Consider the following 115,343-nt stretch of genomic DNA (forward strand, 5'->3'; position numbering starts at 1 on the left):
TTCAGGAATAGCGCATCCCATAATCACATCATCTATTTCACCATCATAACCGCCGGCACGCTTTAACGTTTCCTTAACGGTAAGTGCTCCAAGATCATCTGGACGCATATTGGCAAGCGTTCCACGGTTTGCTTTTCCAACAGGTGTTCTAGCACCGGATACAATAACTGCTTCTTTCATCAAACTTCCCTCCTCCATACTAGTTGCGCAGCGGTTTTCCTTTAAGTAACATATGCTGCATTCTTGCTTGCGTTTTTGGCTCTCCTAGCAGGCTGAGGAACGCTTCACGCTCAAGATCCAGAAGATACTGCTCATCGACTAATGTTCCTTCTTTTACTTTTCCGCCCGCAATGACGTGAGCAAGTTTGGTCGCAATCGTTAAATCGTGATCGGACAGGTAACCGCTCCATTTCATCGTTTTCGCTCCCATTAGCATTGCAGCATAACCTGCTTCTCCAGCAACTGGGATCTTTTTAGCAACAGGTGGCTGATAGCCTTGTTCAGCAAGGAAAAGTACTTTTTCCTTTGCATCATGAAGAACGTGATCCGCGTTAGCACTAATACCATCCTGAGGTCGAATGAATCCTCGTTCCATTGCTTCATGAGCTGATGTTGAAACTTTCGCCATCGCAATCGTTTCAAAAACGTTGGCTGCAATATCAGTTAAGTTAACATTAACTCCTGGAGGCGTTTGCTCTAGCTGACGCATATAAAGTTCTTTATTTCCGCCTCCACCTGGAATCAAGCCAACACCTACTTCTACGAGGCCCATATATGTTTCTGAAGAAGCTTGAATGGAAGCTGCTGGCATACACACTTCTGCCCCACCGCCAAGCGTCATCTGAAACGGCGCTGCTACGACTGGTTTTTGAGAGTAGCGAATACGTGCCATGGACTGTTGGAACTTCCTTGCAACCATTTCGATTTCAAAGAAATTATCATCTTGAGCTTCCATTAACATATACGCGACGTTGGCACCAACACAGAAATTTTTGCCCTGGTTTCCAATCACAAGTCCTTCGAAGTTTTTCTCCGTTTCATCAACGGCTTCATTAATCATCTGGAGAATATCCATTCCAATTGCATTGTTTGGGGAATGGAATTCAAGGCCTGCAACCCCATCTCCAAGATCAAGAAGCGTTGCTCCAGTATTTTTCTTAATCACGCGATTTTGCGCTTTTAATCCTTTAAGGTGGATAATTTTCTTGCTTTCCTCCACTACTCTTTGCTCACCATTATGGTAGAAAGATTGAGTGGCACCTTCCTGCTTATAGAAAGACGTTTGCCCTGAGGCAAGCATTTGATCAACCCATTCAGGAATCGTTTCACCTTCTTCCTTCATTCGAGCCACTGATTTCTCAACTCCAAGAGCATCCCACGTTTCAAAAGGACCCATTTCCCATCCAAAGCCCCATTTCATGGCACGATCGACGGCGTCGATATCATCAGCAATTTCATAGGTTTTCTCAGCAGAGTAAAGCAAAACAGGCTTCATGATGTTCCAAATTAATTCACCTGCGCGGTCATTCGCGTAAGCAAGCGCTTTCAGTTTATCCGCTTTTGACTTCGCTTGTTTACTTGCCTCAACAGAAGCTGTTTTTAATTTCTGTCGTGGTTCATATTCAAGCGTAGATGGATTTAACTCTAGAATTTCGCTTCCTTTTGCCCCTTTTTGTTTTATGAAAAAGCCCTGACCTGCCTTTGCTCCAATCCAGCCTTTTTCTTTCATCTGTTGCATAAATTCAGGAATCCGGAATACTTCTTTCTCATCACCTTCAACCTGTTCAAAAACGTTGTTCGCTACGTGAATAAACGTATCAAGTCCAACTACATCAAGTGTTCGAAACGTTGCACTTTTTGGACGGCCGATTGCTGGGCCAGTTACAGAATCTACTTCTCCAACTGAAAAGCCGCGATTCATCATTTCTCTAACTGTGACAAGCAGGCCATAAGTTCCAATTCGATTGGCAATGAAGTTTGGCGTGTCTTTCGTTTCTACGACACCTTTGCCGAGAGTATCTTCACCAAATGTTTTCATATAGGAAAGGACGTCTCGATCCGTGTCTTTCGTTGGAATCACTTCAAGAAGCTTTAAATATCTTGGTGGGTTAAAAAAGTGCGTACCAAGGAAGTGCTTCCTAAAATCTTCTGATCTACCTTCAGCCATTGCTTCTACGGAAATACCGGAAGTATTCGAACTAACAATGGTTCCAGGTCGTCTATATTCATCTACTTTTTCATATACTTTTTTCTTGATCTCCAGGTTTTCGACAACAACTTCAATGATCCAGTCAACTTCTTGCAAGCGCTCCATATCGTCTTCCATATTTCCCGCTTCAATTAATTGAATGTGATCTTTCTTAGAAAGCGGTGCCGGTTTTTGTTTCTTAAGTTTCTCAATCGCTTCTGCCGCAAGTCTATTTCTGACAGAACGGTCAGCGAGTGTAAGTCCTTTGACTTTTTCCTTTTCATTCGGTTCCTTTGGTGCAATATCCAATAGCAAACTTGGAATTCCTACATTCGCCAGGTGGGCGGCAATGCCTGATCCCATTACTCCTGCTCCTAATACAGCTACTTTATGAATGCTACGTGTCATAGCGAACCTCCTCTGTTGAATGAATGCTCATTCATTTTTAATTCAAAAAAAAGAGCGAGATCATTTCCTCTGTCTATACTATAAAATATATTCTGAAATTTAGCAATATATCACACGGATTTTTTTGACAAAATTTTATAAATTTAAACAAAGCTTATTTTAAAGCGGACATTCGTCCGCTTTTCACTATTTCATCATTCCTTTAAGGACGAAAGCTACGTTTGCAGGCCTCTCAGCAAGTCTTCTCATAAAATATCCATACCAGTCTTTTCCATAGGGTACGTAGACACGCATTTTGAAACCTTCTTTAAGGAGCTCATCTTGTTTATCTACACAAATACCATATAGCATTTGAAATTCAAATTGAGAACGGGGGATATTGTATTCCTCTACGAGCTTCTTTGTGTATTCAATGATGCGATCATCATGGGTCGCAATGGCTGTGTAATTTCCATTCAATAAGTGCATTTTAATGATTTTTTTGAAATTCTCGTCGACATCCTTTTTATCCGGAAATGCGACTTTTGGTGACTCTTTATAAGCACCTTTAACAAGTCTAAGATTTGGAGATAGATCGTTCAGCTTTTCTACATCTTCAGCTACGCGGTATAAGTAGGCTTGAAGAACTGTACCAATGTTCGTATACTCCCTCTTTAGGTTAGTAAAAATCTCTATTGTTTTTCCGCACCTCTCGAAATCTTCCATATCAATCGTAACAAAGACATTGTGCTGATCAGCAGCTTCAAGAATTCGGCGCATATTTTTCATCGTCATATCGTAATCAATGTCTAACCCCATTGATGTGAGTTTAAGAGAAAGCTGAGAATCAAGATTTTCTGCTGCAATTCGCTCAATTGCTTCAATACAGTGGTTTGTCATTTCATCAGCCTCAGCGGCGTTATCTACAAATTCACCAAGATGATCGATTGTAACAGAAAGTCCCTTTTCATTTAGTTTCTTAATAGCATTTACAGAGCTATTAAGAGACGCACCGGCTACAAACCGGCTAGCTCCAAAGCGCATACCATACCGTTTCGCTACTTTTGTAGCTACTTTATTCTTCCCCATGTATAAAAAGAAATTACGCATTACTTGTTCCATCATAACCCCTCCATGTAAACGCATACAAAACGTCTAAAAAAATATATAGTGGAGAAAATCGGCATATAGTATCAAATACCGCCATATTTCGCCTTTAATGCTATTCTACCATGATATGCTGTCGTTTAGTCTATTTTTGATAGATTTTCTCCGTAATAAATTTTTTTAAATATTTACTTGAATTAGTATTCTATACCCCGCTCTTCACGAAAAAAACTGGAACTTAAAATAGTATATTTAAATGTTACAAAATCGGATACTTCTCTTCTCATCTATTTTCATAACCTTTTTTCTTAACAATCACCTCATTTCTCAAGGGATGAGCTTCTGAAATGAAACAAAATCCTATATTAGCTTAAATGGTTGATTCTCGAATAAGCTAAAATCAAAAACGTTCGTTAATGTAGCCAAAAAAAAAGAAACCAGGGAAGTCCTGGTTTCACTTATCTGATTCTTTCTGGTTATCCTGTTGGGCTTTACGATGCTCTTCGTTCATAGTTTTGATTTCGGTCACTAGCTCTTTCATGGCATCCTTCGCATCAGGATACGTTTGATTCCAATGTTTCGCAAGAGGAGGCATCGTTTTTGAAAGATGCGTGTACATCGCCCATAGCTTCACTTTTTCCTTCAGCTCAGGGCTCGTATCTCCAAGGAGAAGCTCGGTGTATTTATCCATCAATCCATCGACTTGTTCCTGAAGTGTTTCAAGACTCATTTCATTCACTCCAATCACTAGCAGAATATCCTGATTATAGCATAATTAATGGGATACTCGACCGTTCACCTGAACTTCTCTTAACCTTCCATAATCAATGCGTTCTTGATTTTCTTTAATTGCCTTTATCAACTCTTCTATAAGTACCTTTTCATCCGTCACAATAAAGAAACGGCATGATATCATCGCGAAGTCGCCAAAAAATGCTCTGCAACCAGCATATCGTTTTGCATCACGGACTGGCTGATAAGGAAAAATAAAATTTCCACTTTGTTCAAATGCAGGATCAAGAGGATGTTCTTCAAGTTTCTTAATCAGCTCTCGAATCGTCAGCTCTCTTCCATGCTCATTTGTTCCTATTTCGATAATTTCAAGCAAGGTTGATTCCCCCTTCTTTACAAGATTCGAAAGCAAACTGCTCTGATAGAGGGCCGAAAGTGGAATGCACTCATTTCATGCGCTTTGATCCGAATCAATAGGCTATTATACATGCATTATCTAACATAGCCAAAAAAAAGAGTCAGAATAAATTCTGACTCTACAATGGGTCACAAAGAGTGAGTATATACAGAGGGGGGACCTGACCTCACTCTTTAATTTATCTTATGTTTCTTTTAACTTTGTGGCTGGACAAGTACCCCGGTACAAACATGGAAATTTCTCATTCATTAAGCTTCTTCTCGACACACTCATACATGATTTGCAACATCATACCTATTATAATAGAAGGATATCAAGCTCGGACCATCTTGGAGGGATCATTATGGATATTGTTGTTATTGGTGGTGGCATTGGCGGACTGACTGCTGGAGCATTACTGACGAAAGAAGGCTACAACGTAACAATACTTGAAGCATCGAATGAATGGGGTGGATCAGCAGGAAAATTTACACGAGGGCATTTTCTCTTCCCTGTTGGAGCGACGATGGGGATGGGGTTCGAAGAAGGTGGATTACACTATCGCATTTTCCAAGAACTCGGTTTGTCCTTCCCTGTTTTTTCGTTGGATGAAATTATGAGAATATACGATGGCAATCGCGTCATGCCTTATTATACAGATCGAAATCGCCATTTATCAGAATGCGCTACCCAGTTTCCAGAACACTCCAAACAAATTGTTTCTTTCTATCGAGAAATATGGAAAATTGGAGCCGAAGTACGTAAGTTAATTGGACCTCTCCCTGTTGTACCTCCAGTCACCCTATCAGAATGGAAAGGGCTTCTACTATCTCTCAAACCAGGAACTCCCGGACTGGTTCCCTACCTTCGGAAAACAATGGGAGATCTTCTGAAAAAACATAATCTTAATGATGCACTAGACTTTCACCATTTTATTGATGGACAATTAATTGATAGCATGCAAACAACTAGTGAAGAGTGCTCAGCACTTATGGGTGCTCTTGCTCTCGATATTTATCACGAAGGGGCATATTACTCTGAAGGTGGATTGTATCGCATCGCTGAAACACTACAGCAATATATTGAACAGAACGGTGGTCGAACTTACCAGAGAAAGCAAATTCAATCGATTCGGCGTGAAAACAACCGTTGGGTAGCTGTCGATCAAAAAGGGGAGAGTTGGAGAGCTGATCACCTTATTAATAACTTACCTGTACAGGGCTTTGTTCCACTTCTTCCAGAACCACTTCAAGAACAACTCCCCACTAAGTTAAGAAAACGAAGTCAAATGACTCAGTGGGGAGCTTTTACGATGTATCTTGCTTTAGATGAAAAAATCATCCCTGAATATACGTCCCTCTTTAGTCAAGTCTTTTCGGATAATGGAAAAATGACCGAAGGAAATCACCTCTTCTTGTCACTTTCAAAATCCAATGATCTCTTTCGTGCGCCAGAGGGCTTTCGCACATTAACAGTCAGTACACATACAGAGCTTCACCATTGGGATACGAAAGAGAAATACGATCAATATAAAAAGGAGCTAACTGAGAAAATGCTCACAGGTATTGAAAGAGTGATACCTAATGTAAGAAGTGGAATCGAATTACAAATGACAGGTGCACCACGAGCATGGGAAAGATTTACGAAAAGACCTAAAGGCATGGTTGGAGGTTTCCCACAAACGAATGAATTTAGTTTGTTCAACAGTCTTTCTCACCGTACTGGTCTCAAGGGATTGTGGCTTTGTGGCGACAGCGTTTTCCCTGGAGCAGGTACTATTGGGGTTTCTACTAGTGGATATCATGTCTATCGCTCTATCACTAAGGAAATGGTGAAAATAAAATAAGTCATTTTAGAATAAAATCGCTTCCTTAAGGCACAATGAGACTATCATTTAATGTTGAAGGAGCGAACCAACCGTGGATCAAAAGAATAATTTAGTTACTACTGACAGTGAAAAGTTACTTACTTCAATGCGAGAAGAAATTGCGGAAGAGTTTCTCGTTATGGCAGCTGCCACAGAACAAGTAGAAGAAAAAGATTTTTACACTTACCATCTCTTAAAAGAAGCAGAAAAACTACGTAATCTTAAAAAATAAGGTTCGATCAGAAATGACGTTCGGGAAATCATGTAGTATACTTCTAGTAATTGATCTAAAGGAATGATGCGAATCATGACAACTCATACGTTTACAGTTGGCGAGGAGCGAGCAAATTATATTACTCACGGAATTGGAGCTATCATAAGCGTTGCCGCTCTAGTCATCTTAATTGTGTTTGCGTCTCTCTATGGAACTGCCTGGCATATTGTAAGTTTTACACTTTTCGGTACAACGATGCTGATGCTTTATACGGCCTCTACACTCGTTCACATCTTTCCACCTGGGAAAGCGAAAGACTTTTTCGAAATACTTGATCACTCTTCTATCTATTTCTTTATCGCTGGTACTTACACCCCCTTCTTGTTTATTGTAATTGAAGGTTGGCTAGGTTGGACACTATTTGGCATCGTGTGGGGACTCGCGATTATTGGAACAGTATTTAAAGCTTATTTTGTAAAAAAGTTTCTATTTGTCTCAACCATTCTCTACGTTTTAATGGGCTGGCTGATCGTTCTTGCCTGGAATCCACTCACGCAGAACTTGGCTCCAAACGGAATGATGCTTCTCATTGTTGGGGGTGTTCTCTACACAATTGGAGCGGTATTCTATGTCTGGAGAGCTTTTAAATACCATCATGCAGTTTGGCATCTTTTCGTGGTAGCTGGAACACTTGCTCATTTCTTCTGTGTTCTCTTCTATGTATTACCTCTTTAAAACCAATCCTCTGCACGCATCGTGCAGAGGATTTTTGTTTTCCATAACAAAACCTTTTATCGACTATAATCGTCTTAGCCATAGAATACTAGTAAAAGGATGAACGATTTTGATTGAAGTATCTCATCTAACTAAACAGTTCAAAAAAGAGAAGATTCTACATAACCTCACTTTTTCCATCGAAGGAGGCATGGTAGGGCTTATTGGTCCAAATGGTGCTGGAAAAACAACATTTATGAGAATGCTAGCTGCGGTCTCAAAGCCTTCTTCCGGAGAAATCTATCTTAAAGGTTATTCACTTAACCGAGAAGCTTCAAGTGTTCGGAAAGAAATCGGTTACCTCCCTCAACATTTCAAGCTGTATCCGCAGCTTACTGCATCTCAGTTTTTGGACTATGTTGGGAAGTTGAAACGAGACCACCATTATGATCATGAGCGAGAAAAAAAACGATTGCTTCATGCCCTTAATTTAGAAAAGCAACAGAATCAAAAAATTAAGACGTTCTCAAATGGAATGCAGCAACGTCTCGGCATTGCCCAGGCGCTTTATGGAGAACCCGCTGTGATGATATTCGACGAACCTTCTGCTGGACTTGATCCTGAAGAACGCTTACGCTTTCGCAACTTACTAGCTGATGTTTCTAGCCGAAAAACCGTCATTCTTTCTACGCATATTGTAGAAGACATTGAAGGAAGCTGTGATACGCTGATCGTTCTAAATAAAGGGCGCATTCTTTTTCAAGGCACACCAGATGAGCTTCAACGTAAGGGGAATGGACTTGTTTGGGAGTTCGACCTCTTTGATAATAACTGGGACCAATTAAATGGATTACAAATGACACTTACAAAACGAAAAGCAACAGGATTAAGGTGTCGAGCAATATCTCCAGTAGCACCATTTGAATTTGCCGAAGCCGTGGATCCTACCCTTGAAGAAGGGTACATGGCACTGATTGGGCGTGATGGACTATGAGAAAATGGCTTATCCAGTTTAAGCTTGAATTTTCTTTTTTGTATAAAAACTGGTTTTTCGCACCTCTTCCTTTCTTATATTTGATCTGGTTACTTTTTAGCATGAGTGCAGATCAAGAAGGAGGACATGGCAACCTCTACAGAACAACCTATGAAACAACGCACTCTCTTATATTCATTCTCGTTATTGGCTTAAGTATTCTGATTGGCGTTTATTTAATACGACGAGACGTTGGGAATGAATCATTTGAGTGGCACCAATCATTTCCCGTGTCCAATTTCGTATTCATATCAGCAAAATTGATGTCCGCGCTCATCTATATGACGATATATACGGTCCTAATGAGTGGAACCTACTTTATCTTTGCTATGAGAGATAACATTCCGGTGGAAGAAACGTTCACAATTCTGCGTTTCTATGGGACTCAATACGAAGTAGCGTTCTTTATTAGTTTAACTCTTGGCATGCTTTTATCGGTACTTATTAAAAATCGCTTTGTTTACTTAATCGCCTTCTGCGCCTGGATGTTTGGTACGCTATTCATGGAAATTTTCATTATTGATCAAGGCGGACACTTTTATCTTAAAGCGTTCCATCTAACCTACTTATTTGTCGATTCTGTTCTTGTTAATGGCACCTGGGGAATTGAATTAGTGAAAGAAGAACTACAGTTACAGCGCATTTTTGTTTTAACGGTTTCTTCCTTTCTCCTGGTACTCATCATTTTCATTCTCAATAAACGCAGACCTCATCCATATACGTGGCTGTGGAAGGTTGCACTCATGATCAGTATAGGAATTGTCGTGATTTCGTATCTTCCATATGCTTCTTTCTGGAAGGAGCGAACTGATGAATTTAGTAAGATTAAACAAGAATCTCCATTGATAACAGACGAACAAAACGGTCAAGCTAGTTACATGTCTTTCCCTTCCCTTTCTTCTCCTAATACTCTTATGAAAGAGGAAGAAGAGCTCTATCAACCAGAACGTTTTGAAATAAAACAATTTGACTTATCCATTCAGCATGAAGATCAATCACTTTTCATTGATGCATCTCTCACTCTACCATCAGCAGAATTTCAAACAAAGGAGTTCATGAAATTCACATTGAATCAGACATTTTCAGTTAACCAAGTCACGATTGATCAACATCCAATTCCATTTACTCAAGAGAATGATTTTCTGACCGTTACTTTACCTGAAAATATGAAAGAACCTGTTATTCGTATTCAATATGAAGGACCATACAAACTATGGGCATCTAATAATGGTCAGGAATACTATCCGGGCCATGTTGGAAATGATCAAATGATTATGCCTTCTCAAACAGCCTGGTATCCATTGCCAGGGCATCAATATTTATATGACATGAACGGAGAATCACAAACGAATATTGGGATTTCGAATAGAGCCACTTTTAATGTTGAAGTTTCAAGTATGGCACTACCCTTATATGGCACAATCGATGAACTTAAAACAAATGTTGGAACCTATAAACTTCAAGGGAAAACTTCTAAATTAGACCTTTATGCTGGAGATCTGACTGAAGTTGATTCTACTTATTATCCAATGTCAATCGTAACGGACAGTTACAATCGTGATCGTGCTGTTGAGCTCATGAAGGAATTGGACAAACGCCTTCTATACACCAACCACTATTTAACGAAAAAAATAGAGCCTATGCGTCATTTTTTTATCGTTCCTGTAGAGAATATTCGCTGGGCCAATTACGTGAGACAACAAGGTTTTATTGATCAAAACTATATCCTAAGCGAATCCACTTTCTATCAAATGGATGAAACTTATCTTATGAAATTGCTCTTTCAAGTGAGTTTATTCCATGATGGTACTGAGATTTATGGGTATGAGGACGGCGAGCTAGTAACAAGTGCCATCCAAAGTGCTTATACGTACATTTATGAATTAGAAAATGGAAATAAAAAAAAGGCCAGTCAAATCCGCGACCTTGTTATCAAGATTCAAGATGATATCCCACTGGAAGACTACAGTGAGGAAGAAATCAAAGCTAACCAGATTTTCACAATGATCAACGAAGCCATTGCTGTTGGAGATAGTAAGCAAGTGAAAGAAGTCCTAGATCGAATATATAGCGAACGCTGGGTAGACCCGGGATTCGCAGCAGATTTCACCTTGTTTCGAGAACCTTCTACTCTCATTCCTTACGAAGAATGGCAGAAAATATGGGATGAAGTGATGCAAGGTCATCAGACTAGAAAGGAGGATGGTTCATGACAGATGAGGAACTAGTAGTCGCTATGGCACGTGGAAATCAGGCTGCTTTCGAAGCCCTTGTTCATCGTTATCATGCTCCGCTTCTTGGTTATCTAGAACGGATGTTACGTGATAGAAGAAAGGCCGAAGATGTTGTTCAAGAAACCTTCCTGAAATTAATTAAACAACTAAAAACAAAGAAAACCCCAGAAAAGATCAAGCCCTGGCTTTACCAGGTGGCCACAAATCAATGCCGAGATTATTGGAAAAGCGCGGGATTTAGGTCAGAAAAGCAAATTCTCGACTTCATTCCAGATCAAGCTGACCGAGAACCATCAGTAGTGGAACTATTTGAAAGGCAAGAATCACGCGTGGAGTTTCTCAAGCAGCTCGATACGCTTTCTGAGACGCAAAGAGAAATTGTGTATTTACGGTTTTACCAGGAATTAAAGTATCAAGAAATTGCAGAAGCTTTGGAACTTCCACTCGGTACAGTAAAGTCGAACTTATTTCATGCCTTGAAGAAACTAAAAGCTTCAATAGAACGAAAGGAGGAAGTTAGCCATGCAAGACATCGATCTTGAATTAGAAAAGTTAGAAGAAGATCTAGAGCAGCCGATCAAGTCATATCTGGCAACGTCACCCCGTTCAGAGGATACACAGAAGCTGCTTCTTTCGTTACAGGATCCTTTCGATGAACTTAAACCTTCTCAAATCGAATTTGATTTCGATGAAAAACCTGAGCCTGCAAAACCGTCACTAACAAAGCAATGCCTTAATCAATTCCGTTCTTATCACTGGGCTTACTGGCTGATTAGCGTATTGATTTTTGCAATGTTAACGATGATTTCGGCTGGAAGCATGGAATCAGACAGTTTATTTCCTATCGTTGTTCCCATTTATCTATTATTTGGTGTGCTTTATAGTTATAAAACCTGGAACAAAGAAATGCGGATGGTCGAATCGATTACACCTTTTCCTCCAGCACTTCTTCTCTTAAGTAAATTGCTTGTTGTCTTAGTCGTAAACATTGGTTTGGCCCTGTTATCTACCTTATATATTGTGAAAGATAATACGATGGTTAACCCCGCTACGTTTCTTTTGCATTGGTTCGCGCCGCTTCTCTTTCTGACAGGTTTGCTTGCCTTTGTCATGTTCCATAAAGGGGTAATTGCCGGATTTATCGCCTCACTTGCTGGATGGGCGCTTACTTTTCTTGTATTACCTTATACTGTTTTCGAACTATCTGGTGAAGCACTTCAACAAGACTTACTCTTTGTTGTCTCCTACCTTATTATCCTTGGACTTGGAGTTGCCATGCTCTTCTTATCGTATCGGAAGAGTTTGCATCTTCAATATTTGTGAGATTAGGGTATGATTCAACTACAAAACATCAAATATACTCGAAAACAATTCTCACTTGCTATTCCCGAACTAACACTTGGTTCCGGAATCACCATTCTAGTTGGTAAGAACGGCGCTGGTAAATCTACCTTACTACAACTTCTAGCAACAGCAATAAGACCACATAGAGGCACCATTGAATATGGTGGGAGAACAGTTGATACCTCCCTCCCCTTTATTCGTAAGAATATCGGCTTTCTTCCAACAGGTATCGAATTATATGAAGAAATGAGAATGAAGAGGTTCCTTAGGTATATGTGTGAATTAAAAGGGGTCCTTCACCAGGATGCCGTTGATCAAACGATGGAAGCCCTACATATTCAAACATGTAAAAGGAAGAAAATTAAAGCTCTCTCTCAAGGAGTGAAACAGCGTGTTGGTATTGCACAAGCCATTCTTGACTGTCCTCCTATTTTGCTACTTGATGAACCGTTAAACTACCTCGATAGTCGTGAACGAAAGAACGTCGTCTCCCTTCTATCAAGATATGCCGAAAAAAGGCTTGTTCTTATCGCGACACATGAGTTAAATGAATGGGAAGATATTGCTGACGATTTAATATGGCTTCATGAAGGGGAAATTCTTTTTCATGGGTCCATTTCTCTTTGGAAAAGAGAGCTTCCTTTACGTGTGTGGGAAGGGAAAATCCTTCTTAACGAAATCGCTCAACTAGAGCAGGAGCGGATTATTCACATGAAACGATTAAATAAACAGTACTTGATTAAATACATTGATATCACAAAACCCTTCGATCATTTTCGTGAAGCGGAAACAACCATTGAAGATGCCTACTTCATTCGCAAGAAATCATGGGATGGAGACATCATCCCAATCTAAAGTTCTTTTGCTTTTATCAAAAAAGCTTAACTTCAGTCCCCCAATTTATGGAGGACTTCTTTTTTTGCAGGGAGATTCTTCTTGATAGCGAAATAGTGATAAATAGACAAAAGAAGGTGATCCATTGCAAAAGCAGTCTCTAGGATTGATTTATGAATTTGTGCTCGCCCTTCTCCTTATTTTTTCACTCGTCATTGATTTACCCGATCCCGAAGGCGCAGCGCTCGATTTTTTTATTTGGATTTTATTCTTACTTGATTATGCGACGCGGCTTTTTTTAAGTGATCACAAATGGACTTTTATCAAACAACATCCGCTGGATTTGATTGCTATTATTCCGCTCGATCAATTGTTTCGGACCGCAAGACTCGTCCGCTTTATACGGGTGATTCGATTAGTCGCACTTATTAATCACCGCACGTCTGTTTTTGAACTCTTTCTAACCAAATATAAAATTGATCGTGCGTTTGTCTATGTTATCTCACTCCTCTTCATTTCAGCGCTTTCGATGAAATGGATTGAACCAGAATTTGAGACATATGGTGATGCCCTCTGGTGGGCAGTTGTGACTACTACTACGGTGGGGTATGGAGACCTCTATCCTGAAACAGCTGCAGGCAAACTGGTTGCTGCGGTATTAATGATGGTCGGAATTGGAACGATCGGTGTTATTACAGGAACCGTTGCGGCTATGTTTTCAAATAACAGTCGAAATAAACTCCCTACTGAGTTAGATGACATTAAAAGAAAAATCAATCATTACCCTAATATTAGCCAGCTAGACTACAAGCATATGATCGAACAACTTGAAAAAATAAAGATACAAGAAGCAAATAGAACGGATGACCCACAAAACACGAAAGAAAGTGATGACTCCTTTTGAAGTTAAACTTCCAATTAGCACAAATATGGTTTCACCTCAGAAGAGCTAATCCTTTTTAAGCTCTTCTGGGGTGAAAAATTTCTGTTAAACAATTCGAACCCTGATCAATCTACGACCGTAGAGCATCTTGTTCATTTTCTTAAGCTATTTTCTACATGTTCTTACTTTGTTGAAGAAGTTTGGACTGTCCAGTTCGCTCCCAATCTTCCACTATTTCATAGGCTTTTTCAGGAGAGTAACCCTTTCCAACCAGCACTCCCATTAGAATAAACTCTTGAAGAATGTGTGTTGCATTTATACCTCTTTCGACATCTTCCAACCCTTCATTTACTAAGAATTCCGTGTATTTCACCCATTCATCTGGCGTTTTGCCAAACACAGCTGAGTTTCGATTACGCTCGCCTTCTTCCGCCGCTATAGCATCTTCTTTTGTCTCATGAACCGTTCCAAAAGGATGATTAGGTGGAGCATAGATCGAGTAAAGCTTAATCGGAACATCTCCAGTATTTGTGAGATTGTGCCATGTGCCAGCGGGTATAAATACAGCATAATCATCATAAACCTCTCGTTCATAATTCAAAGAATCTTTACGTTTCCCCATTTGCACCTTTCCCTGCCCTTGTTCAATTCGCAAAAATTGGTCAAGGTTCGGGTGCATTTCCAAACCAATGTCTTCACCAACATCGATACTCATTAACGTTAATTGTAAATGTTCACCTGTCCATAAAGCTGTGCGAAAGGTATCGTTTTGCTTCGTTGCTTCATTAATATTAGCGACAAATGGTTTCGGTCCATAATCTTTGAATTCCCTACTTCCAGCATTGTTAGAAGATGGAGATGCAAGACCTTGCTTTGTCAATTGAGGCAAAGGTTCGTAACCAGGCTGTCTCTCCTCGTTATAAGTTGGCGGACGTTGATAGTGATGATAAGGATGCACAGAAGGATCATAGTACATAGTTTCTCAATCCCTTCACAATGTATAAATTATCCTATGCATCTATCATGGGTGTGTACCTAATAAGAACTAGGAAAATATCATTAACCTTATGAAGATCCTCCTAGCTCACATCAAAAATGAATGCTTTGTTGCATAGTGAATCCTTTTACATACTTTTTCTCAAGTCCACTTCTTTTGAACCTGATTCACCACCTTAGATTGGAAATATCATGCACCAACATATTTATATAACACACAAATCGTAGTGCGAATCTTAATTCGCACTACGATTTGTGATGTAAATGATAATATTGATTTCACTTTACTTGTGAAGTTATTTCGTTACTTTTTCTGATTTCACTTCAGTTTGATCCCACGCGGTTGTATAAATATTAAAGAGCGATTCGAGCTGATTCATAAAATTTAAAGCGAGAAGGCCATTTCCTTCAGCTTGCTTTGTACAACCGATAGGCACGGTTCTCTTGATAAGCTGTGAATAAATTTCAGCTTCACTAAGCGTGCGCTTAAATTCCTTCTCAGAAACATTCATGAGAAGTGCCAGTGCCCCTGATACGTGCGGAGCAGCCATTGAGGTTCCAGAAAGAACAGCATATTCACTACCAGGATAAGTTGAAAGAATATCTACACCTGGTGCAATTAAGTCAATCTCATTATTCGTATTGGAAAATGGAGCGAGCGTGCGTTGGAAAGAGGCCGCTCCTACTTCAATTACTTCATTATAGGCACCTGGATAAGCAAATTCAGATGTGTCTTCTCTATCGTCTCCTTCATTACCAGCGGCGCACACAACTGAAATATTTTGATTCACGGCATCTTTAATAACATCGTGAAGTTCTGGTACATCAGATGGTCCACCGAGCGACATCGAGATCACATTTACCCGTTCACCTTCTGTCCCCTTCCAATCGATGGCATACCGAATCCCATTAATGATAGATTGATATGAACCACTTCCTGCTTCATTCAGTACTTTAACGATCAAGAGCTTTGAATCTGGGGCAACACCTTGAACCCCTTTTTCTCCGTTCGTTGCTGCAATCGTTCCGGCGACATGCGTACCGTGACCATTATTATCATCATAACGATCTGCATCTCCACCGAAATCTTGCGTAAAGTTCTTACCTCCAATAATACGTGATTGAAGATCAGGATGATCAATTTGACAACCTGTGTCTACTACCGCAATGATTCGTCCTTTTCCTTTTTCAGATTCTTCCCATACCGCTGGTGCTTGAATCATTTCAATCCCATCTGGAAGAATTCCTGCTTCTTGAACGACTGCATTAACCTCGAATGGTATTAATCTAACATCACTCATGTTTAGCGCCCCTCTCTTTTAACTGAATTATCTGATAGAAAAGATCGGTTTGTCTAGTTCCATATGGTCTAATTTCCCATTTTATTTTTTGAGGATATCATCCCTTCGTACTACTTAAAGAAGTCGAGCAGCTATTTCAGCAAGCTTACTTCGCTCTGTACTCGTTAAGTGGACAATTCCTACCTCATCTTCCTGCTTTAGCCGTTCAACAGCATACGTTAAACCATTGTTCACTGAATCGAGGTAAGGATGATCAATCTGTTCGGGGTCCGCAATTAGAACAATCTTCGTTCCCTCGCCTACTCTTGTTAAAATCGTTTTCACTTCATGTGGAGATAAGTTTTGAGCTTCATCAATAATCACAAATTGATGAGGGATGCTCCTCCCTCTTATGTACGTTAACGCTTCGACTTTTAGCGTCCTCAAGCCAGTTAAAATGTTTGTTAACTCTTCTTCATTACTGGCATCAAATAAAAATTCTAGATTATCATAGATTGGTTGAATCCAGGGTCTAAGCTTCTCTTCTTTCTCACCAGGTAAAAAGCCGATATCATTTCCAACTGGTACCACGGGCTTTGAAACAAGTAGCTTTTGATAATGCTGCTCGTCTTCCGTCTGACTAAGTCCTGCAACAAGTTCAAGAAGCGTTTTCCCCGTTCCCGCCTTTCCAGTTGCACAAACAAGTGAAACACTTTTATCCATCAACAGTTCCATTAACATACGCTGCTGCACGTTTTTTGGGAGGATTCCCCAAATATGTTCACTTTCTCGGTTTAGGCCTTGAATTACTACTTTCTGATTTCGAATTAATACTCTTCCAATCCCAGAATGACTACTTCCAAAAATATCTTTTAAAAGGATAAAATCTTGACTATAAACTTCTGTGTTCATATACTCACGCAGAATATTCATAGAGAGTTCGCCGCTCTTATAAAGAGAGTCAATGATTTCAGGAGGCACTAGAATTTCATGATAGCCTCTATGAAGACGATCGACGTGCTCAATAAGACGATCATTTTCATATAGTTCAGGAAAAAAAGATGGTAACTCAAGTGATTTTTTTAAGGCATCTGCTTTCGCGATCATTAACATATCATTTGAAACAAGAACGACATCTCCTATATCATCCGTGCTTAAGTTAATCGATACTGCAATAATGCGGTTATCATTGGAATCTTCACTAAACTCATTTCGTAGTTTATCAAAAGAGCGATGATTTAACTCAATTCGAAATGTTCCTCCAGATTCAAATGGAATCGGTTCATCGAGCTTGCCTTTGTTTTTATCTCGCAGTTTTTTGTACATTCTGCTAAATTCTCGTGCATTACGACCTACCTCATTCATCAACCGCTTCTTAGAATCGATTTCTTCAATCACAATCGCTGGAACCACAACGTGATTGTCACCAAATCGAAATAGGGAATGAACATCATGCAAAAGAATATTGGTGTCTAGAACAAAGGTTTTCAACAACAGAACAGCTCCTTTTTAACGGAAGTTTAAGAAGGCGAAGGATTAATTCTTCACGTTGAGTATTCCAGATTCTCTCTTCGCAATCCTACCTTTTTACAGAAACACAATGAGATTTACAGCATCTTCACAAAAGGTTGGCTACTGTTTGCGCTTCTATTCTCGGATATATTGCTTATACTCCGCATACTCCCTAAACCCCAGCTTTCGTAGAATAGGTTCAGAAGTACCGACTCTCGCTTGCGTCACCGCTATCTCGCATCCTCTTTGACTCGCTTTATATAAACGTGCCTTCAGCATGTTTTTGTAAATCCCTTTCCCTCTATATTCAGGCAGAACCGCTGCTCCATTTAAATAAAGAGCTTTCCCATCCTTACTATAGCGATAATTTGAATAACCGATTGGATACTTTCCGTCTAGTAAGAGCGTATAGCCTCCTCTTCGCTCAGCGAACTGAAGATAAGAAGCTCTTTCATTAATAGCAGCTTGCATCGCCTGATTGTCATAACCCCAAACCTTCCCTGCGGTCTCTACATGCCCAAGAACGTCTTCTTTCGTTGTCACTTCCTTATGGATATATTCTGATGATGACGGAATTTCTTCTGTTAGTTCCTTTGCTAAACCAACGTATGTATCTGCGTGGTTCATCCCCAATTTAATAAGCTTTTTTTCGAGTTCACTAGACTCAGAACTTGTTTGGATCCACCAGGAGAAGGGACTGTTCTGAAAATACGCTATCGCTTCTTCAACCTCGTTAAGAGTTCGACTGAAGCGAACAACCTTATTCGCATAGACGCTTGCTGATTTATCATTTTTGATCATCACTAGGTCATCTTTTTGAATATAGTGAATAGATTCAGGTACAAGAGCTTCTTCGTAATCCCATTGAATGGCTTCAATTGCACAAATAATTTGCTCCTCATTCATTGCTCATCATCTCATTTCTATAAAAAGCTTCAATTATGTATAAGGCGCTCTAAGAATCCTACATGTCCTTTGTCCAATCTGTCACATCTAATTTTGATTAAAATGCATAGCCCCAGGACATACTGGGAATAAAAAATCGTTAAGGAGGATGTGCTCATGGAAACCAATCAGCTCAGAAAAGCACTAGAGCAACGTAGAAATTACTACATTTCGAAGCTTATTGAGGCAGGAGCCTATTCCACCGCTGACCACCATCTGTATCAATGTACACTGACGGACCTTCAAAAAGAGTACAAACAACTATCCAACTATTAATATCCTATAATCACTGGAGATTCGTTAAGAGTCTCTTTTTTATATTCTTTTATTCACGATGTATAAATCACTGATGTACTGGCGAAAATAGTGCCATAGCATTGAAACTAGCAAATTTAGAAAGGATGAAACTTAGTGAATAAAGCGGAACTTCTAACGACAGTTGCGGAAAGATCGGAAATGTCAAAGAAAGATACTGCAAGAGTGGTAGACACGTTAATGGATACGATTGCTGAGGCACTTGCGAAAGGGGAAAAAGTGCAGCTTGTAGGATTTGGTAATTTTGAAGTAAGGGAACGTTCTGCCCGAAAAGGACGCAACCCGCAAACTGGTGAAGAAATTCTCATTCAAGCTTCAAAGACACCTGCTTTTAAACCTGGGAAAGCATTAAAAGAAAAAGTTGTTTAACTTACAGATAAGCTGGATCCACTCGGTTCCAGCTTTTATTTGAGGAGAAATCAATGGAACTGATGCAGATTGTTAAATACACCGTTACTTTCGTTACGATTATTATGCTGATCGTCTTTTATTATAGAATGGCTAAAAAATAATGGCGCGCAACTTAAAGCGCGCTCAACTGTTTACTTAGCTTGTTATACCAGTTTTCATTCAGTTCTTTTGCAAGTAATACCTTTTCGAGCCCAGCGCGATCTTTTCGATCATTGTACGTAACGCGATTGACTAAAGCAACAGCTACATCATGATCTGGACGACTCTCAAGGGTTATTTCATCCCCGGCTTTAACTTCACCTTCTTCTAACACTCGGAGATAATAACCACTGTATCCATTTTCCATCACAAATAAGTGCATGTTATCAACTTCAATCTTCTTCGCGAGTTTAAAGCATGGCTGCCTCGGTAAGCTAACCTGTACTTGAATCTCACCAATTCGATAAATATCACCGATACGAGCTTCTGTCTCATCCATTCCAACTACTGTAAAATTCTCACCAAATGCACCAGCCTTCAGTTCACATCTTAAACGTTCTTCCCAATAGGCATAATGCTCCAAGGGATAAACACAAATGGCTTTCTCTGATCCTCCGTGATGAACAAGATCCGCTTGCCCATCTCCTTCTACTTGTAATTTAGATACATAAACTGATTCACTCACTGGTTGTTTGTATATGCCTGTAGAGATCAACTTCCCTTTGTAGGGCGTTTCAATAGGTTTCCCTACATTCAAACTTACTAATTTCGCCATCCGACCGCCTCCTTTCTATAGTTTAGCACAGGGAGAAGCAACAAATATGATTCTAATTCATGCAAAAAAACAGCCGATTGACGACTGTTTCCTTTGAATTAAACGTGTCTATTATCAATACGTTTTTCTATTTCAGCTAATTCTTTTTCATTTTTAAGAAGTTCTGCTTTATTTTGATCAACGAGCTGTTTAAAGGTTAACTTTTTCAGCTTTTTCAACAAAATTCACCAACTTTCCCTCTGTATGGTTTCATTATACAACAGGTGTGTGTTAGATAAATTAACAAACTATTAAAATTTTGTGAAAATTTACACACATTTCAGTTTATGAATGATTATTCAGATTCATTCCTACTTGAAACTGGACCACCACTTAAACCATAAAAGAATAGTTGAAGAACATCGTCGAGAAAGTCCTTTCGCTCTGACCATGTTTCGGCTGGAATGCGCTGCACCTCTGTCTTTAAGGCATTGAGATATAGCATAATCGACTCCATCGAAAGCGAAGCATTAATTTCTCCTCGTTCACGTGCCTTTTCTAAGAGTTGCACAAATAACGGAAGTGTCTGTGTCCGATAAAAATAATCCACGTAATCCTTCAGCTCTTCATCTGTCGTTAACATTTCTGCTAGAAGCGATGGATTAAGGCTTTGGACTGCCTTATGCTTTTCAAAAATAATCAATTCAATCACTTCAGCGAAAGAATGCTCCTGCTGAACTACCTCTTTAAAAGCTTTAAATTGATTGTTCATATAGTCTTTTAGCACCGCTCTTACAAGCTCTTCCTTACTCGTAAAATGATTATAAATCGTGACCTGAGAGACATTAGCAAAACGAGCAATGTCACTAATCTTTACCTTTTTTATACCTTCTTCGTTAAATAACGTAAAAGCTGACGCCACTATATCTTTGCGCTTCTGTTGTTTACGTAATTCAAATCCATTCATTCTCATCACCATTATTAGTATATCACTTATTGAACTTTATATTAAATATGAGTTCAATAAATATTGCTTATTATTATAGAGTCATTTATGATAAAAATGAAATATATAATATAATATAGTTCAAAAATCAGCCGAGGGGGCACCTCAATGATCGAATTAAACGGGTTAACAAAGCAATTTCCAAACGGAAAAGGAATTTTCGATGTTACGTTCTCTATTCCTAGAGGCGAAGTATTTGGATTTCTCGGCCCAAACGGTGCTGGTAAATCGACAACGATACGTCACTTAATGGGATTCATGAAGCCTTCAAAAGGCACGGCTACGATAGATGGAGTGAATACGTGGAAAGATGCTGCCAAAATCCAGAGGAAGATCGGATACCTCCCTGGTGAAATAGCCTTTCTAGATGGAATGGATGGCATCGGTTTCCTTCAATTAGTTGGCGGAATGAGAGATCTAAAAAACACCACATACCGTGATCAGCTAATTGATAGACTTCAATTCGATGTAAAAACTCCTATTCGTAAAATGTCCAAAGGAATGAAACAAAAAGTGGGGATCGTAGCTGCTTTTATGCATGAACCTGAAGTTATTATATTAGACGAACCAACCTCTGGTCTTGACCCGCTCATGCAGCGAATTTTCATTGAAATTGTAATGGAGCAGAAAGAGAAAGGCACTACATTCCTAATGTCTTCTCATAGCTTCTCCGAAATTGAACGAACGTGTGACAGAGCTGCGATCATTAAAGATGGAAAAATTGTTGTCGTCGAGAATATTCATGATCTGCAGCAAAAGCAGCGTCGTCTTTTTGATGTTACGTTTGCTACTGAAGCAGAAGCAAAGCGTATCAAAGAAAGTAACCTCGAGGTCATATCAGTCATAGATAACCGCGCAGAAATAGCGGTTCAAGGTGACTACAATCAATTTATTACTGCTTTAGGAGATTATCAGATTCGGAACATTGATATTCATGAACAAAACCTTGAAGAAGTCTTTCTTACTTATTACGACAGGGAGGCAGAGAAATCATGAATATGACACTCTATGCTAGGATGCTAAAAGTCCATGCCAAGTCCATCTCTAGCTATGCAATTGGCTCTGCACTTTACCTGCTTCTTATCATCGGCATCTACCCTTCGATTGCAGATGCACCTGGTTTGAATGAATTAATGGAGTCTATGCCCGAAAGCTTTCTAGCTGCATTTGGAATGGAAGGTGGATTTCAGCATGTAAGTGACTTTATTGCAGGGGAATATTATGGATTACTGTATATAGTCATTTTATCGATTTTTTGCTTAATGACAGCTTCACAGCTAATGGCTCGTCACATTGAACGAGGCTCAATGGCTTATATTCTAGCAACACCAAACTCACGAAAGAAAATTGCGTTCACTCAAGCTCTTGTGCTGCTCACCGGACTTCTTATAATCGGATTAACAACTGCTCTTGCAGGAGTCATTGGAACAGAAATATTAATTGATGATAAGCCGTTTGAAGCCATGACGTTTATGAAGGTTAATCTCGTCGGTATTCTTTTGTTCTACGTCATTTCAGCCTACTCGTTTCTATTCTCTTCCTTATTAAATGATGAGCGACAGGCACTTGGACTTTCTGGATTACTCACCATCGTCTTCTATGGAATGGATTTAATCGGGAAAATGAGCGATAAACTCGATTGGATGGTGAATCTCTCTCTCTTTTCAACATTTCGGCCAGTTGAGATTGCCAGAGGTTCTGTTGAAATCTGGCCATCAATGACGTTCCTTTTCTTACTAGGTACCGTCCTTTATGCCCTTGCCATCATGATCTTCGCGAAAAGAGATCTTCCTTTATAATAGGATGAAAAGGAGCGATAGGCATGAATTATGTGAAGGAATTGCGTGACGTTGTTGGTCATCGGCCACTGATCTTAGTCGGGGCCGTCGCAATAATCTTAAACGAAAATGGAGAAATTCTACTCCAACAGCGTAACGAAAAACAAAAACGCTGGGGGTTACCTGGTGGATTGATGGAACCAGGAGAATCAACGGAAGAAACAGCCGTAAGAGAGTCTTTTGAAGAAACGGGTTTAACAATCCAAAAGCTCACTCTTTTTAAACTCTATTCTGGTGAAGAATTTTTCACGAAAGCAGATAACGGTGATGAATTCTACTCTGTCACAACGGCTTATGTTACAAACGAGTATGCTGGAGATCTCACCCACACTGAAGAAAGTATAGCTTTAGGATACTTCTCTTCAGACCATCTTCCAGAGCTGATGGTTGGAAGCCACAGACGAATGATACGAGATTATATTAGAAATAAAACACAGTAAATACCCAAAAAGCAGTGGAACTCGTTCCACTGCTTTTTGGCATTTCAACGCATTTTCCAAAACAGCACTGACTTTTCAATCAATTGATAATAAAGGGTTTACATAAAATGAAGGTTTCCTTATACTAGAACACCTTCTCAGTTTGATGTTCCAACGCTACTTGGCGTCTTTGCAACAGCGCCTTATTTACACGATGGAAGTGCTGAAACCATCGACGACGCTATTGAACGCCATGAATATGAAAAAAACCTCAATTCGAAGAAGGCGAAGTTGCCGCAATCGCTGAGTACGTGCGTTCCATTGACTAAACTGAATGAACCTCTACATGTAAAATTGTTTCACCTGCCAATATTACTTTAAAGCTGCCATCTCTTTAAAAGGACGGCAGCTTTTCTTTGTAGACGATCGCTTTTGAAATGAAATATAGTACTGATTACCTCATTTTACCTTATTACCCGTCTATTCGTTCGGTTTTACTCGGGATGTGTTAGAATGAGAGGGTCGTTTTGACAAAACTATGAATCTCATTAACTTACATAAGGAAGTGAACATCATGAGGAAGCTATTCCTTTTCCTTCTCGTTGCTTTAGTTGCCGCTTGTTCGAACACCGCATCAACAAACGAGCAAACTGACGAAAAAACTGATCAGCAAGCAACGAATGAAGATGAAAGCAAAGAAAACGAAGACAAGACGGAACAAAAAGAAGAGACCACTCAACCTTTCGAAGCCATGGAGCCTTCTGAGAACGCTAAACCGCTTGAGGAAACCATGACTGAAGAAGAATTAGCGAAAATGCCTGTCGTTGAAGCCCACGGTGAAGATCGCACAAGAAAAACACCTGTTGGCGAAACGTTAATGGAAGGCACAACTGATGAAACGGATGGTATTCTAAAAGATTACCGCCTTGTTGCTTACTATGGTCAACCGAACTCCACTCAAATGGGCATTCTGGGTGAGATGGAACCTGAAGCCCTGATGACGAAATTAAAAGAACAAACACAAGCTTATTCCGATGCTGATCCAAACCGCCCAGCGATTCCAACAATTGAGTTAATCACAACGATTGCTCAGCGCGATCCAGGACCGAATGGTAAATATTATCACATGACCTCAGAAGAGGATATTGACGAATACGCAGAGCTTGCTAAGAAACATAATGCCATTTTAATGCTAGATGTTCAGCTGGGTCGTGACACTGCTCTTCATCAAGTGAAGCTTCTTGAAAAATGGCTTAAGCTTCCTTACGTTCACGTTGCTATTGATACGGAGTTCCATGTAGAAGAAGGTCAAACACCAGGTATCGATCTAGGTAGTGTGGATGGCTCAGAAGTACAGGAAGTTGTCGACTATGTATCTAAATTTGTTGAAGATAATGATTTACCTGATAAGATTGTTCTCGTCCACCAGTTCACTGATCACGCTGTGACGAACAAACAGGCAATCAAGCCAACAGATAACGTAGAGGTTGCTCTAAACTTTGACGGATACGGCGACTATGGAACGAAAATGTCGCTTTACCGTAAATTTGTTCGAAATGAGCCTGTTCAATACGGCGGATTTAAAATTTTCTATAACAAAGATAAACCGGTTCTAACCCCATCCGAAGTGTTGCAACTTGATCCAAATCCAGCGATCATTAATTATCAATAATGGATGTCGCCCAAAAGCGCCTCACCCTTTTCTATAAGGGCGAGGCGCTTTTTTTAATCTTAGTTGTTTTTAAAACAAGTCTCACAAATGAACGTACCTTCGTTTTTCAGAAATGCTTTGATTTCCGTCATACCTTTATGTGAAGGATATCGCATCTTAACATAGACAACATCATTTCCTTTGATTTCTTTTTTACAAATACTACAAGTTGATTTTTCTCCGAACACTCCTACCACCTCCATAAAATGGTTATTTCTTTCATACGGACAAGTGTGTGAAATGTTTCAGAAATAGTGGTTATCCGGCTCATTTAATAGGTATACTTTTTCCATGATTAGCCAACCTATTCAGTGGAGGTGAATATCATGGACAAAAAGACACCAAGCAAAAGCGAAATAAATCAAAACAATAGAAACAAATTTACGAATGAATATGGTGCGGATTTAGATGAACAGGCGATGAATGGTGATTACGGCATGCTCGAAACTGAGGAAGAAGATCGAGCGAACAAAAAAGCGAAGAACTGATTAGATGGGGTCACCTTATCACATAAGAAGGTGAGCCCTTTCTCTTTAAAAAGAATTGTGTCTTTATGTCCGTTTCTATTCACCTTTAAATCGGCCCATCACAAGCAATTTTTATAACTCCTCCATCAAAAAACAGGCTAATGTTGCAACCCTATAAACGCATTCAATATAAATCCGGTTGTTTCCCATATTTCAAAGTAATCATATATGGAACGAGGAAGATCAATAATAGCAAGAAAACGACAACACCTCCAATAAACAAAGACACTGTGAATTTCTCGCTATAAAAAAGAAAGAACATCAAATAAATATGAAAAAGAATAAAGAAAGGAATATAGCGAGATCTTCTTAATTGAGAATAATGAGGTGCCTGACAGTTTGGACATGTTATCCCTGAAATAAACTGCTTCATTCCAATTGTATTCTTTGTCATCTCTATCCACTTAAATTGATAACCACAATTCTTACATTTCGGCATGCACCATACCCTCTCTCTTTAACATTCATTTATAGCATCATCTACCCTTTTTCAGCTAAAAATGAACTACTCAAGATAAGATTAATATCTGCTAATCTACTTCTTTTATTTTTTTAAAATCTCTCTTAATTACTCGTTTTGTACTTGAAGTTGATCCGTTATTTCCACCCACTCTATTTAGCTTATTCACATCATTTTTATTGTTCCTTAACTTACTCGCCCTGATCGTACGTTTGCAGAAAATTTTTTCTAACATATATGGTATAAACTATTACAACCACTGAAAAAAGCATATTCCCGAAAAAGGGTTGCTGAGATTGATTCGAAACATGGATTGAACTAATGAATCCGAAAACAATGGAATAAGTAATCATCATCCAGAATCCCCACTTTTTCAACCTCATATATCCATAAATCATCCCTAAAGAAAGAAAAGCGATACCTACTCTCACTAACCTTTCCGGTGCATCCGGTAATCCAACTCGATCTGCCATTCCGATAGAATTCGCATTCGGATCATAAAAGACTGACGTTACTAGTAAAACAACAGCTCCAAATAAATAGAAATAACTTATGAGTGAAACACCTATAGGTCTTTTCAACGATCTCCTCCTTGCTCGTTAACTATAAAACGGTTAAAATTCTTCATCAACTTCTTCTTCCTTTTCTCGCTTCTGATGGTAGGTTCTCTTCTTTTCATCTTCTCTTATGAAAATAACTAGGTGCAAAGCGATACCAAATACAATAATGCTAATACCAAGCTCATCAAACCAAGTCACATAAAACCCATCAAAATAAGCAAACGAAAATAATAAAAAACCTAACGTTACATAAATCGCTGCTACAATATGTCCCATCTTGATTAACCTCCGCACTTTATTTCCTCACTCCCAATTATTTCAAAACAGTATCTTACTGGCAATCATTTCTTTTAGCAGCTTAAATTGTTCTTAGCAACCTCCGTCATTGCAACGTAAGAGAAACGTCGCCAGATGCATCTGATCCGCAAGTAATGACCCCTTACCTTCATTCTAATGACATCCACCTTTTCCAGATCTATACTAACCATAAGAAGGACGCAAAAGGAAGGACGTGAACAAGTGAAAATTTCACTCGACGTTGACGGGAAGTATCGAGAAACTAGCGTTACGATTCACTGCAAAGAAGTGGATGATTCAATTAAAGAGATACTCGATTATCTTAATACACAAAAAACAGAGTTCATTGTAGGAAAAAAAGGCGAGCAGCAGCACATTATAAAACCAAATCATGTGCACTACTTCCATTCAGAGGGGGATCAGGTCATGGCGACAACTTCCGAAGGTGTTTTTAAAGTGAAGGAGAAATTATATGAGCTAGAAGAGAGTCTTCCATTTAGTACATTTATACGCCTCTCCAAATCCGTTATTGCTAATCTGCACGAAATCAATCATTTTGAGCCATCTTTTAACGGAACACTTGCTGTACACTTCCACTCTGGCAAAAAAGAATATGCTTCAAGACACTATGTAGGAAAATTGAAAGACGTTCTAAAAATGAATAGGAGGAACAAATAAATGAAAACATTTCTATTTAGAAGTATGATAGGACTATTTTTCGGGGGATTCCTGGCTGTTTTGCTGACGTACGCTGTGATCTTTTTCGGAGAACAAACGACACTTGATTCAAGCCTTTTTGTGACAAACTCCTTAGGTGCCATTTTCTGTGGATGGCTATTTACCGTGACACCACTATACTTTGAAATTCGTTCACTAAAACTTCCACAGCAAACGGCTTTACATTTTTTCACAGTAACAATCGTTTACTTTATCCTAGCGTATGGAATCGGTTGGATTGAAGGTGGAGCAATAAACATTCTTATATTCCTCATTATATCAACCATTTTTTATAGCGTGATGTGGATAGCTTTCTATCTATACTTCAAGCATGAATCAAAGAAATTAAATGATGACCTTCAACATATTAAATAATTGAGAACTTTCTTTATATAAAATCTTAATAGTATCAACTAAACTCTCGCCTTAATATGGTGAGAGTTTAATTTTTTATCAATTTATTTGATGATAACAGGAATTTACAGTCCTTTCTTCAAATATCATTTAATTATTTTTTCAATTAGATAAAATACAAATGAAAAGCGAATGCAAGTAGCATCCGCTTTCAAGAAGGCTTTCATATCTTAATTTCTGAATAGAAAAGACTCACCCACCAATATAGACACTGCCACATGTTCCAGGTGCTGGTTCATAATAACAATGATTTTTATATTGACCAGCGAAAGGCTGACCGTACCATGTAGGAGGACAAGGACCATATGGATTGAAATACCATAGAGAATATTTCCCTGGGTGTTCTCTCCAATAATCCAAATTCTTTTTCGCTAACCTTTTCTCAGCCGATCTTGCTCTGTTGTAGAAGACATTACCCTTTTGAACTGCTTCAAAAGAATAATTCCCTCCCTGGACTTGATAAATAACTTGAGGAATAGTTCTCACATCTTGGAAATCTAAACAATTCGCTTTTGCACGATTCACAATGACATTCCCTACATATAGCATGCCTTGCTTTCCTTCACCCTCGGCTTCTGCTCTCATCATCCTTGCCATTAAGTCGATGTCTTTACTTGTGTATTTCACTCTTGGCATTTTTCCCACCCCAACAGTATTGTATGAAAGAAGGCTGGTTTGATGTCATTATATTTATATATTGCTGAAGAAAAAAAGAAATGAATAGGTGCTTTTAAGATTAACTTGCTGACTTGAAGAATCATTATAATGGCACGTGTGCCCGTCAGCTCAATACTAAGTATGGTCGTTTAAATGAGCTTCTTAGAAATACTTCGTATAGAAATCGTATCTTAATTTTCCACTAAGCTGGGCGTACAATTTGGTTGTTTCGCTTTTCTCGTGCCCCATCAAACTTTGGATTACCTCAAGAGGCGCACCGTTGTTAATCATATGCGTCGCGTAGCTATGTCTTAATTGATGAGGGTGAATCTCTTTTTTTAGCCCTGCATTTCTAGAAATTCGTTTAATGATATAGCGAATAAGGTCAATACTCATCCGTCTTTTTGGCCTTCTCTCAGTTATAAATAAGCAAGGATCAAGATCACCACGCTCATCAAGATAGCGTTTCAACCAGATTGAGCAGCGTGTGTTAAAATACACTTCTCTTTCTTTGTCCCCTTTTCCATGAACAATGACTGAATTTGTATGGAAATTAATATCTTCACGATTGAGCTTCACAACTTCACCAATACGACAACCAGTTGAGTAAAAGAATTCAAACAAAGCTTTTTCCATCGTGTTCTGACAACCCTCTCTCAAGAGTTCAATTTCTATTTCAGTAAGAAACTTTGGTATCCTTTTACCAAGCTTAGGTTCTTTCAATTTAGCAGCTGGATTTTTCTGAATAAACCCTTCATCATAAGTCCATTTAAACAACGATCGTATACACCGGATACGATGCCCTAAGCTAGAAGGCTTTAAATGACTCCCCATTTTCAATAAATATGATTTAAGCTGATTTGTCGTAATCACATTCATATCAACATTACCAAAGTGACATAAGAGCTGATTGTACTGAAAATAGTAAGTCTTGAGCGTTAATGGAGAATATCCTTCAATTTTCTTATCAAGATTATACTTTTCCCAAACAAGCGATAACAACATCCAATCCACTCCCCCAAGTTACGAATCTAGTAATCTTGATTTTATTATGTCCAGGAAGTGGGAAGTTTATGCTAGAGTTATTCAACAATCGCATTCTTAGCTTAATTACTTTACTTCAAATTCTCTGGGAGTTGTAAAGATAGTATTGTTTGATGTATCACCACTAAAAGCAGTTCCTACGTATAGTTGATAATGATCTTTTTGAAGTTTAAGTCCCTTAATTGTTTGAGAAAATTCATCTTCTTTTTTTTCCTGTTCGTTTTAACAATTAAAAATTTAAGGACGTCGATCCACTCATTTGATGAATTCTTCCACAAGGCATTCCTGGGAAAAGGTGTTTAAAAGGAGTTAGTCGTGGGAAGATTCTATCCATTGGTAAAATATTCTTTTCTAATCTTGGAGGTACAGAATATGCAGAAAAAAACAGCTTTGGTTGCCGGAGCCACAGGAGTCATCGGAAGCTATATTGCCAAACACTTGAGTAAACTAGAAGACTGGAATGTCATTGGCATATCCCGTCATATTCCGGAAGATGAATCGGACATCACCTACATATCAGCGGATATGATGAATGCTCAAAATGTCCGAAAGAAATTGGAGTCGTTCTCAAAAGTGACCCATTTTATTTATGCGGCTTATCAGGACTATGAATCTGATCCGCAGAAGCAAGTGGAAGTCAACCAGACGATGTTTGAAAATACATTAAATGCCGTGGAAGAAACCGCCGACAACCTGGATCGTCTCATATTGATGCAGGGAGCAAAAGCCTACGGCGTGCATCTTGGGCCGATTAAAACACCGGCGAAGGAAACGGATGCTCGTCATATGCCGCCGAACTTCTATTTTAACCAGGAAGACTATATGCGCCGCGCTCAGGAAGGGAAAAGCTGGAGCTGGACCATTCTTCGCCCGGATGTCGTTTGCGGCTTTTCTGTTGGAAAGCCTATGAACCTTGCGATGGTCATCGGTGCGTACGCTTCGATCTCCAAGGAGCTTGGTCTACCACTTCGTTTTCCGGGAAAAGCACTCCCCTATCTTGCTCAAGTAACGGATGCAACCCTTCTCGCTAAATGTGTCGAGTGGGCAGCGGTGGAGGAAGCGTGCGCATTTGAAATTTTCAACGTGACGAACGGGGATTTCTTCCGCTGGGAGCACATTTGGAAAACAATCGCTGACTACTTTGATATGGAAGCCACCGGAGCTGAGCCGCCGATTCAACTCTCTGAGATGATGGCCGATAAGCAGGAGTTATGGGATCAAATGAAACAGAAATATCAGCTTCAGGACATTCCTTATGACAAGCTTGCCTTATGGGCTTTCGGAGATTTCATTTTCAACTGTGACTATGATGTAATGTCTGCTACAACGAAATTGAGGGAATTCGGATTCTATGAATTCGTAGACAGCGTAGAAATGTTTACTCGTCTATTTCATGAGTTTCAGGAGGAAGCCATTCTTCCCGATTTTTCGAAGCATTAAAAGGATGAAGATCCACTTGAATGACGGGTGGATCTCAATCTGTATGAAAAGTATGTTGTTCCGTGGAGTTATTCGAAAGTGGTTCGATGGCCACGTGCGGCTAACCGGTGGATGCTTACCACAGGTACAACCTCAGCTAACTTTGGCAGAAAGACCACCTGCCTCAAGTGAATCTTCGTCTCGTGTTGTTCCTGTAAGGGGTACCACCGAACGCCCTTCGTGACTACACTAAATGAAGTACGGAATAAGGAAAAGTCCTATTGCTAAACAACAGAACATCCTTTATTTTACGGCTAAAATCACAGGTGAAAGAACTATGGTTATACAGCCATCCGGTCTAAGAGAAGCACAGCCTTTATCTATGGTTGTTTACGACCTTCTTTTTCTAAGGCTTTGTTAAAGTTTCTTGTTGATATTACTAACAAATATTGGGCTTATTTAACTAAAGCTCCGAGATTACAGAACAACATACTCAACCGTTATTCATATTCCTAGCCTTTAAATATAAAGTTTAATAGAGATTAAATCAATATCCGCATAATTAACGAACCCAAATTTTACTCTATTACTTATGTAGGTAATTTCGTAAATTTAGACTTATAAATCTATAACTGAATTCGATTTAAATCATATGTTTTTTTTTGAATTTGAGTATCTAGGAATCAGAAATATTCCTACCATAAACATTACAAAGGAAAGTCCACGTATAACATCATAATAGTCATTTGTTCTAAGAAAAGAAATGTTTATAATCATTACAATCGCCCCTAATATAACCATAGATATTCCTAGTCTTTGCCTCACCATTAATACTCACCCCATTTTATTCGGTAAACTTCACTGCAAACGTATCTCATTTACTAAAACATCTAGTATCCAAGTCTTCCAGATAACTACTCAAATCTCTAATACCAATTATTTCAAATTATTGTTCATAACTCAATCTTTTATTATAAATAAAAAGAGCCTATCTTATTACAGATAAGCTCCGATAAACCAGAAGACTTGGGATCAGGATAAATTCTAAAATTCACCCTAAATTAGTGTTAATTTAGATCGATGTTACCCACATATTGAACATCTCCCATATCAGAAGACAGATTCACTTCTAAGATATAATTACCTTTTGAATCTGGAAATTGAAAACCATTAGATTTATTTACAGGCAATTCAATCTCTTCATTGTTTTGCCACAGAGATACTTGAAACTCTTCTAATTGAAAATCAGAATGTCCTAATTCTAGGTTTCCTTCTGAACCAGCATTGACCTTAATTTGATTCTGTTCGATTCCTAATGATTGAAAATCAACAACAGTCTTTTTGTATTCCTCATTAGGACCTTCCCAATTCACGGAAGCCTTTTTAAGCTCATATGAATCATAATCGTTTAGATGATGGTACCAAACTGTCATTGTTGGAGGAGTGAAATCGTAATCCTCCCCTATACAGGCGGTCAATAAAAATATACACCCTAAACTTACTATAGAAAATATTGAACGAATCATTATCAATTCCTTTCTCTTTAATGTTCAAATAACAGCAACTTTGGAGCATAAAGCAAAAACTCTTTTAAACTATCGCTCCGAGATTCTTGAAGACTCGAAATCAAGATACCTATTCTAAGTTTCATTAATTAGACCAAACACATAATGGTCTACATATTCGTCGTAGAGCAATTCTGATTTTTGGAGACAGCCCTCTTTTTTGAATCCTAATCTGTGTGGAATGGCTAAACTTTTTTCATTCTCAGTTGCCACTCTTATTTCTATACGCTTGAGATTAAGTTCATTAAAGCAATAATTTATGACTTCTTGACAAGACTTTGTCATTAATCCTTTTCCTTGAAAAGAATCTCCAAGCCAGTAACCTAAGGAAGTAGATTTGTGTGACCAATTAATAGTATGTAATCCAACAATCCCTGCTAATTCACCTTTATACCAGATTCCCGCCTGGAACCCATCATTGTTACAGAATTGCTTTAATGTTCCCTCAATAAATCCCTTTGAATTATCTTCTGTCTTTGTACTGTCAATCCAAGGTAACCATTTACGCAAACTATTTCTTGAAGCATCAATGAGTTGAAATAATTCTTCAGAGTGCCTTAATTCTAGTAAACGAAGTTCAGTATCTTCGTTAATTTTACATTTAAACATTCATTATTCCCCTTTCGTTCTGCACCGTAGAAGACGATTCTCTTAATGGATAATCGCTCCGAGTTTGTGGAAGATTGTCATATTACTTCCAATACTCGATTACTGTAACCATTAGTGAAAATACCTAGTAGGAGATTACTCATATATCTATACCAAAAAAATTTAATAGTTCTGAAACGATTTCATCACTTCCTGGTGTAAACATAAATATTGAGAACGCAATACTTATGACACCTATCAATACCAAGCCATTTCTTTTATTCCCAAGTAGCCCCTTAACAACTAAAAATATTCCTACAAATAATATTAAGAAATACCAAAACCCCATAACCTCACCCCTTAATAGAATAACGTTTCGTCAAATCTTGCACCAGATTGCTAAGGGATAACCACTGTGTAGCTATCGCTCTGAGATACTTTAATAAAGGGAAATTCAATTATTCATTAGTCCACTTGATCGTTGGGATGGTGTCATAGCCTTACTCAATTTAGCAAATATCATTTTATAAACAAGGAAACCCAAAACAGTCCCTAGTACATTACAAATAACATCGTCAATATCGACTACGCGTCCCAATCCAATTCCTAAAAGAAGTTCAACAAATTGTAGGCATTCTATAGATAAAGAGGCAAGAAGTCCAAGTAAAAGTGTATTCTTTAGCCTCTTGTACATATCTAATAACATCGGAGCAAAGAATCCCAACGGCATCAGCAATAGTATGTTACCACCAACATTTTTCACTATCAGCTTGAGCATAAACAGTGTATCTCCATTATAAGCTGTACCTATTTGTTCAATGTCTCTGAATATAGAGGTAAGAGGAGTGTAATTTAATGACCTAAAAGAATTCATTCCGTACGTGTTATCACCTAATACCAATGGGAATAGCGTTACTGAAATAACCACAAATATGTATATTACAGCTAGCATTCTTAATAATTCTTTCAACCATATAAAAGACTTTTTGTATTTAAGTTTTAATGCGAATATTCCCCTCACCGCTATGTAACATATTATTCCAAAAACAATAACCACTTCTCCATCAACTAACAAACTTATCAACCATCCTTAATACAGTGAGAATAATGTATTCTAAAAGTGAGCTTCCCTTTGTTATTCAAACATCGCTCCGAGTTTGTGGAAGATTGTCATTTTACTTCCAATACTCGATTACTGTTCTTTATTTTGCTTTAACAACCGTTAGTGGTAGGAGAATACTCATATATCTATTCCAAAAAAATTAAGTAGTTCTGCAATGATTTCATCACTTCCTGGTGTAAACATAAATATTGAGAACGCAATACTTATGACCCCTATCAATACCAAGCCATTTCTTTTATTCCCAAGTAGCCCCTTAACAACTAAAAATATTCCTACAAATAATATTAAGAAATACCAAATCCCCATAACTTCACCCCTTAATAGAATAACGTTTCTTCAAATCTTGCACCAGATTATTAAGCGATAACCACTGTGTAGCTATCGCTCCGAGATAACGGAAGATAGTTTATTGTTTAATTTGAATTTCACTAAGAAATTCTAATAGGATATTAGTGTACATTTCTGGCTTTTGCTCATGGACTAAATGCGAGGCAAATGGGATAACACTCACATGCAAATTATTATGTTTACTTTGGTATTTTGCAGCAGAAACCACTTCTGCTTTATTTCCTTCGCCCACCATATATAGGATCGGAGCACTAATATTATCTAAGTCAGAAGTATATTCAAAGGGATACCAGTTTTCGTCTCTAGCCATATAAATAAATTCTTTCCAATCAGATTCATGTATCAGGTCTAGTTGATTAGTCACTTCATCATTCTCCAATAGTTCTTGTTGGAATTTAACCTCTTGTAGATGCATTTCCTTCCAATTACTCGGCTTATCGGCTGTGATCCCTGATAAAATTAAACTAAATACTTTGCTAGGGTATTTCTTTGCAAATATTAAACCTACTAATCCTCCAATAGAGCAACCAACTAAATGAAGTTTATCAATATGTAAATGATCGATTGTTTCTTTCAAATCCTCTGCAGCATCTTCAAAATAGTTGCTAAAATCAACACTTACTGATTTCCCATGTCCTCTTAAATCTGGTACTATTACTTTTCTGCTTTTTTGAAGTTCTTCTCTTTGTTTCACAAAATCACTATTGCCAGTTTGTAACCCAGTATGTAAAAAAACAATTGGCTCCCCTTCTCCATATATTTCGGTATGCAAAATCAACTAATCGTCCTCCCCATCATGTGAGTATCTAAATAAATTATTTCTTTGGTCAAATTTAACTCGGTACGTAAACAGCTTATTCAACAGAAATAATCAATTCTACAATTCCAATTATTTCAAACCAGAACTATTTACTCAACCTTTTCTTAAAAGAAAAGACGTAATTCCTAAGTGCGGAATTACGCCCAATTAATGAAGATCGTTTCTCAACCTCTACGCTGCTATGATATTGCAGAATCGCTCCGATTTAACAGTAGACTTAAATTCGAGACAATAATAATTCTTACACTATCCACTTCTCAATGCACTGGACTGTTTTAGCACCAACATCTAACTTTATCTTTTTGCCTATTGCTAAGGCGTGCATCGGGTGAGTATGGCAAGTATCAAAGTCAGCTAGTACAGGTACTTTAACACCATCTAACTGTTCTAAAAGTATGTCTAAAGGTTTCTTGCCTGTTCCTAGATCATCATAACCTTCATGTTTTCCTAAAATGATACCCGAAACTTTACTGAAAATGCCATGCATTTTTAACATAGCGAAATTCTTTTCCACTATTGAAGCATTCTTTGCACAATCTTCAATTAACAGAATATCCCCAACCTTAATCGAAGGAAAATACTCAGTGCCAATAAAACCATACATCGCATTCACATTTCCACCTATCAATCGACCTTCTGCAACCCCATTGATTCCAGCTATCCAATCATTTTTATATAATGTTTTTTCTCTAGTTTTATCTAGCCAATTTACAGGTTCATCAGACCAGTATAAAGGCATTGGTATTTCATAAGGGATTGTTTCTCCCTTTGTAAAATAATTTTCAAAGTAACGATACGTATCATTTACTAGTGGCTCAAATTCACCAAATGATGGAATTAAAGCAGGTCCATAATATGTAGGTACATTCGTTTTAGCATAGAGCGCAAGTATGATCGCTGTTGCATCTGAATATCCTACGACGAGTTTTGGATCTTGTTCAAATGCTTCATAATCTATGTAAGGCAACATACTATTAGAATTTGTACCCCCAATAGTAGACATAATCATTTTAATTTCTGGGTTTCTAAGTAATTCATTAAATTCTAGTGCACGCTCTTTAGGTGAACCTGAACGGTAAAAATCTGATTTGCCAGTTAAACTGCCTTCTACAATAATAAATCCCTTTTCTTCCAAAAAAGATTTTGCACGTTCATAACGTGGTCGAGCAGTTACCGTTGCAGGTGAAGAAGGAGTAAAAACCCCAATTTTATCTCCTTTTTTTAATAGTTGCGTCATAATAATCCATACCTTCCCATCCATATCTTGATAAAATCATAAAATGGTAATATCAAAATCATCAATACCAATTATTTCAAAGTAGCGCTGATAAATCCATCTATATTTCATAGAAATGGAGCTTAACTATATTACAGATAAGCTCCGATATAACAGAATAGTGATTATGTATTTATTTCTTCGAGAACAATCTAATAATATAAATAACAGCTACAATAGGTATTACCGTAACAAAAATCAACATTATAGAAGCAGCACCCATACTCATATAATCCCCCCGATTTCATTTAAATGATTGAGACCTATTAAATTAAATGTAACAAGCACTAGCCTATTCGTTAGTCTTATCTATTTCTATTATTCCTTACGTTGATAACCAATTGCGATGCAAGAATAACAGTCATTATTCCTAGCAAAATATTGGTGATACTTAAGGTTCCATTCAAATCGTTTAACATTCCAGCAATCGACTCGAGTCTTATTTCCACCGTATTACCTCCCTTAATAAGGTTAATGTTGTTCCAATTATTTCAAAATCTACTCATTTACTCAACCTTTTCTTTAAAGAAAAGGCGTAATTCCTTTGTGCGGAATTACGCCCGATTAATGTAGATCGTCCTTTAACCTTTACGCTGATATGATATTACAGAATTGCTCCGATATTATGGAGTAGATTTTCTAACTAAAATGTTAATTTCATACCCTCATGACTCGCTAGAAATCCTAGTCGGTTATAAAAACGATGAGCATTCTCACGTTGTTTGTCGGTGGTCAATTGCACTAGGCCGCACCCCTCAGTTTTGGCTATTGCAATGGCTTCTTTAAACAAAGCTTCTCCAACTCCTTCTCCGCGGTAACACTTGTCTACACGTACACCTTCGATTTGCGCTCGTTTCATTCCCAGTCTTGCTAAACCAGGAATGGTTGTTAATTGTAGGCAGCCAACCAATTTTTGATCGTCAATAGCTAGTAAAATCTCATTTCCATCTTGTGCTTGAATGGCTGCAAATGCTTTATAGTAGTCATCCGGCAGTGGTTCTTCATAACGTTCACGTTGGGACCCCAATTTATCATCGGCAAGTAACCGAATAATGGCTGGTAAATCTTCTTCATTTGCTTTTCGAAAATTCACTATGAACTCACTCCTTCCTTACCTTTTATTGAGCAATCGCTCCGAGTTTGTGGAAGATTGTCATTTTACTTCCAATACTCGATTACTGTTCTTTCTTTTGCTTTAGCAACCGTTAGTGAAAATACCTAGTAGGATATTACTCATATATCTATTCCAAAAAAATTAAGTAGTTCTGAAATGATTTCATCACTTCCTGGTTGAAACATAAATATTGAGAACGCAATACTTATGACCCCTATCAATGGTAGTGTCATTAAGTTTGTGTAATTCAAAAGATAGGGATATCCTCTAGCCTTCATTGAGGTGGGAAGTTCTGGCAGGGCCCCGAGGGTCCCTGCCAGAAAAGTCGCTTTTGACTTTATTCTTCCATGACCCCATACCGTTCCAGAAACATCCCCTGTAAAGTAGGAAAGGCCGTGATAAAACCACGTAGCTTTCGCTCGCTCCAGCGCTGATTGTAGTCCTTGGATTGGAGGTAAACGATTTTCTCGGCAGCTTTTTCTCCTGGCAGACTATTCATCGTTTTTGTGCGCTTCTTGATCTCTTTAATCGTCCGTTCGATGATATTCGTCGTATAAATCATCGGACGAATGGAGGAAGGATAGCTCAAAAATGTTAAGAGAACGCTTAGATCCTGTTCCCAGGATTTCACGACCTTCGGATATTTCTTCTGCCAGTTTTCCTTGAATGCTTCAAACCTCTCTCTAGCTTCCTCATGGGTATTGGCTTGATAAATGGGTTTGAGATCTTCTGCGACAGAGGATTGATCTTTCTTTCGCACAGCGTTTAATAATGGAGCCTAACTTATTAAAGATACGACTCTCCCCAAAATAAACAATATAGTGCAAGTTATCTTGTAAGAATATATTATATAACAGACATTTTACCTATAAATACTTTGAATAGACTCGTGCCAAATACCCTTTTCAAAATTTATTAAAGGAAGCTAGTAATATAAGGTAGAATAATACATACAGTTGATTAAAATCTCTTTTAGGAGGCCAAAATGAAATATAATTTATTTATTTCCTTTGTTTGCTCTCTAACACTTGGACTAATTCTAGTAGGTTGTGATATTTCCAAAAAAACTGAGGAGCCAGTAAACACTTCTTTAGCCAAGTCGGTATCCATTGTCGAAAATACAGAATTTGAGGAATCTGAGAATATAAACTATAGTAAATACCTAGAAAAGAAATTATTAGAAAGAGGAATAAATGTAAACTATAATGAAAGTGATGATGAAAGAACTAATAGCGAGTATTCTATTTCAATATATTCCGATGTTAATGTTCGAAAAAAAGATGCAACTTACTCTCATAATGGAAGGGAAATTGCGAGAATGCTTTTTGAAGTACAGAGAAATGGAACTGAAACCAACCTGCTTATAGCAAAGGACTTATCTGACGGGGTAGAACAAGATTTTCCTGGTCTATCAAGAGGGGTTTTAGCAAGCGAAATAAATAATGATGGTGATTCTTCCATTAAAATAAATATAGGTATTGGAAGTAAAGAGAGTACAACCGAAGAAATGCAAATTGCTATCGACATACTAAGTGAACAATTAGAAAATTCTTTAAAATCTAAATAAAAAAACAGGCTGTAATAAATTTTACAGCCTGTTTTTTTATTTAATTAACTGTCACCTTAACGCTATCTGAAGAAGTTTGGCCTGTTCTTTGATTAGTAACTGCTAATGTTGGGTAATACGTTCCATTAGTAGGATATTTACAATACCAGGAACTTTCTGAGGTCGTACTTGTGGTTTGATACCAATTTGGTGTATTGCCACCATTACAATACAATCGGACTGTGTAATAGTCTCCTGAAGAACCGCCACCCCAACTTGCATTAAAATCAGCTGTATAGCTAACAGTTTGAGAGTTAGGACTTAAAGAGGCATAAGTAAACAACAAATTGTCTTCCTTGGCTGCATTGGCCCCGGGAGAAATCATAAGTAGTAACAATGACATTGCGAAAAGAAGAGAAAGAGATACTTTTTTGCTAAACAATGCAGTCTTCATGTCATAAACCTCCCATAATTAATATGTATGACTAGACAGAGAGGACGTATCCACCTCCTTAAATTATTAAGAAGGATTTCGTTGAGTAGACTAAATATCCTTCTCTATTTACATAATCTAAAGAATACAGTTCTTTAGTAGTGGCTACATCCTTACATTAATAGTTAATATGTAATAGTAATTATTTTTCCAGATAAATCACTGCATGGTTTTAGAGAATCAAGTTTTTTTGAGTAATTCCAACAAGCCCTCCAATTCTGTAACAATTTCACCCTTAGAAAGATAGAATAAACAAGTTTCTTTTGTTAGAAATACTGAGTCAGAAGATCTATACAACCAGACTATGATTGCGCGACATCTGAACGAAAAAGGTCTAACTTCTTACAATCCTAGATCAATTAATGTTAGCAAATCCGGAATTCATTAGCGTCCAGAATTCCGGGTTTCTCATGGAAAAAAATAGCTTAGCGTGAGTTTTACGGTAAAATGTTGGTACTACCCCTATTTCAGCTCTCGCTCTATGTTGTTAATTAAACAACTTTCCCTAATACCTGATATCTAGGTGGCATTAATACTCGATTCTTTATTAGGTTTCTTCCTGATTATTGTAAGTATATATAAATATAAATACACTGGAATCAATACAATAATCAATGTATCTGTATTCAATGAATAGTCAGATAAAAGAAAAGACAAAACTAATCCCGATAATGAATAAATTACAAACTGAATGAGGGACTTGTATTTAGATAATGGTAGCAGCCTAACCAATCCATCCGCGATAAAAGTTGTAGGGAGTCCGTAAAGTATATAAGAAAAACCATAAAAAATGGTAATGCTATTAAAGTTCCAGTTGTATCAGTATAATCGCTTTCTAGTCCAAGTACCCATCTAAGAAAAGACTCTCCAATTATTGAAACATAAACTGAAACAGGTGCAGATATTATTATTGCTAGTAGTATTCTTAGTAAGTAATTCAATGAAAGCCTCCATTTATTTGGTTCTTGTGCTCCGATCCTTATTTCCAATTATTTGTTACTAAAGAATTGCTCCGAGATAATTGAACAAAGCAGGTTATAAATATTACTAAAATGAAATCATTAGCAACTTTTTAACCTCTTCATATAACTTCGGATGGTTTTCAATCGAAACATATTTCAACCTGGTACCAGAAGGATCTTGGTAAATGAAAGAACCATCTTCAAACATATTAATAAAATAGGTTTTCCCCTGCAATTTTTCATTCTCTGCTAAAGCAATTATGTAATTACCACTTTCATTTAATAACTTATTCTTCTCTTTGATTTTTTCTGGTTTTTGTTCAGTTACTTCAACACTTTCTATCTTTTGTATAAAGGTACTAATCTTATCAATATCCTCTACTTCTTTTTTAGTCTCTTTAATTACCACTCCATTATTATCTACACCTTGTATAGTGAGAAATTTATACTCTCCTTGAATTTCAATAGTATCGGATCCGGCCCCGCACCCACATAGGATAGTAAAACTTAGCATTGACACTATTATTACTTTCATTAGATTCATTTCAATTCACCTAACTTCCAACAACTGTACTGTGTTCAAGACCAATCATTTCAAAAAGAAGCAAGTTTCTCAATCATAATTTCTAAAAAGCTTATCTATTAAAGATAAGCTCCGAGATTCCGTAAGACTTGAAGTCAAGATATAAACTTAATGTTGTGCGAAAATCTTTCTTTTCTAACTTGACAAACACCCCGATTAGTCAGGATCAGTATTTATGATTTTTCAGTGAGTTGATATGAATTCTTTTATTACTTTTGCATACGTTTCTGGTTCCTCGTACCTCGGAAAATGCCCACTTTCATTAAATATAGATATTTTACGGTTGGTCTCTCCATTCGCAAATGCAGTCAGTTGATCATTACTGGTCACCCAATCATATTTACCTTTCATCAATATCATCGGACAAGTAATCGAATCGAGTTGCGGTAACAATGATTCAAATACTTTCCCTTCTTGATATAACTTTTGTTGATGATTCGCTGCCCGTTCCCAATTTTCCTGTGGAATACCGGAGTTTTCAACAAGACGATCAAAGAATTGTTTGTCTTCCCCATGGACATACAAATTGTCCTTATGTTCCCCCAAGTCAATAAGAGCCTCTATACATTTTTCCCAAACCTTTTCAGTTTCTCTTATCTTTGAAGCAGCAAGGTACTCATTGACCTTTTCATATTTTTCTAATCTTTTATACTCCTCAACTGCTCCCGTAATTAGTGAGCGAGCAGAGCTCTCCAGGTCAAGCGTCGGGCATTCCAACAATAGATATGTTACCTTCTCCGGATAATCCAATTGATATTGAACAGCCCAATACCCGCCAAATGAATGACCAATGAGACCCCACTTTTCTATACCCAGTTGGTTACGAATAGCTTCACAGTCCTCTACCAGATCACGAATTCCGAAAGACTCTTCGTTTTCGATTGGATCCGATCGAAGCACCCCTCTTTGATCTATTGCAATGACCCTCATAAATTTTGAAAGTCGTTTACCTTGATGTTCTATGAAATCATAGGAACCAACTCCAGGTCCGCCATGTAAATACAAAAATACAGGTAGATGGTCATCACCATGAACCTCATAATAGATTTTCTTATTATTAACCGTTAAATAGTCAGACACACACTTTCTCCTTCCTTATTAAACTGATAATTATATAATTAAGTCAGTAATAATTTAAATGAATATCCTTTTGGGTCAGATTCTACAAGTGAACCCTTTAGTTGAAAATTATGTTTCCAATTAATCCAATTAGAAGCATTAAAATAAAGCTTCCAAACAGCAAATACCCAACCAGCTTAATATGCATGGGTAATTCCTATCCCATTTTCAGTATAATATTCCATATATTGTTTAGAGGCTATAGCATTATTGAACGTTTTATTTTGGTTTCCATTACTCACAGACGTATTGCATTTCCAATATAGAAGTTCAACGAATTCCTCATTCTCATCTGCCTGAAACCCTCATATTAAACATACGATTTAGACTGAATTTAGTTTCATAACGCTAATTATCTTGAATTCAAGTCTTCCACAATCCTGCCCTTTAACTGAACAACTACTTCTATTATCCACATCACCAATATTAACATATTATTCCACAAAATCACTGAACTCCCCTATTCACAAAACATATTTTCTAATAAACTTCGGTTAGAAACATTCAAAAAAGAAAAGACTAGAAGCATTCTATTGTATTGGGAAGGAATTTGGTCATGACATTTCCTGTTATTCATACAAACTTCTGGGACGCTGTTCTTGCGGTGCCTGTAGTGATGATTCTGACACAATTAATCAAGATTCTCACACCTATACCTCGTACCTTTGTTCCAACACTAGCGATCATTCTAGGACTTGTGATCTCAGTCTTTTATAGCCATCCTCATCACCTTGTAGCTGGTATCTTTATGGGTTATTTTTACGGATATGCAGCGATTGGAAACTATGCATCTTTAAAGACATCGCTTCTAGCATTAAAAAAGAAAAGAAGAAATAACGAACATTTTTCATAATCGAATGTCAATCCATATTAAAAGAGCGGACCTCCGAAATCCGGAAGCCCGCTCTTTTGTCTTTGTTTTATTCTTCGCCTAGTTCAACGTTATGATATACCTGTTGCACATCTTCTAATTCTTCAAGCGCATCGATCATTTTCAAAAACTGCTCCTGATCTTCTCCAGCAAGCTCAACGTCATTTTGGGCAAGCATCGTAAGTTCAGCTACGGTAAACTCAGTAATCCCCGCATTCTTAAATGCTTCCTGCACCGCATGGAACTGGTCAGGTTCAGCATAGACGATAACAACCTCATCTTCTTCCATAATGTCACGCACATCTAGATCTGCTTCCATTAACAACTCAAGTACTTCATCTGCTGATTTGCCTTCAATTCCGAATACGGCTGTGGAGTCGAACATGTAGGCAACTGAACCGTTCACGCCCATGTTTCCACCATTTTTCCCAAATGTTGAACGAACGTCAGATGCCGTGCGGTTTACGTTGTTTGTTAACGTATCAACGATCACCATGGATCCGCTTGGACCAAATCCTTCATAACGAAGTGTGTCGTAATTTTCATCTGCTCCGCCTTTCGCTTTTTCAATCGCCCGGTCAATGATTGCTTTTGGTACGTTATATGTTTTCGCACGTTCGAGAACTAAGCGAAGAGCCTGGTTAGCTACTGGATCCGGTTCACCCTGCTTTGCTGCTACATAAATTTCACGACCAAACTTTGCATAAATTCGACTTGTATTCGCATCTTTTGATGCTTTCTTTTCCTTAATGTTATTCCATTTACGGCCCATTCTATTTCACTCTTTTCTACTAGTTATCTGTTGCATGACAAATTCAAATTACTCTCTATACGTCTCGTCAATTATACCATATTTTACAGTTAACATTTGCTTTAGGGACTTGGATGAAATAGAAATAATAGTAAACTAATAGAAAAGAGGAGTGATCATTTGAGTCAGAAAAGATTGCGAGATTACGGAGTTACAATCGGGGAAATGGAGCCTGGCGAAAAAAATGCGATTACGGACGTGGAAGGAGTAACCGTCGGACATACCACTCTGAATAATGGGGAGGTTCAAACTGGCGTAACAGCGATCCTACCGCATCAAGGGAATCTGTATCAGCAGAAACTAATCGCATCCAGCTATGTTCTTAACGGGTTTGGTAAAACAATGGGAACCATTCAGCTGAATGAGCTTGGTACGCTTGAGACGCCAATTATCTTAACGAATACATTAAGTATCGGAACGGCTGCCGATGCGGTGTTTGATTATATGTTGGAACAAAATCCTGAGATTGGCAACACGACCGGCACGGTTAATCCTATTATCGGCGAATGTAATGATATGTTCTTAAATGATATTCGAGGGCGTCACGTTCGAAAGCATCACGTTCATGAAGCAATCGCAAATACTTCTAGTACATTAGAGGAAGGCTCTGTTGGAGCTGGGAGAGGCATGCTATGCTACTCGTTAAAAGGTGGAATTGGCACTGCTTCAAGAAAAATAAAACTCCAACATGGGAGCTATACCATTGGTGTCCTTGTTGTCACAAACTTTGGTATTCTTCGTGATCTGCACGTGAATGGAAAGAAAGTAGGCAAGAAGTTAAAAGAAGCTCTTCTTCATTCATGGGAAGAAAGGGATAAAGGGTCCATCATGGTGATTGTTGCAACAGATCTTCCCGTTTCTGAAAGACAGCTTCATCGCATTATTAAACGGGCTTCTACAGGTCTTGCAAGAACAGGATCGATTATCACAACAGGTAGTGGTGAAGTTATCATTGGGTTTTCCACCGCTAACACAGTCTCTCATCAATATAAACCGCAAACTCAATCACTAGAAACCATTCATGAAGAAGAAATCGACACCGCTTTTCGTGCCGTTGGGGAAGCGACGGAAGAAGCCGTTCTGAATTCGTTAGTAACCGCCACAAATGTGATTGGACGAAAAGGGAATGAGAGACCAACGTTAATGGATTTACTTCAGAAATTTAGTATGAAACTTACATAAAATAAAAATCCTCCCGTCATCACGACAGGAGGATTTTATTTTCTTAACGGTTGCGTGCTACATAAGGATAGATTGGGTTTTTCAATTGGAATTCATACGTATTGCCATCAACGATTCCAACGACCTTATTGCTATCGTAAAGATCTAGCATAAAGTCTGCCATTTCTTTTGCTGTATGGAACTTTGGCACAGTCCCTTCATATTCGAAATTATCTACATCCATTGAACGGTTTGCAAATTCTGTCTCCGTCGCTGCAGGTGCCAGAACTTTAGCCTGCATTTTTGCTCCCTGTCCTTGAAGCTCCTGAGCAAGTCCTTCTGTAAAGGCACTTACAAAGAATTTCGTTGCACAATACGTCACGGCATCGGCTACGATCGTATAGCCTCCACCAGATGAAACGTTAATCAATTGCGTTCCTTCTACATTCGCATAGTCACGAACATACAAGGACGAAAGAATCGTTAACGCCTCATTGTTCAAACGAAGCATTGTTTCAATTTTAGGAAGCTTCTGCTCACCAACTGGATCGAAATTACCGAATCCTGCATTGTTAATAAATGTTTCAATTTCAATATTTTCTAAGCTTTCATAAAATGCGTAAACATTATCATTCAAAGATAAATCTGCTTCACGAATAATCACATCAAGGTCAGAATTGATTTTGTGTACTTCGCTTTTCAACTCTTCTAATTTGGCTGTGCGACGCGCAGCAATGACAAGGTTCTTCCCTCTTGCCGCAAACGCTAGTGCAGCTTCATATCCAATACCTGAACTTGCTCCTGTAATAACGGTGTACTTCATGCCAATCCCTCCACTTATTCATTATGATACAATCTTATTGTAGACGTTTGAGTGCACTCTAAGTCAAACGATAACTAAAAAGTAAGAGGCGATTGAATGTACTCGATAAGTGAAATAGCCGAAAAGGTTGACATAAGTGCTCATACCCTTCGTTATTATGAAAAAGAAGGAATCATTAAGCCTGTTCGTAATGATAGTGGTGTTAGACAATTCGACGAAAAGCACTTGCAATGGTTGCAATTTGTTAAGAAATTAAGAGAAACCCAAATGCCCGTATCCCAGATCAAAGAATATACGCGGCTATTTCTAGAAGGAGAGCACACGGCGAATGCCCGTCTTAATCTTCTTGAAGAACACCAGCAGTATATTCGTGATCAAATTGAAACACTGCTCGCGACGGATGACATGTTAACAAAGAAGATTTCAACTTATAAAGAACTCATGAGGAAATCTTTAGTTAAATAATGGAGAGAAAAACCCGATTCCTTTCTTGCGTTAGAAAGGAATCGGGCTTTGATCACTATTCATCGTTTACTTGTCTCTTTCGCTACTCCAAATGCGCATTACTTGTTCAGCTGAAAAAGCAAGTTGTGCTTTCGCGATGTCTGGTTTAAGCGCATGTTGTAGTGAATGGCATCCCTGCTGTATCGAAACAACTCCAGTTAATTTCTCATATAAGTTATGCACTGGTTCAACGACCTGTCCTGCTAATGCAATGCAAGGAACACGATGCTTTTTGGCTAGTTCTCCAACACCAGCCGGTACTTTCCCATAAGCCGTTTGACGATCGATTTGCCCTTCACCAGTAAAAGCAATGTCCGCGACAGACAGCTTTTCCTCTACTTTTAAAAGTTGAAGCATCCACTTTATACCAGGTACATAAGTTGCGCCAAGAGAATAGAGAGCTCCGCCAATTCCACCGGCTGCACCAGCACCTTTTTGTCGTTCGGATATAGAAAGAAGGTCTGCCACTCTATGAAGGGCAGCATCGTAAGAGGGAATCTCTTCTTTCTTCATCCCTTTTTGTGGTCCAAAAACATAAGCCGCTCCACGTTTTCCTGCGTAAGAATTATCTACATCTGTCACCAAATAGAGGTTAGCGCTCAGCTTCGTGTTACTTTTACGGATCGTCATCGTATGTTGCAAAGGGTTATGGAGGAGTGGCAGTTCTTTACCGGAGTGATCTAAACACGTATATCCAAGTGCTTGTAACATTCCAAGTCCTCCATCCGTAGTACCAGTCCCCCCGAGAAAAACGTAAATGTCACTTGCGCCTTTGGCCTCTGCATCCTGAATTAATTCACCGACACCGTAGCTTGTTAACAGTGAAGGTTTAAGTTCTTCAGAAGAGATCAAGTGTAATCCAACTGCTTCAGCTGATTCAATATAAGCAGTTTGACCCGCTCGATAATACCGAGCATCCCTTAACTTCCCGTCTAGCTGATGAATCTCCGCCGTCTCGAACTGTCCGGGAATTGTCTGGATTGCCTCTAGTGACCCTTCTCCTCCATCTGCCACAGGAATAACTTCAACGAAACTATTTGGGAAGACTCTCTTAACACCTACCTTAACTGCTTCACCTGCGTCCTTCGAGGAAAGAGAACCTTTGAATGAGTCCATTGCAATCAATACATTCATTTCTCCACCTCCCTGGCTATTGAATCAAAAAGCTCTTCACCTGACTAGGTAAAAACAATATGTTGGATTCTTTGTGTTGATTATCAACCCTAACTTCATTTAAATTCGCTTCCCTCACTTTATAAATAGTGGGATGATCTAACCTAATCGTTTGATCTTGACGAGAAGGATTATAATATCGAATGATGAAAGCATCTTCAGATTCAGCCTTTTTCAACGTACTCATCACTAGCTCTGTTTCTTCAAAAGAAAACCAACTGAATTCAGAAGGAACTTGAACGTTTTCTGGATTCAACTTCATTGCATTATGCGGGATTTTGTTATACGAAAGAAAAGGGCTGACATATCTTTTCACACGTTGGGCTACTTTAGCTGCATCTCGATTTCCTTCCACATATGCGAATCCAAAGTCAAAGGTATATTCGCCAAGCATTTGTGAATCAGGTGTTGGTAATTTGATTCCTGATGGACGTCCTGGTCGTCGAACAAGTTCTTCCTTTCCAAGAACACCAACGCTTCTAAAGAGCGTGAGCGCAATAGTGTCAAAACGCTCTCCAATAATCTCATATTCTCTCACGCTGTTTGTCATGACCATGGCTGTTTTTTTCTCATCTTCTAGTCCCACATAACTAAGGAAAGGATAAATCGCATCCGGTCGCTCATCCCAACCTTCTGACTCCCAAACCGCCATTCCATCATCGATAACGTTACGATCAATTGTACCAAATTGTTGATCTGCAAAAGAAAAAGAACTGGAAATATTTGTTGGAACTATGACGCGGATCCGGTGATCTTTCGCATTATTTTTAACTTTACATGAAACTTCGATCGCATTACTTTCAATTGGAATCGTAAGCTCAATATGGAAATATATGGTTTCCATACGCCCATCATCTTGCTTTCTCGCTTCAAGATCCGCCGGTACAATCCATTGATAAGCGATCTTAACATGATGAGTATGTGGTGTTGACTGTAAACTGATTTGAGCATCCGTTATTTCCTCAGCACTAAAGCGTGGTATTTCTCCTTCTAAAGGAGAGAAATCATATTCATCTCCATCATCCCCAACATTCTCAAGTCCAAGAACGCCAACATGAGTTTGACCAGTCTGTTTATCAGTTAGTGATAACGTACCGTTTTGCTCAAACTGAATCGAGTAAGCAACCGTTTCAACGGAGCGATGGATTTCTCTTGGAAGTGCTAGCTGATGATCGTTTGTTTCAACTACATAGTAAGTGTGATATCCGATACCAGGAAGTTGGGTTTTCACTTCAATTGTAAATTCCACAAATGGATCATAGTTTCCGTAATGCACGATTTGTCGGTCAATTAAACCGGGATCAATCACTTTTGTAGAAAGAATTTCATATTCGAGTTCTTTTCCATGGTCGTCCATGAGTTTAAATGAACTAAACTTTGTCGTGACAGTCGTTGTTGTTACTTCTTCGCGCTCCTCAGGAAGAAGATTAAAGAAAACAAGACGATCCTCTTTGCGATCTGTATTGATATGGTCTGTGATTTTACGTTTATAGAAATCGACCAAGCGGTCTGTCCGTTCTTCAGCATTCTGGAAGCGCGCCATAATTTCCGCATGAACTTTATCAGAACAGCAACATCCGATACTATCGTGTGCATGGTTTTTCATAATTTCTTTCCATATCGGCTCAATTAAACCGTGATGATACTCAAATCCTAGTTTGTAGGCGAGTGATGCTAAAGGTTCTAGATGATTCGTCAGTTTATTCTCAATCCGAGTATTTGCTGCTTTTATATCCGCTCTAGTTGAGTAAATACTTCTATGGACTCGCTGGTATTTACCGTGAAGAAACTCACCGTAAATCTCATCAAGACCTTCATTTTTCTCGATTCTCTCGAGCAAGTCTTCATAACGACTTAAGAAAAACTCTCTTTCTGGATAAAGTTTTTTCAATACCGAGATTATTTCATATATGTTTTGCTGGATAGGCATCTGGTCATGTCCATTTGGAAGGAGCACATCTTCGCCTGTAGCGCCTCGATCGAGCACAGTAAAATATTTATCCATTCTTTTTTGTAATGCAGCTTCTTCTTCAGGTAGATACTTCCCAATGGCATAACCAAGCGGCATAAGTTGTACAAGAACTTTTGACTCCCCAGGAGCAGTCCAATAAAATTCGGTTTTATCCGTACCGTGATTCTCAGAAGTTCCTCTCCAGAAAATCGAATATTTAATATCAAACCCATTTAGAATTTGCGGCATCTGAGCAGATTGTCCAAAAGAATCAGGGAGATAGCCAATTTTCATTGGCTCACCAAATTCTGCGCTATCTTTTATACCGTAATAAAGATTTCGTACAATGGACTCTCCCCCAACAACCATCTCGTCCGTCTGCGTGTACCACGGACCAATAATCAACTTACCTGCTTGAACAAGTTTCTTCACGCGTTCTCTTTGCTTCGGACGAATTTCAAAAAAATCCTCTAAAATCGCTGTTTGTCCATCTAATACATAGTAAGGATAATCAGGATCGTTTTCTAATCTTGTTAGAATCTCTTCCATATTATTTACGAGTAAAATCCGTGATTCTTCTGTTGAAAAATACCATTCTCGATCCCAATGCATGTGAGGGACGATGTGGACGTTTTTTGTCATAGCTGCTCACCTCATTTAAAAATTATGCTGCTTGTTGCTTTAATGCTTTTTCATATCCATATTTTTTGATCTTTTGTTTTCTCGTTAAGATAAGAAGGATCGTTGAAATGGCTGCACCAATTACTGCGGCACCAAACCAAATGACTGCATTCATAACCCCGCCCGTTCCTCCTTGAAGGAGAGCAAGTGAGAAAATACCTGCGCCAGGTACGTTTAACCCGATATTCGCTACAGAAATAATCGCTCCGGTCACCGCTGATCCCGCTACAAGTGAAGGAATAACGCGTAATGGGTCATTAATCATAAACGGAATGGCTCCCTCCGTGATTCCTGCTAAACCAAGAATCCACGTCTGTTTTCCAACAGCTTTTTCACTTTGATTAAACGATTTATTTGCAATGATGGTAGCTGCTGTAACGGAGAAAGCGGAAACCATTTTTACTGAAGCGAAAGTGGCATAAGGAATAAAGTTACCGCTCGCCATGGCTCCAATACAGAATGTGTATGCGGCTTTATTGACTGGACCGCCTAAATCAAAGGATACAAAACCTCCAATCAATGCTCCTAGAATAATCGCATTCGTTCCTGTCATACCATCAAGCCCGTTAAGTAGAGTTTCATTTAGCCACGTAACTGGCTCGCCAACGACAAATAACATAATTAAAATGGTGATAAGAGAACCGAGCACCGGATACACCCAAAAGCTTACAAATCCTGCAAAAGTACCACTAGGCTTAATTTTTTGCTTCATGTATTTCAGTAGATAACCAGCAAGGAAACCACCAAGCATCCCACCAAGGAATCCGCTTCCAATCATATTGGCCGCGACACCAGCTGCAAATCCAGGTCCGAGACCAGGTTTATCCGCGATAGAGTATGCCATGTAGGCAGCAAGGATCGGAACCATTAGTGTGCTTAATAACAGCCCACCTAACGTTTTAACCTGGAATAACCATGATCCCTCGGTTGCTAGTACATCTTCTAATCCGAACCCTTGCGCAATAAGCGTTGCAAATGCTGAAATCATCCCACCTGCAACGATGATTGGAATAATGTACGAGATTCCCGTTAGAATTGAATCTTTTATTTCGGTTTTAAAAGGTTTGTTGTCTTCATCTTCACTCATCTCATCTAGATGTTCCGTGTTTGAAGTGGAAGATTGTTTCTTTTGAAGAACTTTTTCAATTAATCCTTTGCCATCTTTCATAGGGGAAGCCACATTCGTTTTCACAGTAGGTAAGTGTTTGAAGCGTTCTTGGTCCTTTACAGCTACATCATTTGCGAAAATTACGCCTACTGCTTCACTTAAGTCTTTCTTTGAATGACGACCTTCAATACCATTCGCACCTTGCTTCTCTACTTTCATTCTTACATTCATTTCTTTTGCAGCCTTCATTAAAGCCTCTGCTGCCATATAAGTATGAGCAATCCCTGCTGGACAGGCCGTAACACCTAGCACAAGCGGTCGAGTCTCCTTACTTGTGACTTCTTCCTCTTGCGGTTTCTCTTCAGCGTCACCAAGAGCCTCATATAACTCATTTGCTGTTTTCATTTTGACTAATTGATCTTTATAAGTTGAATCAGATAGGCGTGTGACTAACTCTGCTAAGAGAGAGACATGTGTTGATCCTGCTTCCGCTTCAGGGATAGCCAGTAGAAAAACCAAATCAACCTGGTTTGTCGGATCCACACTTTCCCAATCTTCTATTGGTTTACTTACTGTCGCTACAGCGAAGGCTGCCTCTTTAACACCTTTCGATTTACCGTGCGGAATCGCAAGTCCACCTTCAAAACCTGTCGGTGAAAGCTTCTCTCGTTCTAACACAGCGTTGAAGTATTGATCTCTATCTGATAGCTTTCCTGCTACTTCCAGCGCTTCAGTTAATGATTCAATCGCTTCACGTTTTGTAGCATTATTTTGATTTATCTTAATTAAATCGAGAGAAGTGACGTTTTGTAGATTCATTTTTTACCTCCTCATCAAGTAATCGCTTACAAACTCATCATAATTGTTTTAAAGGTTCGGATCGCCATTTTGTTAGCGCATTCACAAAAACTATTAGAAATAGATAAGCTCTGTGTATTTATACACAGAGCTTACGGTAAGATTCAACTAATAACCGAGCAATCATGGCCATAGGAACGAAATTTGTAGTGTTATAGCCTTTTGTCTCTTCTTTTGGAGCGTAACAATATAGCATTAAATCAGCTAGCTCAGTTAAGCTACTTTCGCCAATATGACTCATTCCAATGATTCTAGCTCCTTGATTTTTCGCATATTTCCCAAGATCAAGAGTTTGATCTGTTTCTCCTGATTGACTTAGCAGAATGACAACGTCTTTCTTAGTAAAGCGTTGTAAGGATGCCATATTCTCATGACGGTGTTCAGAAAAAGTAACATCTTTATGAAATGGCTTAATGTTCATCACAATTAATTCACTTATATAAGAATGTGCTCCCGCCCCAAACACTAGAAGACGTTGAGAATGATGAATCCACTCACTAGCCAATTGAATCAACCGCTTATCCGTTAGTTCCATCGTTCGTTCCATTTCATATTGAAAAGATGGGCTTTTTGTTTCTTTTGTGGCCATTTCATCTTTCAATCTAAGTTTCAATTGCGTAAACCCTTCATACTCCAATTTCTTCATAAGTCTCATAACAGAATTCGGTACTGTATGAGTTTGCTGGGCAAGATGTTGCACTGACATGTTGACAACATCCGATCGATTTTGGAGAATGTATTGAATAATTTGATCTTCGAGATCCGTTAATTGAAATTCAAATTTACGATATCGATCTGCTAAAGATAACATGCTATACCAGTCCTTCAGTTAGATTAGTAGCTCTATTCTACCATCCTTTACTATTATGTACTAAAGCCATATGATTTTTTATATCGTGGATTTTTACTTCGAAGAAAGAGATGCGCCCTCATTCCATCTTCGGACACATCTCTTCTTTTTTCTTATAACCTCATCATCTCTGACACCCATTGATCTCTATGAATGACTTCAACTGTGGCGTTCTCATTCTCGTGATCTTGAATCACGTTCTCCAAGAAAGCAGATGAATATCGAACCTGTCCTTTTCCAAGTTTTCCATTCTTTCCGAGTACTTCCACAACATCTCCAACCTCAAAAGAGCCAACTACTTGCTTGATTCCGCCATAAAGCAAACTTTTGCCATTTAAAACAATCGCTTTTTCTGCACCCTCATCAATATAAAGCTGACCTGATACGTGAGAGTGCATCGCAATCCATTGTTTTTTAATTGGGAAAGATGTTGCTTTCTCTCGACTGATATAAGTTCCATCTCCGACACCAGAGAGAATTCGAAGTAACTTTTCGCTACCTGTTTCATGACCAATAAAAACTCGAACGCTCAGATTTAAAGCTGTCTTTGCTGCGATTAGCTTTGATTTCATGCCCCCAGTTCCAGCACTCGAACCAGCTCCCCCTGCTTGCCCAATCATCTTGTCGCTAATTTCAGTGAGAGAATGAAACTTGATGGCATCAGGGTTAGTTGCTGGGTTGGAATCATATATACCGTTCACATCCGTCAAAATGATCAATTCATTTGCATGCACAAGTCCACTTACAAGAGCTGAAAGCATATCGTTGTCACCAAACTTTAACTCTTCCGTTGAAACCGTATCATTTTCATTAATAATCGGCATGACCCCTCTTGCCAGCAATTCAGAAAGCGTATCAAACGCATTTTTGTATCGTTCTTGATTCGAGAAATCGGGGCGTGTTAAAAGAATTTGAGCGACTGAAATGTTCCGCTGACTGAATTCCTCGATATAAGATTTAATAAGTAAACTTTGACCAAGAGCGGCTGCAGCCTGCTTTCCTTTTAACGTGACGGGTCTTGCTGGATATCCAAGTTCTTTAAAACCTGCCGCAACTGCGCCTGAAGAAACAAGAAGTACTTCATGTCCTTCCTGACGAATTAATGCGAGGGCGTTAACATGATCAATGAGCTTAACTAGATCAATTTCTCCCTTACCGTTTGTTAATGAACTGCTCCCAATCTTAACAACAATTCGTTTCTTTCTCATGTTACATCTCCTTATATGAATACGTTCTTTCACGTTAAAGTACAAAATGATTTTTAGTATCTTACCACAAAATTTCTTTTTTGTCGTACATTACTTTTACTCTTAATGTCTAAAAAAAGATCAACTCATTATTTGAGTTGACCTTTCTTTCATTTCTTTATAAATCATCAAATCCATTATCATCAGACACTTTTGTATACTGACGTGATTTCTGTTCGAAGAAATCACTTTTCCCAGCGTTCACATCCGCGTAGGCTTTGATCCACCGCATAGGGTTCTCTCGGTGACCTTCAAATGGGCGTTCGATACCAAGCTGATTGACGCGATTGTTTGCCATAAATTTAATGTAGTCATTGAGTTCGTTCATTGTAATACCAGGGAAACGATTACCAATAATGTATTCTCCCCATTTCATCTCAAGCTCAGCAGCTTCACGAAATGTATTGGTGATGAAATCATGATTTTCTTTCGTATTCAGTTCAGGATGCTCATTGAACAATTCTTTCACTATATTAACGAACAACGTCACATGCAGCTGCTCATCCCGATTAATATAGTTAATCATTGTTGAGGTAGACACCATCTTTTGATTTCGAGCAAGGTTATAAAAGAAAGCGAACCCGGCGTAGAAGAAAAGCCCTTCAAGAATAATGTCATAAACAATCGATTCAAAAAATGTTTGTGGAGTTGGATTTTTAACAAATGCTTCATAACCAGAAGCAATAAATTGGTTTCGTTCTAGGAGCACGTCATCATGCTTCCAATATTCAAAAATGCGGTCTTGCTCATTTTTATTTACAATGGAAGAAAGTACATAGCTATATGACTGATTATGCACAACTTCCTGGAACGAAAGCACCTGCATGAGCGCAGAAAGGCTTGAATCTGTTAAGTAATCCGCAACCTTACTTGAATAGTCGGTTTGAATCGAATCTAGGAAAGCAAGAAGACCAATAATTTTCTTAAACGTATCTTGCTCATCTTCGCTTAATGCTTCCCATTGCTTCACGTCGTTCGACATATTGATTTCAAACGGAGTCCAAAAGTTTCCTAGCATATTTTTGTACATAGGATATGCCCAGCTAAAGCGGACATCATCCCAGTTTAAAACGTTTGAGCTTTCTCCATTAATAATTCCAGTCGAGCTATTCGGTGCGGAGACATCGTATAGCTTTCTTTGTTGAATCGTAGTCAATTCCAATTCCTCCTTTAGCTTGCGCAACTTTCACAGTCGTCAATATCTACAGATGTACTTCGTGTATAGTAGGTTGTTTTCAAACCTTTTCTCCAGGCTGTTATATGAATGTTCAGTAAGTCTTTCGCTTTTACAGTACTTTGCACATAGATATTAAACGATATTGATTGGTCCACATGACGCTGTCTGGCTGCATTCTGCTCAATACTCCAAAGCTGATCAATGTGATAAGCCGATTTGTAATACCAGGTCGTTTCAGGTGAAAGATCAGGCGCTGTAACAGGAATTTTATAGTTCTTCTTTTCCTCAGAGTATTCTTTTTGAAAAATCGGATCGATTGATGCTGTTGATCCGGCTATTAAACTTGTTGAACTGTTAGGGGCAACCGCTAAAAGATAGGCGTTTCTGACACCATTCGTTTGGACCCTTTCCTTAAGGGACTGCCATTTTTCACTAACGTAACCTCGTTGATTAAAGTACTCCCCATTTTGCCAATCAGAGCCTTCAAAGAGAGAGTAGCTTCCTTTTTCAACGGCAAGCTCATGACTTGCCTGTATCGTTAAATAATTGATTGTTTCATATAGTTCGTCCGCATAGTCTGCCGCTTCATGACTTTCCCAGACAATCTCTTTTTTCGCAAGGAGGTGATGCCAACCAAACGTTCCAAGACCAATGCTTCTATACTTCTCATTCGTTAACTGGGCTTGAGGCACTTCGATCGTATTAATATCGATCACGTTATCCAGCATTCTTACTTGAATTGGAATTAATCGCTCTAGTGCATTAGCTGTAACCGCACGCCCAAGATTAATACTTGATAGATTACAAACGACATAGTCACCAGGCGTTTTCGTAATGATAATCTTACCGTCTTTCGTGAATTCCTCTTCAACGGTCGTTGCACTCATATTTTGCATAATTTCCGTACAAAGATTGGAAGCATAGATCATACCAGCATGCTTATTCGGATTCGCTCGATTCACCGTATCTCGATAGAACATATAAGGCGTCCCAGTTTCCAATTGTGATTTCATGACTCGCTTCATAATCTCAATAGCCGGCACGGTTTTTCTTGAAAGCTCAGGATGGTTCACACATTGCCTATATTTCATACGAAACTCTCCTGATCCTTTTTCTTTGTCATACACATCTTCTAGTGAAAAGCCCATCACCTGGCGTACTTCATGAGGATCAAATAAATGCCAGTCTCCACGGTCTTCCACTGCTTCCATAAAGATATCTGGAATACAAAGACCCGTGAAAAGATCATGTGTCCTCATTCGTTCGTCTCCGTTATTAAGCTTGGCATCAAGAAATTCGAAAACATCCTTATGCCAGACATCAAGATAAACAGCAACAGCACCTTGACGCTGTCCTAGCTGGTCTACGCTCACAGCTGTATTGTTTAATTGCTTCATCCACGGTAAAACCCCAGATGAATTTCCTTTAAACCCTTTAATATCACTACCACGAGAACGAATTTTCCCGAGATATGCTCCAATTCCTCCACCATTTTTCGAAACGGTCGCTACATCTGTATTGCTGTCATAGATTCCTCTAAGACTGTCATCCACCGTATCGATAAAGCATGAGCTTAGCTGTCCATAGCTTTTTCCTGCATTTGAAAGAGTAGGCGTTGCTACTGTCATATATAAATTAGATAGCGCCCAATACGCTTCTTCAATTAGATTTAATCTCTTATCTTTTGGTTCATTTACCATGAGCGTCATAGCAATGACTAGAAAGCGCTCTTGAGGTAATTCATACACATTCTTATCATGATCTGTAGCTAGATAGCGGTCTGCGAGCGTTCGTAGTCCGATGTATGTAAACAAACGATCTCTTGATGGCTCGATTAACTTAGCAACTTGCCCTACTTCATTCTTGGAATAAGACTGAAGGAGTGCCTTGTTATAAATCCCTTCATCTGTCAGCTGTTGAAGAAGGCGATAGAAGCTTCCCCCACCATATACCTCTTTCTCAGAACGATGTGAAAGAGATTTACGATAGAGCGAATGAAGATGAAAAGCTGCTGCCACATAAGTCCAGTCAGGTTCTGTTGCGCTGATTCGTTCAAGGGCATTTAAAACTAGAATGTTACCAACCTCTTCTTGCGTTGATTCTTCTGAAATACCATCAATTGTTTTTTCAATAAAACTCTCACTAGCAAGTGACGGGTACTCATCTAGGAGCGTTCTTACTTCCTCCATCATTTTTGTTACTGTCATTTCTGCTACAGTACTCATATACCTCTCTCCTTTATCCATCCAAAATAAAAAGCTCACTCTCGGAAGAGTGAGCCTGGAGAAAACGACAACGTATAAATGGACATACTCGTACATTTACCCTGCCATTTCTCACCCTCAACCCCCGAAGAATAGAAACGTTTTTGACTATACGGCAGGTCTACTGGCTTGTGCTTCTTCCTTGGCAAGCCTTCCCGGAATTAACTCCAGTGGTTTCTTGCCTCGTCCACACGACAGTTGCGGGGACAGCTCCGGATTCGACCGGATTCCCTATTAAGTCGTTCTACGACACCGTATACTCAATTATTAAATTACGTACATTTTACCCATATATAGTATTCCAAACATTTATATATCACTAAATATTGATAACTCCATCTTACATGATGCTTTAATTTAGCACAAGCTTTATTGTTACATTGACTTAGATTTATTTCAACTCTAAAGACACTCACCTATCACTTTCAACCTGCTCATGCATATATTGTTGATACCTAAAAAAGTTTCCTGAAGGAAAGAAAGGTGAGTATGATGAAAAGATCATCTTCGGTTAATTTTAAGAAATTGGCTGGCTATACACAACTCTGTCAGAAATTCGGTATTTTGAGTGAACAAGAAAGCAAAGAAATTCTACAAAAGTTAAGTGAGCATAAAACATAAAGTTCTAACTACGATTGAAAAGGAATCGAGATCACGATCCTTCCTCCCTTTTTATTGTCTTCGGCGTAAATGTTACCATTATGCTTTTCTACTATTGTTTTCGTAATCGATAGACCAATGCCAGAACCTGACTTGTCACCTGTATAAAATCGTTCAAAAACGCGCTCTGGATTCTCGCCAAAGCCTTTACCATCATCTTCAACCTCAATATAAACTTGACGATTATCTTGGTGGACATGTACTTCTATAACGGATGAAGCGAATCGAAGGGCATTACCGAAAATATTCATAAAAGCTTGCTTCATTTTATCACTGTCCATCTTAAGGTCTATGGTATGATCAATGTCATACCTTACCTCTATTTGCCGTTGATGTGCAAGTGGTTTTACCACAGTGATGACTTCCATCAACACGTGATGAAGATCGACTACTTCATAAGTAAAAGATTCATCTACTGTTTCTAACCTAGTTAAATAAGAAATGTCCTGCACGATCTTTTTTAAACGCTGCGTTTCTTTCACGATCACTTCAAGACTATACTCGACGTCCTGTCCTACGATTACTTCATCTAGAATCCCTTCCGCATTCCCTTGAATGGCCATTAGAGGTGTTTTTAATTCATGAGACGCATTTTGAAGGAATTCCTTCTGATCAAAATCATTTTTTCGAAGTTGCTCCGTTAGTTCTTGAAATGTCTTAGCAAGTTCATTGATTTCATCCTTTGTTTTAAGCGTCAACGGGGGTTGTTCCTTGCGCATCGTAAATTCCCTCATGTGATTGGCAAGTAATCGAGTTGGCCCCGCTATTCCTTTCTGCATAATAGCAGCAAGGAGCACGGCAACAGCAGCAGATACTAAAAGACTAACAGCCTGTGATTGCTGAATAATCCGATTGAAACCTTCAAGACTTTCTACCTTCGTAAATAGCACAATACTGCCAACTTGCTCTCGTGAAAGACTAATTGGCACTTCCTCTGTAACATATAATTTTCCTTTGTTTTCTTCATAATCAATTCGAACCACTTCATCGACATTCGAATAAATTGCCTTCTCGTTTGCATTATAAATTATAAATTGAGATGAGATTAAATTGCCTGCCATTTCAATTCTTCTGCGATCAAGTAACCCATTAGGTGGATTTTCGCCCTTCCACTGTCGATCTTCGAGCATCTGACTAATTTGCAATCCCTCTTTTTGCAGCTGTTCTCTCGTTTCGCGCACAAGATATTCTTGAAATAAATATTGAAATGAAATAGTAGTAATAAGCAGAATAACAACAATAAGAACGATATAACTAAGAAACAATTTGGTACCGATATTAAACTTCTTCATCGATTTTATAGCCGTACCCCCAAACTGTTGCAATCTTCGCTTGCGCATTTGCATCTGACATCTTTTTACGTAGCCTTTTCACAAGGTCATCAATAATCCTACCATCACCTACATATTGATAACCCCAAATGGCTTCAATTAATCTCTCTCTTGTAAACGGTTGTCCTGGATGTTGGAGGAGATAGGCGAGCACATCGTACTCTTTCGGCGTTAAAGGCATTTCTTCCTCATTCACTAATAACAGTCGTTTTTTCTTATTTAAACGTACGTTCTGAACAGTAATTTCTTGTGAAGAATGGTTTTTCTCTAGGCGATTCATCCGTTTGAATAGATTCTTAATACGCACAACAAGTTCTCTAGGGCTAAAAGGTTTCGTTAAGTAATCATCAGCGCCAAGTTCAAGGCCTAGTATCCGATCAAGCTCTTCATCTCTTGCGGAAACAACGATAACGGGAATGTAAGAATACTTTCTTAACCGTCGAAGGAGTTCAAGTCCATCAACATTTGGCATCATAATATCTAATACTAATAAATCGGGTTCAATTGTCTCTAGAGCACTTAACACTTCTGCCCCATCTGTAAAGGTTGAGACAATAAACCCTTCTTTTTTTAAATACTTCTCTAAAATATCACGTATATTTTGTTCATCATCTATCACAAAAACGTGCTCCATCTCTCTCAACTCCGTTCCCTTTTCACATCTTAGACGAAATGTGCTTTTCATACTCTTTATATTATCCTAGCCTTATCTGACAGTAAATCAGCCGCATGTCTTCAAAACATACGAAAGAGATAGGGGGCCCCTATCTCTCGCTAAGATTAGCTAAGTTTTTCAATCAGCTGATCAAGTATATCATTTTTTTGTTTCACAATTTCTTGAGCCTGCTCTCGCTTGGCTTCCATCTCTTCGCGCATTTCTTCTCTTGCGGCTTTCTCTTCGTCGGTTAACTCTGGACGCTCTCCACTTTCTTCAAGTTCCTGCTTCTTAGACTCTCTCTCTTCATGAGCAGCCTGTGCTTCATCATGCATCGCATCAAGCTGTGAGTTTAGATCAGCAAGCTCTTTCTGAAGCTCATCGACACCTTCAACACTAGAAGCATCCTGATCAAGCAAAAGGTCGATTAATTGATCTTTTTTCTCAGCAGTTGCCATTTTCAGTTCGCGATCTAGAGAGCGGTCTTCGAAGTGACCTCTTTTCCCATGATGTCCTCTAGTACCTGCCATCTCCTGGGTTTGCCCTACTGTTTGCTCTTCTATTTCAGTTGACTCGTCATCTGCCGCATTAACATTTGCTCCAGCTATCCCCCCAGCTAAAACCATAGAGGCAACACCAATCATCCATTTGTTCATCTTCATCAATCTCCCTTCATAGGTATGTTCTTACAATACCTATTATGGACAACAACTTACGAAGAAATTTGTAAGAATGATGTGAAAATGATGTGAGTTTGCTCTATCTCTTTTTTAATTGGTCGATCACTTTAGCATCCAAACTACGTACATGCAAATCACGCTGTGGAAACGGTATCTCAACGTTGTGATCTGCAAGAATTCGGTTAATGCGGAAGTTTAAATTACTCTTCGTTTCTACCGCTGCTTTTGGTGACGAGATCCAAATGAATAGTTGAAAATCAAGTGATGAATCACCAAAACCAAGGAAATTCACAAAAGGAGGAGGAGTCTCAAGCACATACATGGAATTCTCTTTTTCTTCCATAGCTACTTGAAGCAATAGCGATCTCACAAGTTCCACATCTGAACCGTATGCCACCCCTATTGGTAAAACGAGGCGCAATCTTGAGTCTCCATAAGAGTGGTTCACAACCTGCTCTTCGATAAAATACGAATTTGGCATAATAATCCGTTCATTGTCTAGTGTTCGAATAATCGTGGCACGCATGTTAATTTTTTCAATGTCTCCAATAACATCGTTTATGATCACTCGATCACCTACTTTAATTGGTCTTTCAAATAAAATAATTAAACCAGAAATAAAGTTATTTGCGATGTTCTGCATTCCAAAACCGATTCCAACCCCAAGTACTCCTGCAAAGACCGTTAAAGCACTTAGATCAATCCCGACTGTCGTTAAACTAATAACGACCGCTATCACCATCAATGTGTAATGAAAAACACGATTGAACGTAAATTGCAAGCCTGTATCCAGGCTGTATCGATCATAAAGCGGAGGCATAAGAAAGGAAGTTGCAATCTTTGAAAGTCGATTTGCAAGAGTAATGATAAATAGTGCAATTAATATAAGAAACAACGAGATTTCAACACTACCAATTGCAAATAATTGACTAAACATCCAACTGTTATCGGAAAAATAAAATAAAACAAATAGCAGGATGGCATACCCTGTTGTCCAATTTATAAATGAGAGGAAAGCTGGTCGAATACCGTTTGGGTAATTCTCCTCTTTGTCTCGTTTTGTCAGCCATAATTTGATCAGAAATCGAATCAGGAATAGACCTAGTATCACAGAAATTGTAATGACTATGTCCATAATGTTCGCATTGTCTAAAATTGAATGCACAAAAGGCAACCCCTTTTTTATTCAGTTATCCTTTATCATATCATGGAAATTGTAACCTCCGCAGGTCTTACACCGTCTAATTCTTTAAGAAACTTCTAATCGATTTACAAATAATCACGAAGCGGGGACAAACTTATGAGAAGATGGATCCTTCTTATCTGTACATCAATTCTTTTACTAGCAGGATGTAGTTCTAATAATGGAAACTTTTCAAATGAAAGTAGCGATATAGCTACTTCAACTGATCAATCCACAGATGAAAACCAGGGAGGAAATGAAAGAGAAAAAGAGAAAAATTCGTCTTCTATAGAAAAATCAGAAACGCCTGCCTTACAGCAAGATCGCAAGGTAATCTTCAATGCAAACCTTTCCTTAACAGTTGAAGGTTTACCTAAGGCTACTGCCAAAATCAAAGATCTAACTAGAACTTATAAAGGTTATGTTGTCGAAGAAAGTATTGCTTCAGAAGAAGATTCTCTCTTTGGATCAATGACCGTACGCATACCCCAACCTGAATTTGACTCTTATCTCAATGCAGTTGAAGGGCTTGGGAAAGGAGCTCCACAAAAATCGATATCCGGAACCGATGTCACCGAAAACTACGTTGATCTTACCTCAAGGCTGAAAGCAAAAGAAGCTGTTCAAAAACGACTGGAATCATTTCTTAACGAAGCAACTAAAACAGAAGATCTGTTAGCTATATCTAATGAGCTTTCCCGTGTACAGGAAGAGGTCGAACAGCTGAAAGGTCAACTAAATTACCTCAATAACCAAAGTGAATATTCGACTGTTACGATTTCACTCGAACAGCAGAAAATTATTGTTCCTTCTATTGATAAGAATGAATTTCAAACTCTAACAGAGGCAAAAAAACTGCTAATGACAACTGTAAATGGGCTCCTTTCCTTTTTCTCCACAGTGGCTGTACTTTTGATTGGTCTCTCACCTATTTTGGCCCCGCTCGTTCTTATAGGATTATTTTTCTTGTATAGAAAGCGAAAAAAGAAGAATCAAAAAGCCGATCAGCATACCTGATCGGCTTTTCCTTATGATGCTACATCACGTTTCGTGAATAGTAGCCATGACAATGACAAGAACAAAACAAAGTAGACGAGAAGCATGGTCAACGAGAAACCGAGCGTCATACTTTCAATTATAGGTGAACCATCGAAATAAACACTTAAGTCCGTATTGGCAAAGAGGATATACTTCACCCAATCGTATTGACTAAGAATAAAAGTAAGTTGGCTCCCTGTAAACATAAGGAATATAGCTAATCCAATCGCAAGAGAGGAACTTCTAAAGATACTCGATAGCATGAAAGCAAATGTTACCATCATAAGCAAATTCACACTGGCAAGTGCATATTCAACAATATAATGAATGGCCATACTCGTTTCGGCCACTTCCCCACCTGAATAAGTTAGGTATGGTTGATAGACTGCACTAAAACCAAGGAATAACCCGCCGATAATAAAAGAAGAAATGTATAAGATGACGAGAGAAAATAGCGCAAATAATAGCGTTGAAATAAATTTAGAAGCAAGAATTTTCGTGCGTGAAGCAGGTCGGATCAACAATAACTTAATGGTTCCCCACGAATATTCACTCGCTATAACACCTGCGCCGATAATAATCGTAAAGATGGAAATTAAACTCACAATGCCAGTTGAACTATCCATAAAACTCCATATTGAATCACTTTCTAAAGGGGGAATATCATTCTCTAACCGATATTCATTTATCGCAATAGAACGTTCCTGACTGTCTTTAAAGGCTTTGGGCATTCCCTCTGAATCTTTTAGCGTTTGTTCTGCCTGTTGGATCGCATTTTCAGAATCAGTGCGCCAGTTCGTAGTCTCATCACTTACATTCATATTAGTAAAAATGCCTGCTACAAGTACGGCTGCCACCACAAGTCCGATCATCACCCACGTTCCAACTCTTCTATAAATCTTCATGTTTTCATTTTGTATTAAATGTAGCATACTAGACAACTTGCTCACCCCCAGTTACTTCCAGAAACACATCTTCTAACGTTTTCACAGAGGATTGAATACCGTATACGCGGACGCCCTTTTCCACGAGAACAGCTGTTACCTCTGGAATAAGCTCATGTTCTATTTTAATCGTCAACTTACGCTCCGATTTTTCCATCTCACAATCAGGGAAATTTGCTTTAACAGCGTGAACCGCGTGTTCTACTGGATCGACTTCAAATGAAACCATAACGGCGTGATCATTTTGAACAAAGTCATTCACTCGCTGCACATCGACCATTTTTCCGGCCTGAATAATGCCAATTCGATCACACATGAGTTCGATTTCGGATAATAAATGACTAGAAACAACTACAGCAACATTTTCTTCTCTTGCAAGCGTTCGTAAATATTGTCTGATTTCTCGAATACCCGCGGGGTCTAGTCCGTTTGTTGGCTCGTCTAGAATGAGTAGCTTAGGTCGGTGTAGCAGTGCCTGGGCAAGTCCAAGACGCTGTCGCATTCCAAGTGAATATCCCTTCACTTTTTCATTGATACGACCTTGGAGTCCAACCAATTGAATGACTTCTTGAATGCGTTCTTTTGAAACACCTTTGACCATTCGAGCATAATGGACAAGGTTTTGGTACCCAGTCAAAAATTTGTACATTTCAGGATTTTCAACAATCGCTCCTACTTTTACAATCGCATTCTCGTAATCTGTTTTAATACTGCTTCCATCAATGAGAACTTCGCCTTCCGTCATTCTCATTAGACCAACCATCATCCGAATTGTTGTTGTTTTTCCTGCTCCATTCGGCCCCAGAAAACCAAACACTTCACCTGGGTATACATCAAATGAAAGTTGATCAATGATTGTTTTCTTTCCAATTACTTTTGTTAAATCTCGAATCTGAACAACTGGTTTTACAGCCATTTTACCCCTCCTCTTGATACAACTTTTTCAACCACTCTACTATTCTCATACGATCTCGCTCGCGAATGGTTTCAACATCTTCGAGCGCGAGAACCTTACCATTTCGAATCGCAATAACCGTTTCAAGTAATGGTTCGATTTCCGTTACTTCATGTGTCGTGATGATTACCGTTTGTTTTTCTAAGTCGATAAAAGAAAGTAAACTTTTCACAATTGAATCTCGCACCATCGGATCAAGACCTGATAACGGCTCATCCATCAGAATAATAGGTACATCTCTCGCAAGGGTAAGTGCAATCTTCAATCTCCCACGATTTCCTTTAGATAAATGCTTCACCTTTTGATCCTGATCCACTTCCATAAATTTAACAATATCGTGGGCCTTTTCAAGATTAAAATCGCTAAATTGACTTGCAAAAAAGCGGATTGTCTCTTTCACTGTGAAGAATGAATAGTAAGCGTCTAACTCTGATAAATAAGCAACTTTATTTGCCGAACGCCTCGAAACTTGTTCTTCGTTAAGCATTACTTTGCCTTCACTAGGCACTACAAGACCTGCGATTATCTTCATGAAAGTAGATTTCCCACTACCATTGGAGCCAACAAGGCCAATGATTTTCCCTTCAGGAATTCTTACGTTCACATCTGATAGAGCTTGTTTTCTAAGATAACGTTTAGATACGTTCTCGAATGTAATCATGATTGATTCTCCTTTTCGTTCGTAACGTAAGTTCGAATACCTTCAATCATATCTTCTCGAGAAAATCCCATTTGCTTCATTTCATCAATGAAATTCTGGATGTGGTTAATCTTGAGCTGTTCTCGAAGTTCGGTCAGTCTTTCTTTTTGCTCCGTTACAAACGTCCCCTGCCCTCGTTTCGTCTCCACAATCTCCATCCTCTCCAGTTCATTGTAAGTTCTCGACACTGTATTTGGATTTACGCCTGATTGAATGGCCATATCCCTTACAGAAGGAAGCTTTTCACCAGTTTTTCGTTCCCCTTTAATAATCTCCCAGCTAATGCGGTCCACTAGCTGCAGGTAAATCGGCTTTGAGGGATTAAATTCTTCTCCCATCCCTTACACCTCCACTTTTCGATCAAGTACCCAGCATGTCATTATGAAAACAAGGATGATAGTAATGAGATCAAATAATACATTCCCAATTGCAAACGGAAATGTTGAAACGGTTAATTCAAATGCCTGCTGACTAACCTCCATATTTAACGGTGACGGTAGCTCCACATACCCCCACTCGATCATCACTTCATAAAGACGAGTCCCACTCAACCATGAACCAAACCAACTGATAAAACCAACAATTAAGAGAATAAGAAGAAGTGCCCACTTGCCGATATACGTTTTCAGAACTTGATACAAAGTCCAATAGAAGATTAGCCAAACCCCCATATAGACTGATCCTGTAATAATAACGGTGAGAAAATAAAATCCGAACAGCCACACATTATCAATTGGAAGTTGAATGAGGCTAGGTTCAAGGTTATAAGCTAGAAGAGATAAACTACTGACAATACCAATAGATAGCAGTAATGCTAATAACCCATTTAGCAATTTAGCTCCGAGTAAACGAGCTCCTGATTGTGGATTGTGTAGCCAGAGGTGTAAGTTCCTTCCTTCAGTGTTCAGACTAATTAATAAATAGAGTGGCAAAAAGAAGACGTGCATCGCCGTTAGTACGGCTCCAATAATAGCTGTTAAATAAGGGATTTCCCATCTTGCAGAGGCAAGAAAAAATCCAATCATTACTAGTAAATCAAACGCTGTAACGCCTAATAGAAGGGCTCTTGAAACACGAAATTCCTTTCGTAATAACCCACTCCAATTCTTCATGATATAGTTCCCCCTCAATGTGTTGGTGTATTAGTTACATAGTACACCAGTACTTTGGAATGGTCAATATTTTTATTTTCAATTTCACAAAAAAATGATCCATTTGAATATTGATTTCGTTAGCTATATAAGAGTATAGTCAATAAAAAATGCTAAGATATAACTTAAGTAAAAGAGGTGAAGAACGTGAAAAAAGTCTTATTGCTCGTAGTTGGTGCGATTATTTGGCTCGTACTCGCAGGGTACAATAACTACGCTGAACCCGTAACGAATACAGCCGTTGAAAAAGAACAAACGAATGCTGCGTTAGAGGTAGAAGAGATAGAGAAACCAGATGTGCTATCAGACGAATTTCTTCTTCTTGATGATCAGAAGAAGAAATTCGAAGAAGCCAAAGAATCCCAAAACGTTCAAGAGGGAATGGAGCCTGTACAAGTAGAGATTCCTGCAATCGATGTTAAAGCTCCCGTTGAAAATGTCGGTATATTAGAAAATGGACAAATGGGTGTTCCCGAGGACATCAACAAAGTTGGTTGGTTTGAACCTGGCTTTAAACCAGGAACAAAAGGAAATGCTGTCTTAGCTGGGCACGTAGATAGTAAAACAGGACCGGCTATTTTCTTTTATCTTGAGAAGCTTTCAAAAGGTGACGAAATTATTTTGACTGATAAAGAGGGGGAAAAAATGACATTCGTTGTCACTGGTAAAGAACGATATCCTTACAACGACTCTCCTATCGAAAAAATATTCGGAACAACTGATTCACGCACGTTGAATCTTATTACGTGTGTTGGAACATTTAATCGCTCAAAAGGAACACATGAGGAGAGACTTGTTGTTTCTACAGAGTTAAAGGAAGATCCGAGTAAAGAGAAAAAAGAAGTAGATCCTAACGAAGTTCCAGATGCTCCAACAAACCTTAGCGTTAGTGGGAATTTCTTATCATGGCATGCTGTTCGCGACGAAAATGTTGTAGGATACCGCATTTACAAAGCTGACGCATACGGTGTTTATAAGCAAATTGAGAGCATTTCTAACCTTGAACGTAAGAGCTTCTCAGATCCCGACGCTTCAACCTCCTCATACTATGTAACTTCTGTAAATATATTTGGTAACGAATCAGCTCCATCTAAAAAAATGACTCCTGAGAAATAACAAAAGCGCGGCTGGATTTTTTCCAGCTGCGCTTTTGTTTCATTAAATGAAGAAAATGTCTCTATACATCAAATGATTAACTCGCTTTTTTCATTTGAGATTCTACAAGATAACGATTAAAATAATCATCTGTTTCGCTTCGTATGACTTTATAAAGTAATAATAACGCAATTAAGTTTGGAATCATCATCAAAGCATTTGCCATATCCGCAAAAGCCCAAACAGTAGTCAGGTTCGCAACTGTACCAACAAAGCATGCCAATACATATACTGCTCCATAATAAATGGTTACTTTCGTACCAACTAGGTATTCAAAGCATTTATAACCATATACGTACCAACCAATAATGGTTGAGAACCCAAAGAAAATAACGGAGAAAGTTACAATATACTCTCCGATCAGACCGAGACTTGAACCAAATGCAGCCGTAGTCAAAGCACCTGCTTCTAGATTCGGATCATGCACGACTCCCGACAGGTCTCCTCCCGTTGGGTCCCAAAATCCAGAGATAAGGAGCACAAGGGCTGTCATTGTACAAACAATGATCGTTACGATAAACGTACCAGTCATGGCTACGAGAGCCTGTTTCACTGGATGATCGGCTTTCGCATTACCAGCAATAAGGGCAGCCGTACCAAGTCCTGCTTCGTTCGAGAAAATCCCTTTGGAAACTCCTGATTTTACAGCTTCCATTACAATAACACCTGAAAATCCTCCTACCGCCGATATAGGTGAAAAGGCATATGTAAAAATCAGCTTCATAGCTGGGATAACAGCATCTATGTTAATGACGATAATAATGAGTGCACCAACTACGTAGAGAACCGCCATAATCGGAACAAAGAAACCTGCAACAGAACTAATTCGCTTTACGCCACCGAAGATGATGAGCGAAGTAAGTGCAGCAAGGATAATCCCAGTTACCCATCCATCAATTTGGAAGCTTTCATCAACAACACTTGCGATTGTATTTGATTGTACGCTATTTCCGATTCCGAGTGAGGCAATCGCTCCAAATAAAGCGAACGAGATAGCGAGCCACTTCCATTTTGACCCTAGTCCCTTTTCGACATAATACATCGGCCCTCCGGCATACTCTCCGTTATCATTTTTCACACGATATTTCATCGCAAGCAAAGCTTCTCCATACTTCGTTGCCATTCCAACAAGACCTACAATCCACATCCAGAAAATCGCACCTGGACCCCCAATTGTAATCGCTGTAGCAACTCCTGCAATATTACCATTTCCTATCGTGGCAGCTAATGCTGTCATCAGAGCTTTATAGTTACTAACGTCACCTTCAGCACTGCTATCCTCTTCTTTTTCTTTTGAGAATGCTAATTTGAAAGCATATCCCAGCTTTCGAAACTGCAGTCCTTTCAGAATAAATGTGAGAAAGACACCTGTCCCAAATAATAAAATTAGGCTTGGTGCTCCCCAAAGAACTCCATTAATTTTCTCTAGCCAATCTAAGATGTTCATTCTCTCTCTACTCCTTTGTGTTAACGCTTTCATGCACTGACCTTTACCACATTATCATTTGTAAGCTTGAAGCGCAATTCCCACCTTTAAATTTGGGGAAATAGTCACTATTCAATTTTTACTATAGCCCATTAAGAAATTCAATTAGTAACTTTCTCCAACGTAAAAGAGAGACTTAACATAAGTTAAGTCTCTCTAGATAACTGCTCTTACAATTCACCGATGGCATCACTTATCGATTGATCGCCATTTAAAACTTCAAATGTTCGGTTAAACGTATGCTTGTTCTCCAAGACTTCAGTAAGAACAGCAGCCACATCTTCACGTGGTATTTCACCAGATTTATCTTCAAGTGTTTCGGCTGCTCTAATTTGTCCTGTTCCAGGCTCATTTGAAAGACTACCTGGACGAAGAATAGTATAAGTTAAGTTTGTTGCTTTCAAGTGCTCATCGGCACGTTTCTTCGCATGTAAATAAGGCTTCATATTATCTGGACCTTTTTCAGGATAATCAGATCCAACAGTACTTAGCATGACAAAGCGTTTAATTCCTTGTTGCTTCGCTTCATCAACTGCTTTAATCGCACCTTCCTGGTCAATCATAATGGTTTTATCTGCGCCAGTGTGCGGTCCTGAACCTGCAGCGAAGATAACCGCTTCACATCCGTACAGCGCTTGTGAGAAATCTTTTTCAAGATCGCCAAGCACGGTTTTACCGCCTGCATCTTCAATCGCCTTAACTTGATCTGTATCGCGAATCATACCAACTGGCTCATGACCGCGTTCTGCTAATTTTGTAATTAAATGTGTTCCTACTTGTCCGTTTGCTCCAATAACGAGTACTTTCATGACAATTCGTCCTCCTTTAAAAACCTTAACACTTGTTATATTCCGCAAATTCATCTTTTTAAACCAACGAATGTGCAAAATGCTAAAAGCATACTTCGTTTCGCCCATTTTTCTTCGCTCTGTAAAGAGACTTGTCTGCTCGTTCAACGGATGCCATTAATGGTTTTTCAAGATCGAGTTCAGCTAATCCAATTGAAACAGAAACATCCTTTATTTCGTCTCCCATCTCGGTCATAAATCGCTGCTTACTTAAATTGTGCTGCAAATCCTTCATGCGATCATATGCCTCATCTTTCGTTGATGCTTCAAGCATGACAATAAACTCTTCTCCTCCGTATCGTGCAACGAGCCAATTATCGCTTTGATCTGAAAGGAACATGGCAAATTCAGCCAAAACGCGATCCCCGTTAAGATGACCATATTTATCATTAATTTGCTTAAAAAAATCAAGATCAAGCATGGCTACCATTTTTATCAAATGAGTCTCCTGAGCTTTCGCTTTCTTTAGAAAACTTCTCAGATTAAGTAATCCGGTCAGAGAGTCGTGTTCAGCATAAAAGCGAAGTTGCTGACTCATCTCAAGATTATTAGTGCTCATTTGAATAAAGAAATACATAATTAGGGCAGATAGCTGAAAGGAGATAAACCGTATTAAATAAGAATAGAGCGTGATGTCTTCTGAAATGATATAGCCAACGATCGCATCTGAAATAAACCAGATGCCAACAAAATAAAAAAACAGCTTCAAATATGTGAGGTTTCGAAAAAGCTTCTGTCGTACTAGCATTGTTACAACTGTTGGGATTAACAAGGTGAAAAAGATCTCTAAGTAAATAAAGTCACCTGGAAAAGCGAATCGAGCTAGTGTAATGATTATGAGCACGGGAATGCCATATTGATACCCATGGTACAGAATTAGTATTACCATAGGAATGGTTCGTAAATCATATAGATACCCGTCTAACGATACCGGCAACATATAAAGGAAAATAATACCGATTGCCACAATGAATATGTGCGCGACAGCGACAACCTGACTCGGCCACCGCTTCTGAAAGGCAAGATAGTATACGCTTTGGATGCATAGGTGCATAAATAATAAGATGGAAAAGTTCGCTAATAAAGATTGCATCTGCCGTGTCACTTCCATAATGGTTATTTTTTAATCATTCTTACTTATAGATTTTACACCTATCTTAGCATTTTTTGGAAAATAATAGAACGTTATTATCCTATGTATTATGAATAAAACCAAGTATCCCTCTTTCTAGAGAAATACTTGGTTTTATTATAAGCAGTCAAATTATGACCACTTCACTTATTTAGTATAATTTTTGGAGAGCTTCTTTATCAAATGGTAATAAATCATCTGCGCGGCCATCACGTACTTTGCTTACCCATTCAGGGTCCATTAATAATGAGCGACCAATTGCTACAAGATCAAACTCTTCACGATCAAGCTTTTCAATCAAACCATCAAGACTTGTCGTATTTGCTCCAGCAAAGCTTGTAAATTCTCCATCTAGTCCGACTGAGCCTACTGAAATAACCGGCTTACCAGTTAGTTTCTTCGTCCAACCAGCTAGATTCAATTCGGAACCTTCAAATTCAGGCTCCCAGAAACGACGTGTTGAGCAGTGGAAGATATCTACTCCAGCTTCAACGAGCGGCGTTAGGAACTGTTCTAATTCCTCAGATGTAGTCGCAAGCTTCGCTTTAAAATCGTTCATTTTCCATTGAGAAAAACGGAAAATAATCGGGAAGTCTGGCCCCACTTTACGACGGCAGGCTTTGATGATTTCTACAGCAAATTGAGTTCTCCCTACAAGATCGCCACCATAACGGTCAGTCCGTTTATTTGTCTGCTCATAGAAAAATTGGTCGATCAAATAACCATGTGCTCCGTGAAGTTCAATCGCATCAAATCCAAGTCGCTTCGCATCTGCTGCTGCATCTGCATACGCTTCAACTAGCTGTTCCACTTCTTCTGTTGTCAAAGGCTCGTTTACCTTCTCACCAGATAGTGCTAGACCTGAAGGACCAACTGGTTGTGCTTCTTCGTTTGGCAGTTCCCCCATTTTTCGGGTCATCCCAACATGCCAAAGCTGAGGTGCAATTTTACCGCCAGCTTCATGGACTTCTTTCACAACATTTTCCCAGCCTGCTAGTGCTTCTTCACCGTGAAAGACAGGAATGCTCGCACCTGAAACCGATGAAGGATGGTTAATCCCAGTTCCTTCTGTCACTATTAGCCCCACGCCATTTTCTGCTCTACGGCGATAATAACCAGCTACATCTTCACCTGGTACGTTTCCTGGTGAAAAGCCTCGAGTCATTGGCGCCATAACTGTGCGATTTTCTAAAGATAATTTTTCACTATTGAACGTTCTAAATAACGCTTCAGTTGTTTTCGTTGTATGTGTCAATTTATTTCCTCCTCTAACCTGTTTGCATTCATTATTATTTCAAAATCATTCTCCAAAAGAAAGAAATCTGTTTATGTAATGTGCTGGTGATCCGATGATTCCTTTAGAAAGCTATTAATTCCGCGATACTTAGGATATTTCCGCGAAAAGTCGATTTTTTCCGCGATAACTGAAATATATCCGCGATTTTGCGATTATTTCCGCGATCTGCCAATTCACGAAAAAAATCATAGGCGAAGCGCCTATGATTTCCTCTCTCTACTACTTATTCTCATATTTAGCTGAAAGAAAGCCTAAAGCTGACCCTAATATGGCTCCACCTAGGACCTCAACAGGTTGATGTCCAAGAAGCTCTTTCAACTCTTTTTCCCTTTCCACAAATTCCATGCTAGGGTAATCTCCAGAGATCGTCGCTAGATTATCCTCTAGATCGTTTACTAGAGCAGCAATTTCTCCTGTATGACGCCTAACCCCCTGGGCATCGTACATAACAATCACACCGAAAATAGTGGCGAGAGCCGTTTCTGTATGACGAGATCCTTTATTTGAAGCAATGTAAGAAGTAAGGGCTGCAACACCAGCTGAATGCGAACTAGGCATTCCACCCGTTGTCGCAACTTGCTTCACATCCCATTCTCCCTTTAGCACCTTATGAGTTAGGATCTTCAAACCCTGAGCAATCGCAATTGAGGAAACTGCTGTTAAAATTCCTCTGTTCATTTTTTGCATCTCTCTCATCCTCCACTTTGCCATCTTTTCTGCCTGAGCAGAATGTTCTATTAGATGCATTACCCTTTAGGAAGGAATTTTACGCAGAGAAATTGTTTTTTAGGAAATCTACCACTCTTACATTCAAATTTCTTTCATGCAATCAAAGAAATCTTTAGTAGCTGATACAATCGATTCTCGATTTCATCTATGCTGATCAACAAGAATGGGATTGCCATCAGGGTCTTCTATTGTAAAACTCGTTGGCCCTTCACTTGATTCATCCGCTTCAGAAAGAATATTCACTCCGTTTTCTTTTAGCTGCTTTTGAAGTGTTCGAATATCTGTAAACACTTCAAGATTTTCAGCGTTCTCATCCCAACCTGGATTAAACGTTAGAATATTTTTGTCAAACATCCCTTGAAACAGGCCAATGACGGTACTGCCATTCTTCATAATGAGCCAATTTTGAGAAATATCTCCTCCAAACGATTGAAAACCTAATTTTTCGTAAAAATGCTTTGAGGCTTGGATATCCTTTACACTTAAACTTAAAGAAAAAGCTCCGAAATTCATATTCATACCTCCTCATTATAGTTGCTATAAACGATTCTTCTCTATTCCCTCCTTTACTACCTTCTTTTAATTGGATTAAGATAACGTTACTTATAGTGTGGTTCCAAACTAGAATTTTTTCTTTGCTTTTCAATACTCTTCATAATCAATTTTCACACCATCAATATGCTTGCGATTCATCAATTTCTTTTTCTTTCTGTTCTCAACAGTTTCAAATAGGATATCAAAATCATAATTCTCCGGATAAAGCTCGCTAGCAGGCAAGAGTAACTTTACACGCTTCGTATGAATCGTTTCTTTTTGGCCATTTATCATTACAATCAAATCCCCAAAATCGTCCATTGGTTTATAAACGATTCCTTTCTCTTTCAACGAAGGGATCGCTACACTATCTCCAATCGAATAATTCTCAAAAATCTTCTCGACCTCCACTTTTTTCTGGCTTCGCGGTTTCTCTACTTTTTTACTTTTTAGCTGCTGCTCATAGTGCCAGTTATCTTTTTGGTTGAACCCTTCTCGATAGGATTGCTTTTCTTGGTACGTGATTTCATGAGCTCGCTCAATAATATTCGGATGCATACCAAGACGTAATGCGATGGCAAATGCCTGACTTTCCCCTGGAACACCCATCCGTAGTTTAAACGTTGGACGCAATGTCTTTGGATCGAACTCCATTGATCCATTCTCAAAATCTGGATGAGCTGAAGCGAAATTTTTCATTTCACTATAGTGTGTTGTGGATAGAATAGTTGACCCCAGACGATTCAATTGTTCTAAAATGGAAACGGCAATACCCATCCCCTCACCGGGATCTGTACCCGAACCAAGTTCATCCAGAATAACAAGAGAATCCGGCGCTGCTGCTTGTAAAATAGAAATAATGTTCGATATTCGAGAAGAGAAAGTACTCAACGATTGTTCAATGCTCTGTCCGTCTCCAATATCAACTAATATTGATCCAAACATCCCAAAAACAGAAGACTCATCAGCAGGTATGTGTAAACCACATTGCACCATCATTGAAAGAAGCCCGACTGTTTTAATTGATACGGTTTTTCCACCAGTATTGGGACCGGTTATCACAAGTCCTTTATATGCTTTCCCTAACTCAAGGGAAAGCGGTACAGCCTCATGAGAGAGTAAGGGATGACGACCATTTTGTAACTCAAGTATTGGCTCGCTTGATAGCTTTACTTGATTGCCATCAATCGCTACACTATATTTCGCCTTTGCAAAAATATAATCGTAGTGTGTCATTGTTTCAATGTTGATTGAGATCTCTTGCGCATATCGCTCCACTTCTCCAGTTAATCTGCTTAGAATTCGCTGTTCCTCCAAGTATTCATCTGCCTTTACTTCATTTAATTCCATTTGAACTTTACGAACTTCTTCAGGTTCAATATATACAGTCGAACCGCTTGAAGATTGGTCATGAACGGTTCCTTTTATTTGTTTCCGATATTCTTTCTTCACAGCGACAACATAGTGGCCATTTCGATCGCTGATGATCGTATCCTGAAGTGCCTTCCTTTTCGAAGATGAACGCAGAAGATGATTCAGTTTTTCTTTCACTCGTTCTTCATAAACGTTTATTTTCTTTCTAATTCTCCCAAGCTCCTTACTCGCTGCATCATCAATCTCACCATTTCTGATCGCTCGTTTCAATTCTTCTTCAAGATCTGTAATCTCATAAAGAGAATAGATATAAGTTGAAATTGTAGGCGCCAGCCATTCTTTCCCCGTCATAAACTGTTTCAGTTTCCGGCCGCTTTCGATTAAATCAAGCACAGTTATCAGCTGATCTGGCCGTAAAGGAACACCTTTGTTTAATTGTTTCATCACCTGGATAATGCCATGAAGACCATGAAGAGGGACGCTTGAACTTTTCTTAATAATTTCTTTCGCCTCTGTCGTTTCATTTAATCGATTTTGCACAACCTCTTTATCATGCAACGGTCTCATTTTCTGGATCTCACTTTTTGCTTCTTCTGAAAGGGCATAGTGAGCTACTTCGCTTCGAATTTTATCAAATTCAAGTGTTACCATAGTTTGTTCGTTCAATGTTCTTCCTCCTCGATTCGTATATGTTCGCGCATCTTAAGAAAAACTTCCATTCAATTAACATTCATGTCACTTCCTTTCCAACAAAAAAAGAGCTACGAATGAACACAGGTTCATTCGTAGCTCTTCTATAAAAGGGTAGACGACACCCATTTCCCATGCTAAAAAGCATACAAAAAGCTGCGCACAGAGCGCAGCTGGAATGGTTGTTGTCATTCTTGAGCTTTTCTGTGTTCTTAACTAAATTGACAGAAGGCATATTTAAATAAGCATAGAATATATGCTGCTTTAAAAGCCAATCTATCTATAAAATTACGTTAGTTAAGAATCACCGATAACATAAAATTTGCCCCTTTTACTTTTCAGGTTATATTTATTATAAATGGGAATCGTTGTACTTTCAAGTTGCTCTTTAGAAAGCGTGGGAAGTCGTTCCGCCATCAACAACAATATTTTGTCCGGTCGTATAGCTCGCATACGGTGATGCAAGAGATAAAAAGGTTGGAATCAATTCATCTAACCGACCAACTCGATGCATGGGATTACTTCCTTTGATTTTATTTAAAAGAATAGTATTCTCTAATGCTTTTTCATTAAACGGCGTTTTAATAAAGCCAGGACTTATCGCATTAACAGTGATCCCGAGTGGGGAGAGCTCCTGTGATAACTGTTTTGTTAATTGCACTACAGCCGCTTTACTTGGACCATACGGGGTGGAAAAAGGGAGTCCAACTTCACTTGCCATCGATGCAATGTTAATAACCCTAGATCCTTCGCCTTCTTTTAAATCAGGGAGAACTGCTCTAGTCATCATATAAACTGATTTCACATTCGTTTCCATCACATCGTCCCATTCATCCGGTTCAAGATCTTCAATTGTCTTTCGAACAGTTTTCCCAGCATTATTAACGAGAATGTTATTTGTCCCTATGCTTTCATGAATGTCACTTATGATTTGCTGAATACTTCCCTCATTCGTGACATCTCCTACAAATGCAACGACTGATCTATTTGTTTCCTTACTTATTTCTTTTGCTGCATCTTCAAGAACTTCTTTTGTTCTACCAACAATGGCCACAGTAGCTCCCGCTTCGGATAGAGCACGTGCAATTGTTTTACCAATGCCTCTGCCTCCACCTGTAACGACGGCCACTTTATTTGTGAAATCAAAATACTTCATCTAGCATCCTCCTCTACTTTATCTACCATACAAAATATTCTTATTTCCATCCATTAGAGTGCTTCAAAGATGATGTAAAAACCTTATTTGTATCATTATTCGACAGCATCCTAAAAAAATTATTTTGTATTTGAAAGGTAATTGTGGTAATTTGTTAGAATATTTAGTATTAAGATACATAAAGGAGGAGTTCTTATTGGAAGCAGCATTAAATAACATTAGTGGATTTGTATGGGGGTGGCCTCTGCTCGTCCTACTTGTGGGAACGGGTATTTACCTCACTATTCGCCTTGGGTTTCTCCAGTTTACCATGCTTCCATATGCGTTGAAGCAAGCCTTCACGAAGAAACAAGATAAAAACGCAGAAGGGGATATCTCTCACTTCCAGGCTTTGATGACGGCACTTGCCGCTACGATCGGAACAGGAAACATTGCCGGTGTCGCAACGGCTGTTTTTGTTGGTGGACCTGGTGCCGTTCTCTGGATGTGGATCAGTGCTCTCTTTGGAATGGCAACGAAATATGCTGAGGCAATCCTTGCTGTTAAGTACCGTTCGGTGAATTCGAATGGTGAAATGTCCGGTGGGCCGATGTACTACCTTGATAAAGGACTTAATATGAAGTGGCTTGGGATGATTTTTGCCTTTTTTGGTGCTTTCGCAGCTTTTGGAATCGGAAATATGGTACAGTCCAACTCAGTAGCAGATGCTGTCGCTACTTTCGGGATCGCTCCGTGGATTACTGGACTTGTCCTAATGTTCTTTACTGGAATGGTTATTCTCGGTGGAATTAAAAGCATCGGTAAAGTGACGGCTTACTTTGTTCCAGTTATGGCCTTATTTTATGTTATTGGTGGATTAGTCGTGATCTTTATGAATCTTAGTCTTGTTCCTGCTGCTGTTTCCCTTATCTTCTCAGACGCTTTTACAGGTGAAGCTGCTGCTGGTGGTGCCATTGGTGCCGTAATCCGTTATGGTGTAGCACGTGGGGTATTTTCGAATGAAGCTGGACTTGGCTCTGCGCCAATTGCGGCGGCGGCTGCTAAAACCGATTACCCAGGACGTCAGGCACTTGTCTCTATGACACAGGTGTTCATTGATACGATTGTTGTCTGTTCCATCACTGGAATCGCGCTCGTTATGGGTGATCTCTATGGTGGAGATTTGAACGGAGCAGCCTTAACGACAGCGACGTTCGAGAAATTCCTGGGTGTTCCTGGAGCGCTCATCGTTACAATTGGACTTATTTTATTTGCTTATTCAACTGTTCTCGGATGGTCCTACTATGGCGAAAAATGCTTCTCTTATCTTTTTGGAGACGCGTCGATTAAATATTATCGTTTCGTTTTCGTATTGGCCGTTTTTGTCGGAACAACGTTAAAACTAAACGTTGTTTGGCTTCTTGCTGATATTTTCAATGGCTTAATGGCACTACCAAACTTGATTGGACTTCTCGGTCTTTCAGGAGTTGTTGTCGCTGAGACAAAACGCTTCCTTGAAAAAGTGAAGGAAGAAAAAAGAGAAGCGCATTCAACGGGTGTATCTAATTAATACTTAAAAAAGGTGTCGGGAGATCCCGACACCTTTTCTTATAAACTTTCTTCAATTTGAAACTGTTGCTGAGCAAGCTCCTTATAAAGACGGCTTGTCATATATAGCTCTTCATGTGTGCCCTGATCTGATACAATACCGTTTTCCATAACTAAGATTTGATCGGCATGAACAACGGTCGAAAGACGATGAGCAATAACAATCGTCGTACGTCCCTTCATTAAATTGTTCAACGCACGTTGAACCTGAACTTCTGACGTACTATCAAGACTAGATGTAGCTTCATCCAACAAGAGAATGTATGGATTTCGAACAATCGCTCTTGCAATTGCAATCCGCTGTCGCTGCCCACCAGAAAGCTTGATTCCTCTTTCGCCAATTTCTGTATCAAAACCGTTTGGAAGATCTTGAATGAAAGGCAGGACATAAGCTTGCTTTGCTGCCTCTTCAATTTTCTCATCCGAAACATCTTCTTCTAGCCCATAGACAATATTCTCTTTAATGGTTCCTGCTATGAGCGGACTTTCCTGAGAGACATATCCAATTTGCTTCCGCCATGAGACAAGTGAAAAGTCATGAATATTTTTTCCGCCAAGTGCGATTTCACCTTTTTGAGGTTGATAAAATCGTTCAATTAATGAAAATGTAGTCGTTTTACCGCTACCACTTGGACCAACTATTGCAGTGATTTTACCGGGTGGTACTTCAAAGGAAGCCTTTTTCAACACAAGTTCTTTCCCATAGGAAAATTCAACGTTATGAAATGAAAGCACCTTTGCTGGATCTTCAACTTCATCTCCGCTCAGTCGTTCTTCACTATCATGATCAAGTAAAAATTGCAGACGTTCTGTTGCGCCCATTGCTTTTTGGATTGCTGTTAAGAACCTTGCCATTGAGCTGAATGGAATAATGATTTGAAAAAGGTATAAAAGAAAAGCGACAAGCTCTCCAGCTGATAGTTCTCCTGTTGATACGCGAACGCCACCGTAGCCTACAATGACGACGAGAACCCCCATTAACAATAACGTCATAAGAGGCATAAGAAGGGCATAGATTTTCGCTTCCTTCATGCTGTAAGAGAAGACATTTTTAATGCCATTTTTCCCATTCTCTTCTTCCACATTCTCTGCCATCGAGAATTTCACAAGACGAACTTCTGATAATACTTGTGTGATTGTTGCTGTAAACTTAGCCGTTTCTTCCTGCAATCCCTTTGATACTTTATACATTCGCTTTCCGATAAAACGAATCCCAATCATCATAATAGGGACAACCGCAAGTAAAATGGCTGTTAATTTCCAATCAAGGTATAGTAATATCCCAATAGAACCGACAATCGACAGCGTACTCGTTAACAAACTAATTAAATGATTCGAGACAAGATCTTTTATTACTCCAGTATCATTCACAATACGACTTGTCGTATCCCCAACCCTATTGCTGTCAAAATAAGTTATTTGAAGGGAAAGGACTTTCTTCATTAAACGCTCTCTCAACCGAGCTACCACTGTCTCCCCTATATACAACAGGAGGTACATAGATAAACCAGAGAAGATCGCCTGAACAACAAAGGCAGCAATTAATAATGTAATAACTCCCGAAGAAAGCGAGCTACCTGAGAGCTGATCAACTAGATTTTTCGTAAAAAATGGCACGATTAATCCAGCTACGGTTCCAATCATACTCAATGCAATAGCAAGTGCTACAAGAGACTTTGAAGGATTTGTATCACGAATTAATTTTGATAGTCCGCGCCAATTCATTTTTTTCTCCGTATTTGCTTTTTGTTCCATTATATTCCCCCTTACGATCTCTCCTTAGTATACCTTGTCTTATCGTTAAATCAGAAAACGGAATGGAAATCATTCCGACGTTTCATCATTTCTCAAATACACACTCGCTAGAAACACTATGAAAAATAAGTGTAGTGAGACTATTGCGTTTAGCTATCAAGACTATGTTAAGACAGAAAAAAGGAAGGGACAGTGCCCTTCCTTTAACATGATTTAAGATTAGAAGCTTTCTTTCACGACAACACGCTCAAGTGGGAAGCGAGCTGTTCCATGCGCTTCAACAGCTGCTTTACCAACAGAAATAAGCATTGTTGGAACATAACGTGAAGGAATGTTAAACTCTTCTACAAGGGCAACTGGATTAAAACCACCCATTGCCACTGTGTCATAGTCTTTTGCTTTTGCAGCAAGCATCAATTGCATTGCAGCCAACGAGCTATTCTTGATTGCTTCGCTTAAAGCAAAGCCTTCTCTTTCGTAAGCGCCATTGATTTGGCTAACAAGCGTTTCTTTTATAGCATTTTCCATAAATCCTAATTCGACTGCCTGGCCATAAATTTCTTCAGCATGTAGATTAGCTTCAAGGTCTCCTAGAATAACAATAGTAGCAGAGCTATCTACGATTTGCTGCTGATTAAAAGCAATTGGAAGTAGCTTTTCTTTTTGCTCATCACTTTCAATAACAAGGAACTTCCAATGTTGAAGGTTCCAAGAAGACGGAGCTTCAATCGTAGCATTTAAAATCTCATTCATAACTTCCTCAGGAATTTCGATTCCTTTCTCAAATTTTCTTACAGAATGACGATCTTTCATAACATCTAGAACACGATTGTTCTCTTGTACACTAACAGACATCGTTTATTTCTCCCCTTTTTCTATCCATAAAATTTCTCTCAATTGATGGTCTAATAACCTATCTCACCTATACTATAATGTAACATATATCATTACAGTTAGAAAACAAAAAATCATTAGCAATTGTGGCAGTATCTTCCCTTTTTGCTAGTATTTTTATTAATCAAATTCTGAAATCCATTTTTAACCTGCTTCACAAAAGAAGTTGCTGTGCGTTCAGGAAAATCAATGATTAATTTTAATCTTGAAAGCTCCGTTGTTAGTTTAATTGCTAATTCAGGGTAAGCCAGATACAAAGCACGATAGGACGTTTGATCAAGTTGAATGAGCTCAACATTAGTTATTGTTTTTGCATACAAGTTTTGATGTACAAAAATAGAGCGATTGCCCAAAACATCATTCGGCCCAAGAACTGCTAGAGACTCATTCATGTTATCCGCATGATAAATGGCAATATTACCACTTTTAATAATGTATACATCGCGATTTGTATGTTCTGGCTTTATCAAAAATCTTCCGTTGTTTCTCTTAATTAGCTGACCGGATCTTTCTAATCGATTCCAATCTTTCATATTAAGCTTGCTTCCTTCATTTCTTACCACCAGACCTGTACTCATGTCTGCTCACCCCCAATAATTTTATTGAAACTTTTTTTGTTACAGTTAAGATATAAAACAAAAACAATTACTTATAATTGTTTTTGTTTTAGGCTTTGAATAATATCACGAATCGTATATTGTTTCAAGAATGCTGTTAAATGATTCTCAGCATCTGTGAAAATATCGCCCAGTACATTTGATAAATTCGCTCCCACAAGACAATACTGATTCGAATCAGGACACCTTGGTTGGAGAGTACCTATAGAGGTAAGGTTATAGATCTTATCAAGCGTGACATCTTCTACACGACAAGATAAAGTAAACCCACCTCCAGCACCCTCTTTTGAAACGATATAACCGTTTTTCTTGAGTAAACTAAGAATTTTTCTCATACGAACGGGATGGACAGAAGCACTTCCGGCAAGATAATCACTAGTTGCCATCTGCCCTGGCTTAATTGCGAGCAAAGCCAGACTGTGTACGGCGAGAGTAAAATCACTATTCAATTGCAGCGCCTCCCAACACTTTCTTCCACTTCCATCCTATCGTACTTCTTTTGTAGCTGGCAAGAAAATTTTAACAGGGAACTGCTTCCTCCGACTCATGTCGAAGCTGCTTAAGTTGTGCAGAAAGTTCCATGAACCATTGTTTATCTTTCGTAATTAAAGAAACTTCAATAAGGTTTAACAAGAAGGATTCATCCTGTTCAAAATTTGGTTCCTCCAGCTGGGAAATACGATTCTGGAAAGTTTCGATTACTTTTCCTACAGTTTCAGGATTATCACATTCTAGAACAAATACTTTAATCGTTCCAAGATAGTTATTTACAGATTCAACATATCCATGAATTAGTTCATCATGGACTGACTTTCCTTTTACCCAATCACCTTTTTGATATTGAGTTTGTTGATGTAATTGATTCATCATCATTTACCTCCTTATTTGGAAGACTAGTTTGTGTTCCAACTGAGTCAAGGTATAGTGTAATTCTAATTATTACAGTTCATTTTGTCAAGAAGAGGGTTTCTCATCTATTTGAAATGCATCTGCAATGAGTTTATAAGACTTCAGTCGAGTTTGAAAATCGTGTGTAATCGTATTAATGATCACTTCATCTGTTTGATAAGCATTTGCTAATTCTTCAATTTGTTTTTTCACCTGGGTCGGACTACCTACGATCATTCTTTTTCTGTTTTCCCGAATCCGTTCTTTATCAAACACTGTATATGGAAAGCTACGCGCTTCATCAGGGGATGGAAATCCGTCACCTGACTTTCCTTGTTCGATTAATAAGATCGATAAATCCAAACTAGATGCCAAATATTCTGCTTCTTCTTCTGTTTCACCACAAATGACAAATATAGCTACATTTGTTTTCGGTGTCTCGTTAAATTCAGATGGTACAAAACGAGAACGATATTTGTCAACCACATTCGTTCCACCATATCCATTAATGAAATGTGCAAAGGTAAACGCAAGTCCGCGCTGCGCTGCCATCATTCCACTTGCCCCACTTGATCCTAACAACCACATCTCAGGTGCCGTGCTTCCAAGCGGTGTTGCTCGTACGTTCATTCTCTCAGGGTCTTCCCCTTTCAAATAGGCAGCTAGTTCGTTCACCTGCTCTAAATAGTTATCAATCCCCATACTGTTCCCCCCAGCGAGAGCTTTTGTAACATTCGGCATCCCTCCTGGAGCGCGTCCAAGCCCAAGATCAATACGATTGGGATTTAACGTTTCAAGCATACGGAAGTTTTCCGCTACTTTGTATGGACTATAATGTGGTAACAGCACTCCACCAGAGCCAATCCTCATACGCTTTGTGTTCGCTGCCAGATGTGAGATCAGGACTTCAGGACTAGACCCAGCCAGACTCTTCGTACTATGGTGTTCTGAAACCCAGAATCGATGAAAGCCTAGCTTCTCAACTTCTTGTGCAAGTACTGTTGTTTCTCTAAGTGCTTCTGTTGGCGTATTGCCTCTTGATACAGGTGATTGATCAAGTACGCTTAACTTCATATTCTTTCCGCTCCTTTAATGTAAAAATCATCATTACAGTTTATCTTATCAGATGAAAAATTGTTGACCAATAAATATGCTTACTTTTAGATGAACCTCTTCATACTAGTAGTTACCCTTTTAAGACACAAAAAAACGGACCGTCACGCCCAATTGGTTACGCCGGTCCATTCTTTAGAAAATCATAAGCTCTCTTTATATGACGTCATTCTAGAAACTTAAGTCTCTGCAACAACGAGCTTAACCTGATGTCGCCTTAGCATTTCCTGCACTTTCTCTTCAGGAATTTGATCCGTAATAATAAGATCAATATCTTCAAGATGAGCAAAAGTAAAAAACTCAGAACGATAGAACTTTGAATTATCAGCAAGTGCGATAACATACTGAGATTGTTGAATCATCTTTCTTTTCACCATTCCATCTTCTTCATGAGCAATGGTTAATCCCTGCTCTGAGATTCCTATGACTCCTATAAAAGCAATATCTGCATTGTAGGTCGCCACCTTTTCGACTACAGCCGAACCATATAGGAAACGATGATCTTTCTCGAGTTTGCCTCCAAGAAGATGAATATCAATATGACTTCCGCTCGATAGAATATCTGCTTGATGAATGGAATTTGTAATCACTGTTGCTTGTTTATCAATTAGAAATTCAGCGCATGACTGAACGGTTGTGGATGCATCAAGAATAACGACGTCACCAGCGTTAACATATCCTGCGGCCATTTTGCCTATTCGCTGTTTTTCCTTTGACACAACTTTTAAGCGGTCATGATACGACTGGATCTCATGACGAAGCTGAGGAAGTACGGCTCCACCTCTTGTCCTCGTAACGGCTTCTTCTTCTTCAAGCTTCACAAGATCACGTCTCGCCGTGTCTCTTGACACTTGAAATAACTCGCAAATTTGATCTACAGATATTCTTCCGTGTTTTTTTAGATGATCTAAAATCGCTAGCATTCTTTCTTCTTGATACACTTCCTACACCTCATTTCCATGCACTTACATTATAAGTTTTCGTAAGTAATAAATCAATATTTATTAAGTGTTTTCGATTTTATATAAGTTTTTATAAGTAATTCTGCTTATTCTTATTATTTCCTCTTATTGCCCCATGATGATTTTTCGCATCATTACAATGGTAAACAAGATAGAACTTAAACAGTCAGTTCACAGAAAAATCCTAGACCATAAAATCCTTTTGCGCTTTACCTTGAAATAATGTATTATTGAAAATATTTACTAGATAAATGGAGGCTAATGATGAAGGGAAATTTAGATAAAGGCATTTTATTAATATCTTGCCCAGATAGAGAAGGAATTGTTTCAGCTGTCTCAACGTTTTTATTCACAAATGGTGCAAATATTATTCACTCTGATCAGCATTCGACCGATCCTGTTTTGGGACACTTTTTTATGCGCATCGAATTTAGCCACCCTCAATTAAACGAACAATTAGGAGAACTTAAAAGGGCTTTTGAAGAAACGGCATCTCCATTTCAAATGGAATGGTCCATAACGGCTTCTTCTAAAAAAACTCGTCTCGCTATTTTTGCTACGAAAGAAGATCACTGTCTTCAAGAGTTGATATGGAGATGGCAATTGGGGGAGCTACATGCGGAAATTGGAATGGTTATTAGTAATCATCTAGACTTTAAAGAATTAACGGAAAGCGCTGGGATCCCCTTTTATCATGTTCCAGTGACAAAAGATTCGAAAGCACAAGCAACAGCTGAACATCTTCATTTACTTGAAGAGCAACAGATCGATACGGTTATTCTTGCAAGGTACATGCAAATCATACCTGAAGAAATTATTAACCTTTATCACAACGACATCATTAATATTCATCATTCATTCCTACCAGCCTTTATCGGTGGTCACCCTTATCAACAGGCCTTTGATCGAGGCGTCAAGATTATCGGGGCAACAGCCCATTATGTGAATGCAAAGCTTGATGAAGGTCCAATCATCGAACAGGACATCACTCGTATTACTCACCGTTATAATGTGAACGATTTGAAAAGACATGGCAAAGACATTGAACGCATCGTCCTCTATCGCGCAGTGAAATGGCACCTTGAAAAGCGTGTTATTGTTCACGGCAACAAAACAATTGTTTTTCAATAATGTTCCATAAGAAAAAGCACCCGAATCGGGTGCTTTGCTTATTTTAGTAAGCCCATACTGCGCCAACGATAATCAAAAGAATGAACAATACAACGATTAGCGCGAAACCTTGACCATAACCGTAACTCATGCGTATCCCTCCCTTCATGCTAATTTAACAAGAAAGGTTTAGTAGCCATATCCTCCGCCGTAACCGCCGTAGCCACCTTTTCCGTAACCACCACACTGACCGCCGTAGTTAGCTCCACCAACTGCCGCAGCTCCAACGATAATCAAAAGAATAAACAATACTACGATCAACGCAAAGCCTTTACCGTAGCCTCCGCCATGCCCTTGCTCTTTTCCACCACTCATTAGAAAACCCCCTTTCCTGGAAGGTTACTAATACTATATGTCGTAAGAAAAAGAAGGATTAGGCTGGTGTCCATAGTTAGATAGAATTATCATTTCTACTTATTTGTCACGCTTAAATAATGCCTGCTACAGCAAGTAAAATAATGACAAGAAGAATGAAAAGAATCAGAAACAAAATCAGTTCATCCACTGAGATCCCCCCGTATTTGGTCGTTTAATAACATATGTGACTCTGGGCGCGCCGGTGAATTCGCGTTCTCGTTTTCCAATTCATTACCAGATCATCTTATTGAGATCTCGAATGAGCCGTCATTCAATAATCATTACCATAGCCTAAAAAATGCCCCTTCCTATTGGAAGAGGCTTAGCTCATTGCATTATTCCATCGTGTTCCCTTTAGCAGGAATAGGATTTTCATTAAAGATTCGTGCAAAATGAATTAAGTTATACGCCATTGTTTTCGCATGACTGGTAGAAAAGTCATTCTTTTGACCGTTCGCTTCGATATAAGAAGCGCCTGGTCCGGCTTCTCCAACCCAGTAAGCATCTACGTTTGGAGGAACGGTAATGCCAATATGAGAAAACCCGTATAGCACAGAAGCCGCTGCATGCTTAGCACCATCTTCGTTTCCTGTAATCACGACGCCGCCTACTTTATTGTAGTATAACGACTGCCCTTTCTCATTTGTTAATCCGCTTCCTCCGTATAATCGCTCGATTGCAAGCGTAGCGACACTACTCTTTTCACCTAGCCAGAGAGGAGTACCTAGTATGATAATATCCGCTTCTTTTACTTTTTCAAAAATAACTGGCCATTCATCTCCATGACCTTCATCTTCCGAAACACCATAAGCGATCTTATAATCGCTTATGCGAATGCTTTCAGATTCAATTCCCTCTTTCTTAAAAATCGCTTCTGCTTCTTGATAAAGAGCATCCGTGTTAGAAGTCGTTTCACTCGTTTTAAGAGAACAATTTAGAAATAGTGCTTTCATATTAATAAACTCCTCCTTCACCTTTGGTTATTCCTACCAACTATTTACCTCCTAGAAAAAAACTTAAACAAAAGAGCACTTGAAATAAGATTCAAGTGCTCTTTCCTTTGCTATTCTGTTATAAGTAATAATGGAGCCTCATTTAAGAACTTCATCATGTTTTGTCCATCTTCTGATACTTTTGCCCATGCCGGTGACTGCATTGCTTCTTCTAATTGCTCTTTTGAACTAAATTCAATAGTAGCTGTTAAGAAATAGTTCTTGTCTGTATTCATTGCTGCCGTCACATAGTTAACTTCAGCATTCGTAACGTTCGGAACATCCTTTACAAGAGCCATATGATTGTTCTCATAATAGTTCTTAAACTCATCGACATCTTTCGGTTCTTGATAAATCACTATGATTTTTGCCACTTTTCATCGCTCCCATTGATTTAGTTATTCATCTACATCATAAGGTCAGTGAAGCTGATAAGAAAGTAATATGCACCGCTAAAGTTTATACTGATCCGCTTAGCTTTTTTCGATTCGACCTCTTTTTCCCGAATAGAAGCAGAACAATGATGATCGCACTTGCCCATATAAACCGCGTTTGGTATTTTTCTAAGTTTGCTAAATCATGACCTACAATTGTGTATAAAATGGTTCCAGGAATTTGACCTAGCGCAGTAGCTAACACAAACGATCGAAATGAAATGCGACTTAACCCTGCAAGAAAGCTAATAAAATCAAACGATACAATCGGGACTAATCTGGCTACGAGTATTAAGAAAAAACCATTTTTCCCACTGTACCGATTGGCCTTCTCAAGAAGGTCGCTCTTCTTTGTTACTTTTTCAACAAATGCGGCTCCAAACCACCTTGCCAGCCAAAACATCACGAGAGCAGCTGCCATTCCACCTGACCAAGAAACGAGGAAGCCAAGTGGAATTCCAAAAGCGAGACCGTTAGCTGCTGTAATGACAAAGGATGGGAGCGGCGCGAGAATTCCTTGCGCAATCATTAAAGCAATACTAATAACAGGCGCCCATATTCCTAAGGAGCGAAAGTAATCAGCGAGAAGAGGGAGTGAATCAAGCGAAATAAATGAACGCATTTGAGCCAACCATGGCGGATTGATTAAAAAGGTGATTATAATAACGATTAGGAGACATACTCCTATCCCTATCAAGGGTTTGGTGGACTTTTTCATAATTAACCCCGATTCTGAAAAAACTATAACATAAACGCTCACGATATCATTATCAGGTTGGTGAGGTATGGTCACAAAAATGATCATAGCATCTTATGAATGATAAAATCTATTTCTTACAACCTGGAGCGTTCAAACATTCTCATTGAGGTAGAATTTTTTGTTTTACGTTACCCCAAAAGAGGAAAACATCGTTATAATAACGTTACAATAACTATTACATAGGAGGTGAACCCTTACAACTCTGTAAGGGCCTTATTGGAACTAATCAAAGTAATTGCTGTTCTATTGTTAATTGTATTAACGGCATTTTTCGTAGCATCTGAATTTGCGATCGTAAAAATTCGAAGAACGAGAATAGATGCACTTGCGAGTGAAGGAAATAAGAAAGCCAAAGCCGTTCAAAAGGTACTTGGTAACTTAGATGGGTATCTTTCAGCATGTCAATTAGGTATTACCATTACAGCGCTAGCTCTTGGTTGGCTTGGTGAAGAAACCGTTGAACAGCTTCTGCATCCTTTATTTGAGCTTATTAACCTTCCTGACTCAATCGCTACACCTGTTACGATTGCGCTCGCCTTTGCGATTATAACCTTCCTACACGTTGTTCTTGGTGAGCTTGCTCCGAAGACATTTGCAATTCAAAAAGCGGAAGCTGTTAGTTTACTTCTAGCTGGTCCACTTATCTGGTTCTATCGTATAATGTATCCGTTTATTTGGGCATTAAATGGTTCAGCTAGAGGCGTGGTAAAGTTATTTGGTCTTAAATCAGCGAATGAGCATGAACAAGCCCATTCTGAAGAAGAACTTCGACTCATTTTATCTGAAAGCTACAAAAGTGGGGAAATCAATAAATCCGAAATGGAATTTGTGAATAATATCTTTGAATTTGATGAAAGAATGGCCCGAGAAATCATGATTCCAAGAACGGAAATGACCTGTCTATTTTTGGACAACACTACTGAAGAAAATCTTGAGATCATGAAGAACGGTAAATATACACGTTATCCTGTCGCTGATGGGGATAAAGATAAAATCGTTGGGGTCGTAAACATTAAAGAAATTTTAACACAGTACAAATGGGGCGAAGAGCTTATACTTAATGAATACATCCACCCCATTAATCACGTTATTGAAACAGCTCATATTAAGACACTGCTAGCGAAAATGCAAAAGAGTCATAATCATATCGCGATCGTAGTCGATGAGTATGGTGGAACGGCCGGACTCGTTACTGTGGAAGATATACTTGAAGAAATTGTTGGCGAAATTCAAGATGAATTTGATTTTGATGAAAAAGCGCCTATAAGAGAAGATTCGAATGGACAAACAATCGTCGATGGAAAAGCTTTAATTAGTGATATCAATGAGCTACTCGGAACATCAATTGATCATACTGAAGTGGATACAATTGGTGGCTGGATCTTAACTCATGATATAGAACCGGAACAAGGAACATCATTTACCGTAGACGGCTATCAATTTACAGTTCGTGAAGTTGATGGACATCAGATTAAAGAATTAGAAATTAAGCAACAAGTATAAAAAAAGCTGTCTCCTCAAATTGCATGTAGCAATGAGAGAGACAGCTTTTTTCGATTATGAGAGAAGGTCAATCCAAATCTTAATAGACGTTCCAAGAATAAGGGCAGCAAGCACCCATTGAAGAATTTTTGTATTTATTTTCTTACCAGCATTCGCACCAAGTGGCGAAGCAATTAAGCTTGCGACAATCATTATCGCAGCAGGAAGTAAAAGAACCTGCCCTGTTGCGAGTTTTCCAACCGTCGAACCTATCGAAGAAATAAACGTGATCGCAAGAGAAGATGCAATCGTCATCCGCGTCGGAATCTTTAGCACGACGAGCATGATCGGAACGAGAAGGAATGCTCCTGCGGCGCCAACGATCCCAGCGCCAATACCTACAATAAAGGCAAGAGCTGATGAAAGTAGTTTATTGAATTTCACCTGATCAAGCGGTATATCATCAATGCCTTTTTTCGGTATAAACATCATGACAGCTGCAATCGCAGCAAGCAGTCCATAGACGACATTGATTCCCTGTTCGGACATAATGGTCGAACCATATCCTCCAATAAAACTACCGATTAGAATACTAACCCCCATGTAGAGGATCAATTGCTTATTAAGATAACCACCTTTACGGTAAGCCCAAACACCACCAATGGTTGCGAAGAATACCTGAACTGCACTAATACCAGAAACTTCGTGGGCACTAAATGCCGCAAAACCGAGTAGTGGTGGGATATAAAGTAGCATCGGGTATTTAATAATCGAGCCACCGATTCCAACCATTCCTGAAATAAAAGATCCAATAAATCCAATTGCAAAAATCGTTATTATAAAACTCAAATCCATCCTGTTCACCCCTTACATTAAAACGGAGGTACTTATTCAGTACCTCCTATCATTTACTAAGCTTTTTTAATCCAGAAATAGAACACGCCGTCTGTTTCTTCAGACTTCATTAGTTCATGACCACCTGATTTCGCCCATGCAGTAAGGTCACTTTGAGCTCCTTTATCAGTCGCTTGAACTTCAAGAACTTCACCTGACTCCATGTCTTTCATTGCTTTTTTTGTTTTTACGATTGGCATTGGGCATGCTAGCCCTTTTGTATCTAATGTTTTTTGTGCATCCATTTGTAATTCCTCCTTATTAGTTAACCGCACAGCGGTTTGGTCCAATTTCCATTTCTCTTTTTGTTTCTTCATCAGGGGTAATTTTCCCCATATTTGTTTCACGAATTTCCTGATAAGCATTAGGCTGTGGAGGAAGATTTTCGGTTACCATTTTTCTGAAATCTTCTTCCTTCTCCACATTTAGACCATCATTCTTTTGGTAAAGATCCTGGAGTTTTGCAGACACGGCTCCATTTTCATCAAGCTCAGCCATTTTTGAGAAGTGAGCTGGAAGAACAACTAATTCCCCTGCCATCTCTTTATACCGGTTATAAAGTGTTGTGCGAAGGTCAAGAACCCAATCTTCAGCTTTGCCAGCTAAATCCGGGCGACCAATTGATTCAACAAATAGAATATCACCAGTTAAAAGGTAAGCATCATTGATCATAAGTGACGTACTTCCAATGGTGTGTCCTGGCGAGTAGATCGGTTCAACTGTTACGTTTCCAATAGACACTGAAGTTCCTTCTTTAAGTGCTGAATATTCGAATGTTACTTCACCAGCATCTTCTTCTGGAAGGTAATACGTTCCATTTATCTGTTCAGCTAACGTCTTCCCCCCAGAAATGTGATCTGCGTGAAGATGTGTATCAAATGTTGCTTTAATCGTAAGGCCTTTGTTTTCTGCAAAGGTTGTGTAATTCTCAATCATTCGATTCGCATCCACAATAGCAGCCTCTCCATTTGATTCAATCAAATATGAAAGACACCCTTTACCAAGGCGAACAAATTGATAGAGTGCTCCTCCCGGAAGATCGCCTACTTTAACAGGTTCAAGGTATTCACTCCATGCCTTCATTCCCCCAGAAAGATAAGATACATTCTCCATTCCCGCTTCAACGAGTTCTTCACCTACAAAGATAGAGGAACCTTCTTTTGCACATACAACTAGAATTTCTTTATCCTTTGGAAGCTTTGGCAGGATCTCTTCAACGCCGTCAATTAAATCGAAGTAAGGAACATTCATAGACGTAACAGATTCACCTTCGATTTTCCAATCGCCATAAGCTTCTTCATTTCTTACATCGAGAATAAAAAGCTCTTGCTTATTAATCACTTTTTTTGCTACTTCACTTGCATGTTTTTGTTTCAAATCCACCCCATATACCCCCATCCGTATTTATGATTCCAAAAAAAATTAAGTTGTACGCGGGGAAAAAATCCCCGCCCTTTTATCTTTTAAAGATCAGATGTAGTAGGACCATCCCACTCGGACATTCCTGGCACAACATTGATCACATCATAGCCATTTTCAGCTAACTTTTGAGCCGCAAGATCGCTTCTTGTACCTGTACGACAAACTACATAAATCTTCTTCCCTTTATCTAACTCTGCCATACGGTTATCTAAATCGCCAAGTGGCAAAGAAATCGCATTTGGAAGGTGACTGAACGCATATTCTGCTGGTTCTCTTACGTCAACGATCGTCATTTCATCATCTGAGAGTTTAGCTGTAAGATCTGCATTTGAAATCACATGTGGATGACTCTGCTCAAGTGTCGTCTCACCATCTGAAGCCTTACGAAGATAATGTTTCAAAACGTCACCTTCTTCAATTGTTCCAAGATAGTGATGCCCTACTTTGTCAGCCCATGCCTTAAGATCTGCTTTTGATCCTTTATCTGTTGCTAGAATTTCAAGAACGACTCCTGATTCAAGATCCTTCATCATTTTCTTCGTTTTCACAATTGGCATCGGGCACGCTAGACCCTTTGCATCGAGTACGTGATCAGTTTGTATCATTAGTCTACCTCCTGTAGTCGTTATTCTGTTACTCCAGTCCATTCAAGCATGCCGCCTGTCATATTTAACACGGAATACCCGTTTGATTTTAGAACCATAGAAGCCATGCTGCTTCTGCCACCTGACCGGCAGACGATAATATGCTCTGTATCCTTATCAAGCTCATTCATTCTTCCCTGTAATTCATTAACCGGTAGATTGTAGGCACCAGGAATCTTTCCTTCTGCCACCTCTTCAGGTCCGCGAACATCGACAATACTAATTGATTTATTTTCCTTCAACATGTTATTCACTTCAGTTGGCGTTACATCTTTTACATAACCAGACATTCTAATTCCTCCTATTTCCACATATTCATTCCGCCGCGAACATTCGATACAGACGTGAATCCTTGTCTCTTCAATTCTCCGCAAGCTTTTGAACTTCTCATTCCACTTTGACAAATCACGACGACTTCTTTATTAGGATCCAGTTCTTTTGTGCGTTTGCTAAGTTCGTTGAGCGGCATATTTTTAAATTGCTTCACTTTTTGACCTTTATATTCACCAGGTGTACGAACATCAATAAATTGAACATTGCGATCGCCAAACTTCCTTTTTGCTTCTTCAGAGGTGATCGTTGTTACACCTTTTCCTGGTCCTACCTTTTTATAAATGAACCATCCAGCTATCACAATGACAGCTATTAGCAAAAGTTCCATTCTTTTCGCTCCTTAAATGAAGAGATTGACGTTACCATCTTCAGCGTCGCCTAGATATGCAGCAACACCTGCATACTCGATTTCTTCTAGCAGCTCATCCTTTTGAAGACCTAAAAGATCCATTGTCATCGTACAAGCAACGAGCTTCACTTCCTGTTCTTGCGCAAGCTCAATCAGCTGCGGAAGTTCTGTTACATTGTGCTTCTTAATGACGTTCTTAATCATCTTCTTACCCATTCCACCATAGTTCATTTTTGAAAGACCCATTTTATCAGCACCGCGGGGCATCATTTTGCCAAACATTTTCTCTAGGAACCCTTTATTGACTTCAACTTGCTGATCTTTCCTAAGAGCGTTTAACCCCCAGAATGTATGGAAAATGGTTACCTCATGGTCATATGCGGCGGCACCATTCGCGATAATGTAGGCAGCCATTGCTTTGTCGTAATCTCCACTAAATAGTACAATCGTTGTTTTCTTTTGTTCACTCATTCTATTTCCTCCTCTTATACACCTAGGGGGTATATAATGTGTTAAATTTTTTTATTATCGACTTCTTACTAAAAGATTAACAGCTTCCTTCACAACATCATCAGTAGATTCTCCCTGTTCAATCTGTTGGTGAAGACACTGTTCAAGATTTGAACTTACAATTAATCCAATCGAACGATCGATACCAGAACGAGTGGCAGAAAGCTGATTTACAATGTCTTCACAGCTTTTCTCTTGTTCCATCATCTGGATAACACCGCGAATTTGTCCTTCAATTCGCTTCAATCGATTCATAACTGCTTTATCGTATTGCATTTCATTTCCCCCTCACCTTATACCCTCAGGGGTATAAAATCAAGTAAAAAAATTTATCTGTAAATCGAATTCGATTGTGTTTTTTAATACCTATAGGGGTATTATAACGCACCTGTATGAAATGTCAACACCCTGGTTTTAAGAAAGCCAATTGATTTGAATAATAAAATACGTGGCGATCAGTGCAATCATTAACAACACTACTATAAGAAGAAACACAACAATCCATGAAGAAGAAGGAACCTCAAATTTCATAATGCGTTTTTTCGTTCGGTAGAACTGCACCGCTCCTCCAGCGATCGTTAATAATCCAAAAAATAAAGATGAGAAACTAATGAACACGGCGACCTGATCATCAGCTCTCTCTCCAGCAGCTCTAGTAAAATGTAAGCTTGCTGTTAGAAAACCAATACCAATGATCGCAATAGAAGTTCGAACCCATGCTAGAAACGTGCGCTCATTCGCTAATAACTGTTGCACACGTCCATCTGCCTTTTTATTTTCCACCCTTATTCACCTCACATGATCTGTATTATATACCCCTTAGTGTATGTATTCAATGTAGAAATCTTATTCAACTACTCTTATTCTTCTATCATGAACAAAAAAAGCAGAATCCATTAGGATTCTGCCCCTTCTTCAAATTCATCCAAATATTCTCCGTAACCCTTTTCTTTCATTTCGTCTTTTGGAATAAAATCAAGCGCTGCAGAGTTTAAGCAATAGCGGAGACCTGTTGGTTCAGGGCCATCTTCAAACACGTGACCTAAATGAGAGTCAGCGTTCTTACTTCTTACTTCCGTCCTAACCGTAAACCAGCTTTTATCCTCTTTCTCTACAATGTTCTCAGGTACAAGGGGCTTTGTGAAGCTAGGCCATCCTGTTCCTGATTTATATTTATCCGCTGAACTAAAAAGAGGTTCTCCTGAAACGATATCGACATAGATTCCTTCTTCTTTGTTATCCCAATACTCATTATCAAAAGCTTTCTCTGTGTCGTCCTCTTGCGTCACACTATATTGAATCGGTGTAAGCATCTCTTTTAGCTCTTCATCAGAATACGTGAGATTTGTCTTCGCTTCTGGTGCATCTACCTCAAGATCATCTCCCCATGCTTTCTCAAGAAACTGATCTCGTCCTGAATTATTTCGATAATATTTATAACGCAGTTCATTTTCTTTGTAATAATCTTGATGATACTCTTCCGCTACATAAAATGTTTCTGCTTGTTCGATAGGCGTGACAATAGGTTTATTAAATCTGTTTGAACTTTGAATTTCTTCCTTAGACGCTATAGCAGCTTTCTTTTGCTCTTCATTATGATAGAAAATTCCAGATAAATATTGGTCTCCCCTATCAACAAACTGTCCTTCATCATCAGTAGGATCGATTTGTCTCCAAAATACATCTAACAATGTATCATAGCTCACAACGGAAGGGTCATAATATACTTGGACAGCTTCTACATGCCCGGTTCCACCAGAAGATACCTCTTCATAAGAAGGGTTTTCTGTATTCCCGCCAGTATAGCCTGAGACCGCTTCTCTTACGCCATCTAATTTCTCAAACGGCGGCTCCATACACCAGAAACATCCTCCTGCAAAAGTCGCCACCGCTTCATTATCCTGTACAGCTTGTGCTGGCTCGCTTCCATAAGAACGTTTAAAAATCACATCATAAAGTTTTGGAATAGCAAATACGAGCACTGCCGCAATTCCAATTAACAGAAACCATCTCGTTATCTTCATTCATTATTCCTCCTTCTTCTCAAGTGGAAGCATAAACCAAAATTCGCTGCCATGACCTACGTTACTTTCAACGCCTATCTTCCCTCCATGAAGCTCAATCAATTGTCTCGATATGGCTAGACCCAGTCCGGAACCCCCGTACCTTGTGTTACGCGATTTCTCAACACGGTAAAAACGATCAAAAATCCGTTCTTGTTCTTCTTTCGGAATTCCGTTTCCTTCATCTCTTATAAAGAAGAGAGCAGCTGTCTCAACCTTTTTCAGTGTAATATGGATCGTAGAATGATCATCTGAGAACGCGATTGCATTTTGAATTAAGTTCGTAAGCACGCGTTTGATATGGTCTGGCATCATAGGGATGACACCTAGCTCTTCATCAATTTCAACTGCAAGTTCAATCTCTCTCTCTTGTAGCTTGCGATCGAACTGCTGTAGCGTTTCAACTAAAACGACGTCAGGGTGAACGAATCTAGGTTCATATGGTAAAGTGCCACTTTCTAGTTGAGATAAATTCAACAGCTCTTCAATCAAGTGGCTAAGCCGTTCTGTTTCTCTTTCGATCGTATCTAGATACTGTCTTTTTGTTTTCTCATCTGTAACGACGCCATCTTGAAGTGCTTCAGCAAAGGATCGAATCGAAGAAACAGGTGTCCTTAAATCATGAGAAACGTTCGCAATCAATTCTGTTTTGTATTGCTCCGAACGCTTCACTTCTGAAAACATTAGATTTAGCTTCTCGGACATCACATTGAAATGCTGTGCAAGCTCCTGTATTTCTGTTGGCCCTTGCTCTGCCACCTTGACATCGAACTTTCCTTCAGCGATTCTGCTCGTATCTTCCGTCATCTGATTCACTGACTTCAAAATTTGCGATGTGAATATAAAATGAGCCAACATCGATAGAGAACCAGCTCCAATCGTAATGAACGTAAGGGTGAGGATCAGTTCAGGTGAAAGGACCATTCTTACGTAACTAATAATGAGAAAGACTAGGATAAAAGCAATCGATATCCCATTGGCAAGCATTAGCATCGTTCGCAATTTCATGTTGATTCTCCTTCAAACTTATACCCGATGCCCCATACGGTTTTAATCCATTTAGGCTCTGCTGAATCTTTTTCAATTTTTTCACGTAGACGTCTTATATGAACATTTATCGTATTGCCATCACCGTCGAATTCATATCCCCATATCGCTTCAATCAATTGTGAGCGAGGAAAGACACGTGTAGGATGACTGGCTAACAAATAGAGAAGTTCAAATTCCTTAACAGTCAATTCCACTTCATTCCGATCGACTGTTACCTTTCTTCGAGATTCATCAATTGTAAGCTCACCGTACGTTAAGAAAGAGGCCTTCTCCACATGTTGTCGTTTCGTCCGACGCAATATATTTCGCACTCTAAGAACAAGCTCTCTTGGGCTAAACGGTTTAGTTAAATAATCATCCGCGCCGACCGTTAATCCTAAAAGACGATCTCGTTCCTGACCTAAAGCTGTCAGCATAATAATAGGAACATCATCGACCGCTCGAATCTCCTCCGCCGTTTCCATTCCATCTTTTAACGGCATCATCAAATCAAGTACAATGAGATCTGGCTTCTCTTTTTCCCACCTACTTATAGCCTCTTCTCCATCTGCTGCAGTAACCACGTGATACCCATCTCTCTCCAAATACCTCCTACTAACGTCAAGTATGGATTCTTCATCATCCACTAGTAGGATTTTCTCTGCCAATGCACTTCACCTCTATTCCTTATGAAACAGTTCCGCAAAGCCGAAATCAACTTCAAAAGCTTTGCACCAAACGACAATCCGATCGCCTTCTTCAAGTGAAGACGAATCAGGAATGCGATAGTTCTGACTGCCAACATTTCCTTTCAATTTCCCAAGTATCGTTCCTTCATCTGTTGACTGCCCTTCTTTTACGAGTACAGTATATAAGTCAGGACCATTCGTCACTTCGAAGTTCTCAAACCTAACCCATTGTTTTGAATCGGTGTAAAACGATGTGACGTTACCTGAAGCATGATGGGTATCATCACCATCGACGAATATCCCTGAGTGGGATACAGCTGGTGATTCTTCATCGGATGTCTCTTCAGCATTAGTTGTTGCTTCAATCGTTGTCGGGAGATCTTCATCAACCACTTCATCAAGAAAAAGAGGAGAAACCATCCACCATCCAACTACGATCAAAAGCACAAGAAAGATACTTCCAATCCATCCTTTCTTACTCATCAACATCGTTCCTTCCTCTTATAGGATATCCTCATCATAAGAAATAAAAATTAGTGATTCCTGAAGAAAGTATTACGATTTGATTAACTCTTCTCTAGTGTAACTCATTTTAAACGTTGCGTAGATGTTTGATCGGTTTTGAAAAGGGGTCCGGGTGTATCATCATTTTTCTGGTTAAACAAAGCTATAGGTGATAGGATATGAGTATAGAATTCAACCATATATTTATTGTAAGGAGTATATACGATGAAAAAATATAATATTCCTGTCGAAGCTGCCCTGGAAGTGATCGGAGGAAAGTGGAAAGTCGTCATACTCTGTCATTTAATAGAAGGCACAAAGCGTACAGGTGGACTTAAAAAGTTGATGCCTGGCATTACTCAGAAAATGCTGACCCAACAGCTACGTGAGTTAGAGACAGATGGTGTGATACTAAGAAAGGTCTATAACCAAATCCCCCCTAAGGTTGAATATTCTCTTACGGACTATGGATGGTCTTTAAAAGAAATTCTGGATTCACTTTGCGCTTGGGGAGAACAACATATTGAGAAAACCTATCCGTGTAAAGAAGACGTTCTTCTTCAGCCTGAAGAGCGTGACACAATGAAAGCCTAATTGCCACTCTTTCCACGAAGCTCATATCAGAATCAACCATCCCATATAAAAAACGGTACGCCACTCAATAGTGACGTACCGTTTTTTTGTTATCTTCGTGCAGATGTCAATTTGTCAGGAGATGGTAGCCACCTGTCGAACGCCAATAGTTTCGAAAAGAAAGGCATTGCGAACAAAGTGGAAATAAATAAAGTAAAGACTAAAATAAAAGGTACGCCCCATATCGTGGCGATAACTTCAGACGACTGCTGTTCTAAGAACCATTTAATAACAAATCCATGGAACAAGTAAATCGCAAAAGTTCTTGATCCGAGTGGTGTAAATACAATTGGTCCCTCTGGAATCATTGAAAAGAACAAGAACATCACAATTGCTGTACCAACATAATAAGTTAGTCGAATCAACAAGTCTGTGTTTGATTCATAAACATACGTACCATAAAGTAGATCAGCAAGTCCTTCTATTTTGTATAAATAAAACAGTAGGAACAATCCGCCGAGCACAACAGGGGCTATCCACTTCATATGTGGAAATCTGATCGGTTTTTTTCGACATCCCATGACCATCCCAAGTACGAAGAAAGGCAAGAAAACAAAAAGTCGATCTAATGATAAAAATCTCTCAACATCAAAATAACCCACAGCGAGCCCTGCACCAATACTTAATGGAAGCAAAATGCTTGCTTTCATTTTAAGCAAAAGCGGTGAAATCAGTTTATAAGCGGCTATACATAAAAGGAACCACATTGCCCATCGCGGCGTTAGAAACTCGATTGCAAATGACTTTTGATAAAGGTTTGTATAATAAATCGAATAAACAACTTGAAAAATCACATAAGGTAATAAAAATGTTGTGAATATTTTCCAGAAATACCTAGTTCCAGATGCTTTTCTAGTGAAATAACCAGCTAGGAAAATAAATGCAGGCATGTGAAAAATAAAAATAACGTGGTAGAGACTATACAAAAAACGTGAATCGTCAATAAATGGAGTCAGCATATGTCCGCCCACTACTAACAATATTAATATAGCTTTACTATTATCAAAATACGCAATACGTTCTGACACGAAAAACAACCTCCTCAAAGGATTGAAAGACGATCACACGTATCGTCTTTCTCTATATACCCACTTTTTCGTATTTTCACCCTATATCTTTGTAAGTTATTCGCACCTTACCTATATTAATCTGACAATATCACCAAAAGAAAGAATATTCAGATGATGTTTTCGTGTAATTCACACCCTTTTTACTAGTTAACACCAGGTCAAACGAACCAATTTTTAGTGAAAACGTTTGAATTAATAGAAAAATGTATTTTTTCTGAATAATTCTATTGTTTTTTCTCCCGGTGGTGAGTAGAATGAATGTTATATTTTCATACATCGAAAAGGAGGCGGGAGACATGATCACATTTGTCGGAGCCATTTGTTTATTGATTGTTGGCTATTACGTTTATTCTAAGGTGGTTGAACGAATTTTCGGCATAGACGATGATCGTGAAACGCCTGCATATACAAAGCAAGACGGCATGGACTTTATGCCAATGAGCTGGTGGAAAGGAAGTTTGATTCAGCTACTTAATATTGCTGGACTAGGTCCTATTTTTGGAGCCGTTCTTGGTGCTCTTTATGGACCAGTTGCGTTTATTTGGATCGTCATTGGTTCCATCTTCGCAGGGGCTGTTCATGATTATTTCTCCGGTATGATGTCGCTTAGACATAACGGTGAACAATATCCATCTCTCGTAGGTCGTTACCTTGGGAAGGGCGCAAAAGGAACAATCAATATTATCTCGATCGTTCTGATGATTCTAGTAGCTGCTGCCTTTACAGCTGGACCTGCCCAGCTGATGGCGCAGGTTACACCGCTTAATTTTACAATGAGCTTAGTCTTAATCTTTGCTTATTTCGTTTTAGCAGCCATTCTTCCAGTTAATAAAATTATTGGGCGTATTTATCCGATTTTCGGCGTCATTCTTATTTTGATGGCCGTGTCAATCGCAATCGGCTTGTTCTTTATGGACAATCCTGTACCAAACTTAACACTAGCCAATCTTCACCCAGATAATTTGCCATTATGGCCACTCTTAATGATCACAGTATCTTGTGGAGCGATTTCAGGATTCCATTCGACTCAAAGCCCAATCATTGCAAGAACAATGAAACGTGAAAGCGATGGAAAAAAGGTTTTCTATGGAGCGATGATTGCAGAGGGAGTAATTGCTCTTATCTGGGCGGCTGCCGGAATGACTTTCTTTGGAAGTACAGGTGGACTTCAAGATGCCCTTGCAGCAGGAGGACCGTCTGGGGTTGTAAATGAAATCAGTTCATCCTTACTTGGAACGTTTGGAGGCATCTTAGCAATCGTAGGTGTTATCATACTTCCGATCACAACGGGAGATACATCACTTCGATCGTCTCGAATGATGTTAGCTGATTTGTTTACTAAAAAAGGAAAGTCAGAAGCGGCAGATGGAAAAGGCAAAACGCTTTTGTTAACGGCAGCTGTGGCCACACCAACTTTTCTTTTAACCCAAATTGATTACACTTTCCTTTGGAGATACGTAGGATTCACGAATCAGCTTGTTGCCACTGTGATGCTTTGGACAGCGGCCATGTATCTAGTTAAAAAGCAAAAATTCCATTGGATTTGTAGCGTTCCAGCATTGTTCATGACTATGACCGTAGCTACCTATCTCTTTCTTGCACCAGAAGGATTTCAGCTACCTTATGCGACATCCATGTTCATGGGTGGAGTCATCACATGTTTAACTGCTGGATGGTTTGGTTATCAGCTGTGGAACGCACGTAAAAAAGAAAACGTACCAGTAGAAAAAGTAGCATAGAAAAAAGAACATTCCTCTTTACATATAAGAGGAATGTTCTTTTTTAGATTGGGGCGCCGTGTCGCAAATTGTGAGGCTGTTCTTAATGGATTTCCGCTCTTTAGGATTCGGAATAACAGCGGGCTTTCCAATATGAAGCATGCCAACAATAACATCATCAGCTTCTAGCCCGATTCCTTCTCGAAACACCGGATCAAAAATAAATCCATTTGTTTTCCACACGACCCCAAGTCCTTTTGACCAGGAAAGAAGCTGGACATTTTGTATGAACGCACATGTAGCTGCAAAATCTTCATGTCTTTCTTTAGCTGATTCAGAGGACTTCATATAAACAACTAAATGAATGGGGATTTCATTAATGAATTGATTGATTTTCTCCTTCTTCTTCTCGCTCTTCTCTTCATCCAACTCATTTCGGACAATGCTTTCCTGCACTTGATCAATGAGTTGACCTTTCCCATCCCCTTTGTATAGGACAACTTCCCATGGTTCTCTAAATTTATGGTTTGGAGCCCATTTGGCATCTTCAAGTATCTCCACAATTGTATGTAGAGGAATATCGTCTGGATGAAATTTGCGAATCGTTCTTCTCGAAACAATTGTATCCTGAATCATCTCATACATGTCTAAAGCACCCTTTCTATATATACCTGCTTATCGTTGTGGCAATTAGATCTATTCAGATAAACTATTCTAATACTTATTTTATTGATAATGATTATCAATGTCAAATGGAAAATGATCATATTATGAATTTTACCCCTTAAATCACTTTTAACGAATTAAAAAAGAAGCCTACTTTATAGGCTTCCGCTCTTCTGATAATAATTTGCCACAAGCTGATCCATTACTTTACTTGTTCGTAAAGCTGTCTTACCAGTACTTGGTGAATGACTTTCTCCATTCAACTCATTCACGATCGTCTGAATTAAAGGTTGTTGAACATGCTCAGGGTAGACGACTTCGATTTCACGTTCGCCCTGTTCATCTTTCAGAATCATTGGACGCTCTTGGAGAGTGGAATAGAGGAGTGACCCTTTATCACCAACAATCTCATTCCAATCTTCATTCTTATAAGAATTAAAGCACCATTGCCCCGTACCGTGAACACCTGATTCAAAGACGTATGAACCAGAGACAATATCTTCAGCCTGATATAGCTCCGCCTGATTCGTTGCAAATCCATTTACACTTTCAATAGGTCCAAGTACATAATCAAGAAAATCTAACGTATGACTTGCAAGATCAAAGAAGTGACCACCGCCTGAAATTTCCGGCTGCACGCGCCATGGCAAGTTTCCGTTCTTTTCTTGTTCAGAAGCTTTCTTATGGTGCACCGTAGTAACAAATCGAATGTTACCAAGAGCTCCACTCTCGATTACTTCCTTCACTTGCAGTAAGGCAGGCATAGCACGGCGATAGAAGGCAACAAACAGTGGCACGTCGTTCTCTTCGCATGCCTTAATCATCTCCTCGCATTCCTCTGTATTTAGTGCCATTGGCTTTTCCACATAAACAGGCTTTGAGGCTCTAGCTGCAAGAATGGCGTATTCTTTATGTGTTGATGGTGGCGTAGCGATATAAATCGCATCTACTTCTTCATCATCAATGAGTGCTTCTGCATTTGTGTACCACTTTGGAACATTGTGTCTTCTAGCATAGTCTTCAGCAAGTGTGGCGTCTCGACGCATAACAGCAACGAGCTCTGAATTCTCGGCTTTCTGAAAACCCGGGCCGCTCTTCTTCTCTGTCACATTCCCACAACCGATGATTCCCCAGCGAATTTTCTTCACATGAACACCCCTAAATTAAGTTATTGTTTGCTTCTCTTCTTTTTCATGCTCTTTAAATTCATTTACTTCGTCTTTAATTCTCATCATTTTGGCATCAAGGTAATGCACAATCTCGGCTGCCTCTTTTAATTCATCACTAAGATTTCCAGGTATTTCACCTTCAAATTTATAATAAATTTTGTGCTCTAAGCTTGCCCAGAAATCCATTGCAATTGTACGCAGTTGAATTTCAACTCTTACTAACTCAGGACCCTTTGATAAAAAGACTGGAATTTCAACAATCAGATGCAAACTTTTATAGCCATTCGGCTTTGGATTCTTAACATAATCTTTTACATCGATTAAGCGAATGTCATCCTGACTTTCAATCATTTCATAGATTCGATAAATATCATTTGTAAAGGAACACGTCACACGAACTCCAGCAATATCGTTTATATGTTTTTTTACATTTTCAGTTGTTATTTCAAGACCTTTACGTTCAAGCTTCGCCATAATGCTTTCTGGTGACTTAATGCGAGACTTTACATGCTCAATAGGGTTATGTTGATGCACAAATTGAAATTCATCATTTAAGATAGTTAACTTTGTATTAATTTCATCCAGAGCAAATTTATAAATAAATAAAAAATTCTTCCATTCTTCTATTCGTTCTTGGAATTCCTTCTTCATACTGAAATCATCCTCTCACCACATACGGTACCACATTTTTGTGAATGGAGTATGAACGACCTTTGACGAACTCTAAACAATATTCTTTTACATGTCCTTGGATTGATAGAAATTTATTATGCCTGTCGATTTTATTTTGTCGCCTAATTCTTTTGAGAAATTATGTTAAACTGACAGGAAAAGGAGGAGAATAATGAATAAACCGAAATTTCATCCTTTCACCCTGATCAATCTATTCATTAGCGCCGTGGCAATGGGGATGTTTGCCTATGATATGTATAGTGAGAGCAAATTAGCCTACACCCTTACTTTTGTTATACTTTGTCTCTTTTTCACTTCTTCTGCAATCTATGGAATCATACGAAACCAAAAGCTAGATCGCGCGAATTAAATCAATCCACTACCCTATTGCAAAGGGGAGGAAATCCCCTCCCTTAACTTATGAAAACAAGCCCTAACGAAATTGCCACTCCACTTACGATTAGAACAATAAAGCAGTATCCCATAATGTCTTTTGCTTTTAATCCCGCAATCGCAAGAGCAGGCAATGCCCAAAACGGTTGGATCATATTTGTCCAGGCGTCTCCCCATGCGACAGCCATTGCCGTTTTAGGAACGGAAACCTCAAGCGCTTTTGCTGCATCTAGCATAATAGGTGCCTGAACCGCCCATTGCCCCCCACCAGAAGGGACAAAGAAATTCACAATTCCTGCACTTAAAAAAGCAAAGAATGGAAAGGTAAATTCGTTTGAGATGGAAACAAACCCTTCTGAAAGCTGAGCAGCAAGACCAGAAGCCACCATCATCCCCATTATCCCTGCATAAAAAGGAAATTGAATAATAATCCCGCTAGCTCCTTTAACTGCATTACCTACAGATTCAAGAAACAGACGCGGTGTACCATGAAAAAGAATGCCCAGGAAGAGAAAGCCAAAATTCACGATATTTAAATTCAGTTCAAATCCGGCGTTTACGAAATAATAAACAAGATAAGCAAGCCCAACAAATGAAATGATCATCGAGATGACGCGACTATTCTCGAGACGCTCAGCAGGTGTTAAATCTCCCTCCACAGTTGTAGCATGAAGGTTCCCTTCTTCTAGCAAAGTGCGATCAATTTGGACACGCTCTTCTTCCGCTGGAGACATAAAGTAATTAATAAGGGGTAACAGAATAAATAATGACGCGACAATAACGAGATTAAATAGGGAAAAGATTGTTTCCTTCGTTGATATGGTTCCAATGAGATCGGCTGTAAAATGATCAGGTGTTGCAATAGTCAATGGTATCGATCCAGCTAACCCACCATGCCACACAAGAAACCCACTATAGGCACTTGCGATCAGCAATCGGTAATCTATTTTTTCTACTTTTTTAGCAAGCTCTTTCGCATATAATGCTCCGATCACGAGACCAAATCCCCAATTGATCCAGCTTGCTACTAACGATACGAGTGTGACATACACAATGGCTTGTCCAGGCGTTTTCGCTCTCGCCGCAAGAAAACGGAGGCCTTTCTTGAAAAGAGGACTACTCGCAAGAACATATCCTGTTACAAGAACGAGTACCATTTGCATAGAAAAAGCTAGTAAACTCCAAAACCCTTCTCCAAAGTATTGCACCATCTGAACCGGTGAACTTCCAGTAAAAACAAGTCCAAATGCAAATACCACGAAAGTGAGGATGATCACAAATAAAAACGGATCGGGTAAATAGCGTTGCATGATGCGATTCGAAAATGAAATAGATGCTTTTAGCATATCTTCAACTCCTCTATGTATTGTGCCCCCTTCACATCATTCGTTAATAACAATCCCGTCTCCTTCCACTCTTAAGAAAACGCTTACAAATCGAATTAAAAGCCGCACAGCGGCGACTTTATTCTCCTACTTTATTTAAGAATGCCTCAACCATATCGACATATGGCTGAGTATAATATCGGTTGTAATGAACAGCTGCAAGACGGACGGGATCCCCAAAGAAGAACCTTTCAAATTGTGTTTGACGAGAACCAAAGGCGCTCATACCAAGGTCCCAGGCCATTCGAAACAACCTGACTCGCTCTATCGCTTCAATATTCGCTCCTTGCAAATATTGTGCTAAATCTTCTTGGATATCGGAATTGAAATCTTTTTCAGTTGGTATGGAAATTAATCCACTTGCGCCGAGCAACTGAATAATTTCAATTAACCTCGGGTAAACAGTTGGAAAGTATTGACTGGCAGCTTTCAACGGCTGACTATCAGGTACAAGCGTTCCATAGTGATTGAGCTGACTATTGACCTCCGATGCTAGTAACAGAGCTTTCATAATCTCAAGAGTTGTGATAATTTCACTCATTTTTTGCTTCACATGCTCATACTCTTGAATTTGAATGGCATCTCCCATTGATTCGCACAGCCCAAGAATATACTCTAACTTCACAACCTGCCTGCACACTGATTGAAATTGCAGAAACGTGTACATACCAGTCGCATCTTCCATTGCAGCAACGGTCTGGATATTCTTATATATAAAAACACATTCCCATGGTACAAGCACTTGATCAAACACAACAATAGAGTCAATTTCCTCAAATTGTGAGCCTAATGGATGGTCGAACTTCGAATCGCTATAGCAAAATGATTCCCTACATAGAAATTTGAGCCCTTTTGTATTTGATGGAATCATAAAACCAAAGATATACGAATCATCTAACGTATGCCCACCTGCGGGCAAGACAAGCAGTTCATCCGTCAATCCCCCCTGTGTCGCTAACAATCTTGCACCATGAATGACAATGCCTTCCTTCTTTTCTTCTACAACCTTAGCAGCTGTGATCGTAGAGTCATCAAAATATTGACCAATGGACCGATTTACCTGGGGATTAATAAATGTATGCGTTATGGATAGATCTTCTGTTCTTGCTTTTTCATATAATCTTTTGATGTTGTCACCAAAGACTTCCCGGTCCTCAGCAAAATGTTTAGCCGCAACACCAAGCGTCATAAGTAATGTATTCATATAGTCAGGCGAGCGCCCCATTAACCCCGCATTCAACCTTGCCCACTCCTGTGTTGCTTTTCGACGATTGGATAAATCTTTTATTCGTTTTGGTTGATGATAGGAAAACCCATATGCTTCCTTTAAATGAGGTAACGCATAACGAAAAAGCTCTTCATTTTCCTCCTTACACTGATACTCGTATAGAGCAGCTTTGCTTTTCACTATTCCTTTAAATGGTGCTAACTCCGATATTTTGCCTGTGCATTTCTCTCCTGCAATCCATACTTCATTATTGAGCGCATCAATACGCTCAACATACTGCTTCCCATTAATCATGGAGTCTCACCTCTTAGTAATAAACTTCTTATTACTCTATGCGCTAGGCATCCTAGAAGTTAGTGCTTCCACCTGAATCACGAAAGAATGTAATAAGAATATGGTATTTATCCCATACTTACTGTTAGGGGTTTTCAACTCTATCTTTTTGTGGAACAATAGACACAGCCTTTTGAAAGGAGCATGTGAATTGCGTAAATTAACTTACTTACTCATAACAGGTTTACTAATCGTTGTATTAGCTGCCTGTGGAGGAAATGAAGAAAGCAGTAATGACAAGAAAGAAGAAGATACAAATACAGAAGAACAAGCACAATCCGGAGAGCAGGAACAACCGGAAGTTGATAAAGTTGATGCAGATAAGGTAGTAGCAACCGTTAATGGTGAAGAAATTAAAGGGGAAGATTTCAATGCCCTTTATAGCCAGAGCCAAATGCAGTACGTACAAATGGGCCAGGAAGTGCCTAAAGATCAGCTAGACCAAATGAAAAAACAAGTCGCTGAAAGCATGGTTGGACAGGAATTAATTCTCCAAGCCGCTCAGAAAGAAGGCATTGAAGCTTCCGACGATAAGGTCAAAGAAGAGCTTGCTGGTATTAAAGAGGGCTATGAAGATGAGAAGAAATTCGAAGCAGCACTTGAACAAAGCGACATGACAATGGAAGATCTTGAAAAAGAAATTGCGAAGAACATCCAATATACAACTTACATCGACCAGGAAATCGAAGTGGATGAAGTGACTGAAGAAGAAATGAAAGAATATTATGATCAAGCAAAAGAACAGGGTACTTCAGAAGAAATGCCAGCTTATGAAGATGTGAAACCTCAGATCAAAAAAGGTCTAGAAGATGAACAAAAATCGAAGAAAACTCAAGAATTAGTTGAGAAATTAAAGAAAGATGCTGACGTTAAAATCAACATTTAACTTTTATGAAAAGCCACTAGCGAAGTTACTCGCTAGTGGCTTTTTGAGTTGTGTAAAGATGTGCTTCAAGCTGATTTCGTATGTCATCTGGTATTGGCATGCTTTTTTGTTGATCAAAATGATAGTTCACATACGTGGCCGATCCTGTTACACAAACTTTTTCTTTCTGATGAATTTCCTCATAAACCTCAAAACTCGTTCGCCCAATTCTCTTGATCCAAGTGTATACGGTTATCGGCGTTCCGTAATAGAGTTGGGAGAGGTATGTCGCATTCATTTTTAAAAGGACGCAGTGCCAATCATGAAAGGTTAAATCTGGATTAAACAGTCGAAAAATCGGATCTCGACCAGATTCAAACCACACTGGAATGACCGTATTATTAATATGCCCTGCTCCATCTGTTTCTGAGACCCTTGGATCAATTACTTTCTGATACATACAGCACCTCCTATTGTTTTACTAATTCGCTCTGAAAAGCCACTCTTCCTTTCTTTAAAAGAGCGTGAGTTCCTTTCATATGCCCTACGAAAAACCCTCGTTGAATTGTGACATTTCGTGACGAACGAATGTTCTTTAGTATTTCTATTCATAACGTTATACTAGATTTAGATAGACAAGCGACCTCATTTAAAGGAGAGTGAAGGCTATGAAGCACCATCCGATTCCTTATTTCACATTTGAAGGCACAGCGCGAGAGGCTTTATCATACTACAAGGAAGTCTTCGAAGGCGAGATAACCGATCTCCAAACGTTTGGAGAAGCAGACTTCGAAACACCACCAGAAATGGACAATTACATCATGCACGCACGATTCAAAAAAGATGAGCTCTTTTTCATGGTATCGGATACTTTTTTGAACCAAAACGTAACTGTAGGTAATAACATCTCTCTTGCCCTCGAACTGGATAGCGCTGAAGAAATTGAGGCGCTCTATGTGCGCTTGAAAGAAAAAGGCACCGTTTATATGGAGCTTCAGGATACCTTCTGGGGAGCGACATTTGCGAAGGTTAAGGATGCCTATGGAGTGATTTGGGATCTTAACTTTGAGAAATCCGGGTCGTCTAAATAGTAATGGGGGTCCTCCACGCGTGTGGGGGGCTTTTTTTGTGGTTGCTTGGTGGAGGAAATCCAGTTAATTCCGCGATTTTCTGGATAATTCCGCGAAATTCGATTTTATTCCGCGAAAACACGTATTATTTCCGCGGAAATTCAATTAATTCCGCGAAACATCAAAAAACCGAAAATCTAACTTATAGCGTCTTCCTTTTGTGGATCCAGTTGACTCCATTTTTAAAGATTTTAATAAACGAGTAGCAGCATCTCCGGAATCCATCCTCAAAAACCGTCTCGCCTCCTGATTCGTAATCTCTCTAGACACAAGCAACGCATAATCTTGAAGCGCTCTAAAGTGGGCATCACGCGAATAGGCACCACACCTCTCGCAATACCACCTACCGTGCAGCCTCCTCATAGCCAGGCGAGCACACTCTGGACAAGCTACACCAACTAGCAAGTCATTCCGAGAAATTGAAAATCGCTTCAGTACATCTCGGTCAAGCGGCTCATGTAGCTTAACAAGAGTACGCCCCAGCTTTCTTACTTCCTTCATCGTTAACCATAATTCCCCATATCGTTGATCCAGTGACTTCACTTTTGTAGGCAGGTACTCACTTCGAATAACTTTTGAAGAAATGAATTGAACCGCCTCGGTCGCTTTTATAACTGCTCTTCGGTTAGCGATGACAATAAGCGTTTCAATAGGTACTTCAGGTATTTTCATTTTTTGAAGTAAAGCGCGAAGTTGGGAACGCTGACGTTCCACCTGAGTGAGGGGATTTGGGAAGGCTTCTGCTTTCGTGTCAGAAATGCGTATTAATTGATTGAATGTAGGATCAAAATGAAGAATGCCTGAAATGTTTTTCACTTCAAGAATCAGAAGATAGTGCTGGCTGATTACAAGCGTATCTATTTGAAAATGATGAACACCGTCAGAAATACGCAAGTCATGATAGATTGAAAACAGCTTATCGTCTAAAAAACTTAGAGGGAAATCCATGGATTTCTCACCTGATATTCCTGCTTGGTACATGGAAAGTTGCTCCTTCACTTCTTCAAAGCGTAGATGATGAGAAGGGAGGCGATCCAATAAGGTACTTAATTTGTGGAGATGTAGCGGGGGATCGTGTTCTTTCATTATCAAATGGGTACTCACTCCTCTAGCTTTTATTTTACCTATACAAATTCATTCTCCGCAGCTCAATCATTTCCTTTGCTGAATAAAATGAAAAAGCCAGCTTCTTCATACAGAAGAAAGCTGGCTTTTGGACGAAAATTTATTCAATATCCAAATCCGTTACGGCACCTTTTGCGGATGAGGAAACGAGTCTTGCGTACTTACCTAGAATTCCTGTTTTGTATCTAAGCTCAGGTCGTACCCATTCTGCACGGCGACGCTGTAGTTCTTCATCTGTCACGTCAAAATTAATTTGTTGCTTATCACTATCGATGGTGATGGTGTCGCCTTCTTTTAAGAGGCCAATCGGTCCACCAACAAATGCCTCCGGAGATACGTGGCCGATAACGAAACCGTGCGATCCACCTGAGAAGCGACCGTCTGTCATAAGCGCTACCTTCCCATTCAATCCTTTCCCAACAATCATGGAAGTAATGGATAGCATTTCCGGCATTCCTGGTCCACCTTTAGGACCTACATTACGAATAACGAGAACGTCACCTTCTTTAATATCATCCGCTTCGATTGCTGCAGTTGCTTCTGCTTCGTTATTATAAACGCGAGCTGGTCCTGCAAAGTGGCTAATCTTTTGACCGGACATTTTTGCAACAGAACCTTCAGGAGCTAGATTACCTCGAAGTACAACAAGTGGTCCGCTTGCTTTAATCGGATCATTAAGAGAACGGATAATTTCTTGTCCTTCTTTTAGCGATGGGGCTTCGGCCAAGTTTTCTGCGACCGTTTTTCCAGTCACTGTGAGGCAATCTCCGTGAAGCAAGCCATGCTCATGAAGAAGCTTCATGACAGCAGGTACGCCACCAATTTCATATAGATCTTGCATCACATATTTACCGCTCGGCTTCATGTCTGCGATGTATGGAACACGTTCGCGAACGCGTTCGAAATCATCCAATGATAAGTCGACACCAGCTGAGTGAGCCATTGCCGTTAGATGCAAGAAGGCATTAGTTGAACCACCAAGGGCCATTACGACTGTGATCGCATTCTCAAATGCTTCTTTTGTCATAATGTCACGAGGGTAGATGTCTTTTTCAAGAAGAGAAACCACTAGTTCTCCAGCCTGACGACATTCAGATTCTTTATAATCATTCACTGCAGGTGTTGAGGATGATCCTGGGATACTCATCCCTAGAGCTTCAACCGCAGAGGCCATTGTGTTTGCGGTATACATTCCACCACACGCTCCTGCTCCAGGACATGCAGAGCATTCAACTTTGTGTAGCTCTTCTTCGTTAATTGTTCCAGCTTGATATTGTCCAACCGCTTCAAATGATGAAACAATGTCGATATCATTTCCATTCAGTTTACCTGGCTGAATCGTACCACCGTACACGTATACGGACGGAATGTTCATACGACCAATTGCGATTAAGCAACCTGGCGTTGTTTTGTCACAGCCGCCAATCGCTACAATGCCATCAAGACGTTCTGCATTTGTGACCGTTTCAATCGAGTCAGCGATAATCTCACGACTTGGGAGAGAATAAAACATTCCTTCATGACCCATCGCAATACCATCAGAAACGGTAATCGTATTAAAAATCATTGGCGCGCCGCCGTTATCCTTAGCGCCCGCTTTCGCCTCACGCGCAAGAGAATCAATATGTACGTTACACGGCGTAACTTCACTCCACGTACTCGCTACACCAATCATTGGTTTTTTGAAATCTTCATCGGTAAAACCGACTGCTCGAAGCATGGAGCGGTTAGGTACTCGATTTACACCTTCACTGATTACTTTACTTCTGATTCGAAGATCTTTTTTGCCTTCCATTCCAATCACCCTTCCACATCACCTATAAAATTAGATAATTGATTCAATTCCAAATTTATATTCTTTGATGATACTAGTTTTCATGCTTTAACGCAAACAAATATCAGAAATTTCTTATAAACATTTGATAGCCAAGTAAATATTCCATTCATTACCTGTCATTCTCACTTGTTGGTTTGGTTAGAATAGCTTACGATTGGGCCACTTATTATGTTACCTTATAGTCACATTTCGGAGTGATGAGATGAACAAAGAAGAAGAACTATCGATCACATTCAGAGCATTAACGCACCCCATTCGAAGAGAGATTTTGGACTTGCTAAATAACGGTCCAAAAACAACGGGTGAAATAAGTGAGGCTTTCGCTAATATAAGTCGCTATGCAGTTATGAAGCATCTCACAATCCTTGAAGAAGCCAACCTTATGCTTGTTCGCCGCAAAGGAAGACAGCGGCTGAATTTTTTAAACGCTGTCTCGCTACAAAAAATGGCTGATCGGTGGATGAGTCATGTTCAATCAAACGTTACTTCCTCTTTATTAACATTACAATCAACTATTGAAAGGGGCATTACTCAAATGGATAACAACTTTAAGCTCGATACGTTTCAAATTGAACAGGAAGTGCGCATTGAAGCACCGATCGAGAAAGTCTTTTCTACATTGACAGAAGACATTAACTCCTGGTGGGCTTATCGCTTATGTGGAGATGACTCAACACTTTCATTTGAAAATGAAATAGGTGGTCGATTTATAGAAAAGGGAAAAAACAGTCAGGCTCTTTGGGGTACCATCACTTATCTACATGCACCATATGAAATTCGCTTAAATGGCCTTCTTGGCATGACAGGGGCAGTTACGAGTGGCTACGCATATACACTAAAAGAAGATCGTGAAGCAACGATCCTCTCCCTTTCTCATCAAACATCAGGTCTACTTGATCCTAACTGGCATTCCGCTTATGAGGAAAGGTGGAAAGAGCTGCTTGGGACATTCCTTAAAAATTATGTAGAACAAGGGAAAAGATACAATGCAAACTAAAAAAATCGAAGTGAAAACAAGTATTTTGATTGAGCGGCCACCTGAAGTTGTTTTTAACTACATCACAAATTTCGAGAACAATCCAGATTGGCAAAGCGGTATGGTTTCGGCTAAGTTTACCAATGGGGTGTTGAGAGAAGGGGCGACATACGATCAAGTAGCTAAATTTCTCGGAAAAGAAATCAAAACCACTTTTATTGTTCGTCAATACAATCCGTACCACAAAATTCAAATCGAAAGCGTTGATAGTACGTTTCCGATTAAAGTCACAAGAGAAGTACAAGTTGCAGGTGAAGGTTGTGTCGTTAAGGCTGTCGTTGAAGGAAATCCAGGAAGACTTTTTTCACTTGCTCGTCCTGTTCTGAGTAAATTGGTTCAGCGCTCCATAGAGAAAGACTATGCTCATTTAAAACAACTATTGGAAGCATAAAGAAGAAGCCGCCCTCGCTTGAGGACGGCTTTTTTAATGGTAACGCCTCAAAGAGTTTAAAGGGTTCCAGGCTCAAATGTTTTACAATCCGTTTCTTCACTATTGCTTGCTTGATTTCCTTTATGACTGACAACGTAGATTTCGTCTGCTCCACACTGCTTACCATTTCGGTTGTGGACACAATTTGATACCTCGCATAATACATCCATAGCCATTCCCTTCACCTCCTTCTTTCTAGCATAAACAAAATAAGCTGAAGGCATACCGATCGGATTATATTAGGTCCTTTACCATTCGTTAACATTAAAACTTTCTTCGAATTCCGTAATTTATGT

At 39.1% G+C, this 115,343-nt stretch carries 124 protein-coding genes, 3 pseudogenes and 1 riboswitch (1 of these 128 cut by a window edge); of the genes and pseudogenes, 36 read left to right on the forward strand and 91 right to left on the reverse strand.

What is annotated here, in order from left to right:
- From AC0VYV_RS17880 to AC0VYV_RS17900, 5 genes are all read right to left on the reverse strand, one after another.
- Window positions 1-180, reverse strand: partial view of an acetyl-CoA C-acetyltransferase gene (locus AC0VYV_RS17880; protein WP_475365743.1) — the start only. Its footprint begins 996 nt before the window's first position; only the first 180 of its 1,176 coding nucleotides appear in the window; its start codon is at window positions 178-180; its stop codon lies off the left edge, out of view.
- Between the two features lie 19 nt (window positions 181-199).
- A complete protein-coding gene (locus AC0VYV_RS17885) occupies window positions 200-2,596 on the reverse strand; it encodes a 3-hydroxyacyl-CoA dehydrogenase/enoyl-CoA hydratase family protein (RefSeq protein WP_475367905.1) in 2,397 nt (798 codons plus the stop codon).
- A gap of 186 nt (window positions 2,597-2,782) precedes the next feature.
- Window positions 2,783-3,697: a proline dehydrogenase family protein gene (locus AC0VYV_RS17890; RefSeq protein ID WP_194218957.1), complete on the reverse strand. Its 915-nt coding sequence runs from the start codon at window positions 3,695-3,697 to the stop codon at window positions 2,783-2,785.
- Between the two features lie 439 nt (window positions 3,698-4,136).
- Window positions 4,137-4,412, reverse strand: coding sequence for a YusU family protein (locus AC0VYV_RS17895; RefSeq protein WP_194218956.1), 276 nt, complete (start codon window positions 4,410-4,412; stop codon window positions 4,137-4,139).
- Window positions 4,413-4,457: 45 nt separating this feature from the next.
- Window positions 4,458-4,790, reverse strand: a complete 333-nt coding sequence (locus AC0VYV_RS17900) for a hypothetical protein (protein WP_194218955.1) — start codon at window positions 4,788-4,790, stop codon at window positions 4,458-4,460.
- A gap of 385 nt (window positions 4,791-5,175) precedes the next feature.
- Here AC0VYV_RS17900 and AC0VYV_RS17905 point away from each other — a divergent pair, with 385 nt between their 5' ends.
- From AC0VYV_RS17905 to AC0VYV_RS17945, 9 genes are all read left to right on the forward strand, one after another.
- Entirely contained in the window at window positions 5,176-6,657 is a 1,482-nt protein-coding gene (locus tag AC0VYV_RS17905) for an FAD-dependent oxidoreductase (RefSeq protein ID WP_430241084.1), read from the forward strand.
- 73 nt (window positions 6,658-6,730) lie between these two features.
- Window positions 6,731-6,910: a hypothetical protein gene (locus AC0VYV_RS17910; protein ID WP_475365748.1), complete on the forward strand. Its 180-nt coding sequence runs from the start codon at window positions 6,731-6,733 to the stop codon at window positions 6,908-6,910.
- A gap of 72 nt (window positions 6,911-6,982) precedes the next feature.
- Window positions 6,983-7,627 carry a PAQR family membrane homeostasis protein TrhA gene (trhA, locus tag AC0VYV_RS17915; RefSeq protein ID WP_475374898.1) on the forward strand — a complete coding sequence of 215 codons (645 nt, stop codon included), beginning with the start codon at window positions 6,983-6,985 and terminating at the stop codon, window positions 7,625-7,627.
- 109 nt (window positions 7,628-7,736) lie between these two features.
- Entirely contained in the window at window positions 7,737-8,600 is an 864-nt protein-coding gene (locus AC0VYV_RS17920; protein WP_475374054.1) for an ATP-binding cassette domain-containing protein, read from the forward strand.
- The gene (locus AC0VYV_RS17925) at window positions 8,597-10,852 is read left to right on the forward strand and encodes an ABC transporter permease (protein WP_475374056.1); all 2,256 of its coding nucleotides are present in this window, start codon (window positions 8,597-8,599) and stop codon (window positions 10,850-10,852) included. The genes AC0VYV_RS17920 and AC0VYV_RS17925 overlap by 4 nt, the downstream gene beginning before the upstream one ends.
- Window positions 10,849-11,415 (forward strand): RNA polymerase sigma factor, encoded by a 567-nt coding sequence (locus AC0VYV_RS17930; protein ID WP_226615125.1) that lies wholly within the window; start codon window positions 10,849-10,851, stop codon window positions 11,413-11,415. Before AC0VYV_RS17925 ends, AC0VYV_RS17930 begins: the two co-directional genes overlap by 4 nt.
- Window positions 11,396-12,196 (forward strand): hypothetical protein, encoded by an 801-nt coding sequence (locus tag AC0VYV_RS17935; RefSeq protein ID WP_226615126.1) that lies wholly within the window; start codon window positions 11,396-11,398, stop codon window positions 12,194-12,196. Before AC0VYV_RS17930 ends, AC0VYV_RS17935 begins: the two co-directional genes overlap by 20 nt.
- A 9-nt stretch (window positions 12,197-12,205) precedes the next feature.
- Window positions 12,206-13,072: an ATP-binding cassette domain-containing protein gene (locus AC0VYV_RS17940; RefSeq protein WP_475374057.1), complete on the forward strand. Its 867-nt coding sequence runs from the start codon at window positions 12,206-12,208 to the stop codon at window positions 13,070-13,072.
- Window positions 13,073-13,196: 124 nt separating this feature from the next.
- Complete coding sequence (locus AC0VYV_RS17945) at window positions 13,197-13,955, forward strand: potassium channel family protein (protein WP_475374058.1); 759 nt, start codon at window positions 13,197-13,199, stop codon at window positions 13,953-13,955.
- A 151-nt stretch (window positions 13,956-14,106) separates the two neighbouring features.
- Here AC0VYV_RS17945 and AC0VYV_RS17950 read toward each other — a convergent pair whose 3' ends face one another.
- The 4 genes from AC0VYV_RS17950 to AC0VYV_RS17965 all read right to left on the reverse strand — a co-directional run bounded on the left by AC0VYV_RS17950 (window position 14,107) and on the right by AC0VYV_RS17965 (window position 18,628).
- Entirely contained in the window at window positions 14,107-14,910 is an 804-nt protein-coding gene (locus tag AC0VYV_RS17950; RefSeq protein ID WP_475365752.1) for a cupin domain-containing protein, read from the reverse strand.
- 316 nt (window positions 14,911-15,226) lie between these two features.
- Entirely contained in the window at window positions 15,227-16,231 is a 1,005-nt protein-coding gene (locus AC0VYV_RS17955; RefSeq protein ID WP_283153713.1) for a S8 family peptidase, read from the reverse strand.
- 114 nt (window positions 16,232-16,345) lie between these two features.
- Window positions 16,346-17,707, reverse strand: a complete 1,362-nt coding sequence (locus tag AC0VYV_RS17960; RefSeq protein ID WP_475374899.1) for a PhoH family protein — start codon at window positions 17,705-17,707, stop codon at window positions 16,346-16,348.
- A gap of 150 nt (window positions 17,708-17,857) precedes the next feature.
- Window positions 17,858-18,628 carry a GNAT family N-acetyltransferase gene (locus AC0VYV_RS17965; protein WP_475372861.1) on the reverse strand — a complete coding sequence of 257 codons (771 nt, stop codon included), beginning with the start codon at window positions 18,626-18,628 and terminating at the stop codon, window positions 17,858-17,860.
- Between the two features lie 156 nt (window positions 18,629-18,784).
- On the opposite strand from AC0VYV_RS17965, the gene AC0VYV_RS17970 reads away from it, so the two are divergent.
- Complete coding sequence (locus AC0VYV_RS17970; protein WP_194218945.1) at window positions 18,785-18,943, forward strand: Fur-regulated basic protein FbpA; 159 nt, start codon at window positions 18,785-18,787, stop codon at window positions 18,941-18,943.
- A gap of 135 nt (window positions 18,944-19,078) precedes the next feature.
- Window positions 19,079-19,351 carry an HU family DNA-binding protein gene (locus AC0VYV_RS17975; RefSeq protein WP_226615133.1) on the forward strand — a complete coding sequence of 91 codons (273 nt, stop codon included), beginning with the start codon at window positions 19,079-19,081 and terminating at the stop codon, window positions 19,349-19,351.
- A 154-nt stretch (window positions 19,352-19,505) separates the two neighbouring features.
- Here AC0VYV_RS17975 and AC0VYV_RS17980 read toward each other — a convergent pair whose 3' ends face one another.
- The 3 genes from AC0VYV_RS17980 to AC0VYV_RS17990 all read right to left on the reverse strand — a co-directional run bounded on the left by AC0VYV_RS17980 (window position 19,506) and on the right by AC0VYV_RS17990 (window position 21,093).
- The gene (locus AC0VYV_RS17980; protein WP_475374059.1) at window positions 19,506-20,147 is read right to left on the reverse strand and encodes an MOSC domain-containing protein; all 642 of its coding nucleotides are present in this window, start codon (window positions 20,145-20,147) and stop codon (window positions 19,506-19,508) included.
- 98 nt (window positions 20,148-20,245) lie between these two features.
- Window positions 20,246-20,365 carry an FbpB family small basic protein gene (locus AC0VYV_RS17985; RefSeq protein ID WP_370314259.1) on the reverse strand — a complete coding sequence of 40 codons (120 nt, stop codon included), beginning with the start codon at window positions 20,363-20,365 and terminating at the stop codon, window positions 20,246-20,248.
- Window positions 20,366-20,481: 116 nt separating this feature from the next.
- Complete coding sequence (locus AC0VYV_RS17990) at window positions 20,482-21,093, reverse strand: TetR/AcrR family transcriptional regulator (protein WP_475367912.1); 612 nt, start codon at window positions 21,091-21,093, stop codon at window positions 20,482-20,484.
- A 147-nt stretch (window positions 21,094-21,240) separates the two neighbouring features.
- Between AC0VYV_RS17990 and AC0VYV_RS17995 the strand changes: the two genes are divergently transcribed.
- The 5 genes and pseudogenes from AC0VYV_RS17995 (at window position 21,241) to AC0VYV_RS18015 (ending at window position 25,061) form a co-directional block, all read left to right on the forward strand.
- The gene (locus AC0VYV_RS17995; RefSeq protein ID WP_475365756.1) at window positions 21,241-22,128 is read left to right on the forward strand and encodes an ABC transporter ATP-binding protein; all 888 of its coding nucleotides are present in this window, start codon (window positions 21,241-21,243) and stop codon (window positions 22,126-22,128) included.
- Window positions 22,125-22,931 carry an ABC transporter permease subunit gene (locus tag AC0VYV_RS18000; RefSeq protein WP_303535458.1) on the forward strand — a complete coding sequence of 269 codons (807 nt, stop codon included), beginning with the start codon at window positions 22,125-22,127 and terminating at the stop codon, window positions 22,929-22,931. The genes AC0VYV_RS17995 and AC0VYV_RS18000 overlap by 4 nt, the downstream gene beginning before the upstream one ends.
- 23 nt (window positions 22,932-22,954) lie before the next feature.
- Entirely contained in the window at window positions 22,955-23,410 is a 456-nt protein-coding gene (locus AC0VYV_RS18005; protein WP_226615137.1) for an NUDIX hydrolase, read from the forward strand.
- A gap of 111 nt (window positions 23,411-23,521) precedes the next feature.
- A pseudogene (locus AC0VYV_RS18010) lies at window positions 23,522-23,718 on the forward strand (c-type cytochrome); the annotation flags it as partial.
- A gap of 245 nt (window positions 23,719-23,963) precedes the next feature.
- Window positions 23,964-25,061 carry a hypothetical protein gene (locus AC0VYV_RS18015; RefSeq protein WP_475374060.1) on the forward strand — a complete coding sequence of 366 codons (1,098 nt, stop codon included), beginning with the start codon at window positions 23,964-23,966 and terminating at the stop codon, window positions 25,059-25,061.
- Window positions 25,062-25,120: 59 nt separating this feature from the next.
- Here AC0VYV_RS18015 and AC0VYV_RS18020 read toward each other — a convergent pair whose 3' ends face one another.
- Complete coding sequence (locus AC0VYV_RS18020; protein ID WP_475367914.1) at window positions 25,121-25,288, reverse strand: Fe3+ hydroxamate ABC transporter substrate-binding protein; 168 nt, start codon at window positions 25,286-25,288, stop codon at window positions 25,121-25,123.
- 138 nt (window positions 25,289-25,426) lie between these two features.
- On the opposite strand from AC0VYV_RS18020, the gene AC0VYV_RS18025 reads away from it, so the two are divergent.
- Window positions 25,427-25,588: a DUF4021 domain-containing protein gene (locus tag AC0VYV_RS18025; RefSeq protein WP_194218936.1), complete on the forward strand. Its 162-nt coding sequence runs from the start codon at window positions 25,427-25,429 to the stop codon at window positions 25,586-25,588.
- Window positions 25,589-25,751: 163 nt separating this feature from the next.
- Here AC0VYV_RS18025 and AC0VYV_RS18030 read toward each other — a convergent pair whose 3' ends face one another.
- The 3 genes from AC0VYV_RS18030 to AC0VYV_RS18040 form a co-directional block, all read right to left on the reverse strand.
- A complete protein-coding gene (locus AC0VYV_RS18030; protein ID WP_475374061.1) occupies window positions 25,752-26,066 on the reverse strand; it encodes a TIGR04104 family putative zinc finger protein in 315 nt (104 codons plus the stop codon).
- A gap of 212 nt (window positions 26,067-26,278) precedes the next feature.
- Entirely contained in the window at window positions 26,279-26,668 is a 390-nt protein-coding gene (locus AC0VYV_RS18035) for a hypothetical protein (protein WP_475374062.1), read from the reverse strand.
- 33 nt (window positions 26,669-26,701) lie between these two features.
- Window positions 26,702-26,923, reverse strand: a complete 222-nt coding sequence (locus AC0VYV_RS18040; RefSeq protein WP_430241112.1) for a hypothetical protein — start codon at window positions 26,921-26,923, stop codon at window positions 26,702-26,704.
- A gap of 243 nt (window positions 26,924-27,166) precedes the next feature.
- Between AC0VYV_RS18040 and AC0VYV_RS18045 the strand changes: the two genes are divergently transcribed.
- Complete coding sequence (locus AC0VYV_RS18045) at window positions 27,167-27,622, forward strand: LytTR family DNA-binding domain-containing protein (protein WP_430241114.1); 456 nt, start codon at window positions 27,167-27,169, stop codon at window positions 27,620-27,622.
- The gene (locus AC0VYV_RS18050; protein ID WP_475367916.1) at window positions 27,623-28,036 is read left to right on the forward strand and encodes a DUF3021 domain-containing protein; all 414 of its coding nucleotides are present in this window, start codon (window positions 27,623-27,625) and stop codon (window positions 28,034-28,036) included.
- A 231-nt stretch (window positions 28,037-28,267) separates the two neighbouring features.
- On the opposite strand, the gene AC0VYV_RS18055 is transcribed toward AC0VYV_RS18050, so the two are convergent.
- Entirely contained in the window at window positions 28,268-28,711 is a 444-nt protein-coding gene (locus AC0VYV_RS18055; RefSeq protein WP_194218924.1) for a cell wall hydrolase, read from the reverse strand.
- Between the two features lie 183 nt (window positions 28,712-28,894).
- Window positions 28,895-29,737: a tyrosine-type recombinase/integrase gene (locus AC0VYV_RS18060; protein ID WP_475374063.1), complete on the reverse strand. Its 843-nt coding sequence runs from the start codon at window positions 29,735-29,737 to the stop codon at window positions 28,895-28,897.
- 411 nt (window positions 29,738-30,148) lie between these two features.
- Here AC0VYV_RS18060 and AC0VYV_RS18065 point away from each other — a divergent pair, with 411 nt between their 5' ends.
- Complete coding sequence (locus tag AC0VYV_RS18065; protein WP_475374064.1) at window positions 30,149-31,216, forward strand: SDR family oxidoreductase; 1,068 nt, start codon at window positions 30,149-30,151, stop codon at window positions 31,214-31,216.
- 1,046 nt (window positions 31,217-32,262) lie between these two features.
- Here AC0VYV_RS18065 and AC0VYV_RS18070 read toward each other — a convergent pair.
- From AC0VYV_RS18070 to AC0VYV_RS18110, 9 genes and pseudogenes are all read right to left on the reverse strand, one after another.
- Window positions 32,263-32,721, reverse strand: a complete 459-nt coding sequence (locus AC0VYV_RS18070; protein ID WP_475365785.1) for a hypothetical protein — start codon at window positions 32,719-32,721, stop codon at window positions 32,263-32,265.
- A 114-nt stretch (window positions 32,722-32,835) separates the two neighbouring features.
- The gene (locus tag AC0VYV_RS18075) at window positions 32,836-33,369 is read right to left on the reverse strand and encodes a GNAT family N-acetyltransferase (protein WP_475367921.1); all 534 of its coding nucleotides are present in this window, start codon (window positions 33,367-33,369) and stop codon (window positions 32,836-32,838) included.
- 139 nt (window positions 33,370-33,508) lie between these two features.
- Complete coding sequence (locus tag AC0VYV_RS18080) at window positions 33,509-33,697, reverse strand: hypothetical protein (RefSeq protein ID WP_475365780.1); 189 nt, start codon at window positions 33,695-33,697, stop codon at window positions 33,509-33,511.
- Between the two features lie 105 nt (window positions 33,698-33,802).
- Window positions 33,803-34,423 (reverse strand): VanZ family protein, encoded by a 621-nt coding sequence (locus tag AC0VYV_RS18085; RefSeq protein WP_475365781.1) that lies wholly within the window; start codon window positions 34,421-34,423, stop codon window positions 33,803-33,805.
- Between the two features lie 165 nt (window positions 34,424-34,588).
- Entirely contained in the window at window positions 34,589-34,777 is a 189-nt protein-coding gene (locus tag AC0VYV_RS18090; protein WP_475374065.1) for a hypothetical protein, read from the reverse strand.
- Between the two features lie 100 nt (window positions 34,778-34,877).
- Window positions 34,878-35,597 carry an alpha/beta fold hydrolase gene (locus AC0VYV_RS18095; RefSeq protein ID WP_475374066.1) on the reverse strand — a complete coding sequence of 240 codons (720 nt, stop codon included), beginning with the start codon at window positions 35,595-35,597 and terminating at the stop codon, window positions 34,878-34,880.
- Between the two features lie 283 nt (window positions 35,598-35,880).
- A complete protein-coding gene (locus AC0VYV_RS18100) occupies window positions 35,881-36,882 on the reverse strand; it encodes a S66 family peptidase (RefSeq protein ID WP_475374900.1) in 1,002 nt (333 codons plus the stop codon).
- A 676-nt stretch (window positions 36,883-37,558) separates the two neighbouring features.
- Window positions 37,559-38,008 (reverse strand): N-acetyltransferase family protein, encoded by a 450-nt coding sequence (locus AC0VYV_RS18105; RefSeq protein WP_475374067.1) that lies wholly within the window; start codon window positions 38,006-38,008, stop codon window positions 37,559-37,561.
- 358 nt (window positions 38,009-38,366) lie between these two features.
- A pseudogene (locus AC0VYV_RS18110) lies at window positions 38,367-38,798 on the reverse strand (transposase); the annotation flags it as partial.
- Between the two features lie 216 nt (window positions 38,799-39,014).
- On the opposite strand from AC0VYV_RS18110, the gene AC0VYV_RS18115 reads away from it, so the two are divergent.
- Window positions 39,015-39,596 (forward strand): stage II sporulation protein P, encoded by a 582-nt coding sequence (locus AC0VYV_RS18115; protein WP_475374068.1) that lies wholly within the window; start codon window positions 39,015-39,017, stop codon window positions 39,594-39,596.
- Window positions 39,597-39,636: 40 nt separating this feature from the next.
- Here the strand turns inward: AC0VYV_RS18115 and AC0VYV_RS18120 are convergent, their stop codons facing one another.
- The 3 genes from AC0VYV_RS18120 to AC0VYV_RS18130 form a co-directional block, all read right to left on the reverse strand.
- Complete coding sequence (locus AC0VYV_RS18120; RefSeq protein ID WP_475366743.1) at window positions 39,637-40,029, reverse strand: hypothetical protein; 393 nt, start codon at window positions 40,027-40,029, stop codon at window positions 39,637-39,639.
- Window positions 40,030-41,115: 1,086 nt separating this feature from the next.
- Window positions 41,116-41,574 (reverse strand): hypothetical protein, encoded by a 459-nt coding sequence (locus tag AC0VYV_RS18125; RefSeq protein ID WP_475374069.1) that lies wholly within the window; start codon window positions 41,572-41,574, stop codon window positions 41,116-41,118.
- Between the two features lie 222 nt (window positions 41,575-41,796).
- The gene (locus AC0VYV_RS18130) at window positions 41,797-42,693 is read right to left on the reverse strand and encodes an alpha/beta fold hydrolase (protein ID WP_475365792.1); all 897 of its coding nucleotides are present in this window, start codon (window positions 42,691-42,693) and stop codon (window positions 41,797-41,799) included.
- 595 nt (window positions 42,694-43,288) lie between these two features.
- Here AC0VYV_RS18130 and AC0VYV_RS18135 point away from each other — a divergent pair.
- Window positions 43,289-43,585: a hypothetical protein gene (locus AC0VYV_RS18135; RefSeq protein WP_475374070.1), complete on the forward strand. Its 297-nt coding sequence runs from the start codon at window positions 43,289-43,291 to the stop codon at window positions 43,583-43,585.
- Between the two features lie 67 nt (window positions 43,586-43,652).
- On the opposite strand, the gene AC0VYV_RS18140 is transcribed toward AC0VYV_RS18135, so the two are convergent.
- Window positions 43,653-44,375 carry a YebC/PmpR family DNA-binding transcriptional regulator gene (locus tag AC0VYV_RS18140; protein ID WP_194218880.1) on the reverse strand — a complete coding sequence of 241 codons (723 nt, stop codon included), beginning with the start codon at window positions 44,373-44,375 and terminating at the stop codon, window positions 43,653-43,655.
- A 204-nt stretch (window positions 44,376-44,579) separates the two neighbouring features.
- Here AC0VYV_RS18140 and AC0VYV_RS18145 point away from each other — a divergent pair, with 204 nt between their 5' ends.
- Window positions 44,580-45,596 (forward strand): DmpA family aminopeptidase, encoded by a 1,017-nt coding sequence (locus AC0VYV_RS18145; RefSeq protein WP_475369072.1) that lies wholly within the window; start codon window positions 44,580-44,582, stop codon window positions 45,594-45,596.
- A 43-nt stretch (window positions 45,597-45,639) separates the two neighbouring features.
- Here AC0VYV_RS18145 and AC0VYV_RS18150 read toward each other — a convergent pair whose 3' ends face one another.
- Window positions 45,640-46,398 (reverse strand): SDR family NAD(P)-dependent oxidoreductase, encoded by a 759-nt coding sequence (locus AC0VYV_RS18150; protein WP_194218879.1) that lies wholly within the window; start codon window positions 46,396-46,398, stop codon window positions 45,640-45,642.
- 96 nt (window positions 46,399-46,494) lie between these two features.
- Between AC0VYV_RS18150 and AC0VYV_RS18155 the strand changes: the two genes are divergently transcribed.
- Window positions 46,495-46,863 (forward strand): MerR family transcriptional regulator, encoded by a 369-nt coding sequence (locus AC0VYV_RS18155; protein ID WP_475374071.1) that lies wholly within the window; start codon window positions 46,495-46,497, stop codon window positions 46,861-46,863.
- A gap of 66 nt (window positions 46,864-46,929) precedes the next feature.
- Here AC0VYV_RS18155 and AC0VYV_RS18160 read toward each other — a convergent pair whose 3' ends face one another.
- The 11 genes from AC0VYV_RS18160 to AC0VYV_RS18210 all read right to left on the reverse strand — a co-directional run bounded on the left by AC0VYV_RS18160 (window position 46,930) and on the right by AC0VYV_RS18210 (window position 62,702).
- Window positions 46,930-48,036, reverse strand: a complete 1,107-nt coding sequence (locus AC0VYV_RS18160; protein WP_430247129.1) for a glycerate kinase family protein — start codon at window positions 48,034-48,036, stop codon at window positions 46,930-46,932.
- A 16-nt stretch (window positions 48,037-48,052) separates the two neighbouring features.
- On the reverse strand, window positions 48,053-50,668 hold the full coding sequence (gene mngB / locus AC0VYV_RS18165; protein WP_475374072.1) for a mannosylglycerate hydrolase: 2,616 nt from the start codon (window positions 50,666-50,668) through the stop codon (window positions 48,053-48,055).
- A 22-nt stretch (window positions 50,669-50,690) separates the two neighbouring features.
- A complete protein-coding gene (gene mngA, locus AC0VYV_RS18170; protein ID WP_475374073.1) occupies window positions 50,691-52,634 on the reverse strand; it encodes a PTS 2-O-a-mannosyl-D-glycerate transporter subunit IIABC in 1,944 nt (647 codons plus the stop codon).
- 118 nt (window positions 52,635-52,752) lie between these two features.
- On the reverse strand, window positions 52,753-53,484 hold the full coding sequence (locus AC0VYV_RS18175; protein ID WP_475374074.1) for a MurR/RpiR family transcriptional regulator: 732 nt from the start codon (window positions 53,482-53,484) through the stop codon (window positions 52,753-52,755).
- Between the two features lie 152 nt (window positions 53,485-53,636).
- Window positions 53,637-54,731, reverse strand: a complete 1,095-nt coding sequence (gene proB / locus AC0VYV_RS18180) for a glutamate 5-kinase (RefSeq protein ID WP_475374075.1) — start codon at window positions 54,729-54,731, stop codon at window positions 53,637-53,639.
- 157 nt (window positions 54,732-54,888) lie between these two features.
- The gene (locus AC0VYV_RS18185; protein ID WP_194218872.1) at window positions 54,889-55,926 is read right to left on the reverse strand and encodes a ribonucleotide-diphosphate reductase subunit beta; all 1,038 of its coding nucleotides are present in this window, start codon (window positions 55,924-55,926) and stop codon (window positions 54,889-54,891) included.
- 14 nt (window positions 55,927-55,940) lie between these two features.
- Window positions 55,941-58,172: a ribonucleoside-diphosphate reductase subunit alpha gene (locus AC0VYV_RS18190; RefSeq protein ID WP_475365799.1), complete on the reverse strand. Its 2,232-nt coding sequence runs from the start codon at window positions 58,170-58,172 to the stop codon at window positions 55,941-55,943.
- Window positions 58,173-58,308: 136 nt separating this feature from the next.
- Window positions 58,309-58,483: riboswitch (cobalamin riboswitch) on the reverse strand.
- Window positions 58,484-58,840: 357 nt separating this feature from the next.
- Window positions 58,841-60,211 (reverse strand): sensor histidine kinase, encoded by a 1,371-nt coding sequence (locus AC0VYV_RS18195; protein WP_475365801.1) that lies wholly within the window; start codon window positions 60,209-60,211, stop codon window positions 58,841-58,843.
- On the reverse strand, window positions 60,150-60,836 hold the full coding sequence (locus tag AC0VYV_RS18200; RefSeq protein WP_475374076.1) for a response regulator transcription factor: 687 nt from the start codon (window positions 60,834-60,836) through the stop codon (window positions 60,150-60,152). The genes AC0VYV_RS18195 and AC0VYV_RS18200 overlap by 62 nt, the downstream gene beginning before the upstream one ends.
- Before the next feature lie 146 nt (window positions 60,837-60,982).
- Entirely contained in the window at window positions 60,983-61,513 is a 531-nt protein-coding gene (locus AC0VYV_RS18205; protein WP_475367933.1) for a hypothetical protein, read from the reverse strand.
- A gap of 103 nt (window positions 61,514-61,616) precedes the next feature.
- Complete coding sequence (locus tag AC0VYV_RS18210; protein ID WP_475367934.1) at window positions 61,617-62,702, reverse strand: mechanosensitive ion channel family protein; 1,086 nt, start codon at window positions 62,700-62,702, stop codon at window positions 61,617-61,619.
- Window positions 62,703-62,837: 135 nt separating this feature from the next.
- Between AC0VYV_RS18210 and AC0VYV_RS18215 the strand changes: the two genes are divergently transcribed.
- A complete protein-coding gene (locus AC0VYV_RS18215; protein ID WP_475367935.1) occupies window positions 62,838-63,737 on the forward strand; it encodes a DUF4349 domain-containing protein in 900 nt (299 codons plus the stop codon).
- 11 nt (window positions 63,738-63,748) lie between these two features.
- On the opposite strand, the gene AC0VYV_RS18220 is transcribed toward AC0VYV_RS18215, so the two are convergent.
- From AC0VYV_RS18220 to AC0VYV_RS18240, 5 genes are read right to left on the reverse strand one after another with little or no spacing between them, the layout of a single operon-like run.
- On the reverse strand, window positions 63,749-64,690 hold the full coding sequence (locus AC0VYV_RS18220) for an ABC transporter permease (protein WP_475374901.1): 942 nt from the start codon (window positions 64,688-64,690) through the stop codon (window positions 63,749-63,751).
- 1 nt (window position 64,691) lies between these two features.
- Window positions 64,692-65,618, reverse strand: a complete 927-nt coding sequence (locus AC0VYV_RS18225) for an ABC transporter ATP-binding protein (protein ID WP_194218864.1) — start codon at window positions 65,616-65,618, stop codon at window positions 64,692-64,694.
- Window position 65,619: 1 nt separating this feature from the next.
- Window positions 65,620-66,318 carry an ABC transporter ATP-binding protein gene (locus AC0VYV_RS18230; RefSeq protein ID WP_430244800.1) on the reverse strand — a complete coding sequence of 233 codons (699 nt, stop codon included), beginning with the start codon at window positions 66,316-66,318 and terminating at the stop codon, window positions 65,620-65,622.
- Window positions 66,315-66,695 (reverse strand): GntR family transcriptional regulator, encoded by a 381-nt coding sequence (locus AC0VYV_RS18235; RefSeq protein WP_226615176.1) that lies wholly within the window; start codon window positions 66,693-66,695, stop codon window positions 66,315-66,317. The genes AC0VYV_RS18230 and AC0VYV_RS18235 overlap by 4 nt, the downstream gene beginning before the upstream one ends.
- Before the next feature lie 3 nt (window positions 66,696-66,698).
- Window positions 66,699-67,469: a hypothetical protein gene (locus AC0VYV_RS18240; RefSeq protein ID WP_475374077.1), complete on the reverse strand. Its 771-nt coding sequence runs from the start codon at window positions 67,467-67,469 to the stop codon at window positions 66,699-66,701.
- 186 nt (window positions 67,470-67,655) lie between these two features.
- Between AC0VYV_RS18240 and AC0VYV_RS18245 the strand changes: the two genes are divergently transcribed.
- Complete coding sequence (locus AC0VYV_RS18245) at window positions 67,656-68,624, forward strand: class F sortase (protein ID WP_475374078.1); 969 nt, start codon at window positions 67,656-67,658, stop codon at window positions 68,622-68,624.
- Between the two features lie 76 nt (window positions 68,625-68,700).
- Here the strand turns inward: AC0VYV_RS18245 and AC0VYV_RS18250 are convergent, their stop codons facing one another.
- The 8 genes from AC0VYV_RS18250 to AC0VYV_RS18285 all read right to left on the reverse strand — a co-directional run bounded on the left by AC0VYV_RS18250 (window position 68,701) and on the right by AC0VYV_RS18285 (window position 77,909).
- A complete protein-coding gene (locus tag AC0VYV_RS18250; protein ID WP_226615179.1) occupies window positions 68,701-70,110 on the reverse strand; it encodes an alanine/glycine:cation symporter family protein in 1,410 nt (469 codons plus the stop codon).
- A 209-nt stretch (window positions 70,111-70,319) separates the two neighbouring features.
- Window positions 70,320-70,958 carry an SDR family oxidoreductase gene (locus AC0VYV_RS18255; RefSeq protein WP_475374079.1) on the reverse strand — a complete coding sequence of 213 codons (639 nt, stop codon included), beginning with the start codon at window positions 70,956-70,958 and terminating at the stop codon, window positions 70,320-70,322.
- Between the two features lie 82 nt (window positions 70,959-71,040).
- A complete protein-coding gene (locus AC0VYV_RS18260) occupies window positions 71,041-72,090 on the reverse strand; it encodes a GGDEF domain-containing protein (RefSeq protein ID WP_475365806.1) in 1,050 nt (349 codons plus the stop codon).
- A gap of 190 nt (window positions 72,091-72,280) precedes the next feature.
- On the reverse strand, window positions 72,281-73,384 hold the full coding sequence (locus AC0VYV_RS18265; RefSeq protein WP_475365807.1) for an NADH:flavin oxidoreductase: 1,104 nt from the start codon (window positions 73,382-73,384) through the stop codon (window positions 72,281-72,283).
- 261 nt (window positions 73,385-73,645) lie between these two features.
- The gene (locus AC0VYV_RS18270) at window positions 73,646-74,113 is read right to left on the reverse strand and encodes a divergent PAP2 family protein (protein ID WP_475365808.1); all 468 of its coding nucleotides are present in this window, start codon (window positions 74,111-74,113) and stop codon (window positions 73,646-73,648) included.
- A 183-nt stretch (window positions 74,114-74,296) separates the two neighbouring features.
- Window positions 74,297-74,668, reverse strand: a complete 372-nt coding sequence (locus tag AC0VYV_RS18275; protein ID WP_475365809.1) for a VOC family protein — start codon at window positions 74,666-74,668, stop codon at window positions 74,297-74,299.
- 129 nt (window positions 74,669-74,797) lie between these two features.
- Window positions 74,798-76,729 carry an endonuclease MutS2 gene (locus AC0VYV_RS18280; protein WP_475374080.1) on the reverse strand — a complete coding sequence of 644 codons (1,932 nt, stop codon included), beginning with the start codon at window positions 76,727-76,729 and terminating at the stop codon, window positions 74,798-74,800.
- Window positions 76,730-77,141: 412 nt separating this feature from the next.
- Window positions 77,142-77,909: an SDR family NAD(P)-dependent oxidoreductase gene (locus AC0VYV_RS18285; RefSeq protein ID WP_475374081.1), complete on the reverse strand. Its 768-nt coding sequence runs from the start codon at window positions 77,907-77,909 to the stop codon at window positions 77,142-77,144.
- Window positions 77,910-78,105: 196 nt separating this feature from the next.
- On the opposite strand from AC0VYV_RS18285, the gene AC0VYV_RS18290 reads away from it, so the two are divergent.
- Entirely contained in the window at window positions 78,106-79,458 is a 1,353-nt protein-coding gene (locus AC0VYV_RS18290; protein WP_404683253.1) for an alanine/glycine:cation symporter family protein, read from the forward strand.
- Between the two features lie 38 nt (window positions 79,459-79,496).
- Here AC0VYV_RS18290 and AC0VYV_RS18295 read toward each other — a convergent pair whose 3' ends face one another.
- The 7 genes from AC0VYV_RS18295 to AC0VYV_RS18325 form a co-directional block, all read right to left on the reverse strand.
- The gene (locus AC0VYV_RS18295) at window positions 79,497-81,251 is read right to left on the reverse strand and encodes an ABC transporter ATP-binding protein (RefSeq protein WP_475374082.1); all 1,755 of its coding nucleotides are present in this window, start codon (window positions 81,249-81,251) and stop codon (window positions 79,497-79,499) included.
- Window positions 81,252-81,470: 219 nt separating this feature from the next.
- Window positions 81,471-82,106, reverse strand: coding sequence for a nitroreductase family protein (locus tag AC0VYV_RS18300; protein ID WP_194218849.1), 636 nt, complete (start codon window positions 82,104-82,106; stop codon window positions 81,471-81,473).
- A gap of 116 nt (window positions 82,107-82,222) precedes the next feature.
- Complete coding sequence (locus tag AC0VYV_RS18305) at window positions 82,223-82,723, reverse strand: Crp/Fnr family transcriptional regulator (RefSeq protein WP_475365814.1); 501 nt, start codon at window positions 82,721-82,723, stop codon at window positions 82,223-82,225.
- A gap of 71 nt (window positions 82,724-82,794) precedes the next feature.
- A complete protein-coding gene (locus tag AC0VYV_RS18310; protein WP_194218847.1) occupies window positions 82,795-83,211 on the reverse strand; it encodes an RrF2 family transcriptional regulator in 417 nt (138 codons plus the stop codon).
- A 70-nt stretch (window positions 83,212-83,281) separates the two neighbouring features.
- Window positions 83,282-83,632, reverse strand: a complete 351-nt coding sequence (locus tag AC0VYV_RS18315) for an IDEAL domain-containing protein (RefSeq protein ID WP_242057233.1) — start codon at window positions 83,630-83,632, stop codon at window positions 83,282-83,284.
- 84 nt (window positions 83,633-83,716) lie between these two features.
- Window positions 83,717-84,724, reverse strand: coding sequence for an LLM class flavin-dependent oxidoreductase (locus AC0VYV_RS18320; RefSeq protein WP_475365815.1), 1,008 nt, complete (start codon window positions 84,722-84,724; stop codon window positions 83,717-83,719).
- Window positions 84,725-84,942: 218 nt separating this feature from the next.
- Window positions 84,943-85,704 carry a DeoR/GlpR family DNA-binding transcription regulator gene (locus AC0VYV_RS18325; protein ID WP_475365816.1) on the reverse strand — a complete coding sequence of 254 codons (762 nt, stop codon included), beginning with the start codon at window positions 85,702-85,704 and terminating at the stop codon, window positions 84,943-84,945.
- Between the two features lie 285 nt (window positions 85,705-85,989).
- On the opposite strand from AC0VYV_RS18325, the gene purU reads away from it, so the two are divergent.
- Window positions 85,990-86,856: a formyltetrahydrofolate deformylase gene (gene purU, locus AC0VYV_RS18330; RefSeq protein WP_408962563.1), complete on the forward strand. Its 867-nt coding sequence runs from the start codon at window positions 85,990-85,992 to the stop codon at window positions 86,854-86,856.
- 43 nt (window positions 86,857-86,899) lie between these two features.
- On the opposite strand, the gene AC0VYV_RS18335 is transcribed toward purU, so the two are convergent.
- The 5 genes and pseudogenes from AC0VYV_RS18335 to AC0VYV_RS18355 all read right to left on the reverse strand — a co-directional run bounded on the left by AC0VYV_RS18335 (window position 86,900) and on the right by AC0VYV_RS18355 (window position 89,300).
- On the reverse strand, window positions 86,900-86,986 hold the full coding sequence (locus AC0VYV_RS18335; RefSeq protein WP_136948892.1) for a YjcZ family sporulation protein: 87 nt from the start codon (window positions 86,984-86,986) through the stop codon (window positions 86,900-86,902).
- 119 nt (window positions 86,987-87,105) lie between these two features.
- Window positions 87,106-87,210, reverse strand: a pseudogene (locus AC0VYV_RS18340) (YjcZ family sporulation protein); the annotation flags it as partial.
- 377 nt (window positions 87,211-87,587) lie between these two features.
- Window positions 87,588-88,205, reverse strand: a complete 618-nt coding sequence (locus AC0VYV_RS18345) for a flavodoxin family protein (protein ID WP_475365817.1) — start codon at window positions 88,203-88,205, stop codon at window positions 87,588-87,590.
- A 110-nt stretch (window positions 88,206-88,315) separates the two neighbouring features.
- The gene (locus AC0VYV_RS18350) at window positions 88,316-88,618 is read right to left on the reverse strand and encodes an EthD family reductase (RefSeq protein WP_194218840.1); all 303 of its coding nucleotides are present in this window, start codon (window positions 88,616-88,618) and stop codon (window positions 88,316-88,318) included.
- Window positions 88,619-88,703: 85 nt separating this feature from the next.
- Window positions 88,704-89,300, reverse strand: coding sequence for a TVP38/TMEM64 family protein (locus tag AC0VYV_RS18355; protein WP_475365818.1), 597 nt, complete (start codon window positions 89,298-89,300; stop codon window positions 88,704-88,706).
- Between the two features lie 354 nt (window positions 89,301-89,654).
- Here AC0VYV_RS18355 and AC0VYV_RS18360 point away from each other — a divergent pair, with 354 nt between their 5' ends.
- Window positions 89,655-90,941 carry a hemolysin family protein gene (locus AC0VYV_RS18360; protein WP_194218838.1) on the forward strand — a complete coding sequence of 429 codons (1,287 nt, stop codon included), beginning with the start codon at window positions 89,655-89,657 and terminating at the stop codon, window positions 90,939-90,941.
- Between the two features lie 54 nt (window positions 90,942-90,995).
- Here the strand turns inward: AC0VYV_RS18360 and AC0VYV_RS18365 are convergent, their stop codons facing one another.
- The 13 genes from AC0VYV_RS18365 to AC0VYV_RS18425 form a co-directional block, all read right to left on the reverse strand.
- Complete coding sequence (locus AC0VYV_RS18365) at window positions 90,996-91,775, reverse strand: sulfite exporter TauE/SafE family protein (RefSeq protein WP_194218837.1); 780 nt, start codon at window positions 91,773-91,775, stop codon at window positions 90,996-90,998.
- A 56-nt stretch (window positions 91,776-91,831) separates the two neighbouring features.
- Entirely contained in the window at window positions 91,832-92,059 is a 228-nt protein-coding gene (locus AC0VYV_RS18370) for a sulfurtransferase TusA family protein (protein WP_194218836.1), read from the reverse strand.
- 16 nt (window positions 92,060-92,075) lie between these two features.
- Window positions 92,076-93,197 carry an MBL fold metallo-hydrolase gene (locus AC0VYV_RS18375; protein WP_475374083.1) on the reverse strand — a complete coding sequence of 374 codons (1,122 nt, stop codon included), beginning with the start codon at window positions 93,195-93,197 and terminating at the stop codon, window positions 92,076-92,078.
- A gap of 80 nt (window positions 93,198-93,277) precedes the next feature.
- Window positions 93,278-93,841 carry a sulfurtransferase TusA family protein gene (locus AC0VYV_RS18380; protein WP_475365820.1) on the reverse strand — a complete coding sequence of 188 codons (564 nt, stop codon included), beginning with the start codon at window positions 93,839-93,841 and terminating at the stop codon, window positions 93,278-93,280.
- A gap of 20 nt (window positions 93,842-93,861) precedes the next feature.
- The gene (locus AC0VYV_RS18385; protein WP_430244837.1) at window positions 93,862-94,170 is read right to left on the reverse strand and encodes a rhodanese-like domain-containing protein; all 309 of its coding nucleotides are present in this window, start codon (window positions 94,168-94,170) and stop codon (window positions 93,862-93,864) included.
- 11 nt (window positions 94,171-94,181) lie between these two features.
- The gene (locus AC0VYV_RS18390; protein WP_404683267.1) at window positions 94,182-94,541 is read right to left on the reverse strand and encodes a rhodanese-like domain-containing protein; all 360 of its coding nucleotides are present in this window, start codon (window positions 94,539-94,541) and stop codon (window positions 94,182-94,184) included.
- A gap of 12 nt (window positions 94,542-94,553) precedes the next feature.
- Complete coding sequence (locus AC0VYV_RS18395) at window positions 94,554-95,033, reverse strand: DsrE/DsrF/DrsH-like family protein (RefSeq protein ID WP_194218831.1); 480 nt, start codon at window positions 95,031-95,033, stop codon at window positions 94,554-94,556.
- 54 nt (window positions 95,034-95,087) lie between these two features.
- Window positions 95,088-95,348, reverse strand: coding sequence for a metal-sensitive transcriptional regulator (locus AC0VYV_RS18400; RefSeq protein WP_194218830.1), 261 nt, complete (start codon window positions 95,346-95,348; stop codon window positions 95,088-95,090).
- Window positions 95,349-95,486: 138 nt separating this feature from the next.
- On the reverse strand, window positions 95,487-95,855 hold the full coding sequence (locus AC0VYV_RS18405) for a YidH family protein (protein WP_226615201.1): 369 nt from the start codon (window positions 95,853-95,855) through the stop codon (window positions 95,487-95,489).
- Window positions 95,856-95,968: 113 nt separating this feature from the next.
- Window positions 95,969-97,096, reverse strand: coding sequence for a peptide-methionine (R)-S-oxide reductase MsrB (gene msrB / locus AC0VYV_RS18410; protein WP_194218828.1), 1,128 nt, complete (start codon window positions 97,094-97,096; stop codon window positions 95,969-95,971).
- Between the two features lie 3 nt (window positions 97,097-97,099).
- Window positions 97,100-98,143 (reverse strand): sensor histidine kinase, encoded by a 1,044-nt coding sequence (locus tag AC0VYV_RS18415; RefSeq protein WP_194218827.1) that lies wholly within the window; start codon window positions 98,141-98,143, stop codon window positions 97,100-97,102.
- Window positions 98,140-98,832 (reverse strand): response regulator transcription factor, encoded by a 693-nt coding sequence (locus AC0VYV_RS18420; protein ID WP_475374084.1) that lies wholly within the window; start codon window positions 98,830-98,832, stop codon window positions 98,140-98,142. The genes AC0VYV_RS18415 and AC0VYV_RS18420 overlap by 4 nt, the downstream gene beginning before the upstream one ends.
- A gap of 12 nt (window positions 98,833-98,844) precedes the next feature.
- Window positions 98,845-99,342, reverse strand: coding sequence for a DM13 domain-containing protein (locus tag AC0VYV_RS18425; RefSeq protein ID WP_475365824.1), 498 nt, complete (start codon window positions 99,340-99,342; stop codon window positions 98,845-98,847).
- Between the two features lie 240 nt (window positions 99,343-99,582).
- Here AC0VYV_RS18425 and AC0VYV_RS18430 point away from each other — a divergent pair, with 240 nt between their 5' ends.
- Complete coding sequence (locus tag AC0VYV_RS18430; RefSeq protein WP_194218824.1) at window positions 99,583-99,951, forward strand: winged helix-turn-helix transcriptional regulator; 369 nt, start codon at window positions 99,583-99,585, stop codon at window positions 99,949-99,951.
- A gap of 89 nt (window positions 99,952-100,040) precedes the next feature.
- Here AC0VYV_RS18430 and AC0VYV_RS18435 read toward each other — a convergent pair whose 3' ends face one another.
- Window positions 100,041-101,018, reverse strand: a complete 978-nt coding sequence (locus AC0VYV_RS18435; RefSeq protein WP_194218823.1) for an acyltransferase family protein — start codon at window positions 101,016-101,018, stop codon at window positions 100,041-100,043.
- A 338-nt stretch (window positions 101,019-101,356) separates the two neighbouring features.
- On the opposite strand from AC0VYV_RS18435, the gene AC0VYV_RS18440 reads away from it, so the two are divergent.
- Window positions 101,357-102,799 (forward strand): carbon starvation CstA family protein, encoded by a 1,443-nt coding sequence (locus AC0VYV_RS18440; RefSeq protein ID WP_475374085.1) that lies wholly within the window; start codon window positions 101,357-101,359, stop codon window positions 102,797-102,799.
- An 18-nt stretch (window positions 102,800-102,817) separates the two neighbouring features.
- Here AC0VYV_RS18440 and AC0VYV_RS18445 read toward each other — a convergent pair whose 3' ends face one another.
- From AC0VYV_RS18445 to AC0VYV_RS18455, 3 genes are all read right to left on the reverse strand, one after another.
- Window positions 102,818-103,423 (reverse strand): nitroreductase family protein, encoded by a 606-nt coding sequence (locus tag AC0VYV_RS18445; RefSeq protein ID WP_194218821.1) that lies wholly within the window; start codon window positions 103,421-103,423, stop codon window positions 102,818-102,820.
- Window positions 103,424-103,599: 176 nt separating this feature from the next.
- On the reverse strand, window positions 103,600-104,592 hold the full coding sequence (locus AC0VYV_RS18450; RefSeq protein ID WP_475374086.1) for a Gfo/Idh/MocA family protein: 993 nt from the start codon (window positions 104,590-104,592) through the stop codon (window positions 103,600-103,602).
- Window positions 104,593-104,607: 15 nt separating this feature from the next.
- Window positions 104,608-105,264, reverse strand: coding sequence for a GTP pyrophosphokinase (locus AC0VYV_RS18455; RefSeq protein ID WP_430244853.1), 657 nt, complete (start codon window positions 105,262-105,264; stop codon window positions 104,608-104,610).
- A 193-nt stretch (window positions 105,265-105,457) separates the two neighbouring features.
- Between AC0VYV_RS18455 and AC0VYV_RS18460 the strand changes: the two genes are divergently transcribed.
- Window positions 105,458-105,655, forward strand: a complete 198-nt coding sequence (locus tag AC0VYV_RS18460; RefSeq protein ID WP_430244854.1) for a hypothetical protein — start codon at window positions 105,458-105,460, stop codon at window positions 105,653-105,655.
- Between the two features lie 43 nt (window positions 105,656-105,698).
- Here AC0VYV_RS18460 and AC0VYV_RS18465 read toward each other — a convergent pair whose 3' ends face one another.
- The gene (locus tag AC0VYV_RS18465) at window positions 105,699-107,024 is read right to left on the reverse strand and encodes a short-chain fatty acid transporter (protein ID WP_430244856.1); all 1,326 of its coding nucleotides are present in this window, start codon (window positions 107,022-107,024) and stop codon (window positions 105,699-105,701) included.
- A gap of 118 nt (window positions 107,025-107,142) precedes the next feature.
- Window positions 107,143-108,585 carry a 4-hydroxyphenylacetate 3-monooxygenase, oxygenase component gene (gene hpaB, locus AC0VYV_RS18470; protein ID WP_475372907.1) on the reverse strand — a complete coding sequence of 481 codons (1,443 nt, stop codon included), beginning with the start codon at window positions 108,583-108,585 and terminating at the stop codon, window positions 107,143-107,145.
- 190 nt (window positions 108,586-108,775) lie between these two features.
- Between hpaB and AC0VYV_RS18475 the strand changes: the two genes are divergently transcribed.
- Entirely contained in the window at window positions 108,776-109,510 is a 735-nt protein-coding gene (locus AC0VYV_RS18475) for a SurA N-terminal domain-containing protein (protein ID WP_475365829.1), read from the forward strand.
- Between the two features lie 25 nt (window positions 109,511-109,535).
- Here the strand turns inward: AC0VYV_RS18475 and AC0VYV_RS18480 are convergent, their stop codons facing one another.
- Window positions 109,536-109,949 (reverse strand): acyl-CoA thioesterase, encoded by a 414-nt coding sequence (locus tag AC0VYV_RS18480; protein ID WP_475374087.1) that lies wholly within the window; start codon window positions 109,947-109,949, stop codon window positions 109,536-109,538.
- 208 nt (window positions 109,950-110,157) lie between these two features.
- Here AC0VYV_RS18480 and AC0VYV_RS18485 point away from each other — a divergent pair, with 208 nt between their 5' ends.
- On the forward strand, window positions 110,158-110,580 hold the full coding sequence (locus tag AC0VYV_RS18485; protein ID WP_475372909.1) for a VOC family protein: 423 nt from the start codon (window positions 110,158-110,160) through the stop codon (window positions 110,578-110,580).
- 144 nt (window positions 110,581-110,724) lie between these two features.
- On the opposite strand, the gene AC0VYV_RS18490 is transcribed toward AC0VYV_RS18485, so the two are convergent.
- Together AC0VYV_RS18490 and ilvD are read right to left on the reverse strand one after the other, a co-directional pair.
- Entirely contained in the window at window positions 110,725-111,705 is a 981-nt protein-coding gene (locus AC0VYV_RS18490; protein ID WP_475374902.1) for a nuclease-related domain-containing protein, read from the reverse strand.
- Between the two features lie 139 nt (window positions 111,706-111,844).
- The gene (gene ilvD, locus AC0VYV_RS18495) at window positions 111,845-113,539 is read right to left on the reverse strand and encodes a dihydroxy-acid dehydratase (protein ID WP_430244867.1); all 1,695 of its coding nucleotides are present in this window, start codon (window positions 113,537-113,539) and stop codon (window positions 111,845-111,847) included.
- Window positions 113,540-113,783: 244 nt separating this feature from the next.
- On the opposite strand from ilvD, the gene AC0VYV_RS18500 reads away from it, so the two are divergent.
- The gene (locus tag AC0VYV_RS18500) at window positions 113,784-114,578 is read left to right on the forward strand and encodes a helix-turn-helix domain-containing protein (RefSeq protein WP_475374088.1); all 795 of its coding nucleotides are present in this window, start codon (window positions 113,784-113,786) and stop codon (window positions 114,576-114,578) included.
- On the forward strand, window positions 114,568-115,008 hold the full coding sequence (locus AC0VYV_RS18505) for an SRPBCC family protein (RefSeq protein ID WP_194218809.1): 441 nt from the start codon (window positions 114,568-114,570) through the stop codon (window positions 115,006-115,008). The genes AC0VYV_RS18500 and AC0VYV_RS18505 overlap by 11 nt, the downstream gene beginning before the upstream one ends.
- Before the next feature lie 56 nt (window positions 115,009-115,064).
- Here the strand turns inward: AC0VYV_RS18505 and AC0VYV_RS18510 are convergent, their stop codons facing one another.
- Window positions 115,065-115,223 carry a DUF1540 domain-containing protein gene (locus AC0VYV_RS18510; RefSeq protein WP_194218808.1) on the reverse strand — a complete coding sequence of 53 codons (159 nt, stop codon included), beginning with the start codon at window positions 115,221-115,223 and terminating at the stop codon, window positions 115,065-115,067.
- Between the last annotated feature and the right edge of the window lie 120 nt (window positions 115,224-115,343).

This window comes from Anaerobacillus sp. QJM3NY_17, from assembly GCF_056173665.1.

Bases quoted from the DNA above. Each gene is read 5' to 3' on its own strand.
- AC0VYV_RS18070 (WP_475365785.1), bottom strand. From the start codon at position 32,721: ATGATTCGTTCAATATTTTCTATAGTAAGTTTAGGGTGTATATTTTTA.
- AC0VYV_RS18510 (WP_194218808.1), bottom strand. From the start codon at position 115,223: ATGGCTATGGATGTATTATGCGAGGTATCAAATTGTGTCCACAACCGA.
- hpaB (WP_475372907.1), bottom strand. From the start codon at position 108,585: ATGATTAATGGGAAGCAGTATGTTGAGCGTATTGATGCGCTCAATAAT.
- AC0VYV_RS18455 (WP_430244853.1), bottom strand. From the start codon at position 105,264: ATGAAGAAGGAATTCCAAGAACGAATAGAAGAATGGAAGAATTTTTTA.
- AC0VYV_RS18060 (WP_475374063.1), bottom strand. From the start codon at position 29,737: ATGTTGTTATCGCTTGTTTGGGAAAAGTATAATCTTGATAAGAAAATT.
- AC0VYV_RS18195 (WP_475365801.1), bottom strand. From the start codon at position 60,211: ATGCGCAAGCGAAGATTGCAACAGTTTGGGGGTACGGCTATAAAATCG.
- AC0VYV_RS18115 (WP_475374068.1), top strand. From the start codon at position 39,015: ATGAAATATAATTTATTTATTTCCTTTGTTTGCTCTCTAACACTTGGA.
- AC0VYV_RS18370 (WP_194218836.1), bottom strand. From the start codon at position 92,059: ATGGATGCACAAAAAACATTAGATACAAAAGGGCTAGCATGCCCAATG.
- AC0VYV_RS18430 (WP_194218824.1), top strand. From the start codon at position 99,583: ATGAAAAAATATAATATTCCTGTCGAAGCTGCCCTGGAAGTGATCGGA.
- AC0VYV_RS18320 (WP_475365815.1), bottom strand. From the start codon at position 84,724: ATGAAGTTAAGCGTACTTGATCAATCACCTGTATCAAGAGGCAATACG.
- AC0VYV_RS18345 (WP_475365817.1), bottom strand. From the start codon at position 88,205: ATGAAAGCACTATTTCTAAATTGTTCTCTTAAAACGAGTGAAACGACT.
- msrB (WP_194218828.1), bottom strand. From the start codon at position 97,096: ATGAAGATAACGAGATGGTTTCTGTTAATTGGAATTGCGGCAGTGCTC.
- AC0VYV_RS18175 (WP_475374074.1), bottom strand. From the start codon at position 53,484: ATGTTATCTTTAGCAGATCGATATCGTAAATTTGAATTTCAATTAACG.
- AC0VYV_RS18050 (WP_475367916.1), top strand. From the start codon at position 27,623: ATGAAAACATTTCTATTTAGAAGTATGATAGGACTATTTTTCGGGGGA.
- AC0VYV_RS18505 (WP_194218809.1), top strand. From the start codon at position 114,568: ATGCAAACTAAAAAAATCGAAGTGAAAACAAGTATTTTGATTGAGCGG.
- AC0VYV_RS18005 (WP_226615137.1), top strand. From the start codon at position 22,955: ATGAATTATGTGAAGGAATTGCGTGACGTTGTTGGTCATCGGCCACTG.
- AC0VYV_RS18260 (WP_475365806.1), bottom strand. From the start codon at position 72,090: ATGCAATCTTTATTAGCGAACTTTTCCATCTTATTATTTATGCACCTA.
- AC0VYV_RS17980 (WP_475374059.1), bottom strand. From the start codon at position 20,147: ATGGCGAAATTAGTAAGTTTGAATGTAGGGAAACCTATTGAAACGCCC.
- AC0VYV_RS18395 (WP_194218831.1), bottom strand. From the start codon at position 95,033: ATGAGTGAACAAAAGAAAACAACGATTGTACTATTTAGTGGAGATTAC.
- AC0VYV_RS18445 (WP_194218821.1), bottom strand. From the start codon at position 103,423: ATGTATGAGATGATTCAGGATACAATTGTTTCGAGAAGAACGATTCGC.
- AC0VYV_RS17895 (WP_194218956.1), bottom strand. From the start codon at position 4,412: ATGAGTCTTGAAACACTTCAGGAACAAGTCGATGGATTGATGGATAAA.
- AC0VYV_RS18415 (WP_194218827.1), bottom strand. From the start codon at position 98,143: ATGAAATTGCGAACGATGCTAATGCTTGCCAATGGGATATCGATTGCT.
- AC0VYV_RS18065 (WP_475374064.1), top strand. From the start codon at position 30,149: ATGCAGAAAAAAACAGCTTTGGTTGCCGGAGCCACAGGAGTCATCGGA.
- AC0VYV_RS18120 (WP_475366743.1), bottom strand. From the start codon at position 40,029: ATGAAGACTGCATTGTTTAGCAAAAAAGTATCTCTTTCTCTTCTTTTC.
- AC0VYV_RS18390 (WP_404683267.1), bottom strand. From the start codon at position 94,541: ATGGAACTTTTGCTAATAGCTGTCATTGTGATAGCTGGATGGTTCATT.
- AC0VYV_RS18425 (WP_475365824.1), bottom strand. From the start codon at position 99,342: ATGTTGATGAGTAAGAAAGGATGGATTGGAAGTATCTTTCTTGTGCTT.
- AC0VYV_RS18480 (WP_475374087.1), bottom strand. From the start codon at position 109,949: ATGTATCAGAAAGTAATTGATCCAAGGGTCTCAGAAACAGATGGAGCA.
- AC0VYV_RS18250 (WP_226615179.1), bottom strand. From the start codon at position 70,110: ATGAACATCTTAGATTGGCTAGAGAAAATTAATGGAGTTCTTTGGGGA.
- AC0VYV_RS17930 (WP_226615125.1), top strand. From the start codon at position 10,849: ATGACAGATGAGGAACTAGTAGTCGCTATGGCACGTGGAAATCAGGCT.
- AC0VYV_RS18080 (WP_475365780.1), bottom strand. From the start codon at position 33,697: ATGGGGTTTTGGTATTTCTTAATATTATTTGTAGGAATATTTTTAGTT.
- AC0VYV_RS18400 (WP_194218830.1), bottom strand. From the start codon at position 95,348: ATGCAATACGATAAAGCAGTTATGAATCGATTGAAGCGAATTGAAGGA.
- AC0VYV_RS17950 (WP_475365752.1), bottom strand. From the start codon at position 14,910: ATGTACTATGATCCTTCTGTGCATCCTTATCATCACTATCAACGTCCG.
- AC0VYV_RS18200 (WP_475374076.1), bottom strand. From the start codon at position 60,836: ATGGAGCACGTTTTTGTGATAGATGATGAACAAAATATACGTGATATT.
- AC0VYV_RS18160 (WP_430247129.1), bottom strand. From the start codon at position 48,036: ATGAATGTATTGATTGCAATGGACTCATTCAAAGGTTCTCTTTCCTCG.
- AC0VYV_RS17935 (WP_226615126.1), top strand. From the start codon at position 11,396: ATGCAAGACATCGATCTTGAATTAGAAAAGTTAGAAGAAGATCTAGAG.
- AC0VYV_RS18275 (WP_475365809.1), bottom strand. From the start codon at position 74,668: ATGAATTTCGGAGCTTTTTCTTTAAGTTTAAGTGTAAAGGATATCCAA.
- ilvD (WP_430244867.1), bottom strand. From the start codon at position 113,539: ATGGAAGGCAAAAAAGATCTTCGAATCAGAAGTAAAGTAATCAGTGAA.
- AC0VYV_RS18465 (WP_430244856.1), bottom strand. From the start codon at position 107,024: ATGCTAAAAGCATCTATTTCATTTTCGAATCGCATCATGCAACGCTAT.
- AC0VYV_RS18240 (WP_475374077.1), bottom strand. From the start codon at position 67,469: ATGAAGAATTGGAGTGGGTTATTACGAAAGGAATTTCGTGTTTCAAGA.
- AC0VYV_RS18380 (WP_475365820.1), bottom strand. From the start codon at position 93,841: ATGATACAAACTGATCACGTACTCGATGCAAAGGGTCTAGCGTGCCCG.
- AC0VYV_RS18205 (WP_475367933.1), bottom strand. From the start codon at position 61,513: ATGAACAAATGGATGATTGGTGTTGCCTCTATGGTTTTAGCTGGGGGG.
- AC0VYV_RS18000 (WP_303535458.1), top strand. From the start codon at position 22,125: ATGAATATGACACTCTATGCTAGGATGCTAAAAGTCCATGCCAAGTCC.
- AC0VYV_RS18365 (WP_194218837.1), bottom strand. From the start codon at position 91,775: ATGGATTTGAGTTTTATAATAACGATTTTTGCAATTGGATTTATTGGA.
- AC0VYV_RS18485 (WP_475372909.1), top strand. From the start codon at position 110,158: ATGAAGCACCATCCGATTCCTTATTTCACATTTGAAGGCACAGCGCGA.
- AC0VYV_RS18135 (WP_475374070.1), top strand. From the start codon at position 43,289: ATGACATTTCCTGTTATTCATACAAACTTCTGGGACGCTGTTCTTGCG.
- AC0VYV_RS18215 (WP_475367935.1), top strand. From the start codon at position 62,838: ATGAGAAGATGGATCCTTCTTATCTGTACATCAATTCTTTTACTAGCA.
- AC0VYV_RS17890 (WP_194218957.1), bottom strand. From the start codon at position 3,697: ATGGAACAAGTAATGCGTAATTTCTTTTTATACATGGGGAAGAATAAA.
- AC0VYV_RS18460 (WP_430244854.1), top strand. From the start codon at position 105,458: ATGAATAAACCGAAATTTCATCCTTTCACCCTGATCAATCTATTCATT.
- AC0VYV_RS18125 (WP_475374069.1), bottom strand. From the start codon at position 41,574: ATGAATCTAATGAAAGTAATAATAGTGTCAATGCTAAGTTTTACTATC.
- AC0VYV_RS18030 (WP_475374061.1), bottom strand. From the start codon at position 26,066: ATGCCGAAATGTAAGAATTGTGGTTATCAATTTAAGTGGATAGAGATG.
- AC0VYV_RS17995 (WP_475365756.1), top strand. From the start codon at position 21,241: ATGATCGAATTAAACGGGTTAACAAAGCAATTTCCAAACGGAAAAGGA.
- AC0VYV_RS17940 (WP_475374057.1), top strand. From the start codon at position 12,206: ATGATTCAACTACAAAACATCAAATATACTCGAAAACAATTCTCACTT.
- AC0VYV_RS18440 (WP_475374085.1), top strand. From the start codon at position 101,357: ATGATCACATTTGTCGGAGCCATTTGTTTATTGATTGTTGGCTATTAC.
- AC0VYV_RS18150 (WP_194218879.1), bottom strand. From the start codon at position 46,398: ATGAAGTACACCGTTATTACAGGAGCAAGTTCAGGTATTGGATATGAA.
- AC0VYV_RS18055 (WP_194218924.1), bottom strand. From the start codon at position 28,711: ATGCCAAGAGTGAAATACACAAGTAAAGACATCGACTTAATGGCAAGG.
- AC0VYV_RS17955 (WP_283153713.1), bottom strand. From the start codon at position 16,231: ATGAGTGATGTTAGATTAATACCATTCGAGGTTAATGCAGTCGTTCAA.
- AC0VYV_RS17965 (WP_475372861.1), bottom strand. From the start codon at position 18,628: ATGAATGAGGAGCAAATTATTTGTGCAATTGAAGCCATTCAATGGGAT.
- AC0VYV_RS18040 (WP_430241112.1), bottom strand. From the start codon at position 26,923: ATGGGACATATTGTAGCAGCGATTTATGTAACGTTAGGTTTTTTATTA.
- AC0VYV_RS18315 (WP_242057233.1), bottom strand. From the start codon at position 83,632: ATGATGAATCAATTACATCAACAAACTCAATATCAAAAAGGTGATTGG.
- AC0VYV_RS18255 (WP_475374079.1), bottom strand. From the start codon at position 70,958: ATGAAAGTACTCGTTATTGGAGCAAACGGACAAGTAGGAACACATTTA.
- AC0VYV_RS17990 (WP_475367912.1), bottom strand. From the start codon at position 21,093: ATGAATGGATTTGAATTACGTAAACAACAGAAGCGCAAAGATATAGTG.
- AC0VYV_RS18145 (WP_475369072.1), top strand. From the start codon at position 44,580: ATGGAGCCTGGCGAAAAAAATGCGATTACGGACGTGGAAGGAGTAACC.
- AC0VYV_RS18335 (WP_136948892.1), bottom strand. From the start codon at position 86,986: ATGAGTTACGGTTATGGTCAAGGTTTCGCGCTAATCGTTGTATTGTTC.
- AC0VYV_RS18190 (WP_475365799.1), bottom strand. From the start codon at position 58,172: ATGAGTACTGTAGCAGAAATGACAGTAACAAAAATGATGGAGGAAGTA.
- AC0VYV_RS18075 (WP_475367921.1), bottom strand. From the start codon at position 33,369: ATGTTTAAATGTAAAATTAACGAAGATACTGAACTTCGTTTACTAGAA.
- AC0VYV_RS17970 (WP_194218945.1), top strand. From the start codon at position 18,785: ATGGAAACCAATCAGCTCAGAAAAGCACTAGAGCAACGTAGAAATTAC.
- AC0VYV_RS18015 (WP_475374060.1), top strand. From the start codon at position 23,964: ATGAGGAAGCTATTCCTTTTCCTTCTCGTTGCTTTAGTTGCCGCTTGT.
- AC0VYV_RS18270 (WP_475365808.1), bottom strand. From the start codon at position 74,113: ATGCAAAAAATGAACAGAGGAATTTTAACAGCAGTTTCCTCAATTGCG.
- AC0VYV_RS18230 (WP_430244800.1), bottom strand. From the start codon at position 66,318: ATGATTACATTCGAGAACGTATCTAAACGTTATCTTAGAAAACAAGCT.
- AC0VYV_RS18025 (WP_194218936.1), top strand. From the start codon at position 25,427: ATGGACAAAAAGACACCAAGCAAAAGCGAAATAAATCAAAACAATAGA.
- AC0VYV_RS18140 (WP_194218880.1), bottom strand. From the start codon at position 44,375: ATGGGCCGTAAATGGAATAACATTAAGGAAAAGAAAGCATCAAAAGAT.
- AC0VYV_RS18500 (WP_475374088.1), top strand. From the start codon at position 113,784: ATGAACAAAGAAGAAGAACTATCGATCACATTCAGAGCATTAACGCAC.
- AC0VYV_RS18305 (WP_475365814.1), bottom strand. From the start codon at position 82,723: ATGAGTACAGGTCTGGTGGTAAGAAATGAAGGAAGCAAGCTTAATATG.
- AC0VYV_RS18285 (WP_475374081.1), bottom strand. From the start codon at position 77,909: ATGAAGTATTTTGATTTCACAAATAAAGTGGCCGTCGTTACAGGTGGA.
- AC0VYV_RS18220 (WP_475374901.1), bottom strand. From the start codon at position 64,690: ATGCTACATTTAATACAAAATGAAAACATGAAGATTTATAGAAGAGTT.
- AC0VYV_RS18295 (WP_475374082.1), bottom strand. From the start codon at position 81,251: ATGGAACAAAAAGCAAATACGGAGAAAAAAATGAATTGGCGCGGACTA.
- AC0VYV_RS17885 (WP_475367905.1), bottom strand. From the start codon at position 2,596: ATGACACGTAGCATTCATAAAGTAGCTGTATTAGGAGCAGGAGTAATG.
- AC0VYV_RS18235 (WP_226615176.1), bottom strand. From the start codon at position 66,695: ATGGGAGAAGAATTTAATCCCTCAAAGCCGATTTACCTGCAGCTAGTG.
- AC0VYV_RS18355 (WP_475365818.1), bottom strand. From the start codon at position 89,300: ATGCGTTCATTTATTTCGCTTGATTCACTCCCTCTTCTCGCTGATTAC.
- AC0VYV_RS18090 (WP_475374065.1), bottom strand. From the start codon at position 34,777: ATGGGGATTTGGTATTTCTTAATATTATTTGTAGGAATATTTTTAGTT.
- mngA (WP_475374073.1), bottom strand. From the start codon at position 52,634: ATGAATCTACAAAACGTCACTTCTCTCGATTTAATTAAGATAAATCAA.
- AC0VYV_RS17905 (WP_430241084.1), top strand. From the start codon at position 5,176: ATGGATATTGTTGTTATTGGTGGTGGCATTGGCGGACTGACTGCTGGA.
- AC0VYV_RS18300 (WP_194218849.1), bottom strand. From the start codon at position 82,106: ATGTCTGTTAGTGTACAAGAGAACAATCGTGTTCTAGATGTTATGAAA.
- purU (WP_408962563.1), top strand. From the start codon at position 85,990: ATGAAGGGAAATTTAGATAAAGGCATTTTATTAATATCTTGCCCAGAT.
- AC0VYV_RS18155 (WP_475374071.1), top strand. From the start codon at position 46,495: ATGTACTCGATAAGTGAAATAGCCGAAAAGGTTGACATAAGTGCTCAT.
- AC0VYV_RS18490 (WP_475374902.1), bottom strand. From the start codon at position 111,705: ATGAAAGAACACGATCCCCCGCTACATCTCCACAAATTAAGTACCTTA.
- AC0VYV_RS18225 (WP_194218864.1), bottom strand. From the start codon at position 65,618: ATGGCTGTAAAACCAGTTGTTCAGATTCGAGATTTAACAAAAGTAATT.
- AC0VYV_RS17925 (WP_475374056.1), top strand. From the start codon at position 8,597: ATGAGAAAATGGCTTATCCAGTTTAAGCTTGAATTTTCTTTTTTGTAT.
- proB (WP_475374075.1), bottom strand. From the start codon at position 54,731: ATGAGAAAGAAACGAATTGTTGTTAAGATTGGGAGCAGTTCATTAACA.
- AC0VYV_RS18385 (WP_430244837.1), bottom strand. From the start codon at position 94,170: ATGTCTGGTTATGTAAAAGATGTAACGCCAACTGAAGTGAATAACATG.
- mngB (WP_475374072.1), bottom strand. From the start codon at position 50,668: ATGACAAAAAACGTCCACATCGTCCCTCACATGCATTGGGATCGAGAA.